The sequence below is a fragment of the Caulobacter sp. genome (genome assembly GCF_017744445.1).
Lineage (GTDB): Bacteria > Pseudomonadota > Alphaproteobacteria > Caulobacterales > Caulobacteraceae > Caulobacter.
In genome coordinates this window covers 55,220-164,422 of sequence record NZ_JAGIBH010000004.1, presented here as the reverse complement: position 1 = coordinate 164,422, position 109,203 = coordinate 55,220, and the positions used below count along the sequence as shown (strand labels likewise).

Genomic DNA, 109,203 nt, shown 5'->3' with positions numbered 1-109,203 from the left:
CGTCGACGGCGGTGGCGGCCAGCAGCGCCTGCACTGGCGTCATGCCCTCCTTGACCAGCCAGATCAGCTCGCGGGCGTTGTCGCCGTGCTTGAACACGCCGACGTCGCTGCCCATGCCGATGGTGACGCCGTTCTTCACGGCCAGCTTGAAGGCGCGGTCGGCGTTGTTCATCGCCGCCGTCGGCGGGGTCTTGCCGGCGACATAGCCGCCGAAATAGGTCGAGGTGCTCTCGACCGCAGTCAGGGTGGGGAAGAACACCACGCCCTTCTCGGCCATCAGCTTGAAGGTGGCGTCGCTGCCGCCATAGCCATGCTCGATGGTGTCGACGCCGGCCAGCACCGCCCGGCGCATGCCCTCGTCGCTGGAGGCGTGGGCGGCGACCGGCCGGCCGCTGGAATGGGCCGCCTCGACCAGGGCCTTCAGCTCCTCGATCGAGAAGGTCGGCTGGGTCGAGCCATCTGGGCCGATGCGATAGTCGGCATAGACCTTGATCCAGTCCGCCCCCGCGCCGGCCTGTTCGCGCACGGCCTTGACCACCTCGGCGACGCCGCTGGCTTCCTGGGCGCCCTGGGGCAACTCGGCCTCGGGGTTGTAGTTCTTGCGGGCCGGGCCGTACGAGCCGGTGGCCACGATGGCGTTGGTCGCTACGAACAGGCGCGGACCGGGGATCAGCCCGTCATTGATCGCCTTGCGCAGCGGCACGTCGGCCGAGCCGACGCCTTCGGTGCCCAGGTCGCGCAGGGTGGTGAAGCCGGCCTCCAGCGTCGCCTTGGCCTGCACCGCCGCCCGCAGCGTGCGGTAGGTCGGCGTCTCCTTCAGCACCTGATCGTCCCACAGGGTCTCGTTGTAGGGATGCAGGAAGAGGTGGCTGTGCAGGTCCATCAGGCCCGGGATCACCGTCGCGCCGGGCAGGTCGACGATTTCGGCGCCCCTAGCATCCACTTGGGCATCGATCTGGGCGGCCGGACCCACGGCGGCGATTTTGCCGTCCTTGACCAGCACCGCCCAGCCCTCGCGCGGCGGGCCGGCGTTCTCGGCGGTCCAGACGCGGGCGGGCTTCAGCAGGATCGGCTGCGCGGCCTGGGCGAGGCCGGGCGCGAGGGTCAGGGCGAGGGCGGTGATCAGGCGGCGCATGAACGACTCTACGGTTGAGGCGCCCAGCTAAGCCGAAATCGGCTCAGGCGCCAAAGCGCAGATGGATCAGCGGGTAGGGCCGGCCCTGGCTGTCCAATTCGGAGCGGCCGGTGCGCTCGAAACCCATGTGCTCGTAGAAGCCGACGGCCTGGGTGTTCTGTTCGTTGACGTCGGTGGTCAGGGCGGGATGAACGGCCAGAGCGTAGTCGATCATGATCGCGCCGATGCCCGCCCCGCGATGGGCGGGATCGATGAAAAGCGCCTCCATGTGGCCCTCGTCGATCAGCATGAAGCCCAGCGGCCGGTCCCGGTCGTCGACGGCCAGGGTCATGGGCGCGTAGGGCAGGAAACCTTCGACCTCGGCGCCGATCGCGGCGCGGTCCTCGGGCGAGAGAAAGTCGTGGGTCGCATCGACGGCGGCGGCCCAGATCTCGACGACGCGCGGGCCGTCTTCGGGCCGGGAAGGGCGGAGCTTGATCATGGCGGCGGTCTAGCCCGCCGGAGCCTCCCGCGCCAGCCACGCGCATACCTCGGCGGTGTGGGCGTCGGCCGGGAAGGCGCACTCGATCCGCAGCTCGTCCAGGGTGATGTCGCGCGGCGCGGCGAAGGTGGTGATGGTCTCGAAGAACCGCAGCTCACCGAGATCACTCTGGAAGATCAGGTTCAAGACCGGGGCCGGCTCTTCCTCTACGTCTCGGAAGCGCCAGCGGGCCGGCACATCGGGATAGGCCAGCACCTCGTCCAGCAAAGCCTGGGCGGTGGTGTCGGAGGGGACGGCGGCGATGTCGGCGTGCAGGTGGCGCAGGAACTTCTGGGCGACCTCGGGCCAGTTGACGATCACCTTGCGAAAATCGTCGGGGTCGAACACCTGGCGCAGCAGGTTGCTGTGCGGGCTCTGCTGGCCGCGCATCAGCAGGGCGTTGACCCGCTGAGCGGCGGTGTTGGCCATCAGCACGTCGAAGTGACGGTTGATGACGAAGGCCGGGTAGGGCTCCTGGTGGGCGATGATCAGCTCGATCGCCTCGCGCATCCGCTCCAGGGCCGGGGTGACCAGGGTATTTTCCGAGTATTGCGGCGCATAGCCGGCGGCCAGCAGCAGGGCGTTGCGCTCGCGCAGCGGCATGTCCAGGGCGTCGGCCAGGCGGGCCAGGGTCTCGCGGCTGGGCTGGGCCTTGCCGGTCTCGACGCACGACAGGTGGCGGGTCGAGACGCCGGTGTCCAGTGACAGGTCCAGCTGGCTGAGCCGCCGCGCCGCCCGCCACTCGCGCAGCAAGACCCCGACGGGCGGATGGGACTTCCTAACCTGGCTGGACGTCATGCGCGCTCCCTAACCGTCGGGCTCCGACGGAACCATGACCTGCGAGGTCATGCTGATCTGGTCGCGCCCAGAGCGCTAGTCGTCGCAAAAGGTTGGACCGGACACTGCTGACAGGTTCGGGCTCGAGGCCGTCCAATCTCATCGCGCTGAGGGAGCGTGCGTTTGGAAAAGATCGACCTGAAGGCGGTGCTGCCGGCGCTGTACAACGCCCCGCGCGGGCGGTTCGTGATCGTCGACGTGCCGCCGATGAGCTATCTGGCGGTCGAGGGCGAAGGCGATCCCAACACCTCGCCGGCCTATGAGGCCGCGATCGAGACGCTGTACGCGGCGTCGTACACCCTGAAATTCCTGACCAAGGCCGCGATGGGACGCGACTATGTCGTGCCGCCGCTGGAAGGGCTGTGGTGGGCCGACGACATGGACGACTTCGTCACTCGGCGGAAGGACCGCTGGCGGTGGCGGATGATGATCGCGACGCCGGACTTCATCGATGCGCCGGTCGCCATGCGGGCGATCGAGAAGGCGCGGGCCAAGGGCAAGGCGCTGGAGGCCGTCAGCTTCGAGCGCCTGGAGGAGGGCCGGTCGGTCCAGGCCCTGCACGTTGGAGCCTATGACGAAGAGGGTCCCGCGCTGGAGGCCCTGCACAAGCGGTTCCTGCCCGCCAACGGCCTGACGCCGGCCGGGCTGCACCACGAGATCTATCTCAATGACCCGCGCCGGACGCCGGCGGAGAAGCTGAGGACGCTGCTCCGCCAGCCGGTTCGGGCTGTCGCCTAGATCTCTTGGTTATATTTGCCGACGCGGTCGCCCAGGCGCGGCTTCACTTCCTGGCGGAAGAGGGCGCGCATGTCGTCTTCCGACTGGGTGCTCTCGACCACCACCACCACCTCGGGTTTGTTCGAGGAGGCGCGGACCAGGACCCACGAGCCGTCTTCCAGGTGCACGCGCACGCCGTTGACGGTGATCACCTCGGTGATCTTGCGGCCCAGGATCGAGCCGCCGGCGGCGAACAGGTCCTGGTATTCCTTCACCACGTCGTCGACGACGCCGTACTTCACCTCGTCGCCGCACTTGGGGCTCATGGTCAGCGAGGTGAAGGCCACCGGCAGGGCTTTGCGCATGTCCGACAGCTTCACGCCCGGATTGCGATCCAGCATGGCCAGGATGGCGGCCGCGGCGGTCAGGCCGCAGTCATAGCCGTAGCCCAGGTCGCCGTTCATGAAGAAGTGGCCGCTCTTTTCGAAGCCGGCCAGAGCATTGAGCTCGGCGCTCTTGCGCTTGATGTAGCTGTGGCCGGTCTTCCAGTAGATGACCTTGCAGCCGTGCTGCTGGAGGATCGGGTCGGTGGCGTAGAGGCCCGTCGACTTCACATCCACGACGAAGGTCGCGCCGGGGTTCAGCGGGGCCAGGTCGCGGGCCAGCATCAGGCCGATCTTGTCGGCGAAGATCTCCTCGCCCTCGTCGTCGACCACGCCGCAGCGGTCGCCGTCGCCGTCGAAGCCGAAGGCCAGGTCGGCCTTGGTCTCATGGACGGCATGGGCCATCGCATGCAGCATCTCGGCGTCTTCGGGATTGGGATTGTACTTGGGGAAGGTGAAGTCGAGATCGGTGTCCATCGGGACGACTTCGCTCACGCCCATCTTCTGCAGGGCCTCGACCACGAAGGCGCCGGCCGTGCCGTTGCCGCAGGCGGCGATGACCTTCAAGGGACGGGTGACGCTGGCGCGCTTGGCGACGTCGTCGATATAGCGCTGGGCCTCGCCCTGCACGCGGATCAGCTTGCCGCCGTCGCGCTCGACGAACTCAGCGCCGAGGACGATCGCCTTCAGGCGGCTCATCTCGTCGGGACCGAAGGTCAGGGGCTTCTGGGCGCCCATCTTCACGCCGGTCCAGCCGTTCTCGTTGTGGCTGGCGGTGACCATGGCCACGCACGGGATATCGAGGTCGAACTGGGCGAAGTAGGCGGTGGGCGACAGGGCCAGGCCGATGTCGTGGACCTCGCAGCCGGCGCTGATCAAGCCCAGGATCAGGGCGTTCTTGATCGAGGTCGAATACGAGCGGAAGTCGTGGCCGACCACGATCTTCGACTGGCCCAGCTCGTGGATGTAGGTGCCCAGGCCCAGGCCCAGCGCCTGCACGCCCAGCAGGTTGATCTCGGGCCCGAATAGCCAGCGCGCGTCGTACTCGCGGAAGCCGGTCGCCTTGACCAGCGGTTCGTTTTCATACGCGGCGGTATTCGCAACGAGATCGGCGCGGGGCGCGGAGAACATCGAAAGCTCGCTTCAGTTGAGATGGTGTGGCTTTAGCCGTGCGAAGCCCGCGCGACTAGCGCGTTCGCATGACAAAGTTCGATAAAATCAGATGTGACTTAGATCACGCCGGCGCGAAGCAGGTCGTGAACATGCAGGATGCCCACGGGGCGATCAGCTTCGACCACGAACAGCACTGTGATGCGGCGGTCGTTCATGATCTTCAACGCCTCGGCCGCGAGGGCGCCGGGCGTGATGGTCAGCGGAGCCTTGGTCATGACCTCGCCGGCCGAATGGGTCAGCAGGCCGTCCATGTGTCGGCGCAGGTCGCCGTCGGTGATCATGCCGGCCAGGGCGCCCGCGCCATCGACGACGCCGACCGCGCCGAAGCGTTTTTCGCTCATCACCAGCAGGGCGTCGGGCATCGGCGCGTCCAGGCCGATCAGCGGCAGCTCGTCGTCCCCATGCATCAGGTCGCCGACCGTACGCAGCATGGCCCCCAGCTTGCCGCCGGGGTGGAAGACGCGGAAGTCGCTGGCCGTGAAGCCGCGCCGCTCCAGCAGAGCCACCGCCAGCGCGTCGCCCAGGGCGATCTGCAGGGTGGTGGAGGTGGTCGGGGCGTTGACCTCGGCCGTGGCCTCTGGCGCATCGGGCAGCAGCAGCACGATATTGCCGCCGCGCCCCAGCTGGCTGTCTTCGAACGCGGTCATGGCGATCAGCGGGATCGAGAAGCGGTTGGCGTAGGCGATGACGTCCGACAGCTCGCGCGCCTCGCCCGACTTCGACAGAGCCAGCACTACGTCATCGGGGCCGATCATGCCGAGGTCGCCGTGCGAAGCCTCGGCCGGATGAACGAACATCGCCTGGGCGCCGGTCGAGGCCAGGGTGGCGGCGATCTTGCGGGCCACGTGGCCGGACTTGCCCATGCCGGTGCAGACAATGCGGCCCTTGGCGTTGAACATCGTCTCGACGGCGCGGGTGAAGGCCTCGCCCAGCGAGTCGGCCAGGGTGCGCAGGGCGTCGGCCTCGGTGCTCAGCACGCGGCGGCCGATGGCGACGGCATTGAAGTCGCTCATTGGGGGACCTGGTCGGGCATCTGGCTGGCGGCCTCGACGGCCTTCTTGGCGGCTTCGTCGCGACGGGCGGCGGCGTCCTTCTCGCGTTGCAGCTTGGCCTTCATCTCGGGCGTCTGCTGCACCGGCGTGTGGCCGAACGGCCCCCACGAGCGGTCGCCTTCGCCCTGCGGCCAGACGAGCGAAAAGGTGATCAGGGCCAGGGCGATAAGCCCCATCAGCGGCATGAAGAAACGATCCGGCATGGTCCGCCTATAGCACGGCCTTTAGGGCGAGGGAGAGGCGATGACGGGAGAGGGCGCGGCATCGGCGCTTGACGCTGCGCCCGCCTGGCCTTAGCCCGCGCCCATACCTCCCCAGTCTATAAGGAAGCCCGATGCCGACGCTTGTCCTGCTCCGCCATGGCCAGAGCCAGTGGAACCTGGAAAACCGCTTCACGGGCTGGGTCGATGTCGACCTGACCGCCGAGGGCGAGGCCCAGGCCAAGAAGGGCGGCGAGCTGATCGCCGCCGCCGGCATCAACATCGACCACCTGTTCACCTCGGTCCAGACCCGCGCCATCCGCACGGGCAACCTGGCCCTGGACGCCGCCAAGCAGAGCTTCGTGCCGGTGACCAAGGACTGGCGCCTGAACGAGCGCCACTACGGCGGCCTGACCGGCCTGAACAAGGCCGAGACCGCCGAGAAGCACGGCGAGGCCCAGGTCACCATCTGGCGCCGTTCGTACGACGTGCCGCCGCCGGAACTGGCCCCGGGCGGCGAGTACGACTTCAGCAAGGATCGCCGCTACAAGGGCGCGACCCTGCCGTCGACCGAGAGCCTGGCCACCACCCTGGTCCGCGTGCTGCCGTACTGGGAGAGCGATATCGCGCCGCACCTGGAGGCCGGCGAGACCCTGCTGATCGCCGCGCACGGCAATTCGCTGCGCGCCATCGTCAAGCACCTGTTCAACGTGCCGGACGACAAGATCGTCGGCGTCGAGATCCCGACGGGCAATCCGCTGGTCATCGAACTGGACGCCGGGTTGAAGCCGACGGGCGCCCGCTACCTGGACGAAAGCCGCGCCGAAGCGCTGCCTTCGGTCGCCTAAGCTTCACCGGAAGCTGTTGGAAACACGGCGTTAATTTTGGTCTGCGCATGGTGATCCCTCACGACGGGATTCCATGCCAGACATGAGCGCGCCAGCGCCCAACACCCAGGAATACAAGCGCCTGACGCAGTATGACGTTGACGTCATCTGCGCCAAGCACGATCGCCTGTGGTCGGCCCGGATGGGCGGGGCGCGCGCCGTCTTCGCCTTCTGCGACCTGTCGGGCCTGTCGATGACGGGCCGCAATCTGTGCGACGCCGACTTCACCGGCGCGATCATGGTCGGCTGCGACCTGCGCAAGACCAAGCTGGACAACGCCAACTGCTACGGCGCCGACATGCAGGGCGCGGACCTGACCGACGCGTCCTTGCGTCGCGCCGACCTGCGCGGCTCCAGCCTGCGCGGCGCCAACCTGACCGGCGCCGACATGTTCGAGGCCGATCTGCGCGAGGGCACGATCGCCGCCGCCGATCGCAAGGAAGGCTACAAGGTCATCGAGCTGACCCAGCGCGAGGCCTATGCCAGCGGCGCCAACCTGTCGGGCGCCAATCTGGAGCGCTCGCGCCTGTCGGGCATCGTGGCGACCAAGGCCGACTTCAGCGACGCGATCCTGAAGGACGCCAAGCTGGTCCGCGCCAACCTCAAGCAAGCCAATTTCAACGGGGCGAACCTGGCCGGCGCCGACCTGTCGGGCGCCAACCTGGCCGGGGCCGACCTGCGCAATACGGTCCTGGTCGGCGCCAAGACCATGTCGTGGAACGTCAACGACACCAACATGGAAGGCGCTTTGACCGACAAGCCGTCGGGCACCAGCGTCTCGGACCTGCCGTACGAGCAGATGATCGCCGACCACGCCAAGTGGATCGAGACCGGGGGCGGCGAGGGCAAGCCTTCGGTGTTCGACAAGGCCGACCTGCGGAACCTGCGCTCGATCCGCGGTTACAACCTGACGGCCCTCTCGGCCAAGGCGGCGGTGTTCTACGGTTTGGACATGGAAGGCGTTCAGATGCAGGGCGCCCAGCTGGAAGGGGCGGACCTGCGGGCCTGCAACCTGCGCCGGGCCGACCTGCGCGGCGCGCGGTTGAAGGGCGCCAAGCTGACCGGCTCGGACCTGCGCGACGCCCAGCTGGGGCCGCTGCTGATCGCCGCCGATCGCGTGCTGCCGTGCGACCTGACGGGCGCCATCCTGACCAATGCCGATTTCGCGCGCGCCGACCTGCGCCAGGCCCGCATGGCCGGGGCCGACGTCTCGCGCGCCAACTTCACGGGAGCTCAGCTCAAGGACATCGATCTGACCGGCGCGATCCGCATGGCGGCGCGCGGATTGGACGACGTTCTCTAGAAATTTTCGCGACATTCGGACGCAGGCTTAACTGTTCACTCGTCCATCGCCGCTACAGTCCGCGTAACACACAAAAGAACACTAACGGGGACCATCGTTATGAACGCCGCGCAAAGCGTGGCCGGGCGGCGACGCCTGAGCCAAGCCGAGCTCGACATGATCGTAACGGCGCACGAGAAATTCGTTACCGGCAAGCAGGGGGGCAAACGCGCCTCCCTACGCTTCGTGCAGCTGTCGGGCCTAGATCTGTCGTTTCGGAATTTGACCGACGCCGACCTGACCGCCTCCATCCTTGAAGGCTGCCGCATGGTCCGCACCAAGCTTGATCGCGCCAGCCTGTTCGGCTGCGACCTGCGGACCAGCGACATGCGCCAGGCCTCCCTGGTGCGCGCCGACCTGCGCGGCGCCTGCCTGCGCGGCGCCAACCTGGCCCAGGCCGACCTGACCCAGGCCGACTTCCGCGAAGGCCAGGTCGCCATCCCGCATCCCCGCAAGGGGCTGGACACCCTGCGTCACGAGACGCGCCAGGGCGAGGTCGACGAGGTCAACTTCTCGGGCGCCACCCTGGACGGCTCGCAGTTCGAGGGCGTCTCGGCGTTCAAGGCCGACTTTAGTGATTGCTCGCTGCGCGGCGCCAAGCTGTCGGGCGCGAACCTCAAGGAAGCCAACCTGGCCGGGGCCATCCTGGACGGGGCCGACGTCAAGGGCGCCAACCTGGAAGGGGCGAACCTGTCGGGCGCGGTGATGACGGGGGTCGACACCTCTACCGCCCGCGTCAGCGGCGCCAGCATGAACGGCGTGCTGCAGACCTCGACCCGCGAGGCGGTGGCCAAGGCCGAAGAGCTCTACAAGCGTTGCATGGACAATCAGCGCTGGTGCCAGACCGGCGGCAAGGAAGGCCAGCCGGCCCGTCTCGACGGCGAGGACCTGCGTCCGCTGGGCGATCGGCTGAAAGGCCTGCGCCTGACCGCGCTGAACGCCAAGGGCGCGTGCCTGGTGGGGCTGGACCTGTCGGGCGTCCAGCTGCAAGGCGCGAACCTGCAGAACGCCGACCTGCGCGGGGCCAACCTGCGCGGCGCAGATCTGCGCGGGGCTCGCCTGACCGGCGCCAACCTGACCAAGGCCGACCTGCGCCAGGCGATCCTGGCGCCGCTGCCGCTGGGGCCCGAGCGCCAGACCGTGGCCAACCTGCAAGCAGCCCGCCTGCGCTACGCCATGGTCCAGGCCGCCGACCTCAGCGAGGCGGTGTTCGACGACGCCGACCTGCGTGGAGCCGACCTGACCGGCGCGCGTGTCGGCAAGACCAGCTTCCGCAAGGTGGACCTGACCCGGGTCCATGGCCTGGACCTCTCCGTGCGCTGAACATGAAAAAGGCGGCGCATCGCTGCGCCGCCCAAGTTCAGAGGGGAGTGGGGATCAGAAACAGAGGTCGCCGATTAGGCGGCCTTTTCGCCTTCGATCAGGGTCGAGGACGGAGCCGACTTGATCTCCACGGTGCGGGGCTTGAGGGCTTCCGGCAATTCACGCTTCAGCGCGATCGACAGCAGGCCGTTCGACAGATCGGCGTCGACCACCACCAGGTAGTCGGTCAGCTGGAACTTGCGCTCGAAGTTACGCTCGGCGAGCCCGCGGTGCAGGTACTGCTTGGCGTCGCCATCGTTGGCGGCCTTGCGACCGGTGACGGTCAGCAGGTTTTCCTTCACCTCGACGTTCAGTTCTTCCGGCTTGAAACCGGCCACCGCGATCTCGATGCGGTAGTCGTTCTCGCCGGTGCGTTCGATGTTGTAGGGGGGATAGCCCGAAGCCGCTTCGGTGCGGGCGGCGGCGTCCAGCTGGTCGGCGAGGCGGTCAAAGCCAACGAGCGAGCGGTACAGGGGCGAAAGGTCGATCGTACGCATAGGTCTAGATCCTTCTTATCAAGCAAGGTCTTTGAATGTTCGTCCCGTCGGCGACCCGAAATCGGCATCGCCAGGTGGTCCGGAAGGCCCGGGTTTCCAGCGCCTTCGTGAAACTAGTTGGTGAGCGGATTTTCGGGTTCAAGGGGGCTCCAGCTCAAAGAACGTGAATCGTTTGACGCACCGGTTCCCCCGGCTAAGGTCGCGCCTCCAATCTTCGCCGAAGGACACGTCCCCATGCCGCTTCGCCGTCACGTCCTGTTGCTGGCCGCCGCCCTGACCCTGGCCGCGCCCGCCGCCTTCGCTTCCACCGATGCGGCCCTGAAGGCCGCCGTCGCCTCGCCGAACCGCCCCGCTGGCGACGTCGCCCGCGACGGCGCGCGCCACCCGGTCGAGAGCCTGGACTTCTGGGGCCTCAAGCCCAAGCAGACCGTGATCGAGATCTCGCCCGGCGGCGGCTACTGGACCGAGATACTGGCTCCGTACGCCAAGGCCACGGGCGGCACGTACGTCGCCGCCGTCGCCGACCTGTCGAACCCGAAGATCTCGGAAGGGGCCAAGAAAGGCCGCGCCGACTTCGAGACTCGGTTCTCCGATCCCGCCAAGTACGGCAAGCCGCAATACGCCAATTTCGGCGCGGTCTCGGGCCCGCTGGGCGCGCCGGGCTCGGCCGACCTCGTTTTGACCGCCCGCAACGTCCACAACTGGACCCAGGCGCCGGGCATGGCCGACAAGGTGTTCGCCGACTTCTTCGCGGTGCTGAAGCCGGGCGGCATCCTGGCCATCGAGGATCACCGCGCCGACCCGCGCTCGGAAAAGGACGCCGGCGCCGACGGTTACCTGAACACCGCCACCGTGATCGCCCTGGCCGAGAAGGCCGGCTTCAAGCTGGACGCCAAGTCCGAGATCAACGCCAATCCCAAGGACACCAAGGACCATCCCTTTGGCGTCTGGACCCTGCCGCCGACCAAGCGCACCGCGCCGGGCGGCCAGCCGGCCAATCCCAGCTTCGATCGCGCCAAGTACGACGCGATCGGCGAAAGCGACCGCATGACCCTGCGCTTCAAGAAGCCGGCCTGACTTTGGCCAAGGTCGACCGGCATCTTGCTGGACGCGTTACGGGGGAATGATGCTTCCAGCTCGGAATTGGTCGCGGCGTGGGGTGCTGGCCGGCGTTAGTGCGCTGGCGCTCACCGCTTGCGGCAAGAAGAACGATCCGGCCAAGGTCGAGGCGAAAGCCGCCGAGAAGGCCGGGCCCAAGACGATCGAGGCGGTGGTGGCCGGCGACTGGCGCCGGTCCGAGGACCGCGCGCGCGACGTCTGGCGCCATCCCGTCGAGACGCTGAAGTTCTGGGATCTCAAGCCCGGCCAGACGGTCGTGGAGTTTTGGCCCGGGGCGGGCTGGTACACCGATATCCTGGCGCCGTACCTGGCCGACACGAAGGGTCACCTTTACGAGGCCCTGCTGCAGACCGACCCCGCCGATCCGGCCGCCGCCGAGATCGCCGAGGGCTATCGTCGCAAGCTGACCGAGAAGAAGAAGGTCTATGGCGACGTGCAGTTCACCGCCTTCGGCCCCACCAGCGGTCCGGTGGCGCCGGGCGGCACGGTCGACCTCGTCCTCTTCCTGCGCAACCTGCACAACTGGATGGCCGGCGGCATCGCCGAGAAGGCCTTCAAGGACGCCCTGGCGGCTCTGAAGCCCGGCGGCATCCTGGGCGTCGAGGAGCACCGCGGCGAGCCGGGCCGGGTGCAGGACGTGCTGGCCGAGGACGGCTATGTCCAGCAGGACTACGTGATCCAGATGGCCAAGGAGGCCGGCTTCGTGCTGGTCGCGGCCAGCGAGATCAACGCCAACGCCAAGGACACCAAGGACCATCCGTTCGGCGTCTGGACCCTGCCGCCCACGCGCCTGTCGGCGCCGCGCGGCGAGCCGGCCGAACCCGGCTTCGACCACGCCAAGTACGACGCGATCGGCGAGAGCGACCGCATGACCCTCAAGTTCATGAAGCCGAAATGACGGGGCCTGCCGCGCAGGTAAAGTTGACAAAAACCCCGACTAGGGTCGCCTTCTATCAGGGGAAGAAATAACAGCCTGGGTCGTCTGAACGGTGTTTACTTAACCGGGCGGCCCGGTCTAGCTTTTCGTAACAACTCGCGCAGAGGGAGATCGCGCATATGGCCACGATTCAAGAGATCACCGACCGCATCAAGGGCGCCGTGGGCGACGACAGCGGCCTGGGCAAGAGCCTGAAGTTCGACCTGAAGGACGCCGGCGTCATTCACATCGACGGCGGTTCGGTGACCAACGAAGACAAGCCGGCCGACCTGACCATGACGCTCAGCCTGGACGACCTGCTGGCCATCGGCGCCGGCTCGCTGGACCCGACCATGGCCGTCATGACGGGCAAGCTGAAGCTGTCGGACATGGGCACGGCCATGGCCCTGCAGCCCAAGATGGGCGCTCTGTTCGCCAAGATGCGCTAAGCCGAAGATGACGGAAGAACCGGCGCGTCTGGTCTCGACACCCGAGGCTCCGGTTCCCGCTTCTGGCAAGGCCGAATGGTTTCGCGGCGCGGATGGGGCGACCCTCCGCGCCGCGACGTTTTTCCCGGATGGTCCCGCGCGCGGAACGGTGGTGCTCAGCCCCGGGCGCAGCGAGCCGCTTGAGAAGTATTTCGAAGTCGTCGACGACCTCCTGGCGCGCGGCTTCGCTGTGCTGCTGCATGACTGGCGAGGGCAGGGGCTGTCGGCCCGCGCGCTGCCGGACCGCCTCAGGGGCCACGCCCGGGGCTTCAAGACCTTCATCGCCGACTACAAGGCGCTGCTCGACGCGTTCGAGACGCGGATGCCCAAGCCGTGGGTCGCGGTCTCCCACTCGATGGGCGGCTGCCTGACCATGCTGGCCCTGGCCCACGGCGAGACGCGGTTTTCGGCCACGGTGCTGTCGGCGCCCATGCTGGGCCTCAACACGGCCGGCGTGCCGCCCTGGCTGGCCAAACCCCTGGCCTGGACCATGTCCCGTATCGGCAGGGCCGGGGACTATGTGTCGGCGCCCTACGATCCGCTGGTCCAGACCTTCCAGGGCGATGGCCTGACCCACGACGAGACGCGCTACGATCGTTACCAGAACCAGCTGCGCGCGGATCCCGAGATCGCGCTGGGCGGCATGACCTGGGGCTGGGCGGATTTCGCCATCTCGGCCTGCGCCTGGCTGAGGACCAGCAAGGGCGTCGAGGCCATCGCCACGCCGGTCACCATCGTCGGGGCCGAACTCGACAACCGCGTGCTGAATTCAGACGCCCAGGCGATCGCAGGGCGCATCCGCAAGGGCCGCTATGTCGAGGTCCCCGGCGCGTTCCACGAGGTTTTGATCGAGACCGATCCCCGTCGCGCCATCTTCTGGAAGGCGTTCGACGAGACCGTCGATCCCGTTGCGCCGCGCGAGCCGCTTATTTCGCCGAACGTTTCAGACTGACCAGCGCCTCGTCCAGCGGACGGCGGTCGCCGGAGATGACCATCTGGCCGCCGTTCGGGCCGATGGGCTCGCCGCGCCAGTTGGTGACCAGGCCACCAGCGCCTTCGATCAGGGGGATGGCGGCCTCGATATCCCAGGACTTCAGGCCGGCCTCGATGACCATGTCCATCTTGCCCATGGCGACCATGGCGTAGGCATAGGCGTCGCAGCCCTGGCGCGCCAGCTTGGCGGCCGCGCGCACCTGCAGCCAGGCGCCGCGCTCGGCCCCGTCGAAGCAGGCGTCGGCGTCGGTGGTGGCGATGACGGCGTCGGTCAGGTCGGCGCATTCGCGCACGCGCAGCGGCGTCTCCTGGCCGCGCGCCAACAGGCGAGAGCCGCCAGCGTGGCCGACGAAGATCTCGTCCATATAGGGCTGACCGATCGAGCCCAGCACGGGGCGACCCTGATGGCGCAGGCCGATCAGAGTGGTCCACAGCGGCAGGCCCGAGATGAAGGCGCGCGTGCCGTCGATCGGGTCCAGAACCCAGACGAACTCGGCGTCCGGACGGTCCTCGCCGTACTCTTCACCGATCACGCCGTGCTCGGGATAGCGCTCGGTGATCAGCTTGCGGATCGCCGCTTCCGCGCCGCGGTCGGCCTCGGTCACCGGGTCGAACGCCGCGTGGGTGTCACGCGGCAGGTTCTTGCCCGCCCCCTTGTCCTCAAGGCCGTGGTCGGCCCGGAACAGCGGCAGGATCACCTGCGCCGAAGCGCGGTTCAGGTCGATGATGAAGGCGTCGAGCGCCGCGAGCGTGTCAGCGGAGAGCGTCATGGGGCGGGGTTTAACGCCCCCGCCCTAGGTACGCTAGCTCACACGGACAACTTACGCGTCGGCGTGCTCGGGACCGCCGCCGTTCAGCGACTTGGCCAGGTCCAGCAGGCGACGGCGCGGACGCTCGCCCAGCAGGTAGTAGGCGCGGATCAGGTCCAGCGTCTCCTTGCGCGCGAACATTTCGCCGCCCTCGGCCGACTCGCCGGTGTTCTCGCGGCGCACGTCCGACAGGCCGTCGTAGAAGTAGCCAACCGGCACTTCCAGGGCCTCGGACAGTTGCCACAGACGCGCGGCGGAGATGCGGTTGGCGCCGCACTCGTACTTTTGGATCTGCTGGAACCGAACGCCGACGGCCCCCGCCAGTTGTTGCTGGGTCAGGCCCAGCAGACGACGGCGGCGACGCAGACGCTTGCCCAGATGCGTATCGATGTCGTTACCCATGGAAGCCGTGCCCCCTAGCTTTTCTCGACCCGTCCCGAAACGGAACGGTCTGGGCTGACAGCCGCAAGTCGCGTGCCGGGCGAAGCCACGTTGCGCGATACGTGCGGGGCAGCCTACTTAGGAGCCATGTCGGATAAGCGTCAGCCTTGGGTTCAGGACCTTCTGTGGCGGTTGGAGGCCTTGGGCTTCGACCTCTTTATCGGCGCGGTGCGCCTGATGGGCGTGGACCGCGCCTCGGACTTCGGTGGTTGGCTGGGCAAGACGTTCGGGCCGATGAGCGGGGCGCACAAGGTCGCCACGCGCAATCTGAAGCTGGCCTTCCCCGACAAGGACGCCGCCTGGCACGCCCGCATCCTGGAGGAGCAGTGGGAGGGGCTGGGCCGTTCGTTCGCCGAATTCCCGTTGATGGACAAGATCTTGCCGTCGACCGGCCGGGTCGAGGTGGTCAACGCCGAGCGCCTGAATGAGATCGCCGAGCAGAAGATCCCGGTGGTGTTCGTCTCAGGCCACCTGTCGAACTGGGAGGTCATGCCGGCCGCCATCGTCGACAGCGGCGTGATCTGCGAGATGACCTATCGCGCGGCCAACAATCCCTATGTCGACAAGCGCATCCGCGACAGCCGCTTCCGTTATGGCGTGCGCCTGTTCGCGCCCAAGGGCGGCGACGGCTCGCGTGAGCTGCTGCGGGGCATGAACGAGGGCAGGTCGGTCGCGCTGATGAACGACCAGAAGTTCAACAGCGGCGTGGCGGCCCCGTTCTTCGGCCACGATTCCCGCACCGCGCCGGGGCCCACGCGTCTGGCGATCCGTTTTGGCACGGTCCTGCAGACCATGTCGGTGCAGCGGGTGAAGGGCGCTTATTTCCGGGCGGTGGTGCACGAGCCGATCGTCCCGCCCAGCACCGGCGATCGCACGGCCGATATCGAGGCCGGGGTGCGGATGATCAACGCCTTCATGGAGGATCGCATCCGCGAGCGGCCGGCCGAGTGGTTCTGGGTCCACCGGCGCTGGCCGAACGAGGTCTATGCGGAGCTGGCCGAGCGCGAACGCGCGGCGGCAGGCGGAGAGGGAGCCTAGATCTCCAGCGTGCCCGAGGCCGCGTCCTTCTCGTCGGCGCGGCGGAAGGGGCCGGGATGGTGCGGGTCGACACGGCGACGGCGGCACGGGCCGAAATAGTCGGCCGAGCGGATGAACGGCCGCGGGTGGTAGATCACCGTATTGATGCGATCCAGCAGCGAGCGGGCGGTCACCGGCTTGACCACCACCTCGGTCACGCCGGCGTCGCGAGCCTCGAACACACGGTGACGTTCGGCAAAGCCAGTCAGCATGATGATCGGCAGGAACGGGTCGACGCTGTCGGGCGAGTTGCGGACCAGCTGGGTGAACTGCACCCCGTCCAGCGGCGACATCTTGAAGTCGACAATGGCGATGTCGGTCTGCCAGTCGCGCAGGATCTGCAAGCCCTCGGCGCCGTCCATGGCCTCGCGGATGTGGCGGACGCCGACACCCTTGAGGATGGCCGAGACGATCGAGCGGATATGCTGGTTATCGTCCACCAGCAAAAAGCGCAGCTTTTCCAGCGCCGCCGACATGCGGGAGCCGCCTCCTGAAGGATCTTGCGGAAAGACCGGAACCTTGGCGTCCGTTCCCCCGACGGACCCCTATCCCGATCGGCGGCATAGCTAGCGAATGATTTTAACTCGCGCCAGGGGGGAAACTTAAGCTTGGAAAGGCCCTGCGCCGACCAGCAGGGATGGGTCCAGGTTGCGGCCGCGCCACTTCATGCGCCAGCACAGGTGAGGGCCGGTCGCGCGGCCTTCCTTGCCGGTTTGCGCGATCAATTGGCCCTGTTTCACATAAGTGCCCGTGGGGACGAGGATTTTCGACAGGTGCAGATAGGCCGTCACCAAACCCTGGCCGTGATCGACCAGGACGAGACCGCCTTCATAATGCAATCCAGTCTCGGCGAAGGCGATCACGCCGCCCGCCGGAGCGCGCACTGGCGTGCCCACCGGGGTCGCCAGGTCAACCCCATAATGGGGACGCTTGGGTTCACCATTCAGGATCCGCTGGCCGCCGAACCGGGCCGAACGGCGCGCGCCGACAACCGGTAGTATGAATCCGTCGCGAAACCCCTCCAGGTCGATCTGGCTGGCGAAGCCGGCGACCTTGCGCACGTTCTCTGCGGTGATCCGCTCCAGCAGGGCCGGGTCGGTCGGAGTGACCTGCTCGGGCGGCAGGCCGTCGATGCGCTGGATGTCGAAGTCGCCCGGCGCGATCGTGCGCTCGTCGATGGCCGAGCCGTCCGGCGTGGTCACCGTCAGCTTGCTGGCCGGCGGAGCGTCGCGGTCGAAACCGATCACGAACCAGCCGTTGGCCGAGGCGGTGGTCTGAACCAGGCCATCGACGTCGATCAGCGCGCGTGGCGTGGTGCGGCCGACGGCATAGCCGCCCTGGACGAACTTGCCAGATAGGGAAAGACCCGGCGCGGCCGCGTGCGCGAGCCCCGCCAGACCGGAAAGCGGAAGCGCGGCGATGACCGCGCGGCGGCTCAGGCCTCTTGCCAACGCTTCAGCGCCTCGGTGGGGCCGGCATAGGCTTCCTGGTGCTCGGGGCTCCAGTAGCGCAGGGCTTCCAGCGGGATCTGCTTGTTGGTCACGGCGCACAGCACGAAGCGGCCAGGGCTGAGCACGGCATATTCGCCGTCGCCATAATGCAGGACGGCCAGGCCGTCGGACTTGCCGAGATCTCGATCGAAAGCGTTCATGGCTCTTACTCTACGCCAACCCGAAGGCTCAGAACAGGTCGCCCTGATCGGCCGGCGGCGCGGCCGGCTTGGGGCGGGGTTTCGGCGCCGGCGCTGCTGCGGGCGCAGGCGGCGGGACGAAGCCGCCTTCGCCGTCGATCACTGCGTCGCGGTCGCCGCTCTTGAACTTCAGGTTCACGCGCTCGCCCGAGACCAAGTCGGCGGCCGAGCGGGCCAGGGTACCGTCGCCCTTGCGAACCAGGGCGAAGCCCAGCTCCAGCGGCCGCTCGGGGTTCAGCGACTGGCGCAGCTTTTCCAGGTTGGCCAGGCGGTCGGCGTCGCGCTGCAGGCGGCGGTCGCCGGCGGCGTTCAGGCGCTGCCACAGGGCGGGCAGGCGCGCGTGCTGGGCGGCGCGGTCGGGAACGCGGCGGGCGGCCAGATCCAGGCGACGGCCGAGGTCCGCGACGCGGTCGGCCTTGCTAGCATGCTGACGGCGCAGGGCGTCCGGCGTCAGGCGCGCGGTGACCTTCAGCAGCTCCTGGGCGTGGACGGTGGTGTTGCGGTGCAGGGCCGCGTCCAGGCGTCCCGAGGCGATGTCGAACCGTTGCTGGGCCAAGGCCAGGATATCGTCGGGGCGGGGCAGGCCGCGGGCGGCGCTGACCAGGCGGGTGCGGCGATCCTCGATCGTGCGCGAGCCGCAGCGGTTCAGGCGGCGGTCGAAGTCCGAGATCAGGGCGCGCAACTCGGCCAGCACCGGCGTGGCCATCTCGGCGGCGGCGGTCGGGGTCGGCGCGCGGCGGTCGGAGACGAAGTCGATCAGGGTGGTGTCGGTCTCGTGGCCGACGGCCGAGATCAGCGGGATGGTCCCCTCGGCCACGGTGCGGGCCAGGCCCTCGTCGTTGAAGGCCCACAGGTCCTCGACCGAGCCGCCGCCGCGCGCGACGATCAGGATGTCGGGACGCGGCACCGGACCGCCGGGCGCGATGGCGTTGAAGCCACGAATGGCCGCGCTGACCTGGCCGGCGGCGGCGTCGCCTTGCACCACGCAGGGCCAGACCAGCACCTGGCAGGGCCAGCGGTCACGGATGCGGTGCAGGATGTCACGGATCACCGCGCCGGTCGGGCTGGTGATGACGCCGACGACGGCCGGCATCGAGGGCAGGGGGCGCTTGCGCTGAGCGTCGAACAAACCCTCGCCAGCCAGCTTGGCCTTCAGCCGCTCCAGCTGGGCGAGCAGCGCGCCGACGCCGGCGGCCTCCATGCTGTCGATGACGATCTGGTAGCGCGAGCCGGCCGGATAGGTGGTGATCTTGCCGGTGACGATGACCTCGAGCCCGTGCTCGGGCCGCACGCCCAGGCCCCGCACGTTGCCTTTCCAGACGACGCCGTCGATCGCGGACTTGTCGTCCTTGATGGTCAGATAGACGTGGCCGTTGCTGTGGTGCGTGACCTTGGACAGCTCACCGCGCAGACGCACGAAGCCATAGCGGTCCTCCAGCGTGCGCTTCAGGGCGAAGGCCAGCTCGGAAACCGAATAGGGCGGCGCGTTGGAATCGTTCGGCGCGAGGTCCGTCATGGGAGCTTATCTAGGGCGGAAGTCCGCTCGGGTCATCAGTAACGCCCAACAAACACCCGATCTCCCCGGCGAAAGCCGGGGCCCAGATCGAGCCCACGAACGCCTGACGAATTGGACGGGCGTATCTCGGATCATCCCAAACCGCTCAGGCTGAATCTGGGCCCCGGCTTTCGCCGGGGAAACGGACTGTCGGGGCTGAAACGCAAAAATCCCGGACGGCCTTTTGGGCCATCCGGGATCCGCCGCCTGAGAGACTTTTGTTCTTCTTAGATGTAGCGGCGAAGCGAACGGGCGAGCTCGGTGGCGCCGCCCTTCTTCTTGGTCTGCTGCGGCTGGTAGGCCACGCGGGCGTGTTCGACGCAGTAGGGGCCTTCCGACGAGCGGCGGCCGCAGAAGGTGAAGCCTTCCGACGACGGGTCGCCGATCGGCCACTTGCACATGTGCGCGCCCAGGGTCAGCACGGTGGCCGAGCCCGGCTCTTCATGCCGGAAGGCCGGCAGCGGCGCGGGGGCCGAGGCCACCGGAACCGACGAGGTCGGCGCTTCGACCGGGGTCACGCGGCGCGGCGCCGACGGCATGGCCTGGGCGGCCGGACGGGCCGGACGCGGGGCCTTGAACGCCGGGCGCGCCGGTTGCGAGGGGGCCGCGCGGCCCGACAGGCCCAGGCGGTGCACCTTGCCGATGACGGCGTTGCGCGTGACGCCGCCCAGTTGTTTGGCGATCTGACTGGCCGACAGGCCGTCCAGCCAAAGCTTCTTCAAGGTCGAGACTCGTTCGTCGGTCCAGCTCATAACCCGTCTCCGCCGTTTACCTAGGAGAGACGAGCGTCCCCACGCCCATCGCCCCTACATTTGGTGATCGGACAGCCCCGCCGGCTGTCGTCCTACTAGATATCGTAAAGAATGTGTTAAAGCGCACAATAGGCGCCAACGACTCTGTCCACAGAAACAAGATGTTGATTCACGCAAGCCCAAGCTTGCGGAACGGCCCCTCAAGGCGCACATGGCCAAGCAACACAACGGGTTGAGCCTATGAGAGATATGACGAACAGCGTCATTCCGCCGCAGCCGCGCGACTACCACGGCTGGAATTGGTCCGGGTTCGTCACCCTGTATCAGCGTGAAATCCGCCGGTTCTGGAAGGTCGGGACTCAGACCGTGGCCGCGCCGGTGGTCACCACGCTGCTCTACATGCTGGTCTTCGTGGTCGCCGTCGGCGCCAGCCGGCCGGCCGTGGGCGGGGTCACCTTCGGCCATTTCGTGGCTCCGGGCCTGATCATGATGGCGATCCTGAACAACGCCTTCGCCAACTCGTCCTCGTCGCTGATCCAGGCCAAGATGATGGGCCTGACGCCCGACTTCCTGACCCCGCCGCTATCGGCGCTGGAGCAGGTGCTGGGCTTTACCCTGGGCGCGGCGACGCGCGGTATCGTGGTGGGCGCGGTCACCGCCATCGTCATCGGCGTGCTGCCGGGCGCGGGCCTGTCGATCGCCCACCTGTGGGCCATCCTCTATTTTGGCGTCGCTGCCTCGCTGATCCTGGGCCTGGCCGGCGTGCTGGCCGGCCTGTGGTCGGAGAAGTTCGACCAGCTGGCCGCCGTCACCAACTTCCTGATCATGCCCATGACCTTCCTGTCGGGCACGTTCTACCTGGTCGACAAGCTGCCCGAGCCGTTCCGCACGGCCAGCCACTTCAATCCGTTCTTCTATCTGATCGACGGCTTCCGCTACGGCTTCATCGGCCATGCCGACGGCTCGATCCTGATCGGCGTCGCGGCGACTGGCGCGCTGACCGTCGCGATGTTCCTGTGGTGCTGGCGCCTGTTCGTCACGGGTTACCGTCTGAAGAGCTAGGTTTTCCGCCGGTTTTTCAGGGCCTTTTCACAGTCCCTTGATTGACACGACGTCGTTCCACGGCGACAACCTGCGGCCTTCCGGTCCCCGCACTTGCAGTGCGGGGGCTTCTTTCCTTTTAGGAGGGCCGGTCCTTGAGCACCGCGACGTCGTCCAACCCCGCACAACACCACATCATGGGCGTCTACAACCGCGCCCCGCTGGCGTTTGAGCGAGGCCGAGGCGCGCGACTGTTCTCGACCACGGGCGAGGAATACCTGGACTGTGTGGCCGGCATCGCCACCTGCGGCCTGGGCCACGCCCACCCCGTGCTGGTCGATGCGCTGAAGACCCAGGGCGAGAAGCTCTGGCACGTCTCCAACATCTACACGATCCCCGAGCAGGAAGTGCTGGCCGACAAGCTGTGCGCGGCCACCTTCGCCGACGTGGTGTTCTTCACCAACTCGGGCACCGAGGCGATCGAGTGCGCCCTGAAGGCCGCCCGTCGCTATCACGTGGTCAACGGCCAGGCCGAGCGCGTGAACATCATCGGCTTCGACGGTTCGTTCCACGGCCGGTCGTACGCGGCGGTCAACGCCTCGGGCAACGCCAGCTATCTGGACGGCTTTGGTCCGCGCCTGCCGGGCTACATCCAGCTGCCGTTCGGCGACATGGACGCCCTGAAGGCCGCCATCGACGACAAGACCGCCGCGGTGATCATCGAGCCGGTGCAGGGCGAGGGCGGCGCGCGCGCCCTGACCGAAGCCCAGCTGATCGAGCTGCGCCAGATCACCCGCGACGCCGGCGTCCTGCTGATCTTCGACGAAGTGCAAAGCGGCATGGGCCGGACGGGCAAGCTGTTCGCCTACGAGTGGGCGGAAGGCGCCGAACCGGACATCATGGCCGTGGCCAAGGCCCTGGGCGGCGGCTTCCCGGTCGGCGCCTGCCTGGCCTCGACCGAGGCGGCGCGCGGCATGACCCCGGGCGTTCACGGGTCGACCTACGGCGGCAACCCGCTGGCCATGGCCGTGGGCCAGGCGGCCTTCGACGCGATCAACAGCGAAGAGCTGCTGGACAACGTCAAGACCGTCGCCGGCTACTTCACCCAGCAGCTGAACGGTCTGAAGGACCGCTTCCCGGACGTCATCGTCGACATCCGCGGCAAGGGCATGCTGATCGGCATCAAGGTGGTGCCGAACAACCGTGACTTCATGGTCATGGCCCGCGATCAGAAGCTGCTGATCGCCGGCGGCGGCGACAACTGCGTGCGCCTGCTGCCGCCGCTGAACCTGACCGTCGAGGAAGCCAGCGAGGCGATCGCCAAGCTGGAAAAGGCCTGCGAAACCGCGCGCGCCAAGGCCTCGGCTGCCTAAAACCTCTCACCCCCGTTTTCCCGGCGAAAGCCGGGACCCAGATCAAGCCCGCTGACTTCCAGGATGCATCTGGGCCCCGGCTTTCGCCGGGGATGCGGGGATAAGGGATAGTCCGATGACCACCCCCCGCCACTTCATCGACCTGTGGAAGCTGGACGGCGCGACCCTGCGCCTGATGTTGGACGACGCCCACGCCCGCAAGACCGCCCGCAAGGGCTGGCCGCAGGGCAAGGTCGACGCCGACGCGCCGGCCAAGGACCGCGTGCTGTCGATGATCTTCCAGAAGAACTCGACCCGCACCCGCTTCTCGTTCGACGCGGCCATGCGCCAGCTGGGCGGCAGCGCCATCATCTCGACGTCCAACGACATGCAGCTGGGCCGCGGCGAGACCATCGAGGACACCGCCAAGGTGCTGTCGCGCATGGTCGACGCGGTGATGATCCGCGCCAACAGCCACGCCGACGTCGAGCGCTTCGCCCAGGTCTCGACCGTGCCAGTCATCAACGGCCTGACCGACAAGAGCCACCCCTGCCAGATCATGGCCGACATCCTCACCATCGAGGAGCATCGCGGCCCGATCGCCGGCAAGACCATCGCCTGGGTCGGCGACGGCAACAATGTCTGCTCCAGCTTCATCCATGCCGCGCCGCTGCTGGGCTTCGAGCTGAAGATCGCCTGTCCGGCGGTCTATCACGCCGACCTGCACGACCTGGCCCGCGCCGAGAGCCTGCAAGGCCGCGTCAGCATGGGCACGGACGCCAAGGAAGCCGTGAAGGGCGCCGACGTCGTCGTGGCCGACACCTGGGTCTCGATGGGCGACACCGACCATGACGAGCGCCTGGCCGCGCTGGAGCCCTATCAGGTCGACGACAAGCTGATGGACCTGGCGGCCGGCAACGGCGTCTTCCTGCACTGCCTGCCGGCTCACCGGGGCGAGGAAGTCACCGACGAAGTCTTGGACGGCCCGCGCTCGCTGGTCTGGGACGAAGCCGAGAACCGCATCCACGCCCAGAAGTCCGTGCTGGCCTGGGCGTTCGGGGCCATCGGCTAAGACCCTATCCCCAACTCCGCTCATCCCCGCGAAAGCGGGGACCCAAGCTGAGTCTGCGGGCCTATTCTCGTCCGTGCCAAATCCCTGAGGCCGCTTGGGTCCCCGCTTTCGCGGGGATGAGCGGGAAGGGGGTAAAAATGGGGTGTCGAAGGCCCTTCCTCGGCTAGGCTCCTTCCCAACAAAGTTGGGAGGGGACCTCATGAAAGCTCGCCATGTCACCGCCGCTTGCCTCGCGGTCTCCCTGATCGCGAGCCAGGCCCTGGCCGCCGACCGCTGGCTGGGCGCCTGGGGCTTCGCGCCCGTCTCGCCGAACGCGCCGCCGCCGGCTTCAGCGCCCAATCCCGCGCCCGCGCCGGCCCCCGCGCCGCCGGCCACGCAACAGACGCCGCCGCCGCTGGCTTCCGGTCCCTCGACCGTCGCCGACGTGACGATCCGCCAACTGGTCCGCGTCTCGGCCGCCGGGACCAAGGTGCGGGTGCGCCTCTCCAACGAGTTCGGGACCGCGCCGATCGTCATCGGCAAGGCGGCGGTCGCGCCGGCCAAGGCCGATGGCTCGGCGGGGGAGGGCAAGGCCCTGACCTTCGGCGGCCAGGCCCAGGCGATGATCTATCCCGGCGCGCCGCTCTACAGCGATCCCGTCGACCTGCCCGTGGCCGCGTTGCAGGAACTGGCGGTCAGCCTGTACCTGCCCGAGGAGACCAAGCTTCCGACCCACAGCCTCAGGCAGACCCTGTCGGACAAGGGCGACTTCACCACGGCCGCGCGCTTCGGCGACAAGCCCCTGCGTCTGGGCGCGATCGTCAGCGGGGTCGAGGTCGCCTCGGTCCCCCCGCGCCGGGTGATCGTGACTCTGGGTGACTCCATCACCGAGGGCGCGGGCTCGACGCCCGGCGCCTACCAGTCCTGGCCCGACCTGCTGGCCGTGCGCCTGGCCGGCCGCGCGGCGGTGGTCAATGTCGGCATCAGCGGCAACCGCGTGCTGCGTGAGCGCTCTGGCCCCAGCGCCCTGGCGCGCTTCGACCGCGACGTGCTGTCGGTGCCCGGCGCCACCGACGTGGTGCTGATGGAAGGCATCAACGACATCAACCGGGCCTTTAATCCGCAGTATGGCGAGCGCGCTAATGCCGACGATCTGATCGGGGCCTACAAGCAGATCATCCTGCGCGCCCACGCCAAGGGCCTGCGCATCCATGGCGCCACCCTGACGCCGCAAGGCGGCTATCGCAGCTTCTCGCCGCAGACCGAGGCGACGCGCCAGGCGGTCAATGCCTGGATCCGCACCTCGGGCGCGTTCGACGGGGTGATCGACTTTGACGCCGCCGTGCGTGATCCCAAGAAGCCCGACACCATGGTCGAGGCCTATCAGAGCGGCGACTGGCTGCACCCCGGCGACGCTGGCTACAAGGTCATGGCGGCGGCGGTGGATCTGCGACTGTTCGGCGTGAAATAGCGGGCCCCCTCGCAATTTTCGCCAAACGGCCTATCTAGCCTCCCCATGACCGACATCGCTCCCAATACCGGCGTCCTCGACGACGTCGTTTCCGCGTTCCAGATCGAAGGCCTGCCCGTGCGCGGCCGCATGGTCCGTCTCGGCGACGCCGTGGACGAGGTGCTGACCCGTCACGACTATCCCGAGGCGGTCGCCAACCTGCTGGGCGAAGCCTGCGCGCTGGCGGCCCTGGTCGGCTCCAGCCTGAAGTTCGAAGGCCGCCTGATCGTCCAGGCCCAGGGCGACGGCCCGGTGCGCTATGTCGTGGTCGACTACGACACCAGCGGCGGCCTGCGCGGCTATTGCCGGTTCGACCCGGAAGAGGTGGCCAAGGCTTCGGAAGGCTTCACGCGTCCGGGCGCCAAGACCCTGCTGGGCGGCGGCGTGTTCATCATGACCCTGGACCAGGGCGCCGACATGGAGCGCTATCAGGGTGTCACGCCGATCGAGGGCGAGACCCTGGCCCTGTGCGCCGAGCAGTACTTCCAGCAGTCGGAGCAGACCCCGACCCGCGTGCGTCTGGCCGTCGGCCAGGTTGACACGGGCGAGGGCCCCAAGTGGCGCGCCGGTGGCATCTTGATCCAGGTTATCGCGGGCGACGCCGCGCGCGGCGACACCCAGGACGCCTGGACCCACGTGCAGGCCCTGTTCGAGACAACCGGCGAGGACGAGCTGATCGACCCGACCATCTCGACCCCGACCCTGCTGTGGCGCCTGTTCAATGAGGACGGCGTGCGCCTGTTGGAGGAAAAGCCGCTGCGCGCCTTCTGCCGCTGCTCGGACGAGCGGATCGGCGTGGTGATGGACTCGTTCTCGGCCGAGGAAGTGGCCGACATGGTCGAGCCCGACGGCAAGATCCACGTGACCTGCGAGTACTGCTCGCGCGTCTACAAGCTGGATCCCCCGGCGGCGGCCTGATCCAGGTCCCGGAACGCAGAAAGCCGGCGCCCGAAAGAGCGCCGGCTTTTTTGTTTCCGTCGGATGGAAGCCTAGTTCAGCTTCGCCGCCGCGCCGGGCAGGTGCAGCGAGAACTCCGGGATCTCGACGTCGAAAAGTTCGCCCTCGTCGGTGACCATGGCGTAGCTGCCCTTCATCGCGCCCGACGGGGTGGGCAGGGGGCAGTTGGAGACGTAGCGGAAGGCCTCGCGGGGCTTCAGCTCCGGCTGCTCGCCGACCACGCCCGAGCCCTCGACGTCGTTCACGCGGTTGAAGGCGTCGACGATCGTCCAGCGGCGCGAGACCAGGGTCACGGTCTCGACGCCGTGGTTCTCGATCTCGACCGTGTAGGACCAGAGGTACAGGCCCTGCTCGGGCGAGGATTCCTTGGCAGCGTAGATCGGGAAGACGCGCACGACGATGTCGCGCGTGCGCGCTTCATAGGCCGCGCCGTCCTGGCCGCGACGTCGACGCATGCGCTGCATCGGGGGAGAGGTTTCACGCCTGATCGAGCGCACGGATCACATCCCGCTTGAGGTCTTCGACGCTTTCCAGGCCCACCGACAGGCGCACGCCGCCCTCGGTAACGCCTAGCATCGGACGTTGCTCCTCGGGCACCGAGCGGTGCGTCGTGGTCGGCGGGTGGGTCGCCATGGATTTCGCGTCGCCCAGGTTATTGGAGATGTCGACGATCTCCAGGGCGTTCAGGAACTTGAAGGCCGCTTCGCGCGAGCCCAGGTCCAGGGCGATCACGGTGCCGCCGCCGGTCATCTGCGACTTGGCGACGTTGTGGCCCGGATGGTCGGGGCGGAAGGGGTAGAGGACCTTCTGCACCTTCTTGTGCTCGGCCATGGTGTTGGCCAGGGCAAAGGCGCTGTCGGTCTGGCGGCGCACGCGCAGGTCCAGCGTCTCCAGGCCCTTGACCATGATCCAGGCGTTGAACGGCGACAGCGACGGGCCGGTGTGGCGCAGGCTGTCGCGGTAGAACTCCTCGTTGATCGCCTCGCTGGTCAGGATGGCCCCGCCCAGCACGCGGCCCTGGCCGTCGATGTGCTTGGTGGCCGAATAGACGACCACGTCGGCGCCCAGCTCCAGCGGCTTCTGGAAGATCGGGGTGGCGAAGACGTTGTCGACGATGACCTTGGCGCCGACCGCGTGGGCCAGCTCCGACACCGCGCGGATGTCGGTGATTTCGAGCACGGGGTTCGAGGGCGTCTCGATCAGCACCGCCTTGGTGTTGGGACGGATGGCCGCTTCCCACTCACGGATGTCGGTGGCGTCGACAAAGGTGGTCTCGACGCCGAAGCGCGGCAGCCACTCGCTGACGATCCAGCGGCACGAGCCGAACAGCGCGCGGCCGGCCACCACGTGGTCGCCAGCGCGGACCAGGCCCATCAGGGCGGCGTGGATTGAGGCCATGCCGGTCGCCTGGGCGCGGCAGACTTCCGCGCCTTCCAGCAGGGCCAGGCGGTCCTCGAACATCTTCACGGTCGGATTGTTGAACCGCGAATAGACGAAGCCGGGGTCCTCGCCGGCGAAGCGGCGGTCGGCGCCCTCGGCGCTGTCATAGGTGAAGCCCTGCGTCAGATAGAGCGCCTCGGCGGTCTCCATGAACTGCGAACGCGCGAGGCCCCCACGAATGAGCTTCGTCGCGACGTTCCAGTCTTTTGGATCCTCGGCCACGGGCCTTGCCTCATCTTACGCGTAAAACCGCCGGCATAAGGAGCGGGGAGGGGGTCCTGGTCAAGCATGAACGCCCCATCCGCGACCGGAGAATTGTCACGGGCGAAAAACACATTGTCACGGGCGAGCTTGCCACGGTCTTACCTTGCCTTTGGGGCGAGGTTTGGCGAGTGTCGCGCCGATGACCGACGCCCACGCCGCAGGGATTCTGCCCTGCCAGAATATCGAAGACCTGATCGTCCAAGAGGCGATCACCTCAGCCACGCCGTTTGACGTCGATCAGGTGCAGCCCGCCAGCCTGGACCTGCGCCTGGGCGCGCGCGCCTGGCGGATCCGCGCCTCGTTCCTGCCGGGCCTGCACCGCAAGGTGCCTGAGCGCCTGAAGGACGTGGCCATGCACGAGCTCGATTTGACCAAGGGCGCGGTGCTGGAGAAGGGCTGCGTCTATATCGCCGAGATCCAGGAGCGCCTGGCCCTGCCCATGACGGTGTCGGCGCGGGGCAATCCCAAGAGCTCGACGGGTCGGGTGGACGTCTTCGTCCGCCTGCTGACCGACCACAGCCGCGCCTTCGACGATGTCGACGCCGGCTATACCGGTCCGCTCTATATCGAGATCGCGCCGCAGACCTTCTCGGTGCTGGTCCGGGCCGGCACGCGCCTGAACCAGCTGCGCCTCAAGCGCGGCGAGCCGGCCAAGCTGGCCACCCGCAGCGTCGGCGTCGACCTGACCTCGGACACGGGTGTCGTCGGCTTCCGCGGTCGTCGCCACGCCGGCGTCGTCGACCTGGACCACGAGGACGGCCACGACCCGCGCGACTACTGGGAGCCGCTGGAGGCCCGCCATGGCGAGCTGCTGCTGGATCCGGGCGAGTTCTACATCCTGGCCTCCAAGGACGACATCGAGATTCCGGTGCTGGAAGCGGCCGAGATGACCCCGATCGATCCGTCGGTCGGCGAGTTCCGCGTCCACTATGCCGGCTTCTTCGATCCGGGCTTCGGCACCGAAGAGGCGGCGGCGGTCGGCTCCAAGGGCGTGCTGGAAGTGCGCAGCCACGAGACGCCATTCCTGCTGGAGGACGGCCAGACCGTCGCGCGGCTGGTCTATGAACCCCTGACCTCGCGGCCGGTGCGCCTTTATGGCGAGGGTGGGTCGCACTACCAGCGCCAGGGCCTGAAGTTGTCCAAGCATTTCAAGGCCTGGTCTTAAGCGTCACTGGGCTGAGTCGTTATGTCGCGGCGGCGTTAAGCTCCGTGTTTAGGAGACTCGCGCTTATCTGAGGGCCTCGTTTAGGTCGGGCCTTTAAGAGATGTTTCGTGGCGTAGTGAGGCGTCTGTCGCGCGGGGCGATCGCGGCGGGTCTCGTTTGGATGGCCGGTGTTGGCGTCGCCAATGCCGCTCCGGCGATGTGGGAAGTCCGCGACAGGGACTCCGTCGTCTACCTGTTCGGCTCGATGCACGTGCTGCGTCCGGACGTGCGCTGGCGCACCCGGGCCTTCGACCACGCCTATGCCGTCGCCGACCGCGTCTGGTTCGAGACCCGCGCCGACCTGCCGCCCGCTGAGGTGAAGGCCCTGGTCGACCGCTATGGCGTCGACGCCGATCGCTCCCTGACCCAGAAGCTGTCGCCGACGGCCCTGGCCACCTTGCGGCCGGTGCTGGATCGCGACGGCGTGCCGCTGGAGCGCGTCGAGCGCCTGCGCCCCTGGGCGGCGGCGATGATGCTGTCGGTCGCGCCGATGACGCGGCAAGGCGGCGAGGTCGCCAGCGGCGTCGACCAGGCCACGACCCAGCGCGCCAAGACGGCCGACAAGCCGATCTCGACCTTCGAGACGTTCGAGCAGCAACTGCGCATCTTCGCCGACCTGCCCGAGCAGGCCGAGCTCGACTACCTGGACGACGTCGCCCGCGAGCAGCTGACCCCGCCGCGAGACGGCGTCGCGCTGGAGCGCGCCTGGCTGGCCGGCGACATGAACCGGCTGGGCAGCCGCCTGGTCGATCGCATGAAGACCGATCGCCCGGCGCTCTATGACGCCCTGCTCAAGCGCCGCAACCTGGCCTGGGCCGATCGTCTCGATGCCGAGATGCGGCAGGGCGAGGGCGCGGAGCTGGTCGTCGTCGGGGCCCTGCACATGGCGGGCGGCGAGGGGCTTCCGGCCCTGATGAAAGCCCGCGGCTACGCCGTCAGACGCATCCAGTAAGCTGTCGCAGGCCGTGTCGCGCGGCAACCCGCCGCACCAGATCTGGTGGACAGTCGGTGCAGTTACACAAATCCTAGTGCCTGTCCTCGTGAGGCGCGACTCAGTCTCGCCGAGGGCAAATCGAGTTCCCACGGAGGCCCCGATGGCCCGTACTGCTCAAGACCCGTTCCTGATCCTGCAAGGCCGCGTCGAGGCCTGGGAGCGGTGCGCGCGTATTCCCGGCTGCGACAAGGCCGTCTGGCGCCAGGACGGCGAAGGCCGCGTGATCCGCTGGTCCGACTTCGGCGACCGGTTCTCGCGCTACGGCTGGGAAGTCGTCAGTCGCCCGCGCCCCGGCATGCTGGGCCGCGCCCTCAAGCGCTTGGAGGCCGTCCACTGGCGCGGCGTCACCGGCGAGTCGCTGTCGGTCGATCCGTTCCTGGGCCGCAAAGCCGCCTGAAACGTCAAGCTTCTCCGTCCTTTAGTCGATACTGCCTGACAAAATGACAACCATGCTTGACATGGTGTGCTCGTGAATGACAAATGTCCTTGTCATTTAGACGGGGTGGCTTGTCATGGAAAAGATCGAAGCGCGTAAGGTCAGCCGGGAGGAGATCGCTCAGCGGATCATGGCGGGCTGTTTCGTCCTGGGCGGGCTTGTGGGCGGCGCCTTCGCCTTGGCGACCTTGCTGCACTGGGAAATTCCGCTGTGGTTGATCGGCGGCGTGCTGGTCGTGCTGATGGTGCTGCTCGTGCCCGTGACGATCATCTATTGGCGCATGATCGACGAGGCGGCTCGCGAAGCGCACAAGTTCGCCTGGTTCTGGGGCGGGCAGGGCGGGATGCTGATTGCCCTGGGGCTTGGCCTGCTGGGCGACTCCGAGAAGCTGGTGGCCGCCTACGGTGACCTGAAGGCGGCGGGCTGGATGTTCGTCGGCATGCTGGCGCTGTTGATCTGTCAGATCGTGGGTTACGGCCTGGCCTGGGCCGGCTGGTGGCTGATCCGTCAGCGCTGAGGGAGGGGACCATGCGCGACTGCCAGACTCCCGCCGCGCGCAACTATCTGCGCCGCTTCGTTCCGGCCATGGGCGGCTACGTCGCCGTGCTGATGGGATCGTTGTGGTTCATCGAGCGCCATCACCCCACCGGGCCGCTGCTGTGGCTGCTGGGCGTGGCGCCGGCTATTCCGATCATCGGCGTGATCGCCGCGATGGGCCTCTATCTGATGGAGGAGACCGACGAGTTCCTGCGCACCGTGCTGGTCCAGTCGTTGCTGTGGGGCACGGGCGTCACCATGGCATTCGGCACGGCCTGGGGCTTCCTTGAGAACGTCGAGGTCGTCCCGCACTTCCCGCTGTACCTGATCTTCCCGGTGTTCTGCGGTTCCTTCGGCCTGGCCCAGCCCTTCGTCCGGAGGCGCTACCAGTGAAGAACCGCCTCAAGGTGCTGCGGGCCGAGCGCGACTGGAGCCAGGCTGACCTGGCCGAGGCGCTGCAGGTCTCGCGCCAGACGATCAACGCGCTGGAGACCGGCAAGTACGATCCCAGCCTGCCGCTGGCCTTCAAGATCGCCCGGCTGTTCGGGCAACCCATCGAAACCATCTTCCAGGACGAGGCCTGATCGCCATGACCCTCGTGTCGCAATTTTCCAAGGCCTACCAGTCCAACCGTCTGGTCCGGGCCCTCGTGTACGGGATCGCCGCCGCGCCGCTGGGCTATCTGTTCGGTCGCTGGCTGGGCGGGCTGAAGGACTTCGGGGAGTGGAACCCCGCCTGGCCCGACATGATGGCCGCCCTGCTGGGCGTGTTCATGGTCGGCCTGGGCATTGGTGTCCTGGCCGTCTGCGCCAGCCGCAAGGCGTTGGGCCGCCAACTTGACCCTGAGGGCGGCCGGCCCGCGACGAAGGCCCAGGTGTTCTTCTACGCCCAGAACGGCGTCGTGCTGCTGCTGGCGGGCGTCATGATGGTCACGCCGGTGGCCGTCAGCACGGCCTTCGAGACCGTCCCGCCGCTGGTCGGTTCAGCGGCCATGGTCGGCCTGATCGCGCTGTTCCTGCTACAGACCGCCATGAACATCTCGGTCTGGATCCGCAGCGACGAGCTGATGCGACAGGCCATGACCGAGGTCGGCGCGCTGTGCTTCGTGGTCCTGCAGGGCGCGATGTTCCTGTGGGCGGCCGGCGGAAAGCTGGGCCTGCTGCCGGTCATGACCCTGTGGGACGCCGTGCCCGTGATGATGGCCGTCTACCTGCTGATCGGCTTTGGCGTCACCTGGCGTCGCGGCCTGGCCGCCTAACCTAAACAGTACCTCCAAAGCGTCCCGCTCCTCGGCGTCTCAAGCGCCGAAGCCTTCCGCACGTCCCTACGGGGGAGAAAGATCCATGCCGCGCAAACGCTTCCACCTGTTCGTCATCGCCATGGCCATCCTGGCCGCCTGCGGCGTGTTCGGCGGCAGCCACGCTCATGCCGCCGACCGGATGACCGTCACCGTCACGGGCAAGGGTCCCGACGTCGTCCTGATCCCGGGGCTGGCTTCGTCCGGCGCGGTTTGGGACGCCACGGTCAAGCAGCTGGCGACCTCGCACCGCGTCCACGTCGTCCAGGTGGCGGGCTTCGCCGGCGCGCCGGTCGCCGGCAATGCCGAGGGGGAGGTGGTCGACCCGCTGGTCGAGGCCGTCGACGGCTACATCAAGGCCAACCACCTGAAGTCGCCGGCCGTGATCGGCCACTCGATGGGCGGCTTCACGGGTCTGCTGCTGGCGCGTCGCCACCCTGAGGACATCGGCCGGCTGATGATCGTCGACAGCCTGCCGTTCTTCGCGGTGCTGTTCTCGCCGGCCGCCACGGTCGAGAGCGTCAAGCCGCAGGCCGCCGCCATGCGGGACGGCGTCACCGCCATGAGCCCCGAGGCCTTCGCCAGTCAGCAGGCCATGACCACGCCGCGCTTCGTGAAATCGCCGGACGGCCAGAAGCTGGTCCTGGCCTGGTCGGTCGCCTCGTCGCAGTCGGTTGTTGGCCGCGCCATGTACGACCTGCTGACCACCGACGCCCGAGGCGAGCTGGCGGCGATCAAGACGCCGGTGACGCTGCTCTATCCGTACGCTCCGGCCATGGGCGCGCCGACGGCGGCGATCGACAAGACCTATGCCGACGCCTACGCGGCCCTGCCGGGCGTGGCGCTGAAGCGGATCGACGACAGCCGTCACTTCATCATGCTGGACCAGCCCCAGGCCTTCGCCGCGGCGGTCGAGACCTTCTTGAAATAGCCGCCAAGGCTTGCGCCTCCGCGCCAGCCGCCCAATTCTCAACCTCAAGTCATTCGGGGATTTTCATGCTTCGTCATCTGCGCCGCGCCGCGGCAGGCCTCGTCTCGGTCGCCGTCTTGGGCTTTGCAGGCTCGGCCCTGGCCGAACCCGCCCTGTGGGCCATCAAGGACAAGGATTCGACCATCTATCTGTTCGGCACGATCCACGTGCTGAAGCCCGACACGAAGTGGCGCTCGGCCAAGATCGACAAGGCCCTGGCCGACAGCGGCGACCTGACCCTGGAGATCGTCGGCTCGGACGATCCGGCGGTGATGCAGCCCTTGGTGTTGAAGTACGGCATGGATCCGGCCAACCCGCTATCGGGCAAGATCGCGCCCGACAAGTTCAAGAAGGCCAACGACCTGGCCCAGGCCGCCGGCATCCCGCCTCAGGCCGTGAACATGATGCGCCCTTGGCTGGCGGCGGTGACGCTGTCGATGATCCCGGTGATCAAGGCCGGCTACGATCCCAAGAGCGGTGTCGAGTTCGTGCTGGCCAAGGAGGTCCGCGCCGCCGGCAAGGCCGAGAAGGCCTTCGAGACGCCCGACCAGCAGATCCGCTTCTTCGCCGACCTGCCGGCCAAGAGCGAGGCCGACTTCCTCAGCGCCACCCTGGATGACGTCGACGAGGGCGTGGGCAAGATCGACAAGATGGTCGCCGCCTGGGCCGCCGGCGACACCAGCGCGCTGGAGAGCGAGTTCGTCTCGGAAATGAAGGGCAAGTATCCCGAGCTCTATGACCTGCTGATCACCAAGCGCAACGAGGACTGGGCCCAGCAGCTGAAGACCAAGCTGGCCGGCTCGGGCGTCAGCTTCGTCGCCGTCGGCTCGGGCCACCTGGTGGGTCCCGACAGCGTCCAGGCGCAGCTGGCCAAGCTGGGCGTCAAGGCCGAGCGCGTGGAGTAACCCCTTTCCCGATTCCCCGGCGAAAGCCGGGGCCTAGATGCAAGAGCGCCCGCGCCTCCGAAAGGATCGCGGGCGTTTCTGCATGCGCCTCACAGCCATACGATCTGGGCCCCGGCTTTCGCCGGGGAGACGGACTAAGAGGCAGCAGCCGCCGGCGCCCGCAAATAAATCGAGCGCTTCGGCACACTCATCACCCGCTGCAGCATGGGCTCGAACGCTTCCAGGGGCATCGACTTGAAGTTCGGGTCGAAGGCCTCCTGGTCGTACACGTGGCAGAACTTGGCCGTGTGCTCGAAGTCCGGATGGCCGCGAAACTGATCGCGCATGTCGCGGTCCAGGCCCAGGTGGTGGAAGAAGTAATAGCCCTGGAAGATCGCGTGGTGGGCCACCATCCAGTGGTTCCGCTCCGACACGAAGGGCTGGAGGATGGCGGCGGCGATGTCGGCGTGATTGCGCGGACCCAGGATGTCGCCAATGTCGTGCAGCAGGGCGCAGACCACGTACTCTTCGTCCTCGCCGGCCTGGTGGGCGCGAGTGGCGGTTTGCAGACTGTGGTCCAGGCGATCGATGGCGAAGCCGCCGCAGTCGCCTTTCAAGAGGTTCAGGTGGGCGATCAGCCGGGTGGGCAGCTCGCGCCCGAACTCCACCGACGCGCCGGCGATGATGCCCCAGTCCTCGGGCGTGCCGTCGGTCATGGCGTGAAATTTGGCGCGCGGATGATCCTCGCCGTCGGCCATCACGTTTCTCCCCAAACGTCTGTTTGAAGTGATCGTGCGCTTGATGCGAGCGGAGGTCAACGCGATGTCGGGAGGACCTTGGAGCGGGCGGGGGGAATCGAACCCCCGACATTCAGCTTGGGAAGCTGACGTTCTACCTCTGAACTACGCCCGCCAGAGAGACGCTTCGTTTAGCCCGCCTCGCCCCGGTACTCAAGCCAAGGATCGAGCGACTTGATTTCTCGCCGCGATCCGACCTCTAGTCGCCTGCGGTTAGGGTGGCAATTTCAAGTAGATTCCCATGTTCAAGCTTACTCGCGGCGTCCTGGTCGGGCTGACCGGGCTGGTGCTCGCGCCCGTGGCCGCTCATGCGGCGGATGCCGCCAAGGCCTTCGGCGCGCGGCCGGCGGTGCTGAGCGCCAGCCTGTCGCCGGACGGCCAGTCGATCGCCCTGGTCCAGCCCCTGGCCGAGGCCCAGGCCAGCGCCGTCTTCGTGGCGCGGCTGGACGGGACCGGAACGCCCAAGCCGGTGCTGACCGCCAACGGCAAGCCCTATCGCCTGACCAGCTGCGGCTGGGTCACCAATACGCGGCTGATCTGCGAGCTGCGGATGCTGCTGATCACCGACGCCACGCGCATGGCCTACAGCCGCATGGTCGCGCTGAATGCCGACGGCGCGGAGGTCAAGGAAATGACCGCCAAGCCGTCCAGCGTCGAGGTCGGTTACCACCAGGATGGCGGGGACGTGGTCGACTGGCTGTCCGACGACGACGCCGGCGTGGTGCTGATGACCCGCCAGTACGAGGGCGAGATCTCGACCGGCAGCCTGATGGGCGTCAATGCGCGCAAGGGCCTGGCGGTCGAGCGCGTCGACACCGTCACCATGGTCCGCACGCCGGTCGAGGCCCCGCGGGGCGACACCGTCAACTACATCTCCGACCAGCATGGCGGGCTGCGGATCATGGCCGTTCAGCCGCGTAACAATGCCGGCTATCGCAGCGACGAGGTGACCTATTTCCACCGTCCGGCGGCCGGCGGGCAGTGGACGGCGATCCCCGCGACGGGTGAGCTGGCGGGTTTCCGGCCCTGGGCCGTCGATCGTGATCTGAACGCCGCCTATGGCTTCCAGCCGGTCAACGGCCACGACGCCATGGTGCGGGTGTCCTTGGACGGCTCCTGGAAGCGCGAGGTGCTGGTCGCCCGCGACGACGTCGACGTGGACGGCCTGATCCGCATCGGTCGCCAGCGTCGCGTGGTCGGCGCCAGTTTCGTCACCGACAAGCGCCAGACCGTGTTCTTCGACCCAGGCCTGCGCGCGCTGGAAGCGGCGTTGTCCAAAGCGCTGCCGGGCAATCCGCGCGTCAGCTTCGTCGACGCCAGCAAGGACGAGAAGCGCCTGCTGTTGTGGGCCGGCAGCGACGTCGATCCCGGCGGCTACTACCTCTATGACCGCAACACCCGGAAGCTTGCCCCGGTGATGCCCGAGCGTCCGGACCTGGCCGACATCAAGCTGGCGCCGGTCAAGGCCATCACCTACGCCGCCGCCGACGGGACCCAGGTCCCGGCCTACCTGACCCTGCCGCCGGGCTCGGAGGGCAAGACCCTGCCGACCATCGTCATGCCGCATGGCGGCCCCAGCGCTCGCGACGAGTGGGGCTTCGACTGGTTGGCCCAGTACTTCGCCCACCAGGGTTTCGCGGTGCTGCAGCCAAACTTCCGCGGCTCGTCCGGCTATGGCGAGGCGTGGTTCCAGAAGAACGGCTTCCAGTCGTGGAAGACCGCGATCGGCGACGTCAACGACGCGGGCCGCTGGCTGACCGCCCAGGGCGTGGCCGCGCCCGGCAAGCTGGCGATTATCGGCTGGTCCTACGGCGGCTACGCGGCGTTGCAGAGCGCGGTGGTCGACCCCGACCTCTTCAAGGCCATCGTCGCCATCGCCCCGGTCACCGACCTGGAGACTTGGCGCCAGGAGTTCAAAAACTTCACCAACTACAAGATCGTCGACGCCTTCGTCGGGCGCGGGCCGCATGTGAAGGAGGGCTCGCCGGCTCAGAACGCCGCGCGCATCAAGGCGCCGGTGCTGCTGTTCCACGGCGACCAGGACATCAATGTCGGCGCCGGCGAATCCCGCCTGATGCAGGCGCGGCTGAAGGCGGTTGGGGCCAAGTCCGAGCTGGTCGTCTATCCGGGCCTGGACCACCAGCTGGACGACGCGGCGACCCGCGAGCGGATGCTGAGCCAGATCGACCAGTTCCTGCGCGCCTCGCTGGGGATGTAAGGTTTCCGTCTGCCTCGACGGCGGACCAAATTGCGCCTCAACTTGACGTCCATATGCGCGCGCAGTCGCAGTGGGAGTCGATCGTCGCGTGCCAGTTCAGACGGAAACCCCTCGCATGGCCTTCGGCGAGGTCAGCATCGATGTCGATAGCCGCCGCGTGCGGGCCCCCAATGGGGCCAGCTGCCTGGAGCCCCGGACCTTCGACCTCCTGATGACCCTGGCCGAGCGGCCTGGTCTGACGGCGTCGCGCGATCACCTGATCGAGACGGTCTGGAGCGTGGACGAGGGGTCTCACCTGGCCCTGAACCAGGCGGTGGCCGACCTGCGCAAGGCCTTGGGCGACGACGCCTTGGCGCCGCGCTTCATCGAGACGGTGCCGGCCATCGGCTATCGCTGGATCTACGAAGCGACGCCCGGCAGCACGCCGCCTGCGCCGCGCTGGAGCCTGGGCCCCGCCTGGGTGGCGGCCGGCGCGGCCTTGGCCATCGCCGTGGGCGGGGTCGCGACCCTGGGTGCCTATGCCTGGGCCCAGGATGATGACCCGCCGCCGCGCGTCATCGCCAAGCGCTAGCCTAGCGCATCGTGTCGTCCAGGAATGCCGACGCCCAGACCAGCGGCGCGTTCCAGTTGATGGCCACCTCGTTCTGGGTGAAGGCGCGGTAGTCGTCGGTCCAGCAGGTCTGCGGCTTGCACTGGCCCTTCATGGTCTTGGCCACGTCGTCGCCCATGTTGGTCGAGTTGGGCCCGCCCGAGACCACGCCGGCCGGCGGGGCGGGGTAGGCCGCGTTCGCCTGCCTGGCCCAGAAGCGGTGGTGGGGGTTCTGCATCGCCCGCGCGCCGAAGCCGGTGACGTAGGAACGATCAAGCGGGTTGCGGCCCAGGACGTAGTCCATGGCATCGACCGCGCCGAAGCGATAGGCGATCTCGCCCGTGAAGTCGTAGGCTAGGCCCAGCACCACGGCGCGGTTCAGCACCGAGCTGTTCGAGCCCCAAGGATAGCCCGGCGCGGCGTAGGGCAGGCCATAGCCTTGGCCGAGGTCTTCGGACAGATACCGGCCGGCGGCGGCCATCAGGCTGGTGCGGGCCTGGGTGATCTCGGCGGGTTTCAGGCCGCTGGGGACCAGCGCCAGGGTGATCGTGCCCAGGGCACCGACCGAACCCCAGCTGATGTCGCTGGTCGCCAGGAACAGCGGCGAGGCGCGCAGCACCTTCTCGGCGTTCGCGTCTCCCGTGGTGGCGTAGAGCTCGGCGGCGGCCCAATAGAGCTCGTCGGTCAAATCACCGTCGCCATAGCCGCCCGAGCCGGTGAACGGACCCAGCTGGTAGATGTCGGGATGGCGCAAAGCGGCGGCGAAGGCGCGGCGGGCGGCCTCCAGGCAGCGCGCGGAGAAGGCCGGGTCGATGGTCTTCCATACCCGGGCGGCCTGGGCGGTCACGGCCGCCAGGTTCAGGGTCGCGCCCGTGGTCGGATAGTAGAGATATCGCACCTCCTTGTCGTCGGCCGGCGAGGTCGGTAGGCCGGTCCAGTTGCGGTCGGCGATCTTCTGGTGGGCCATGCCCGAGGCGTCGATGGCGGTCAGCTTCAGCTTGCCGTCGACCGGCTTCTGCTTGCCGACCGGGACCTGTAGCGTCTTGCCGTCCGGAACCTGCATGGCCAGCAGGAACGACAGCTCGAAGCGGGCCTCGTCCAGGATGTCGGGCACGCCGTTGGCATTCTCGGGCAGGGCCTGCGAGCCGTCGCCCAGGGCCTTCAGCGCACCGGGACGCTTGAGAACCGCAGCGCGCTCATAGGCGTTGACCAGCGTCCAGACCGAGACGCCGCCGTTGACGACGTACTTGCCGTGGTCGCCGGCGTCGTACCAGCCGTCGCTGGCGTCCAGGGTGTAGTCGCAGCCCGGCCAGACCTGGCCACGCTCGTCGGCCAGGTCGAAGCAGGTGGCCTTGTCCGGCGCGTGGCCAGCAGGACGGGCCAGGTCGGGGCGCTCGACGAAGCGGGCCTCGATCGGGACGCTGGCGCGCTGCTGGTAGAAGAACGACAGGGCGGCTTTGGTCAGTTTGCCGTCCGGCCTGGCGCGTAGGGCGAACGGGCGGCTCTCGGCGGCGCCGACCGTCAACCGATAGCCGTCGCCGGCCTTGCGGACGCTCGAGAAGTCGATCTGGTGGACATGCTCGCCCGAGGCGGCGTTGTCGCCGAACACCTTGGTCTTGCCCGAGGCGACCGTCGCGCCCGAGGCGTCCAGCAGGGTCCAGTCCAGCGGGCTCTTGGAAGCATCGGCCAGCACGGCGCGCTTGGGGCCGTTGGCCTCGAGGCCCATCTGGTTCAGGCGGATGGGGCGGGGCGCCTCTTCGGCATGCGTGACGCCGGCCAGCACCAGCAACGAGACAAACAACAGGGCGGCCAGGCGGGTCATCAACGCTTCCTCCGTGACGCGTCGACTTGCGCGCCTTGGCGGTGAAGCTAGTGCAGCTCCGACAGCGTTGTCACGATCTTTGTTACCGGTATCTGGCCTGTAAACAAAAACGCCGCCCGAGGTCATCGGGCGGCGTTCGACGCAGTACTGATAAGAGCGCTTAGTTCTGCGGAGCCGGCGCTTCCGGCGGCGGGCCCGGAGGCTGGCCGCCTTGCTGGGCGCGGCGGGCGCGCATCTGTTCGAAGGCGGTCTTCAGCTCGGCCAGGGTGATCTTGCCGTCCTTATCGGCGTCGATCATGGCGAAGCGGTCTTCCGGACGGCCAGCGCCGGTCCATTCGGCCTTGTCGACGACGCCGTCGCTGTTGCTGTCCCAGCGCTTGAAGACGTCTTCCGGGGCCGGCATCTGGCGCGGGCCCGGAGGCGGGCCGTCTTGCGCCAGGGCCGCGCCGGCCACGAGGGTGGAGAGAGCGCCGAGGGCGACGATGAGCTTACGGCTCATAGAGGGTGTTTCCTTCCCGGGTTTAGTCCCTGGCTCGTTGAGATGGGCTCCGATTGTTGCGGCCTTATTTCGCGATTAGGGCGGGAAAGGGCGGGCTCGAAAGCCCGTCCCGTGGGGCTAGAACTTGTATTGCAGCCCCAGGCTGAACTGCCGCCCGGTATGGGTGTAGACGAAGGTGCTGTCGCGGTCGGAGTCGATGAACTGCCGGTTGAAGCGGTCCAGGATGTTCAGCCCCTCCAGCGACAGCTTGAAGCGCTCGTTGATCTGGTACGAGGCGGCCATGTCGAAGGTCAGGTTGGGCGAGTAGCCCTCGATGTCCTGCAACGGGTTGTTGGCCGGCAGGGCGACGACCGACTTGTCGCGGTACGAGGCCGAGACGCGGGCGCTGAACTTGCTGTCCTCGTAATAGAGCGTGGCGTTGTAGGCATTCTTGGACAGGCCGATCAGGTCGTTGGTGGTGATGCCGCCGGCCGCCAGGAAGTAGTCGATCTGGCTGTCGACATAGGTGTAGTTCACCAGCGCCCCGGTGTGGCTCAGGAACCCCGGCAGAAAGGTGAAGGCCTGCTGGTAGTTGACCTCGAAACCCTTCAGCGGGCCGCCCGGGGTGTTCAGCGGCCGGGTGACGGTGATCGGGGTGTTATCCGGATCGACGCCCGACGCGCCCAGCAGGGCCAGCGGCAGACCCGTCTGGCGGAAGGTCAGTTGCTGGGACTGGTTCTGAACATAGGTCTCGATGTCCTTGTAGAAGAAGCCCACGCCCAGGATGGCGCCGGGGGCGAAGTACCACTCGGCGCCGAGATCGGCCGTCCAGGCGCGGATCGGGTCCAGGGTCGGGTTGCCCGAGGTGATCGACGGCGTGCCGGTCAGGTTCAGGCTGCCGCCGGGCGTCAGGAAGCCCAGGTCAGGCCGCGACACGGTCTTGGCACCCGAGAAGCGCAGGATGAGGTTGTCGGTGACGTCGACGGCGACGTTCAACGAGGGCAGGACGTCGTTGTAGCTGTGATCGGCCGTGACCTGCTGCGGCGTCAGGCCGATCTGGTAACCGCGCGACTCCAGCTCGGTGCGGGCGAAGCGGAAACCGACGTCGCCGCGCACGGGCACGCCGCTGATTTCGGTGCGCAGGTCCGCCTGGATGAAGGCCGAGGTCACCTTCTCGTCCACCCGGCGGATGCCGCCGAAATTGTTGACCAGCGTATACAGGCCCGTCTGGCTGTAGAGGTTCTGGTTGCCGACGAACTTGTCGTAGTCGATCGTCGCCCAGGCCGACGGGAAGACCCCCGAATTGATGCCGTGGCCGCCGAAGCCGCTGACCACCTTGGTCAGGTTCTTCAGCTCCGCCGAGGTGAAGCTGGGCACCAGGAAGTTGTTGGCCCGCTGGAAGGCCGAGGTGTCGAACGAGAATTCATCATAGTGCCCGCCGACCTTGACGGTCAGGGCGTCGTCGACGGCCCAGGCCAGGTTCAGGTCGATGGTCTTGTAGATGTTGGTCGTGAAGATCTGCGACAGCCGCACCTCGGCATTGGGGGCGGCGAAGCTGTAGAGCGCCGCATCCGTGACGTCGAAGCCGTGGGTGATGGTCGGCTGGTCGCGGTCCTTGCGGAAGTCCACCGTCATGCTGGTGTTGGGCCGCTGGAACATGATCGTCGTCGTCATCGGCTGGTCGTAGTCCGACTTCGAGTAGCCGATCAGGCCCCTGACCGTGATCTTGTCGGTCAGCTCGTGCGTGCCCGCCAGGGTGTACTGCTGGAAGACGTTCTGGAACTCGTCGTGCTGGGTGTCGGAGCGCACGTCCACGCCGTCGAAGCGGGCGTAGTTGACGTCATAGACCGTCTGGCCCAGGTTGACGCCGGCGGTGTGGCTGGTCCCGGCGTTGCGCAGGATCAGCTCGCGCACGGCCGTCTGCGGCTTGCCGTTCTGGCTGATGGCGCGGGCGAACGAGAAGCCCTCCAGCCAGTTCTCCTCGCGCTTGACGTCATAGTTCGAATACAGGGCGTCGAAGCTGAGCGAGGTGCGCGAGGTCGGCTTCCACTGCAGGGCCAGGGTCGCGCCGGTGCGCTCCTGGTTATGGTGGAAGCGGCCATAGCGGGGCAGGCGAGGGAAGAACACCGTCGAGCGGTTGGCCTGGTCGAAGACCGTGTCGCTGGCGGCCGGGCGCGGCACGCCGGTGGCGCAGTTGGCGGCGTCCGTGCCGTTGGCGGCGTTGTCGACCGGGTTCTGCACGGGCCGGCCGACGGGCGTGCAGAAGCCGCCGTCCACCGTGGCGGGGTTCCAGCCGCCCGAGCCCCATTGGTCTTCCAGATAGCGACGTTTGCTGTAGGCCACCGAGGCCTGGGCCCCGAACTCGCCGAACGCGCCTTCCCAGCGGTTGCCCAGCACGGCGGTGAAGCGCGGATCGACCTTCTTGGCGAGATCCGTATAGCTGCCGGCCGCGCCCAGCACGAAGGTCAGGCCCTTCTGGTCCAGCGGACGGGCGGTCTCCAGGTCGACCGTGGCCCCCAGCGAGCCTTCGATCACCTCGGCCTGGGCGCTCTTGCGCACCGTGATGCCGCTGAACAGTTCCGAGGCGAAGGTGTTGAAGTCGAAGCCGCGGCCCAGGTTGGCGCCGCGGTCGCTGGTGGTGGCGCCGCTGGTCGACTGGGCCTCCATGCCGTTGATGCGCACGCGGGTGAAGTTCGGCGGCAGGCCGCGCACGGTGATCGTCCGGCCCTCGCCGGCGACGCGGGCGATCGACACGCCCGGCACCCGCTGGATGGACTCGGCGAGGTTGGCGTCCGGGAAGTCGGCGATGTCCTCGGCCTTGATGGCGTCGACCACGCCTGAGGACTGGCGCTTGACGTTCAGCGCGCTCTTCAGGCTTTCGCGAAAGCCGGTGACGACCACTTCGTCGACGGTGGTGTCTTGCGCGTGCGCGCTGGTGGCGGCCATCGCGCCGACAATGGCCAGGGCCAGCAACGAGCAGCCCGATTTCCAGCCCAACTTGGACGGCGACCTATGGGACGGCGACATGAGGACCTCCAGACAGGGCCGGCCCCGCCGCGCCCCAGATGTTTCCAACCCGAGGCTCCCGGTTTTCCCGGTTCAGCTCTCTACGTCGCGTAGTCCCGTATTTTGGGATCAAATCTCACAACGTAGATAATATATGTCTGACAAATGACGGAGTCGCAAGATATCGTAACAAAGGTTGGCTCGGCACAGGCCCCCACCTGACCTGCTTGCGCAGGTCTGTCCTCCCCCAAACGGGGCGGAGAAAGAAGAGTGTCGTATGGGGCGCTATCCTCCCCCTTTTGGGGGAGGGGGACCGGCGAAGCCGGTGGAGGGGTCAGCGCCGGCCTAGGGCTGGGCTTCGGTCGAGAGGTTCTCGTTGATCAGGCCGACCTTGTACCAGCCGTGTTCCTGAAGGGCGTTCAGCAGGGTCATAAAGCGCTCGTAGGGCACATCGCCTGTCGCGCGGATCATGATGCGTTGCTGATCCTTTGGGCCGGGACCGAAGCGCGTCGACAGGTCTCCGGGCAGGGCCTCAAGGGTAGTAGGCGCGTCCTCGATCGCCAGGGCGCCGTCCGGCTTGATCGTGATGAAGACTGGCGTCGTGCGTGCGGGCTTGGCCGGGATTGGCGGTGGCAGGTCGATCTTGATCGTCACCACCTTCATCGGGACGGCGCAGAGGGCTAGTAGCCCCAGTGCGAGCAGGACGCCGATCGTGATCTTGACGCCCCGCTTCATCGCCTAGTGCTTCCCGCGGTCGCGCCCGAAGTTCGGCAGAGCGCTCTCCTGGCCCGCCGCGACGATGCCTCTGCGGATCGCCCGCGTCCGGGTGAAGTGGGCGTGCAGGGTGTCGGCGTCGCCCCAGCGGATCGCGCGGCTCATGGCCTGCAGGTCCTCGGTGAAGCGGCCGAGCATTTCCAGCACCGCGTCCTTGTTGGCCACGAAGATGTCGCGCCACATGGTCGGATCGCTGGCGGCGATGCGGGTGAAGTCGCGGAAGCCCGAGGCCGAGTACTTGATGACCTCGTTCTCGGTGACGTTCTCCAGGTCGGCCGCGCTGCCGACGATCGTGTAGGCGATCAGGTGGGGCAGGTGGGACACGACGGCCAGCACCAGGTCGTGGTGCTTTTCTTCCATCAGCTCGACCTGGGCCCCGAAGGCGCGCCAGAAGGTCGAGAGGCGGGCGACGGCCTCGGCGTAGTGTTCGTCGTCGCTCTCGAACGGGGTGAGGATCGTCCAGCGGCCCTCGAACAACTCGGCGAAGCCGGAGTCGGGACCCGACTGCTCGGTGCCGGCGATCGGGTGGCCGGGGATGGCGTAGATCTTCGACAGGTCCTGGGCGCGGAAGGCCTCGGCGACATTGGCCTTGGTCGAGCCGACGTCGGTCAGGGTCGCGCCCGCCTTCATGGCCGGGATGATCTCGGCGGCCAGGCCTGGGATCGACAGCACCGGGGTGGCGATGACGACGAGGTCGGCGTCCTTCACCGCTTCGGCGATGTCGCCGGTGACGTGCTCGGCAATGCCCAGCTCGACGACGCGAGCGCGATTGGCTTCGCTGGCGTCGGCCACGGTGACCTCGCCGACGACGCCGTGTTCACGCGCCGCGCGGATCACCGAGCCGCCGATCAGGCCCGCGCCGATGACGGTGAGCTTAGGGTAGAGGAGACCGGGCGCCGACATCTAGCGGCCCATGAACTGGGCCAGCAGGTCCACGACGGCGCGGTTCTGCTCTTCCAGGCCGATGGTGATCCGGATGCCGTTGGGCAGGCCATAGTTGGCCACGGCGCGGACCAGGTAGCCTTTCGAGGCCAGGAACGCCTCGGCCTCGAGCGCGGTCTTGCCCGGCGTGGTCGGGAAGGTCGCCAGCACGAAATTGGCCGCCGACGGAGTGACTTCGAGACCCAGGCCGCCCAGCTGCTGGGCCAGCCACGGACGCCACTGTTCGACCAGGGCCAGCGAGCGGGCCTGGAAGTCGTCGTCGAACAGGGCCGCGACGGCGGCTTCCTGGCCGGGGATCGAGGTGTTGAACGGCGGACGGATGCGCTCGATCGGGGCGATGATGTGCTCGGGCGCATAGCCCCAGCCCACGCGCAGGGCGGCCAGGCCGTGGATCTTCGAGAAGGTGCGGGTGACGATAACGTTCTCGGCGGTGCGGGCCAGGTCCAGGCCGTCCTCGAAGCGCGGGTCGCTGCAGAACTCGGCATAGGCGCCGTCCAGCACCAGGATCACCGACGGCGGCAGGGCCGCGTGCAGGGCGCGAATCTCCTCGCCCGTCAGCCAGGTGCCGGTCGGGTTGGCGGGGTTGGCGATGAACACCAGGCGGGTGCGCTCGTCGACGCACTTGACCGTCTCGTCGATGTCGACGCGGTGGTTGATCTCCTTGGCCATCCGCACCTCGCCCTGGCAGGCGCGGGCCCCGATGGCGTAGGCGGCGAAGCCGTGCTCGCCCTGGACGATGTTGTCGCCGGGCTCCAGGTACGCCTGGCACAGCAGGGCGAAGATCTCGTCGCTGCCGTCGCCGAAGGTCAGGCGCTCGGGCTCCAGCTTGAAGCGCTCGGCCACGGCGGCGCGCAGAATGCCGGCCTTGCCGTCCGGATAGATGTGCATCCGGTCGACGGCGTTGCGGTAGGCGTCCTTGGCCTTGTCGCTGCTGCCCAGGATGTTCTCGTTGCTCGACAGCTTGATGGGGTGATCGATGCCTTCGACCTTCGACTTGCCGCCGACATAGGCATGGATGTCCATGATGCCGGGTTTCGGGACAGGGCGAGGCGAGGCGAAGCGATCGGTCATCGGACTACTCAAGCTGCGGACGCGGCTCTCTTACACGTCGAACTGTTCGGGCGCAGCCCCGATGACGCCCGTAAGGTCTCCGGGCGCGCGGGCCAGACGTTCGTCCTGCGGCTGGAAGAAGCCCGACAGCGAGAACAGCTTCAGGCCGCCGGCGTCGGCGATCAGCTCGGCGGCGACGTCGGTCTGACTGAGAGCCTCGATGATGGCGGCGGCGCTCTTGGGCGAGTCGGTGACCCAGAAGGTCTGGTCGCCGCCGGTGGGCTCGACCTCGACTTCCGCCACCGCCAGCGCGGCTTGCGGGCCCCAAGTGGCCAGGCAGGGCAGGGCGGCGAAGACCTTCAGCTTGGGCTCGGCCAGCAGGCGGCCCCACCAGGGCGTCTCGGCGGCCAGCGGCAGGACGGCCACGCCCCAGGGGCTGCGGGCGATGGCCAGGGCGTCCTGGGCGGTGGGGACGATCGACAGGCGCGGCGCCGTGCCGAAGCGCAGGCGGGTCAGCTCGACGGTGCGGGCGGCCTCGCGACCGCCGAAGACGCCCAACTGGTACGGGCCCTGGCGCGCCAGGTTGTCGGCCATGATCTCGCGCCAGATGCGGATGACCAGCGCGTCCCCGGCCCCGGTGCGCGGCGCGGCCAGCAGCTTGCGAACGATCTGGGCCTCGCGGCCGGGGCGCAGGCCAAAGCCGGTGTCGCCGGAGGCGCGCTTGGCGGCCGCGACGGCGCCGGCCAGGCTGGCGCGCTCGTCCAGCAGCTTCAGGAGTTCAGTGTCGATGGCGTCGAGTCGCCATCGGACCTCTTCGAGAGACGGCGTCGCCGCAGCCTGGTCGCTGCCCATGTTCTTCCCCGAAATTGGAGGCGGGACCATAGTCTTTGCCGCCAAACACGCAATAGCCAGCCTTCGTGGGAATAAAATTGCGTGCCTGGCGATCGTTGGTCGATCAATAAACGGTCGGCGCAGGGCCCGTATCAAGGATGCCCAAATAGGTGCGGCCGTTGTCGAACTTGAGGTCGGCCTCGATCACCGGCTCGGCGCCCATGGCCTGGGCGGCGGCGGCCACGGCCTGTTCCGGGGTCCTGATCGGCTGGCCGGGCATGGTCCGTTCCTTGAGCGCCGCGTTCAGCGAGCCGGTCACGCGGCCTTGGCTGTCGACCGACAGGACGCCGGACTTGATCTTGCCCTCGGCGTCGCCGGCCAGGATCTGGCTCTGTTGCAGGGTGATCTGGCCGCCGGCTTCGCTCCAGCGCTTCACCGCGGCTTCCCAGTTGCGGCCGCGCAGCTGCGAGACGTGCGACAGGCGGGTCTCCAGCAGCATCGAGGCGGTCTTGTCCTGGGCGATGCGGCCCAAAAGGCCCGTGAAGGCGGTCTTGGCGCCGTCGGCCTTGAAGAACACCGCGCCCTGGTCGTCGGGACCCGAGCGGGTGTGCAGCTGCATCTTGTCGGCCGAGACCAGCTGGAACGGCTTGGTCCCCGGGGCGGGCGCAAAGGTCAGCTTGGCGCCCTCGACCGAGATGCGCGGCGGATATTCGGTGACGTGCGAGATGCTGGCGCGCAGGGCCTGGCCGGTGATGGTCACGTCGCCGGCCTCGGGTCGGGTCAGCACCACGCCCTGGTCGGCGACCAGCACCCAATGGGTCAGGTCGAAGATCTCGGCCTCGCCTTTCAGGATCGGCGCGCGGACGGCCCAGCCGGTGGGCTCGGACATCCGGGCGTTCGTCAGGTCGACGTTCATGCGGAACGGGAAGCCGTGGAAGGTGCGGGCGCTCCAGGACAGGTCATAGCCGCGCGACTTCAGGTCGGCCGCCTGGGCGTCCATCCGCTGCTCGGCCTGGCCGCGAATCCAGAACCAGCCATAGCTCCAACCGCCCGAGATGACGGCGGCGAGGATGAAAGGCGTGAACAGGCGACTGCGACGGGCTTTGCGAGACGGGCGGGCGTCGTTATGGGTCATGAAGTGGGCGCGTCCAGTCGGGATCGAGAATGGGTTTGGCAGGCGACAGCGAAGATCGCTGGGTGTTCGGATACGGATCGCTCATGTGGCGGCCCGGGTTCCCGTTCATAGACCGAAGAACGGCCGTGCTCCACGGTCGGCGGCGGGCCTTCTGCATCTATTCGGTGCACCATCGCGGCACCTACGAGCGGCCGGGCCTGGTGCTGGGCCTGGCCCCCGGCGGCGCGGTGCGCGGCATGGCCTACCGCGTGGCGTCCAGCGAATGGGAGGCGGTCTACGCCTACCTGCGCGAACGCGAGCAGCCGACCGAGACCTATTTCGAGACCTGGCGCGACGTGAAGATCGACGGCAATGGGAAAGCCTCGGCGCTGGTCTTCCTGTCGGACATGAAGCACAGCCAGTGGGCGGGGGCGCTGACCCTGGAGCAGCAGGCGGCGTTGATCGCCGGCGCCACGGGCCTGTCGGGGCCGAACATCGACTACCTGCGCGACCTCGTCCTGCACCTGCGCGAGGACGGCGTGCGCGATCACGCGATGGAGAAGCTCTTGAAGATGGTCGAGGGCATTGAGTCTCCTTCTCCCCTTGCGGGAGAAGGTGGCGCGTAGCGCCGGATGAGGGGTTGAAAGGCCTGTCCGGATAGCGGAGCGAGACCCCTCACCCGACCCACTTCGTGGGCCAACCTCTCCCGCAAGGGGAGAGGGAAACTAGATCCCCGAATCCTCAAGCGCCTTGGTCGCGCCGTCGATCTTGGTCTGCAGCTCGCGCATGAACTCGCCGCGCTTCAGGCCGGCGGGGATGGGCTCGAGATAGTCGAAGACGATCGTGCCCGGCTTGATCACGAAGCCCTTGTTCCAGTGGCTGCCGCAGTTCAGGGCCAGCGGGATGACGGGCATGTCCAGCTCGCGATACAGCGCGGCGATGCCGGGCTTGTAGTCGCCGGGCTCGCCGACCTTGCCGCGCGTGCCTTCCGGGAAGATCACGATCTGGCGGCTTTCCTTCATGCGCTCGACCGAGTCGCGGACCAGCTTCTTCAGCGCGGTCGAGTGACCGCCGCGGTCGACCACGATCATACCGCCCTTCAACCCGTGCCAGCCGAACAGCGGCACCATCAAGAGCTCCTTCTTCATCACGAAGCAGGCGTCGGGCAGCAGGGCGAACTGGCTGAAGACGTCGAACATCGACTGATGCTTGGGCGCGACCAGGGCCGGGCCGATCGGGCGTTGGCCACGCACCTCGACCTTGACGCCGGCCAGCCAGCGCAGGCCCCAGATCAGGCCACTGGCCCAGGTCGACAGGCACCAGGTGTTGACGCGACGGGGCAGGGGATAGGTCACGATCATGCCTACGGCCCAGGCGATGGACCACAGCCAGAAGAACAGCTGGAACAGGAACGAACGCAGATAGATCAAGATGCTTCCTTCGCCGCCGAGGGGGCGGCCTTTTCTTTCGGCCCCAGCCCCAGGAACGCCTCACGGCCCAGGATCGCCAGGTACTTGCAGTATTCCACGATCATCCGCCGGGCGCTGATCGAGGTCTTCCACCAGCGATGGGCGTTCAGATCGGTCTTCACCGGATAGGGCGACAGCTTCACGCCCGGCATGGCGGCGCTGAGCTCCAGCATCGAGCGCGGCATGTGGTAGTCGGCCGTGACGACAATAAGGCTCTGATAGCCCTTGGACTTGGCCCACTCGGCGGTCTCGCGGGCATTGCCCACGGTGTTGGCGGCGGCGAAGCCTAAGTCCACGCAGCAGTCGTAGATCGGCTTGACGGCCTTGGTGACGGTCTGGACGTCGGCGCGGGTGGCCTCGCGGTTGACGCCGGAGATCAAGAGGCGCTTGCCCTTGCCCTCTTCCAGCAGGCGGGTGGCCGCTTCCAGGCGCACGTTCGAGGCGCCGGTCAGCACCACGACGCCGTCGGCGGTGGGCGGTTCGGGCGCCGGGGTCGACTGGTCCACGCGGCCGGTGAAGGCCAGGAGCCCGAGGCCCCAGATCATCAGCGCTATCAAGAGCGCAGCCAAGGTCTTCACGGCATCTCCCCCACGATGCGCGACGCCGCCAGACGGGCCGAGAGGCCGGCGATCAGGGCGGCCACGACCGGCGCGGGCAGGGCGGCCAACAGATCGATCCAGGCCAATGGCAGAACCGGCGCAACCCCCGCGCCGCCGCCGAAATAGCGTGCAACGGCGCCGATGATGGCCGCGCCCGCGCCCCCCAGCAAGCCCGCCAGCGCGCCCATGGTGGCGAAGCGGTTCTGGAACAGGCCGGTGATGAAGCCTTGCTCGGCCCCTGAGAAGTGCAGCACCTCGATCACGTCGCGGCGGGCAGCCAGGCCGGCCCGGGTGGCGAAGGCGATCACGGCGGCCGTGGCGGCGGCGATCAGGGCGAAGACGCCCAGGGCCGCCAGGCGCGCCAGGTTGGCGGCGCGCTCGATGTCGGCGATCCAGCGGCTGTGGTCGTCGACGGTGGCCTCGACGCCGGCGACCTTCAGGGCGCGGTCCAAGGTGTCGGCGGTCGGCGGGGTCTTGGGATCCAGCTCCAGCGTCACCAGCCGCGGCGTGGGCAGGTCGTCGACCAGGGCCTCCTTGCCGATCCAGGGCTCCAGGAGAGCCTCGGCCTTCTCACGGGTCAGGGCCTGGGCCTCGACCACGCCCTTGATGCCGGCCAGGGTCTCGGCGGCGCGAGCGGCGGCGCTGTCGGGGGTCTCGTTGGCGCGGGCGCGGACGACGACGGTGGCTGAGCCGGTCAACTGGCTGGTCCAGCCGTGGGCGGCGCGGTTGGCGGCCAAGGCGGCAAAGCCAGTCAGGCAGGCCAGGAAGCACAGCACGGCGACCACGAACACCAGCGCCCCGTCACGGCTGTCGCGGGGCGGCAGCAGCGGGCCGGGCTTCCAGCGGGCGACCTGGAAGAACTCGCTCATTTGCGACCTTCCACATTGACCAGGCGGCCCTGGTCCAGATGCAGGGTCGGACGCGCGGCGCGGGCCACCAGGTCCTCGTCGTGGGTGGCGATCAGGACGGTGGTGCCCAGGCGGTTCAGCTCGACGAACAGGCGCAGCAGGCGCAGCGACATGGCCGGATCGACATTGCCGGTCGGCTCGTCGGCCAGCAGCACGTCGGGACGGTCCACGACGGCGCGGGCGATGGCCAGGCGCTGCTTTTCGCCGCCCGAGAGGGTAGCGGGCAGGGCGTGCATGCGGTCGCCCAGGCCGACCCAGCTGAGCAGCTCGGCAACGTCCTCGCGATAGGTGGCCGGTTTGCGCTTGAGGATGCGCAGGGGCAGAGCGGCGTTGTCGAACACCGACAAGTGCTCCAGCAGCCGGAATTCCTGGAACACCACCCCGATCCGGCGCCGCAGGAACGGCAGGTCCGAGGTGTGGGTCAGGCTGACATCACGTCCGAAAAGCTCGACGCGACCCCGTGACGCACGGTGGGCCAGGTAGATCAGCTTGAGCAGTGAACTCTTGCCCGCGCCCGACGCGCCGGTCAGGAAATGGAACGAGCCCTGGTCCAGGGAAAAGCTTATGTCCCTTAGGGTTTCGGGCGCTCGCCCGTAACGCATCGAGACGCCTTCGAAGCGGACCACCGGTAGGGTGTCATCGCCCTGTTGTGTGTCGATCCGCAAGGCGCGTCACTTGGGTTTCTGGACATCAGGGTTAAAATCAGCGACCCCCTTTAGGTGTGTGGGGAGCGTTCGATTCGCGGCCATGATACTGACCTGTCCGGAGTGCGCCAGCCGCTATTTCGTCGACGACTCCAAGGTGGGCTCGGCGGGTCGCGTTGTGCGTTGCGCGTCGTGCGGGAACAGCTGGACTGCCCGTAGCGAAGAGCCGCTAGACCTTTTCGACGACCCCGAAACCCCGACCCTGGCCAGCCAGGTCGAGTCCGCCGACCAGCTGCCCGAGACCGTCGCCGCAGAGGCCGAGGATGCGCCGGTCAGCGCCCTGCCGGGCGAGGAACTGCCCAAGGTCTTCCGGGCCCGCGCCGACGCCGAGCGTCGCCTGCGCGAAGCCACCGCCACGGGCGTGATCTGGGCCGGCATGGCCGCCGCCATGGCGGTGGTCGTGGTCGCCGCCCTGATCTTCCGCATCGACGTGGTCAAGATCCTGCCAGGCTCGGCGGGCGCCTATGCCGCCGTCGGCCTGCCGGTGAACACGGTGGGCCTGGTCATCGACCGCTCCAGCATCAAGGCCCAGCCCTCGATGCAGGACGGCCACGCGGCCGTGACGATCACCGGCTCGATCCGCAACATCACCGAGCACCCGGTCCTGTCGCCGCCGCTGCGCGTGGAGCTGCTCAGCAAGGACGACAAGCGCGTGGCCGGCCAGCTGGCCGCGGCCGCCGACGCCAAGATCCCGCCGGGCGAGGTGCGCCACTTCTCGATCACCTTCCTGGATCCGCCGCGTTCGGCCAAGGATCTGCAGATCGGTTTCGCCACCGAACCGGGCGCCGCCAAGGCGGTGAAAACCGCCCTGAAGAAGCCCGACGAGCACGGCGCCGAGCCCGAGCTGGCGCTGCGCGGGGCTCAAGAAGCCCCCGCCGAGCACGAAGCGGCTGGACAAGAGCCCTCGGGACATGAGAGCGGGGAAGCAACTCCTCCCCCTGCAGACTCTCACGAACCCGCACATCATGAATGACACCAACCAGCCCGAAGTCCTGATCTCGGAAGCCGAGATCGCCGAACGGGTTCAGAAGCTGGCCGAGGCCATCGCGCCGCGCATCGACGACGACACCGTCGCGGTCTGCCTGCTGACCGGCGGCCTGTGGTTCGCCGCCGACCTGACCCGCGCTCTCTACAAGGCCGGCCGCAATGTGCGGTTCGACGCCCTGTGGCTGGCCTCCTATCACGACGAGCGCAAGAGCACGGGCCGTTGCGAAGTTCGCGCCGACCTGCAGCGCCCGCTGATCGGCCGCCGCGCCCTGGTCGTCGACGACGTGTTCGACACCGGCCTGTCGCTGTCGGAAGCCGCTCGCCTGGTCAAGGACGCCGGCGCCAGCGAAGTGCTGACCGCCGTCTTCGCCCGCAAGCCCTGGCCCAAGGATCGCGGCATGGAGCCCGACTTCGTCGCCTGGGAAGCCCCCGCGCGCTACCTGGTCGGCTACGGCCTGGACGACGAAGGCAAGAGCCGCGGCCTGCCGTACATCGGCGCTCTGGACTGATTTCAGAGATTACTTGCCCCCACCTTACCGCTTCGCGGTCGTCCGCCCCCGGAGGGGGCGGAAGGTTGACCTTCTTCCCCCTCCGGGGGAGGAGGGCCGCAGGCCCGGAGGGGGCAAGTATCGGAACTACACCCAGTCCGGCACGAGGTCCCGCGCCAGCATCTCCTCGTAGGTCGGTCGCTTGCGGATCACCGCGTACTTGTCGCCGTCGACCAGGACCTCCGGCACGAGGGGGCGGGTGTTGTACTCGCTGGCCATGGCCGAGCCGTATGCGCCGGCCGACATGAAAGCCACCAGGTCGCCGGCCGCGAACGGCGGCAGGGCGCGGTCGCGGGTGAAGGTGTCGCCGGTCTCGCAGACCGGACCCACGACGTCGTAGGTGGCCTCACCAGCGCGCTTCACCACCGGACGGATGTCGTGGAAGGCGTCGTACATGGCCGGGCGGACCAGGTCGTTCATGGCCGCGTCGATGACCAGGAACTTGCGGCCTTCCGGGCGCTCGTGGACGTGGATCACTTCCGAGACCATCACGCCGGCGTTGGCGGCGATCACCCGGCCCGGCTCGAAGGCCAGCTTCACGGGCAGGCCTTTGGTGACTTCACCCACCATGGCGGCGAAGTCGGCGGGCGAGGGCGGTTCGGGGTTGTTGAAGTACGGGACGCCCAGGCCGCCGCCCAGGTCCAGGCGCTCGACCGATAGGCCCTCGCCCAGCAGCTGCTCCACCAGGCCCCGCATCTTGCTGAAGGCCTCGCGCATGGGCGACAGATCGGTGATCTGGCTGCCGATGTGGCAGGCCACGCCAATGGGCTCCAGCGCCGCGTTGTTGCTGGCGTTGGCGTACAGGCGCGCCGCCTCGGCGAACGAGACGCCGAACTTGTTCTCGGACTTGCCGGTGGCGATCTTGGCGTGACCGCCGGCCGCGACGTCCGGATTGACCCGGAAGGCGATCTTGGCGCGCACGCCCAGCTCGGCGGCGACCTGAGCGATCAGGTTCATCTCCGGCTCGGACTCGACATTGATCTCGGCGACGCCGGTCTTCAGGGCGAATTCGATCTCGCGGCGGGCCTTGCCGACGCCGGAGAAGACGATGCGCTCGGGCGGAATGCCGGCGGCCAGGGCGCGGCGGACCTCGCCTTCCGAGACCGTGTCGGCCCCGGCGCCCAGGTCGCCCAGCACCTTCAGCACCGCGACGTTGGAATTGGCCTTCACGGCGTAGGCGACCAGCGGGTCGACCACGCCGGCGGCGACCAGCGCGTCGCGGAACACGGTGAAGTGCCGCTCCAGCGTGGCGCGGCTGTAGACATAGACGGGCGTGCCGACCTCGGCCGCGATCTTGGCCAGGGGCACGCCTTCGCAGGCTAGGCCCTCGGGGCCGTACTCGAAGTGGTTCACAGTGTTTCGGGCTTTCTGATCATCGTAGCCCCCTCATTCCGATTTCCCGGCGAAAGCCGGGACCCAGATGCATCCGGAGCGGTGGCGGGCGTCATCTGGGTCCCGGCCTTCGCCGGGATGACGGCGACCCGCGCCAAGTTCAAACCAATGTGCAGCGTTTGCCGTCAGTTAGGCGTAGCGCCGGGGAAGCCCTTGGCGGACGGGCCGCCGAACGGGTCCTTGGTGCCGGGCAGCGGGGCGGCGCGGATGGTGCGGTTGCTGGTGGCCGGGTCGCGGATTTCCTGGTCGCCGCCGGCGCGGGCCGGTTGGTTGGCCTGGGCCGAGGCGGCGCGGCGTTCGGCTTCCCAGGCGGCCTTCTTGGCCGGATCCCACATCGGGGCCGGACGCTCCAGGGCGCCTTGCTTGCCGCAGGCGGCGGCCGTGACGGCCAGGGCGGTCAGGGTGACGATCGTCAGGGCGCGTTTCATGCGAGCACTTCCTTCCAACGCGCGATCTGGGCGCGGACCTGGGCGGGGGCGGTCCCACCGTAGCTCATGCGGCTGGCCGCCGAGGCGGCCGGAGTCAGAACGGCGTAGACGTCCTGGGTGATCCGCGACTCGATCGCCTGGAACTGTTCCAAGGTAAGATCGGCCAGATCGACGCCAAGACCCTCGGCCGCCTTCACGGCGGAGCCTGTCACGTGGTGAGCGTCGCGGAAAGGCATGTTCAGCGTGCGCACCAGCCAGTCGGCCAGGTCGGTGGCGGTCGAGAAGCCCGCGCCGGCCGCCTTGGCCATGTTTTCGGTGTTCGGGGTCAGGTCGGCGACCATGCCGGCCATGGCCAGCAGGGAGAGCTCCAGCGCGTCGAAGGCCTCGAAGGTCGGGACCTTGTCCTCCTGCATGTCCTTGGAATAGGCCAGCGGCAGGCCCTTCATCACCACGGTCAGGGTGGTCAGCGAGCCCAGGATGCGGCCGACCTTGGCGCGGATCAGCTCGGCGGCGTCCGGGTTCTTCTTCTGCGGCATGATCGAGCTGCCGGTCGTGAAGGCGTCGGTCAGCTTGATGAAGCCGAACATCGGCGTCGTCCACAGCACGATCTCTTCGGCCAGGCGCGACAGGTGCGTGGCCGTGATCGAGGCGGCCGACAGGGCCTCCAGAGCGAAGTCGCGGGCCGAGACGCTGTCCAGCGAGTTGGCGGTCGGGCGGTCGAAGCCCAGCGCCGCCGCCGTCTGGTGGCGATCGATCGGGAAGGGCGAGCCGGCCAGGGCGGCCGCGCCCAGCGGGCACTCGTTCATGCGGGCGCGGGCGTCGCGGAAGCGGCTGGCGTCGCGGCCGAACATCTCGACATAGGCCATCAGGTGGTGGCCGAAGGTCACCGGCTGGGCCGGCTGCAGGTGGGTGAAGCCTGGCATGAGGGCGTCGGCATAGGCCTCGGCCTGGGCCAGCAGGGCCTTCTGGAGGGCTTCCAGCTGAGCGGCCGAGCGGTCGGCGGCGTCGCGGACCCACAGGCGGAAGTCGACGGCCACCTGGTCGTTGCGCGAGCGAGCGGTGTGCAGCCGGCCGGCGGTCGCGCCGATCAGCTCGCGCAGGCGGGCCTCCACGTTCATGTGGATGTCTTCGTACTCGTCGCGGAACGGGAAGGTCCCGGTGGCGATCTCGTCCTCGATCTTGGCGAGGCCGCCGAGGATTTCCTCACCATCGCTGCTTGAAATCACGCCCTGGTTCATCAACATCCGCGCGTGGGCGCGGGAGCCCGCCAGGTCTTGCGCCCAAAGGCGCTTGTCGAAGCCGATGGAGACGTTGATCGCCTGCATCAGTTCCGCCGGCTTGGCCGTGAAACGACCGCCCCACATGGCTTGACCCTGGCCCCTGTTGGCCTTGGGCGTATCGGAGGCGTTGTCGGTCATATGAGCGAAGTCCAATCGGAGGCGGCGGCCAAGAAGCGCAACCCTGTGAGGTTGGCGCTGGGGGGCGTCATCCTCGTCGGCGTGGCGGCGGTTCTATACGTCATCGCCACCGCTTCGTTCAAACCCTCAGGGCCCGCCGACCTCACAGAATTCAAGAAAGGGACGCTGGTAAAGCTGGACGTGCCATCCGCGCCGCGCGCCGCGCCGACCACCGTCTTCACCAGCCTGGACGGCAAGCCGACCACCCTGGCCGACTTCAAGGGCCGCGTGGTGGTCATGAACCTGTGGGCCACCTGGTGCGCGCCGTGCAAGGCCGAGATGCCGACCCTGGCGAAGCTGCAGGCCGCCTATGCGACCCAGCCGGTGACCGTGCTGCCTATCAGCGTCGACCGCGACAGCGACCTGAACCTGATCAACGAGGAGATGGCCGCCAACCCGCCGCTGAAGACGTATCGCGATCCGGGCTACAAGCTGTCGTTCGCCATGGACCCGCGCGCGGCCGGCTATCCGACCACGGTGATCTATGACCGCCAGGGCCGCGAGCGCGCCCGCATGGCCGGTCCGGCCGACTGGTCGGGCCCGGAAGCCCGCGGCATCGTCGAGAAGCTGCTCGCCGAGAAATGATCGATCCCGCGATCCTCGAACCCCTGGCCGACGACGCCTGGCCGGCGCGCGAGCGTGATCGGCTGGGCGGCTGGCGGCTGAATGCCTCGTCGGGTCGCTCGATGCGGATCAACGCCTGTTGGCCGCTGGGTGAGCCGGATCGTGATCCGGAGGCGGCGCTGGACGCCGTCGAGGCGTGGTTCGCGGCGCGCGGGTTGCCGCCGCAGTTCAAGTTGACCGACGGCGTCGTGGCGCCGGCCGATCTGAACGAGCGTTTGGCCGCACGCGGCTATCGCGCCTGCAAGGAGACGCTGGTCATGCTCGGCCCGACGGGCGGGGAGGGCGATCCGGCGCTCGGTGTCTCGGCCGCGCCGGATGCGACCTTCGAGGCGGTGTTCACCGCCACGGCCGGCGATCCCGAGGACGGCCGCGAGCGGCTGGAGGCCCTGGGTCGCATCCCGGCGCCGGCGCGGTTCGCGAGGCTGGACATCGACGGCGCGCCGGCGGCGATCGGGGCCACGGCGATCGGCGGGGGGTTCGCGGGGGTCTTCGGCATGCGCACCGCGCCGGATCATCGGCGGAAGGGCCTTGCTCGGCGGGTGCTGCGGGGCTTGCTGGCCGAGGCGGGGGCGCTGGGCGCCGAGCGGGCCTGGCTGCAGGTCGAGGCCGACAACGCGCCGGCGATTGCGCTGTACGCGGACGAGGGCTTCGAGCCTGCGTATCGGTATCGGTACTGGGTGCGCTGAGCCCAAAACCCAACACCCCAACCCCTACATTGCCTTCCTGGGCCTTGTGCCCAGGATCCATGGCGCGGCTTGGCGTTGCCGTGGTCAGTGCGCGCCGTCAGCGTGGGCGCGCTTCCTGAAAATCCGGACCAGCTGAACCATGGGCCCTAGGCACAAGGCCTAGGGAGGCATTTGGGGGAGAGCGAATACCCCCGCCGCTTCTCGAAATATCCTCGTTCGATAGACTAGTTTACAAAACAAACTTGTTGATCCATGGTGCGGCCACCTGAAGAGGGGAGCCAACCCATGCACGCGCCACTCAGCGCCATTGACCGTTCGACGGCGGCCCAGATCGGCGGCCGCAACGCCCCGATCGGCGCCTTGCGCGCCTTCATCACCCTGCTGGTGATCGCCCACCACACGGCGCTGGCCTATCACCCGTACGCGCCGCCGCCGAAGGCGTTCGGCGCCCAGCCGATCCTGTGGACGGCGTTCCCGGTGGTCGATCCGCAGAAGTTCGGAGGGTTCGGTCTCTTCACCCTGGTCAACGACATGTTCTTCATGTCGCTGATGTTCTTCATCTCGGGGCTCTTCGTCGCCGACGGCCTGCGGGCCAAGGGTGACGGCGGGTTCCTGAGAGGGAGGGTCCTGCGCCTGGGCGCCCCGTTCATCCTGGGCGTGGGACTGCTGGCACCGCTGGGCTACTATCCGGCATGGCTACAGGCGGGCGGGGCAGGTTCGCTCCCGGCCTTCGCGGACGCCTGGACGCACCTGCCGTTCTGGCCCAGCGGCCCAGCCTGGTTCCTGTGGGTGCTGCTGACCTTCGGCGCGATCGTCACCGCGATGCACCGCGTGGCGCCCGGCGTGATCGACGCCCTGGGCGGCCTGGCCAAGGGCGCTGAGTGCAAGCCGGCTCGGCTCTTCTGGGGCCTGGTCGCGCTGAGCGTGCTCTTCTACCTGCCGCTGGCCATGACCACGCCGTTCGGCCATTGGAGCATGTGGGGGCCGTTCCTGGTCCAGACCGCCCGCATCGGCCACTACTTCGTCTACTTCCTGGCGGGCGTCGCGGTCGGCGCGGCCGGCGTCGGCTACGGCCTGACCGATCCGGAAGGCAAGCTCGCCAAGCGCTGGTGGCTCTGGCATCTGGCTCCGATCCTGCCGATCATCGGCGGCGTGGGGACCATGATCGTGGCCTTCTCGCCGAACCCGCCGCCTCGGGCTGTCCTGGATGTCGTGGGCGGGGTGAGCTTCTGCCTGGCCTGCGCGACCCTGTCCTTCGCGGCCCTGGCGACCTTCCTGCGCTTTGTCCGCAAGACCGGCCCGGTGAGCGCCAGCCTGCAGGCCAACGCCTACGGCATGTATCTGGTCCATTACGTCTTCACCTCGTGGCTGGCCTGGCTGCTGCTGCCGCAGGGCTGGGGCGGCCTGGCCAAGGGCTGCGTGGTGTTCGTGGGCGCGGTGGCGCTGAGCTGGCTGACGACGATGGTCCTGCGCCGCGCGCCGCTGTTGGGACGAATCCTGTGAACGGTCATGATGTGGCGCTGAAGGGGGCGAGGCCCATGAACGACAAGCTGAAGACGGCCCAGGACGACCTGGCCTTCCTGCGCGGCCTGGCCGAAGGCAGCAACGAGCGGGGCGGGCTGGGCGTGGCCGGCGGCGCGCTCTACGGCTCGGCCGGTGTGCTCTACGGCGTCCAGACCCTGGGCTACTTCCTTCAGGAGAGGGGCCTGCTCAGCCTGGGCGTGACCGGGAACATCGTCATGGCCTGGGCGCCGACGGTGATCTTCCTGATCCTGATGACCATCGTCATCATCGTCGATCGCAAGAACCCGCAGCGCGGCGTCACCAACCGGGCGGTCAACGCGGCCTTTTCCGGCACGGGCATCGCCAACCTGGCCCTGGTCCTGGTCTTCGCCTCGGCCGCCGCGCGCAATCACGACTTCCGCTACTGGCTGTTCCATCCGGCCGTGGTGTTCATCCTGCAGGGCGCGGTCTGGTACGTGATCTTCGTGCTGCGCAAGCGGGCCTGGATGGCGCTGGTCGCCATCGGCTGGCTGGTGTCGGGCGTGGCCATGGGGATGCTGATCCACCGCGCCGACCTCTACCTGGCGATCGCGACGTTCGGCCTGTTCGCGCTGATGGGAGGCCCCGGCTTCTTCATGATGCGCCAGGCCATGCAGCAGCGCGCCGCCTGAGGCGATCGTGACGCCCAAGTTCGACATCAGCGGGCTGGACGACGTCATCCATGGTCGGGTGCGGCTGGGGATCGTCGCCTACCTGGCCAGCGCCGAGGTGGCCGACTTCACCGAGCTGAAGACCCTGCTGGAGGTCACGCAAGGCAACCTGTCGATCCACCTGCGCAAGCTGGAAGAGGCTGAGTACGTCTCGATCGACAAGAGCTTCGTCGGCCGCAAGCCCCTGACCCGCGTGCGCCTGACCGAGACCGGCCGGGCGGCTTTCGCCCGCTATCTGAAGGCGATGGGCCAGTTGGTCGAGCAGGCGGGGGGCTCTTCCTGAACCATCCTTTCTGAACCCGTCTCCCCGGCGAAAGCCGGGGCCTAGATGGGATGGCGCTGGGGGGGTTCCAAGGGCTCCGCATTTCTCTAATCAGCCCAAGCGCCATGGGACCTGGGTCCCGGCTTTCGCCGGGAAGACGGATTTAGGAGAAGCCTAGTTCGGCTCGCAGCTCGGCTGGCGTCATCCCGGCCGACCGCAGTTCTCGCAGCGTCTGGGCCTTATCCCTTTTCGCGTAGCGCTTGCCGTCCGGACCGACCAGCAGGCCGTGGTGGCGGTAAGTCGGCGTCGGATAACCCAGCAAAGCCTGCAGCAGGCGCTGGATGTGGGCGGCCTCGAACAGGTCCACGCCTCGGATCACGTGGGTGACGCCTTGCAGCGCGTCGTCATGGACCACGGCCAGATGATAGGCGACGCCGACGTCCTTACGGGCCAGAACGATGTCGCCAGCCGTCTCGGGCCGCGCTTGGATGACGCCGATCTCGCCGTCCGGCCCGGCGTCTTGCTCCACGAAGGTCAGGCTCTCGAACCCTCCCAGGGCATGCCGCGCCGCCGCCAGTGACAGCCGCCAAGCGAAGGCATCGCCGCGCTCCAGGCGCCGGGCTTCCTCATCAACGGGGAGAGGCGCGCCCACATACGGAACCGCCGGCTCGTGCGGAGCGCGGCCGATGTCGATTTCCTTGCGGGTCTTGAAGCAGCGATAGACCAGGCCGCGCTCGCGCAGCGTCTCGATGGCCGCGTGGAAGTCGACCAGGTGCTCGGACTGCCGGCGGGCGGGCGTCTCCCAGTCCAGTCCCAGCCAGGCCAGGTCCTCGAAGATCGCCGCGTCGTACTCCGGCCGGCAACGCGTGGCGTCGATGTCCTCGATGCGCAGCAGGAAACGGCCGCCAGCCTCTTGCGCGGCGCGATACGCCGTCAGCGCCGAGTAGGCATGGCCGCGATGCAGATAGCCCGTCGGCGAGGGCGCGAACCGGGTGACGAAAGACACGTCAGTCCTGGATGGCGGTGAACTTCGCGAACATGCCCAAGTGTTCGAACACCGCGCGCAGGAACGCTTCCTCGCCGCCCAGCAGCTCCTTCAGCGGTGCGAACTGCTTGAAGCCGATCATCTCGGCCAGGCCGTGACCGGCGCACCAGGCGGCGATGGTCGCCAGCTCCAGGTCGATGTCGCTGACGTGGCCGCCGCCGTTCTCGTTGATGGTGTCGCGCACCTGGCAATAGGCGCCGTCGTCCTTCAACTGGTCGGGCAGGGCGTCCTTGTCGCGAGAGCGGTCGTACATGACCCGATAAAGGGCCGGGTTGTCGCGGGCGAAGCAGACATAGGCCACGCCAAGATTGGTCATCCGCGCGCGGGGATCCTCGGTCGAGGCGCGGGCCGTCGACAGAGCCACGTCCAGCTCATGCCAGCCCTCGTGGGCGACGGCTTCCAGCAGTTCGGCCTTGTCCTTGAAATGATGATAGGGCGCGGCGGGGCTGACCCCGGCCTCACGCGCCACGGCCCGCAGGGACAGGGCGGCGGGGCCGTCCGTCTCCAGGATCTTGCGGGCGGCGTCGACCAGGGCGCGGCTCAGGTCGCCATGGTGATACGGGCGGGATTCGGCGGTCGCGGTGCTCATCGGTCCTCACTGTAGCCCCACCTTTCTAAAATTTCATCCAAACGCCGTAAAGATCATCTTGACGTCGTTTAGATGTGCGTTATCTAAGCATCGTCCAGATTGGTTCAGCCAATCGCCCGCTGGGGGCGAGGACAACAAGAGAGGGACTATCGTCATGCAACGCACGCTCAACGCCTTTGAAACCGCCTTCGACCGTCTGGCCGCCGGCTACTTCCTCGTGATCGCCCTGGGCGTCGCCGCCGCCGTCGTCGGCGTGGCCATCTAAGAGTTCGATTGCTCGCGAACGGCGGGGCTATCTTCGATCCCCCGAAGATCCCGCCGCCGCGTTCGGCTTGAACCCCGCCGGTCGGGGAGCTAACCAAGCCAGGACGCGTTAGGCCTCCGACGCCGATCATCGTTGCGCGTCACAGGCTTTCTCCATGATCCAAGACTTCTTCCGATGAGTGTCGCCTTCACGAAAGAGGGCGACAGCGAGGCCTTCGCGGCGGACCTGCCCGATCGCCCGATCTCGACCCATCCCAATCTGGTGACGCCCGAGGGGCTCGATCTGATCGAGGCCGAACTGGCCGCCGCGCGCGCCGCCTATTCGTCGGCCCAGAGCGCGGGCGGAGCCGCTGACGGCGATCGCACCGCCATGGCCCGCGCCACCCGCGACCTGCGCTACTGGTCCTCACGCCGCGCCACCGCCCAGCTGATGGAGCGTGATCCGGCCAAGACCGTCGTGCAGTTCGGCGACCGCGTGACCTTCGAGCGTGAGGACGGCCGCGTGCAGACCTTCCGCATCGTTGGCGAGGACGAGGCCGATCCGGCCCAGGGCTCGGTTTCCTATGTCGCCCCGATCGCCCGCGCCCTTCTTGGAAAGACTATCGGCGACGTGTCGCCGGCGCCGGGCGGCGAGATCGAGATCACTGAGATCGGATAGTTCAGCAAGAAGCGGATTGTCATTCGACGGGGGAAGCTCCACCTGCGAGGGATGTTCGTTCCGCCGACCGCTCAAGCGCTGCTCGAAGCCCGCAAGCATCTCGCCGCCGTCGATCCGGCCCTGGCGGCGATGGAGGCTGTCACGCCGTCGTTCGAATGGCGCGTCGGCCTGGGCGGCTTTCCGGGTCTCCTGAAGATGGTCGTGCAGCAGCAGGTCAGCCTGGCCTCGGCGGCCGCCATCTGGGCGCGGGTCGAGGCAGGGCTGCCGCGGATGACGCCCGATGTCGTGATGGGCCACGACCAGGCCTACCTGCTGTCGTTGGGTCTCTCGCGCCCCAAGGCCCGCTATGCCCACGCCATCGCCCACGCGCATCTGAACGGGACCTGTGACTTCGACGCCTTGCCGGGAATGTCGGACGAGGAGGCGATCGCCGCCCTGACGGCCATCACCGGCATCGGCCGCTGGACCGCCGAGGTCTATCTGATGTTCACCCAAGGGCGGCTCGACATGTTCCCCGGCGGCGACGTCGCCCTGCAGGAGGCCATGCGCTGGGCTGACAGGGCCGAGGCCCGCCCGACCGAGAAGCAGGCCTATCAGCGCGCGGAGCGCTGGCGGCCCTATCGTGGTGTCGCCGCGCATCTGCTGTGGGCCTGCTATGGCGCGGTAAAGCGCAGAGAGATCGCGCCGTTCTAGACTCTTGCGACAGATGTCTTGGTTCTGTCGCTGACTCGGATCATCCTTTCCTTGCGTTCGGGGATGAATGGCGATTCCCAGAATTGCGTAGGAAGGAGGCCCGTCTTCAGTCCTGTCGCGTACTTCATCAGCCGGAGCCTGATACGCTCCGAAGGGGGGCTCTGATGCAGGTCCTCACGCGTCCACCATCGGGCATGCCGGCCCTGGTGCTCAACGCCGACTTCCGGCCGCTAAGCTACTATCCGCTGTCCCTCTGGCCGTGGCAGGAGGTGATCAAGGCGGTGTTCCTGGATCGCGTCGACGTCGTGGCCAGCTACGACCAGGTCGTCCATTCGCCGTCCTTCGAGATGCGGCTACCCAGCGTCGTGGCGCTGAAGCAGTACGTCCCACAGGAGCGGCCGCCGGCCTTCACCCGCTTCAACCTGTTCCTGCGCGACAGCTTCAGCTGCCAGTACTGCGGTTCGCTGGAGGACCTGACCTTCGACCACGTGATCCCCCGCTCGCGAGGCGGCCGGACCACTTGGGAGAACATCGTCACCGCCTGCGCGCCCTGCAACCTCAGCAAGGGTGGCCGCACGCCGCGCGAAGCCGGCATGCAGCCCTTCCACACCGCCCGCCGCCCCTCGATGCACGAGCTGCAGGAGCGGGGACGCAGGTTCCCACCAGGGCGGCTGCACGTCAGCTGGCTGGACTACCTGTACTGGGATATCGAGCTGGAGGCGTAGAGCTTCAGACAGCAAAACGGCCCGGGCGATCTTTCAAGGAGAGGTGTCCCGGGCCGTGGCTGTGAGGCGGAAGGGGATCGGTCCGCCCGTAGCTGCACCATGAAATGCGGCGCTATGGCGAAGGTTCCGGGTCAGGGCGGAAAATGTTTCGATGCTGCAACATGGGCAGTGTCGGGCGCTGAACGATGCAACCCGAACCTCGACCAATGGGTTTTTACAGCCGAGGCAAAAGCCACGGGAGGTACCCATGAACCGCCACCACACCGACGACGGCGACAAGCGCCATTTCACTCACGGCACGGCCGCTTCGACCGCCGACATGGCTTCGGAAGGCAAGGTCCGTCCGGAAGATCGTCACATCGACGCGCCGCATGCTCGAGAAGCCAAGCGCCCGTTGGCCGAAGGCGAGAAGCACGACCAGTTGGCCGCCAAGGTTGAGAAGTCCGAGAACCGTCAGGAAGCCCTGCTGGACGAGGGCCTGGAAGAGAGCTTCCCGGGTAGCGATCCGGTCAGCGTCAAGCGCATTACCTGATCAGCGAGCCGGAAACCGGCGGGCGGCGCGTTTGGCGAAGCTGAGCACGACGCCCGCTTCAGGCTCGGCGATAATCGGCTCGAAGGCCACGACCGGACGGCGACGCGGCTGGCGACGGTCCAGGGCGGCGATCTGGTCGAAGGTCAGGTCGCCTTGCTCGCGGGCCATCTTGCGGACCGTCTCGATCATGCTGGCGCCGTAGATGGTCAGGATGCCGGCGGCGTCGGCCAGCCAGTCGGGGATGTTGCCGTCGCGATGGGCGATGACCTGGGCGACCTCGACACCAGCGCCGAGCACCAGGGCCGCGATCATCAGGTCGTTGCGGCGCATGCGCGGAAACGCCAGGAACGAGACCGCCAGCAGGCCGCCGAACGCGATCGCGTGGGCGGCCTTGTCGTTGAGGCCGAAGATCGCCTCGGCGCCCTGGAAAGAACCCAGGGTCAGCACGGCCACCGCCAGAGAGCCGACCACCAGCGTGACGCGAGCGGCGGTGACGAAATGGACGGGCTTGAACATGGGACGCGACCTTCGGAAGGGACGTCTCCGTCCTAACGGCGAAGGTCGCGCCATTCGGTGAATGGACAGGGTTAGCGGATTATTTCTTCTCCGCGTCCGCCTTCTTCTTGGCCTCGGCTTCGGCCTTGGCCGCGTCGTCCGTGGCCTTCTTCCAGGCCTGGAACTCTTCCACATAAGGCTGGCGGCGCAGGACCTTGGACGCCGGATCGACGATCACCGGCACGGCAGCGCCCACGGTCACGCGGCCCGTCCCGCCGGCCATCGGCACGGTGACGACCTTGCCGCCGACCTTGACCTCGACCGGCATTGGGAAGGGCTTGTCCTTGGGCGTCTTCCATTTCAGCACCAGGTCGCCGCCTTCGCGGGTCTCCAGCAGTTCGGGCGGCGCGGCCTCGTAGAGGTAGACGTCGAAGAACCAGCCGTAGTCCTTGCCGGTCACCTGGTTGACGATCTTCACATAGTCCTTGGTGCCCAGGTAGCGCGGCGTGAAATTGCCCGGGTTGGGCTCGGCCGTACCGTAGACGGCCATGCGGGTGATCTTGAAGAAGTCGTCGTCGCCGACCAGCGCGCGCAGGGTATGCAGGACGTTGGAGGCCTTGGAATAGATGTCGTTCCCCGGCCCGCGATCGGCGTTGTAGACCTCGTCCTCCTTCAGCGCCCGGCCCGAGACGATCGGGTACTTGTTGCGAATGCCCAGGCGCTGGGTGTTGAGGCGCGACATGTACTCCATGTCGCCGTGCAGCCACTGGGAATAGAGCGGCTGCATGTAGCTGCCATAGCCCTCGTGCAGCCACATGTCGTCATTGTCGACATCGGTCAGCTGGTTGCCGAACCACTCGTGCGCGAACTCGTGCTGCAGCAGCCAGTCGAAGCCGAAGCCGTCCTTCCGGTACTCGTTGCCATAGGCGTTGATGGTCTGGTGCTCCATGCCCAGGTGCGGGGTCTCGACCACGCCCATCTTCTCGTCGCGGAACGGGTAGGGGCCGATCATCTGCTCGTAGAAGTCCAGCATCGGCGTGAACTCGGCGAACAGGGCCTTGGCCTTCTCGGTGCGGTCCTTCAGGTGCCAGAACGACATCGGGAAGCTGTCGCCGAAGCGGCTCTTGTACGTGCCGGTCAGTTCCTCGTAGGGGCCGACGTCCAGGGCGATGGCGTAGGTGTTGGGGTTCTTGGCCTGCCAGTTGTAGGTCCGCCAGCCGTCCTTCTCGGTCATGCCCTTGAAGACGCCGTTGGCCGGCGCGACCAGCGGGGCGGGGACGGTGATGTGCAGGTCGACCAGCTTGGGCTCGCCGGTCGGGTAGTCGATGCAGGGCCAGAACAGGTCGCAGCCGTCGCCTTGCACGGCGGTGGCGATCCAGGGCTCGCCGGTCGGGGCCTTGCTCCAGACGAAGCCGCCGTCCCAGGGCGCGCGCTTGGCTTCGTGCGGGACGCCGTCATAGGTGACGGCCAGGGTGACCTGCTTGCCCTTGGCGACCGGCTTGGGCAGGGCGATGGTCAGGCGGCCTTCGGGATTGCTCCAGGCCGAGGGCTTCAGGGCCTTGCCGTCGATGGTCAGCTTGCGGATGGCGAAGACGCGGTCGAAGTCGACGACCAGCTTGGTCAGCGGGCTCTTGGCGGTGAAGGTCAGGGTCGCCTGGCCCTCGATCGCCTTCTTCTCGGGCAGGATCTTGAACGTCAGATCGGCGTGGTCGAAGCCCAGGGCCTGTTGCTCGACGGGCATAGGGCCGCCGGTCTCCAGGCTGAGATCGCTGGTCGTGAGAGGTTGTTGGGCGAAGGCCTGGCCGGCTGACAGGGCCAGGATCGACGCCGCGCAGGCGGCGAGGTTACGGAAGGACAAGTGGGCGACTCCCCAACGCGATGACGTATTGGGGCGTATCGGTAGGCCCGGCCGGGCCAAACGCCAAGCTTCAGATCTTCTCGCTGATCTTGATGGCGGCCCGGCAGCCCGCTTGGATGACAGCGGTGAGCAACGGATAGGCGGCGGCCTCGTGAGCGCCTTCCTCGATGGCCAGGTCGCGGTGGGCCAGCTCGTCGTCGCGGAACTGGGTCAGCTCGGCGGCCAGTTCCGGATCGCGGTCCTTCAGCTCCTCGATCTGGCCGGCATAGTGCTTCTCGATCACCGTTTCGACGGCTTCGGTGCAGGCGTGGGCGGCCTTGTCGCCGAGCAGGGCGGTGCCCGCGCCCAGGGCGAAGGCGGCCGCGCGCCAGACCGGCGACATCAGGGTCGGGCGCACGTTGCGCTCGGTCAGCAGCTCGTTGAAGCGGGACAGGTGGACCTGTTCGTGGCCCTCCATCTCCTTCAACTGATCGGCGATGCGCTCGCGGCCCGGCGCGTTGCGCATGACCGCCGCCTGGCCACGATAGATGTGCACGGCCGCCAGCTCGCCGGCCTGGTCGACGCGCAGGATCTCGGCGAGGCGCGAGTTCAGCGCGCCTTGGCCGGGGCGAGGAGGGACTGGGCGGGTCATTACAGCGTCTCCGCCTTGCGCAGGCCCGCCAGCGCCGACCAGACGGCCAGCTTCAGCGAGACCAGGGCGTTCCAGCCGGCCATCGACAGGCCCAGGAACACCCAGGCGGCCTTGTCGCACATCGGCGGCTTGACCTTCATCGTGCCCTTCAGCATGGCCGAGAGGTTCGAGGCGCTGGCCGCGCCGCTGCCGGTGCAGGTGGTCGGGCCCGGCCACCATTTCCACTCGACGCCGGCATGGAACACCGCCAGGCCCGCGCCGTACAGGAAGATCGCGCCCAGCAGCAGGTTCACCGGCTGGCGCAGACGCGCCCACAGCGGCGTGCGCTGCAGGACGGCGCCGATCAGGCCGACGGTCCCGGCGACCCAGTAGACCTCCCGCGCCTTCAGGCACAGGTGGCAGGGGGCGAGGTGGCCGAAGGTCTCGAAGCTGTGCGCGATGGCCAGCATCAGGGCGCTGGACAGGAAGGCGACCAGCGGCCAGTGGCGGGTGACCAGGTCATAGACCGTGGCGACAAGGCTCGGCGTCGCGGCGTCTACCGTTGTCGCAGGACCACGCACGGGCGTCGCGGTCGGCGTTTCGGCCTGGTGTTGTTCGTTATTCGTCATGCGACGCAAGCTCCGCCATGTCCGCCTCCGCCCAGGAAATGGCTGGCGGTGAGGCCGATGACAAGGAGCGCGATCAAAAGACCGGCGAACAGGGCCAGGCGCCGTTCGACGATCGGCAGCAGGGTCGGGCCGAACTTCTTGATGATGAAGGCCACCAGGAAGAAGCGGGCGCCGCGGGTGGCGACCGAGGCGGCGATGAACATCGGGAAGCTGAACGCGGCCAGGCCCGAGGCGATGGTCACCAGCTTGTAGGGAATGGGGGTCAGGCCCTTGGCCAGGATCACCCAGACGCCGTACTTGCCGTACCAGCACTGAAATTCCTGCAGGCCGCCTTCATGGCCGGTCGCGGCCATCATCCACAGGCCGAAGTCACGCAGGAAGTAGCCGATCGCATAGCCCAGGCAGCCGCCCAACACCGAGGCGATCGTGCAGATCAGGGCGTAGTTCCAGGCCTTCTCCGGCTTGGCCAGGCACATCGGGGCCAGCATCACGTCCGGCGGGACCGGGAAGAACGAGCTCTCGGCGAACGACACGGCGAAGAGGCTCTTCGAAGCGTGTTTGGAAGCGGCCAGGCCCATGACCCAGTCGTACATACGGCGCAGCATGCGGACTCCGAAGGAACGTGATGCGCGTTGCTAGCAGGGCAGGGGCAGCTTGTCCGCAAGGATCGGCGCGCGCGGCTTCCCGGCCCACGCGCGCCTCCATTCCGGTCAGAACTTCAGCGCCAGGGAAACGCTGTAGTTACGGCCGGGCTGGCTGTAGCCGTCCTTGACGGTGGAGTTGTCGGCCAGGCCGCGCGCGTCGGCCCACCACCAGTACTTCTCGTCGGTCAGGTTGAAGACGCCGCCGCGCAGGGTGACGTTCTGCGTCACCGCCCACCAGGCCGTCAGGTCGCCGACCGTGAACGAGGGCGGGGTGAAGCAGTTCAGCGGCGAGCTGCCGGGGACGGCTCCGGTGCACGACACGCCGGCGCGGCCGGCCGACTTGCGGTCCGAGTGGATGACCGACAGGTCGCCGCCGAACTTGCCCGAGGGCGCGCGATAGGCGACGCCGCCCGTCAGCTTGACGGGATCTATCGAGGTCAGGGGCGTGTTGACGCCGTTGCTGCGCGAAGCGCCGCGAGCATACGAGGCGGCCGCGCGAGCGGTGAAGCCGTAGCCCAGATCGAACGAGCCCTTGGCCTCGGCGCCGCTGATCTTCACGCCCGCCAGGTTGACGTACTGGTAGACGGCCGGGTTGGTCGGCGTGAAATTACCCGCCACCTGCACCTGCTCGATGAAGTCGTCGTACTCGCCCGTGAAGCCGGTGACGGCCACGCGCCAGCCGCCGCGGTGCAAGCGGAAGCCGGCCTCCAGGGTCTTGCTGGTCTCGGGCTTCAGGTCCGGGTTCGAGATCGAGCGGTAGTTCGAGATCGGGTTGGCGAAGCCGGTGTTGACCTGCGAGGGCGAGGGCGCCTTGAAGCCCGCAGCCACATTGGCAAACACGGTGACTAGGTCGGTGGCGTCCCAGACCAGACCAAGCTTGGGCGAGACGTGCGTGTCGCTCTGGCCCGAGCTGGCGATGGTGAACAGCGGGTCGGTCTTCGGATCCAGCTTGTAGTAGTCCAGGCGCACGGCCGGATAGATGGTCACCGGACCGGCGGTGATCTCGTCCTGGACGTACAGGCCGGCCAGGGTGAAGTCCGTGGTCGGGAAGGCCTTGGCGGGGAAGGTCTCGCCGGCCGGCGGCACCGTGCCGTCGCGCGTGCCCTTCTGGCGGGTGATCGAGGCGTCGCCGCCCCAGACGACTTCGTGCTTGAACGCGCCCTGGTCGAAGACGCTGTGCAGCTCGACGGCCGCGCCCAGCACGCGGTTGTCGAAGGTGGCGTCGCGGGTGCGGTCGGCGGCGGTGAAGCGGTCCTCGGCCGAGAACTGGCGGGTCGTGCTCTTTTGCCAATACAGCGAGGTGCGCGCGGCGTTGATCAGGCCCTGGCCGTTGTCGAAGCGGTGGTCCAGGGCGACGCGGTCGCGCTTGACCTTGTCGAAGGCGGTCAGGCCGATGACGCTGGTCGAGGCCAGCGGCGGCTTGGCGATGGCCGACAGCACGTTCCAGTCGACGTCGCGATCCATGTGGTCGACGGTCAGGCGGAAGCGGTTGTTGTCGTTCGGGCTATAGACCAGCTTTCCCAGCACCGAGTTGGACTGGTTGTCCTCGGGGTTGGCGGTGGTGCGGTCGGTGTTGGCCGCGTTGTTGGTCCCGGCCGTCTCCTGGCCCTCGCCGTCGCGGCGGGTGTAGGCGACCAGAGCTTCCCAGCGGTCGGACTTGCCGGCCAGCACCAGGCTCTCGGTCCAGCTTTCATCGGCCGAGGCGTAGCCGACGCGGGCGCGGACGGCGAAGGTCTTGCCGTCCTTCAGGATGTCGGACGGATCCTTGGTGATGAAGGTGACCGAGCCGGCCAGGCCGTCGGCGCCGTACAGGGCGGAGGCCGGACCGCGCACGATCTCGACCGACTTCAGGATATCCAGGTCCACATAGTCGCCGCGGCCGGTCGACTGGGCGCCGAAGGCGAAGCCGTCGGGCACGCGCACGCCGTCGACGACGATCAGCACGCGGTTGCCTTCCAGGCCGCGGATGTTGAAGCCGGCATTGCCGTCACGGCCCGTCGAGGCGCCGGCGGCGGTGAAGCGGGCAGGGGCGTTGCGCACCGACACGCCCGGCTCGTCGCGGACCAGGTCCTTGATGTCGCGCACCAGGCCGTCCTCGATCTCTTCCGACGAGATGACGCTGACGGTCACGGGGGCCTGCGAGACGGTCTTTTCCGAGCGCGTGGCGGTGACGGTGACCTTGTCGACCTCGGCCGAGTCGGCGGCGGTGTTGGCGTCCGCGGCGTAGGCGGTCGTGGCCAGCAGGGCGGCGGTCGAGGCGGCCGCCAGGGCCGCCAGCTTCAGGCGAGACATCGATATCCCCTCGATGATGCGTTTGCGAATTAATCGCAATTGATGGGCGATGGCCTAAAGCGGGCGCTCCGACCGGTCAAGCTAATTGCAATTGATTCTCAGAAGTAATCGCAATATGCCGAGGTCGCCGCGACTGGAGCGGCGCCTGGGGTGCTTCCGATGATCCGTTCTCTCCGCGCTGGCCTGCTGGGCGGCGCGCTCTTGCTCAGCCTCGCCGTCCCGGCTGCCCAGGCCCACTCGCCCTATCTGCTGCCGACCGTGTTCGACGCTTCGGACCGCAAGGTGGTCACCGTCGAGGGCTCGTTCACCGAGAGTTTCTTCACGCCCGAGGTGGTGATGAAGTCCGACGCCTATGCGGTGGTTGGTCCGGACGGCGTGCGCACGGCCATCACCCCGACCTATCTGCGCCAGCTGGCGGTGTTCGAGGTCGCGACCGAAGCGCCCGGCACCTATCGCATCACCACCGGCCAGCGCGGCGGCCGCACCGCCAAGGCCGCCCTGGTCAAGGGGCAGTGGGAGTTCTTCGAGGGCGAGAAGGCCCCGGCCGACGCCATCGACATGCAGAGCCTGACGACCGCCGAGGTCTATGTCACCCGGGGCGCGCCCAGCGACGCGGCCCTGGCCCCGACCGGCAAGGGCATCGAATTCAAGGCGATCACCCATCCCAGCAAGATCGTCACCGGCCAGGACGCGGTGTTCGAGGTGTTGTTCGACGGCAAGCCGGTGGCCAACCAGGCGATCGAGTTCGTCGCCGCCGAGGATCGCTACGCCGACGCCAAGCCGGCTCCCAAGACCGTCACCAGCGACGCCAAGGGGCGCTTCGCCGTGAAGCCGGACCACTCGGGCCTCTACCACATCCAGACCCGCTACCGCCTGGGCCCGGCCGCCACCGGCCAGCCTGGCCATAGCTACACCTACGCCCTGACCTTCGAATCCCTCCGCTAGGACGACACCCCCATGAAGACCCGCATCATCCTTGCCGCCGCGATCGCGGCTTCGCTGGCCGCCGGTTCGGCCCATGCCGCCTCGCACGCCCGCGACACCTTCATCAAGGAGCAGGACCAGAACGGCGACGGCGTCGTCAGCAAGGACGAGTTCGCCGCCACCCGCGCACTGCAATTCGCCGCCACCGACGCCGACAAGAACGGCTCGCTGTCGCAGGCCGAGTACGTGGGCGAGTTCAAGGCGCGCCTGGAGAAGAAGCTCGCCGCCGACACCCGCCCGGCCGACAAGAAGGAAGAAGAGCGCGTGCGCCAGATGCGCCAGGCCGACGTGCGTTTCGGCGTGCTCGACAGCGACAAGAGCGGCGCCATCACCCGCGCCGAGTTCGACTATTCGGGCTGGCGGATGTTCAACCACCACGACACCAACAACGACGGGACGGTCTCGGCCGCCGATCCGGTCAAGGAAGACCAGCAGGACTAGATCAATCCTGTCATCCCGGCCGCAGCGCAGCGAAGAGCCGGGACCGCGGAAAGCGCCGCGTTTCCTGCGGTCCCGGATCGGCGCGCTTCGCGCTTGTCCGGGATGACAGGGATCATCGCCCACCTTGGTTTTTCGGCGTTTCGTGGCTATGACCGCCCGCTAACACGGGCCCATGGCCCAGACTGAAAGCTTGAAGACCATGAGCGACACGCCTCCCGACCGCCTCTCGGTGAACCCGGACAGCCCGTACTACGACGCCGACCTGCTGGAACGCGGCATCGGCATCCGCTTCAAGGGCGTCGAGAAGACCAACGTCGAAGAGTACTGCATCTCTGAGAAGTGGGTGCGCGTCGCGGCTGGCAAGACCGTGGACCGCAAGGGCAACCCGATGACCCTGAAGCTGCAGGGTGAAGTCGAAGCCTATTTCCGCGACGACGCCGAAGGCTAAGCGGTGGCCGACGCCGATCTCGAGGCGATGGCGCGCGACGAGCTTTCGCGCGCCGTGACCCTGCGCTGGCAGGACCTGCGCGGCATCGTGCCGTGGGGCGACACCTTCGAAGGCATCTCGCCCGCCGGCCGCTATGTCGAGGTCGAGCGCAGCTATATCTGGGCCTCGGAAGAGGGCGGCGACATCCTCTGCGAGGTGACCGTCTTTGGCGGCCCGTCGCGCTATGACGCGGGCGAACGCGTCTCCAGCATCATTTATCGCCCATCCTGAGCACCTTGGCCGTGCATCGATAACGCTGTTGCGTTAACCATATGGCGCGCCCGTCGTCGGCGCATCGCGTGGGGCTCAGGGGGATCGCCGTGTACCAGTCAGAATTTCCGGTCGAGACGCCGATACCGGTCTTCGACCCGACCCTGGTGTTCCTGCTGATCCTGGCGGGTCTGGCCATCGCCGGCCTGGCCTTCTTCGCCGGCCGCCTGACCGGTCGCGGCGACAAGGGTGAGAAGCAGAGCGACGTCGCCAAGATCATCCACGAGGCCGTGAAGGCCAAGTGCGTGGCCGCCTCCAGCGCCCATTCCGGCGAGCTGATCGTCAAGACCCAGGATCTGATCGACGAGGTCAAGCTGCGCATCGGTCCGGTGCTGGCTTTCGGCGGTCCTTGCGCCAAGGCCTTCGAGCACCTGGGCAAGGCCATGAAGGGCGAACCGCCCGAAGAGAAGAAGAAGGACGACCACGGCAAGGGCGGCGACAAGCATGGCCACGGCCATGGCGGCAAGGACGCCCATGGTCACGGCCACGATTCGCACAGCCACGGCGATTCGAAGGGCCACGGGGCCGAGATCGACGTCCTGACCCGCAACGTCACCATCTTGGCGCCCCAGACGGTCGTCATCGCCAACGCCCCCAAGGGCGACAAGCCGCACGACGATCACGGCCACGACGACCACAAGGACGAGACCCCCAAGGTCCTGGACCACAAGGAGTTCATGCAGCTGCTGCGCCTGGCCGTGGCCGAGTTCTCCGACTTCTGGAATCGTCCCAACTGCCTGCGCGAGATCGAGGACTGCCAGAAGGTCCTGATCCAGACCGCGCCGCTGCCCAAGCTCAAGGTCCGCCTGTCCGAGCGCGACTGATCCCCGGAAAAACACGTCCGGGGGCATGAGAACGCCAATCAGGAAGGCGAGACGACTATTCGCTGCCCAAGCAGCGTGCGAAAGTACCTGTTCGTGCAAGTGAACTCGTCGGGGCGTTGAGCCTTCAGCGGGGGACGCCCAAATCAAGAGTACGCGCGGCGCTCCGCAGAGTCGCCCGTGTGAAACGGACTGGCGAAGGCCGCTCCTCCAAAAGGCGGCCACGCCTGGGAGGACGAAAGGAAGGACATGACCGCGACGGTCTCTCCGATTACCCCTGGCGCATCCGAGGCGCCCGAACCCGGCGTAAGCCTCGTCGACTACGTTCCTTATCGCCTGGCCACGGCCTCGGCGGCGGTCAGCCGCCTGATCGCCCGGGCCTACGAGGACCGCTTCGGCCTGACCATCCCGCAGTGGCGGCTGATGTCGGTGCTGGCCGAGGGCTCCCTGACCCAGCACACGGCCGTCAGTCGCACGGCCATGGACAAGGTCCGGGTCAGTCGCGCGGCCCAGGAGCTGGTCGTCCGTCGCCTGGTGGCGCGCACCACGGTCCGCTCGGACCGCCGCTCGCACACGCTGGAACTGACCGCCGCCGGCCGCCGCCTGTTCGCCGAGATCGCCCCTCTGGCGCTTGCGTACGAGGCGACCCTGCTGGCTGGCCTCGCCCCCAGCGAGGTGGCGATGTTCAAGCGCCTGCTGGACCATCTGGAGACCGCCGCCATCCAGCTGACGGGCGGCGAGACGGTTTCTCCGCCGCAGGGCGTGGAAGACTAAGCACGGACTGGAATTCGTGATCGGCCTTTGCTAGGAAGGCCACCCTTCGCGGCGACGCGAAGCCTGCGGGCGTGGTGAAACTGGTAGACACGCCGGACTCAAAATCCGGTTCCGAAAGGAGTGTCGGTTCGACCCCGACCGCCCGCACCATATCTTTCTTGTAAACCAAAGCCGTTCTCGCCTCCTCCAGTAGAGTTGGCCAAGGCTCGACCTTCACTACTAGCGCGGCCATGCTGCCCTTGATGTTTAGGGAGGAGCCTTTGAATTGGACGCGAATGGCCACATGCGCGGTAGTTGGCGCAACATTGGCTGGCTTCATGCTTGGCGGTGCGGTGGCCAAGGATGGTTCGATTTTCGGCCCTACAGTTGCAGCTTGGGTTCAGGGTATCGGCGCGCTCGTAGGCCTAGCGGTAGCGATCTACCTTCCGTGGGCGGATAGGCAGAGGTCGAATGCTCGCGAACTTGCGGCTCGTTTTGGGCTGATGAGTGAACGAGACCACAACGATATGCTGGCGGTGACTATCTCGTTTACACCGGACCGGCGCAACTCTGGCCTAGTGGCTGAAGTTACGCTTCTTGACCCACCACCGCTTGCGCTTCTTCTCGCCTCTCGAGGCGTTACCCAGCAGGTGAACGGCCGATACCAATTTTCGGTGATAGCTAGGCCTGAACCGAGCAAGCGGACAGTGCGCGTCGGCTTGGGCCGGGTCGCAGGCGAACCTGACGATGGCACGCAACGCGGAGCGTTCCTCATTACAACTCCGGACGGGCCTGAGCCAGATAGCGCTAGGCTTCGAGTGCGAATTATATCCACCGCAGACGACAAGGTAATCTATCAAGAGAACGTTGCCGTTGGCGGTGAACTGTAACTTACCTAGGTTGGCTCCGCCGCCTCGATCCGCTGCACTAACCCCCGCAGCAACCCACGCCCCTTCATCCACGCCCCGTGGCCGCTGTCGACATTGATGTGGCCCGCGCGGCCTAGGTCGACGAAGTCCGAGCCCCAACTGCGCGCGAACGCCTCGGCGCGGTCGAGCTCCACATAGGGGTCGTCGCGGCTGGCGACGACCAGGCTCGGAAACGGCAACCGCTGGCGGGGGATGGGCGAGAAGCCGACCAGCAGGCGGCCGGCGGGGCCTTCGCGATTGACGTCGGCCGGGGCGACCAGCATGGCGCCGCCGACGCCGCGTCCGCCGGTGACCTGGGCGAAGTGGGCGACGAGGGCGCAGCCCAGGCTGTGGGCGACCAGGATCGCGCCGGGGCGCTGGCGCACGGCCTCGGCCAGGCTGATCATCCAGTCGCCCAGCAGGGGGCGCTCCCAGTCCTGCTGATCGACGCGCTCGGCGCCGGGCAGCTCGCGCTCCCAGTGGGATTGCCAGTGATCGGGGCCGGAATTGTAGAGGCCCGGCACGATCAGGATCGGCGGGTCTTCACGGTCGCCGCGATAGGGCTGCGAGGGTTCGAAGGCGGAAGAGGCGGGCATGATCATGCGAAACTCGGGAGGCGTTGGCCGTCCCGAGCCTGATGCCCGGTTCGCCGGCTCGTCTCAATTCATATCAATTGGATAGGAATTCAGAAAAGCTGGGGCGAGACCGGGGTATCAGGTGGGAACCGCTAAGCCGCGATCTTGTCGCCGCGATGCAGCGGATCGGGCAGAGGTTCGCCGTCCTTCACGAACTGCAGCGACACCGAGTTGATGCAGTAGCGCAGCTTCGTCGGGGCCGGGCCGTCCGGGAAGACGTGGCCCTGGTGGCTGTCGCAGCGGGCGCAGCGGGTCTCGATGCGGACCATGCCGTACGAGGTGTCGCGGATGCCCAGCACGTGGTCCTCGGCGAACGGGGCGTAGAAGCTGGGCCAGCCCGTGCCGCTCTCGAACTTGGTCTCGTGCTTGAACAGCGGCAGGCCGCACAGGCGGCAGGCATAGACGCCGGGGTTCTTCTCACCCAGCAGGCCGCCGCAGAACGGGGCCTCGGTGCCGTGATGCAAAAGGACGCGGGCCTCTTCGGCCGTCAGGTCGGCCTCCAGGCGTTCGCGTTCCGGCTCCGTCGGCGGCGTGAGATCGAAACCGGCGGTTGAAAGGGTGGCTGCGTCTGTCATGAACGACAATGTAAGCGCTCAAGCGTTGATCCGGTAGGGATCGAGGAGATCAGCATGACCATCGCCGTCGCATTCCTGCAGCCGGGCTGGGCCGATTGGGAGGTCGGCGGCGTGCTGGCGCTGCTGCGCGAGCACCTGAAGGTGCAGATCGAGATCGCCACCCCGACCGGCGATCCCGAGACCTCGATCGGCGGTGTGCTGGCCGCGGCCGACTACCGTTTCGACGATCCGGTCTTAAGCGACGCGGACGCCTACATCCTGATCGGCAGTGATGAGTGGGCCAAGGGCGAGAACCCGGCGATCTCGGCGCTGATCCGCCAGGCCTTCGCCGACGGCAAGCCGGTGGCGGGCATCTGCGCCGGCACGACGGCCCTGGCTCATGCGGGGCTCTTCGAAGGGCGCAAGCACACCTCGAACGGCGCCGAGTGGCTGGCCGAGCAGGTTCCCGGCTATGCCGGCGCCGACCATTATGTCGACAGCGCCAAGGCGGTGGTCGACGGCAAGCTGGTCAGCGCCTCGGGCCTGGCGCCCGTGACCTTCGCCGCCGCCGTCGCCCGCCTGATCGCGCCCGAGGCCGAGGAGATGATCGCGGGCTACGTGGCGATGTTCGCGAAGGAGTTTTCGGAGGCCTAGACCCCCCAACCTCCGTTCTTCCCGGCGAAAGCCGGGACCCAGATCGTAGAGCTGGGTGGCGCATGCAAAAACGCCCGCGATCCTGTCCGGAACGCGGGCGCGCTTGCATCTGGGCCCCGGCTTTCGCCGGGGAAACGGAAACTACTTCAGCACCGCCGCGCCGGCGCGGGCGACCTGGCCGTCCTGGGCGCCCGAGCCGCCCGAGACGCCGATCGCGCCGATGATCTTGCCGTCGACCAGCAGCAGCTCGCCGCCCTCGATCGCTGTGGCGCCCGAGAAGATCGAGTTCAGCGTGCCGGCCTTCACGGCGTCCTGGAAGTAGGACGTCGGGCGGCGGAAGTTGGCCGAGGTCTGGGCCTTCTTCAGCGCCACCTCGGTGGAGCCGTACTGCGTGCCGTCCATCTTCTCGCTGAAGACGGGGGCGCCGTTCGGCTCGAGGATGGTGATGACCATGGTCCAGCCGTTCTTGCGGGCCTCGGCCTCGGACGCCGCGGCGATCGTCTTGGCCTCGGCCAGGGTGACGATGCGGCCGACCGCGTAGGGCGGCTGCGGGGCAGGGGCCGGAGCGGCGGTCTGGGCCTGGGCCGAACCGCCAGCCAGAGCGATGGCGGCGGTGATCAGGGCGAACGTCTTCTTCATGGCAGGACGACCTCGTCGTTCAGGGCGGTGTTTTGCGTTTGGGGGGTGACGATCCGGACGCGCAGGCCTTGGGCCTTCACGCCGGCCGGGATCTTGAGCTTCACGCTGGCGGTCTTGGGCAGGAGGTCCAGCGGCGCCTTCAGGGCCGGGACCCCGGCGCTGGCCAGCACCTTGCCGGCCTGGTCGACCAGCTCCAGCTTGGCCGCCGCGGCGTCCTGGGCGCCCAGGCTGTGGACCTTGGCGGCGATGGACGAGCCCTTCACCGCCACATCGCCCCGGCCGATGCCGAGGTCGGCGCGCTTGGCCGGATCGTCGCCGGCCGTGGCCAGCTTCATGTCGATGACCGTGGCCTGGCGCGGGGCCAGGGTGACCTTGGTCCCCAGGCTGCGTTCGAAGGTGACCGTGCGGGCCCGGGTCGAGCCGTCGATGGCGTCGTCGCCGTTGGCGTCCAGACCTTCGGCGAGCGTCCACTGACCGGGCGCGACGTTCCAGCCGGTCATGGTCGCCGTCACCGGCTTGTCGGTGCGGTTATAGGCGATGACCTTGAAGCTGGTCTTGGTGGCGTCCTTGACCAGCAGGGCGATGTCGGTGCCGTCGGCATTGTCGAAGCGCCACGACACCACGTGGCCCGGCGTCATCTGGCTACGCTTATTGGCGATGCCGCCCAGGCGCGTGCGTTGCAGGATGTCGGACGGCAGCTCCACGCGGTCGGACCACCAGTGGCCTTCCGTGTGCATGTACATGTGCTGGGCGTTCCACTGGATTTCGTCGGCATAGAGGTCCTCGAGGAAGCTCTTGTCGCCGGTCAGGGTCCAGGCGGCGTAGCGGTCCAGGGCGTTGCCGCCCTTCTTGGCCGAGGCGACGATCTGGTCCTTGTTGGCATCGCCCAGCTTCAGCTCGGAGAGGGCGTTGTCGTTGATGCTGCCCAGCGAGCGGATGCTGGCCTTGCCGATGCGCCACTTGATCGGCGCCAGGTACTTGGCGTCGCCGGTCAGGCGGTAGGCCGACCAGAACACCTGGAACGGACCGTCCGCGCCCGAGCCTTGCAGCACCGTGCCGCCGCGCTCGGCGTCGGTGCGCCAGTTGATTTCGTTGGGGTACGAGCCGTCCTTTGCGACGTGGGCCAGGTAGCCGTCGGCCAGGCCGATGACGGTGGCCTTGGCGGTCGGGTCGCCATTGTAGTCGCTGATCAGGATCGACGGATGCACGACGCCGAACGAGTACGGCTTCTGCCACTCCCACGGGCCTTCGCGGTACGAGATCTTGCCGCTGTACCAGTTCGTATTGAAGTGGACGTGGCCGGCGGGGTTCTTGTCGATCACCCGGGGCAGGGCCTTCACGGTCGTGAACAGGCGCTCGACGGCCAGCGGGTCGCCGTAGTTGACGTACATCGCCTCGGAGTTGGAGTTGATGCCTTCCTCGTAGGCGTGCAGCTCGTCGGTCACGATGGTCGACAGGCCATCGGTGAACATGCCGTTCTTGTAGACCGCGTCGGTCAGGCGGTTCAGCGAGTGGGTCAGCTTGTCGGGCTGGACGCCCATCAACGCCACGCCCGGCCACTGCTGCAGCAGGTCGGTGTCGTCCGAGATGCCGCCGCCAAAGTCGCCGAAGTCGGACTGACGTTCGTCGATCCACCAGTTGATGAAGCTGGAGACCAGCTTCAGGTCTTCCGTCTGGCGGAAGGCCCACAGCGGGGTGTTGTCGGTCGGCTTGGGCTGATCGAAGGCCGGCCAGCCCTGGCTGCCATAGGTGATGTCGCCCCAGTACTCACGGCCGATCTGGTTGTCGGGATCGACCTTCAGCAGGTCGGTGATGTCGGCGTAGAGGCGACGGTACAGGCCCTGGCGCTTGGAGGTGGTATGCTCCTCGACCAGGAAGGCCCAATTGTCCTTCACCTGGTTCAGGCGGTCGGCGATGTGCTCGACCTTAGCTTGGTCGCGGTCCTTGAGGACGAGACGGATCTTGGCGCCGTCCAGGGCCTTGGGTCCGAAGTCGGCGCTGTCGGCGGCGATGGTCAGGTACAGGCTGTCGGCGGTCAGGATGCGGTCGCGCATGTCCAGCCACACGGTGCGGGCCTCGCCGGCCTTCACCGAGACGCTGACGTCGATCATGTTGCGGCCCGGCCAGATCGGGTCCTTCACCTGGATGTTCAGGGGAATGACCGTACCGGCGGCGCCGGGCAGGGCGGGGATGTCGATCGCTACGCCGTCCAGGCCGTCGCGGGCATTCTCCCAGCCATAGGCCCAGTTGCGGGCCAGGGCCTTGCCGGCCGGGGCGTCGCCGAAGCCCGACGGGATCAGCACGTGCACGATCGGCAGGCCGGGCGCGGTCAGGTCACCGGCGGGACGCGGACGGGTCGGAGCGGCGTCCGGGATGGCGACGACGGTGGCGCGCTCGCCGGCCGGGTGGCGGCCGTGGATGTAGGCGTTGAGGTCGGCCAGGTTCAGATAGTCCGGCGCCACGTCGGCGCGGACCGTGTAGGTCATCTTGAAGGCGTCCTTCGGCTCGGCGCCCGCCGAGACGTTGTAGGCCCAGATCTCCTGGATCGGGGTCTCCTGCGCCACATTGGTGAAAGTCAGGACGCCGCCCTTCAGCGGTTGGGCCAGGGTGTTGACGGTGCGAGCCTGGTCCTTGGCGCGGACGCCGACGCTGGAGCCCTTGTCGCCGGCCTTGGCCGCCCAGGTCAGGTCGCCATAGGCGGGACCCTGGATCTCGAGGCGGTTGATCGGCTCGTCGGGCAGGGTAAGCGTCAGGGCCTTGCCGCCGTCGACATAGACGTTCCAGTCGGGCAGCTGGAAGTAGTCGTTACGGCCTTCCAGGCGCGAGCGGTTGTAGACGCCGGGCCAGGTGGTCTCCGGGATGCCGTCATTGGCGCGCCACATCCATTCCTTGATGTCCCTGGCGTCGGCGAACTCGACCTTGCGGATCGTGGTCTTGGCGTCGGTCAGGAGCGGCGGAAGATCCTTGTTCCAGCCGTAGCGCTGCTTCCAGGCGGCGTGGACGACGGGATCGGCCAGGGTCGGGACCGGCGCCTCGGCGGCTGGAGCCTCGTTGCGGGCCAGGGCGGCGATGGCGTCGGCCGCCAGCGGGCGGTCATAGACGCGCAGCTCGTCCAGGTCGCCGCCGCGGGTGAAGTTGTAGCGGCTCTGCACCTGGTGCGGGGCGATCACGCGACCGGCGACGCCGAACTGGTCGAGACCGGCGTCATAGACCGCCTTGGTCTCCTTCTTGGCCGCCAGCTTGCCGTCGACATACAGCTGGACGCCCGTCGTCTCGTCCCAGGTGAAGGCCAGGTGCGTCCAGGCGTCGGCGGCCGGGGTCTTGTCGACCTTGAACGACACGCGGGTGCGCGAGAGGCCGTTGTCGGTGACGAAGGCGTCGAAGCCGTGGCCGTTCCAGTCGATACGCAGGAACGCCATGTCCCAGCTGGAGTGGTCCGCATAGCCGACACGGAAGATCACGAACGGCGCGACGCCGACCGGATAGCCCGACCGCCAGAAGAAGGAGAGCGTGCCCCGCTGGGCCTGGATGTTGCCGGGCGCGTTCCACGAGACGATGCCGTCGTCCTCGGCGTGAAAGCCCTTGCCGGCCTTGCCGTCGATCGGCGTGACCTTGTCGGCGAAGTTGGGGATGGGGTCGCCAGCGGCCACATCCGCGACCAGGCCCTTGTCGCCCGACATCTTGAACAGCAGCGCGGGCTCGCCGGCCATTTGGGCCGCCACAGCCGCATTGGCGAGGATCAGCGCGCAGGCCGAGCCCAGGAAAATCGCCTTCATATGAACCGTCTCCTCCCGATGGCCGACATCGCGGAACCATACTCTCGGTAACCGGTGTCATGCCTGGGTGCAGGTGTAGCGCCGTAAGGGCATGCTTGCAAACCCGGGTGGGACTGATAGGCCGTGCTGCAAAGCACAAAAGATACGGGCGGAAGTTGCCATGTTCTCGAAGATCCTGATCGCCAATCGTGGCGAGATCGCCGTCCGCGTGATCAAAACGTGCCGCCGCCTGGGCATCAAAACCGTGGTGGTTTATTCGGACGCCGACGCCGGTTCGCTGGCCGTCGAGATGGCCGACGAGACCGTGCATATCGGCGCTTCGCCCGCCGCCCAGAGCTACCTCGTCGCCGACAAGATCATCGCCGCCTGCAAGCAGACCGGCGCCCAGGCCGTGCACCCGGGCTTCGGCTTCCTGTCCGAGAACGCGGGCTTTGCCCAACGCTGCGCCGACGAGGGCATCGTCTTCATCGGTCCCAATCCCGGCGCCATCCAGGCCATGGGCGACAAGATCGAGAGCAAGAAGTTCGCCCAGGCCTCAGGCGTGTCCTGCGTGCCCGGCCACATCGGCGAGATCGCCGACACCGCGCAGGCCGTGACGATCTCCGAGCAGATCGGCTATCCGGTGATGATCAAGGCGTCGGCCGGCGGCGGCGGCAAGGGCATCCGCGTGGCCTGGAACCGCAAGGACGTCGAGGAAGGCTTCCCGGCCGTCCGCGCCGAGGCCAAGGCCAGCTTCGGCGACGACCGCATCTTCATCGAGAAGTTCATCGAGAGCCCGCGCCACATCGAGATCCAGGTGCTGGGCGACAAGCACGGCAACGTCGTCCACCTGTTCGAGCGCGAGTGCTCGATCCAGCGCCGGAACCAGAAGGTCATCGAGGAGGCCCCGTCGCCCCTGCTGGACGAGGCCACCCGCGCGGCCATGGGCGCCCAGGCCGTCGCCCTGGCCAAGGCCGTGAACTACGACAGCGCCGGCACGGTCGAGTTCGTCGCCGGTCAGGACAAGAGCTTCTTCTTCCTGGAGATGAACACCCGCCTGCAGGTCGAGCACCCGGTCACCGAGCTGATTACGGGCCTGGATCTGGTCGAGCAGATGATCCGCTCGGCCTACGGGGAGAAAATGGCCTTCGAGCAAAAGGACCTGAAGATCAACGGCTGGGCCATCGAGAGCCGCATCTACGCCGAGGATCCTTACCGCAAGTTCCTGCCATCGATCGGCCGTCTGGTCCGCTACGACCCGCCGGCGGAAGGCGAGCACGACGGCTACACGGTCCGCAACGACGCCGGCGTGCGCGAGGGCGACGAGATCTCGATGTACTACGACCCGATGATCTCCAAGCTGTGCAGCTGGGCCCCGACCCGGATCGCGGCGATCGACGGCATGGGCCGGGCGCTGGAGGATTTCCACATCGAGGGCCTGGGCCAGAACATCCCGTTCCTGGCCGCCGTCATGGACGAAGCGCGGTTCCGGTCGGGCAATCTGGCCACCAGCTACATCAAGGACGAGTTCCCGGAGGGCTTCCACGGGACCGCGCCGACGACCGAGCAGCTGGACATCCTGACCGCCGTCGGCGCGGCCATGCAGCGGGTCTATGCCGCGCGCGCCCGGTCATACGCCTCGGGCCTGGCCGGCGCGCCGCGCGAGGACTGGGTGGTGGCGGTCGGCCACGCCAAGCGCCCCGTGAAGATCGGCGGGGAAGGGGACGTCGCCGTCGAACTGCTCGACGAGGGCCGCACCCTGGAACTGACCGACATCGACTGGCGTCCGGGCAAGCCGGTGTTCAAGGCCGTGCTGGGCGGCAAGGCCTTCACGGTCCAGGTCGCCCCGGCCGCCGAGGGCTTCGACATCCGCCACCGCGCCGCCAAGGCCCGCGTGCTGGTCCTCACGCCTCGCTCGGCGGAGCTGCACGACAAGCTGCCCGAGAAGCAGGCCGCCGACACCTCCAAGCTGGTGCTGTCGCCGATGCCGGGCCTGGTGGTCTCGATGGACGTCACCACCGGCCAGCAGGTCCGAGAAGGTGAGGTGGTCTGCGTGCTCGAGGCCATGAAGATGCAGAACATCATCCGCGCCGAGCGGGATGGGGTGGTCAAGGCCGTCAACGCCAAGGGCGGCGACCCGGTCGCGGCCGACGAGGTGCTGGTGGAGTTCGCTTAAGTCAGCGCCTAGATTGCCGATACGAGTCGGAGCTGAGGCGAAATGAGCGATCGTAGCGAATGGGCGGAGCTGTTCCTGTCGTCGAACGGCAGGCTGTCGCGCACGCCGTTCCTGATCGCGGCTGGCGTGCTGGTCGGCGTGGCGGTGCTGTACGAGGCCATCGCCGGCTACACCCTGCACTGGCTGACCGGCTGGCTGGTCTATCCGGCCCTGTTGTTCTCGGGCGCCTGCGTGCTGTCCAAGCGCCTGCATGACCGCGGCCGCTCGGGCTGGTGGGCGCTGCTGATCCTGGTGGCGGTGGTCGCGGTCTGGCCGCAGCCCGAGCACTTCCTGGACTTCCTGTTCAGCCTGGTCCTGATCTGGGCGATCGTCGAGCTGGGCGTCATGGGCGGCGAGCAGGGGGCCAATCGGTATGGGCCCAACCCGCTGAAGGCGGTGGCGATCTAGTCCCACAGATCCGATCTTCCCGGCGAAAGCCGGGACCCAGATCCCAAAGCGCTGGTTTGATGGGATAGGCTCGGCGCGCTTGGCGTCTACCTCAAAGCTCTTCCAGCTGGACCCCGGCTTTCGCCGGGGAAACGGGATGGGGGTTAGACCGGCGCTTCTGCCTCTTCCACCGGCCCGAAGATTTTCGCAAAGCTGCTCCGCAGAGCCGCGTCGGCCTCATCCAGCGTCACCGGTAGCCCGAGGTCCACCAAGCTGGTGACCCCGTGCTCGACCTGGCCACACGGCACGATTCCGCTGAAATGGCCCAGATCCGGCTCCACGTTCAGACTGATCCCGTGGAAGCTGACCCACTTGCGCAGCTTCACGCCGATGGCGGCGATCTTGTCCTCGCGGCTCCAGCCGGCGCCCTTGCGCTCAACCCAGACGCCGACCCGGCCGTCGCGCAGCTCGCCGGTGACGTTGAAAGCGGCCAGGGCGTCGATGATCCAGGCTTCCAGCGCCGCCACGAAGGCGCGGACGTCGCGGCCGCGCTTGCTCAGGTCCAGCATCACATAGGCCACCCGTTGGCCGGGGCCGTGATAGGTGAACTGCCCGCCGCGCCCGCTCTCGAACACCGGGAAGCGGTCGGGCTGGATCAGGTCGGTCGCCTTGGCCGACACCCCGGCCGTGTACAGCGGCGGATGCTCCAGCAGCCAGATCAGCTCGCCCGCCGTGCCCTCGGCGATGGCGGCGGCGCGCGCCTCCATGGCGGCAACGGCTGCCGGGTAGGGCACGTAGTCGGTCGAAACCGCCCACCCCACGTTTGCCGCGTCATCCCGCCTCATGCTCGGAAGTCCAGTGTTTTCAGCGTTTAACGGGAGAGCAAGCATGTGGCCCTAATCTTGCGACCGAGACGGCGGCGACCACCTCGGTCGCGTGTGTCAGTCAAGGGTCTTACTTCGTGAGCCAGGTCAACGCCGTCAATGTCGAGATCTCCGTTCTGCTGGGGCGCTCGATCCTGCCGATGCAGCAACTCCTGCGCATGGGCCGCGGCGCGGTGATCCCGCTGGACGCCAAGACCAATGACGAAGTGTGGATCCTGGCCAACAACCACCCCATCGCGCGTGGCGAAATCCAGATCAGCGACGACCGCATCGCCATCCAGGTGACCCGCGCGGCCGACGTCTATGACTACATGGCCGGCGGCGCGTAATTCGCCGCACCCTGGGACTTTGCAGTTTGCAAAGTTCCGGCTTCCCAAATCCGATTCAGTTTGCTACCTGCCGCCCCTCACCACGATGCGGTCGTGGCGGAATTGGTAGACGCGCAGCGTTGAGGTCGCTGTATCGCAAGATGTGGAAGTTCGAGTCTTCTCGACCGCACCAGTGTTGAACACAGAATAGAGCGCTCCCGGCGAAATCGGTTTCCGACTCGCTAGGGGCGCTCTAATCGTTTCTAGGCCTTGGTTTCGCCCCAGGGTCGCTTCATCGGACCAAACCGCATCGAACCCAGCAGCTCTTGAGCTCAGGAGGCCCCCATGACCCGGGACACCGCCGAACTGACCGACGACATGCTGGACGACATCCCGCTGGCCAAATCTGAGACCCCCGAGGAGCTGGAAGACCTCGCCCTTGGCGAGGACTACGCCCTCAATCCCGAATATGTCGAGATGGTGATCGACGCCGTCGACAGCGGCGATCTCAAGCGCCTGCGCGAGCTGGTGACGGCGCTGGAACCGGCCGACGTCGCCGACCTGATGGGCTTTCTCACGGCCGACTACCGCGAGGACGTGATCCCGCTGCTGGATCCGGAAGCGCTGGGCGAGATCATCTCGGAGATGGATGAGAACCTCCGCGAGGAGGTGCTGGAGGCCACGCCGTCCGTGACCCTGGCCCGGGCGCTGGAGGAACTGGACACCGACGACGCCGCCGACGTCATCGACGACCTGGACGACACCAAGCGTTTCCAGGTTCTGGCCGCCATGGGCGAGACCGACCGCGCCGCCATCGAGACGACCCTGTCCTACGAGGACGAGACCGCCGGCCGTCTGATGCAGCGCGAGTTCCTGGCCGCGCCGGAATTCTGGACGGTCGGCCAGACCATCGACCACGTCCGCGAGGCCGGCGACCAGCTGCCCGAGCTGTTTTTCGACGTCTATGTGGTCGATCCGACCTACAAGCCCGTCGGGGCCATCCCGATCAGCATCCTGCTGCGCAGCCGCCGCGATACGCCGCTGGCCGAGCTGATGGAGGCGGCGACCGAAATCGATGTCGGCATGGACCAGGAAGAGGTCGCCTACATCTTCGACAAGTACCACCTGATCAGCGCCCCGGTGATCGATGCGGGCGGACGCCTTGTCGGCCAGATCACCGTCGATGACATCGTCGAGGTCATCAGGGACGAGGCCCAGGAAGACATTCTGGCTCTGGCCGGTGTGTCCGACGCGGGTCGTGACGCCTCGGTGATCGAGATCGTCAAGTCGCGCCTGCCGTGGCTGATGCTGAACCTGGCCACCGCCACCCTGGCGGTCAGCGGCGTCGCCATCTTCCAGGCCGAGATCGCCCAGCTGGTGGCCCTGGCCATCCTGATGCCGATCGTCTCGTCCCTGGGCGGCAACGCCGGCACCCAGACCCTGGCCGTCGCCGTGCGCGCACTGTCCAGCAAGGAGCTGACCACGGCCAACGCCCGCCGCATCGTGGCGCGCGAGCTGCTGGTCGGCCTGGTCAACGGCGTCAGCCTGGCCTTGGTCATGGGCGTGGCGACCTATCTGTTCTTCGGGCCGTCCGACCACCACGACAAGCTGGCGATCATCGTCGGCGCGGCCTTGATCGCCAACATCTTCACCGCGGCCTTGGGCGGCATCCTGATGCCCCTGGCGCTGGAGAAGATGGGCCGCGATCCGGCTGTGTCCTCGTCGATCTTCGTGACCTTCCTGACGGACTTCACGGGCTTCTTCGCCGTGCTGCTGATCGCCTCGCTGCTGCTGCACTGACGGTTTTCTAGCGCTGTAAGGGAAAACTGGCGCCGACCTTGCGCCGAGACAGGCGAACGCATCCGCGTCTGTCTCAAACTGGGTCAAACTCCGCGATGAAACCGCGCCATCAGGTCACCCGGGCGGCCGTCGATCTCATCAAGAGATTCGAAGGCTACCGTCAGAAGGCCGCGCAGCTCCCCGACGGGCGCTGGACGGTCGGCTATGGCCACACCCTGACCGCTCGCGAGGGCGCCTCCGTCTCTGAAAAGGACGCCGAGGCCCTGCTGCTGTACGACCTGATCTCGGTCGCCCACTCGGTCAACGAACACACCTACGCGCCGCTGAACCAGAACCAGTTCGACGCGCTGGTCTGCTTCGCCTTCAATATCGGTCTCGACAACTTCCTCCGCTCGGGCGTGCTGCGCCGGATCAACGAAGGCTCGCTGCTGCAAGCCGCGTGCGCGATGGAGATGTGGCGCAAGGCCGACTTCGAAGGCGAACGGATCGTCATCGACGCCCTGGTCCGCCGCCGCTCGGCCGAAAAGACCCTGTTCCTGACGCCGGCCAATGGCGAGTGGGTTCCGGCCCCGAGCCCGGTGCTGCGCCCGAAGGTCGACTACGACGCCAGCTGCGCCGTGCCGAAACAGACGCCGATGGCCGTCAGCACCCGCACCGAAGGCGACCGCGTCGTCGCCGAGCGGGAAGAAGGCCTGCCGCTGAACGTGGTTGTCCCGGAAGAGGACGGCCCGACCGCCACCGAACAGTCGGCCGCCGCCGTCAGCGCGCGCCTGGAGGCCATTCTCTCGGACGCCCCGACGACCGCGCCGGCCGCGACAACCAAGCCGGTCGCCCGCCAGGATGACCTCGGTTTGCCCGAACCGCCGGTTCCGGCCCAACCGGCCGTGACCGAGCCCGCGCCGGTCCTGTTCCAGAATGAACCGACCACGACCCCGGTTGAGCCCGCTCCGCAACCCGCGCCTGTCGAGTTCACGCCGTTCCGCCTGACGCCGCAGCCGGTCGAAGTGGAAGAAGTCGCGCCGGTCGAGGCCTTCGCGCCCGCGCCGAAGCCGGCCGCCAGCGAGCCCAGCCTGTTCGCCGCCCCGGCCTCGGGCTCGTCGGTGTTCAACCTCGGCGGCTTCTCGACCAGCGAAGAGGTCGACCTGCATCCGATGGACGTGCCGATGGTCGAGTCGGAGCAACCGCGCTTCGGCAACACCAGCCTGCTGATCAGCCTGGGCATCCTGGGCCTGGCCCTGTTCGGCGGCGGCGTCCTGTGGATCCTAACCGTGGCTGCCGGCTCGGATGGCCAGGTGAAGCTGTTCGGCTACGGCGCCAGCATGATTGGCGCGATCTGCTTCGTGGTTTCGGCCTATCTTCTGCTTCGCCGCCTTGCCGGTCCGGAAATGGGTGAAGACGAAGAATAGTTTTCTTTGCTTCCCTCGCGGAAACTGAGCAAGAACGCCCGCAAGGTTCGGCGCCTTGCGGGCGTTTTGTGCTAGGGAGGAAGTTATGACGATGAATTTCGCACCCTCGATGGACTTCGCGCTGGGCGAGACGGCCGACGCGATCCGTGAAACCACGGCCCGCTTCGCCGCCGACAAGATCGCGCCGCTGGCGGCCCAGATCGACGAGAGCAACGAATTCCCGCGCGGCCTGTGGGTCCCGATGGGCGACCTCGGTTTGCACGGCATCACGGTGGAAGAAGAGTTCGGCGGCCTGGGTCTGGGCTACCTCGAGCATGTCATCGCGATGGAGGAGATCTCCCGCGCCTCGGCCTCGGTGGGCCTCAGCTACGGCGCGCACTCGAACCTGTGCGTCAACCAGATCCGCCGCTGGGCCACGCCCGAGCAGAAGCAGAAGTATCTGCCCAAGCTGATCAGCGGCGAGCATGTCGGCTCGCTGGCCATGAGCGAGGCCGGTTCGGGTTCGGACGTGGTGTCGATGAAGCTGCGCGCCGAGCAGAAGGGCGACCGCTACGTCCTGAACGGCACGAAGTTCTGGATCACCAACGCCCCCCACGCAGACACCCTGGTGGTCTACGCCAAGACGGGCGAGGGCAGCCGCGGCATCACCGCCTTCATCGTCGAGAAGGGCATGAAAGGCTTCAGCGTCAGCAAGAAGCTGGACAAGATGGGCATGCGCGGCAGCGACACCGCCGAGCTGGTGTTCGAGGACTGCGAGATCCCGGAAGAGAACGTCATGGGCCCGGTCGGTGGCGGCGTGGGCGTGCTGATGAGCGGCCTGGATTATGAGCGCGCCGTGCTGAGCGCCGGCCCGCTGGGCATCATGCAGGCGTGCCTGGACATCGTCCTGCCCTATGTCCGAGACCGCAAGCAGTTCGGCCAGGCCATCGGCTCGTTCCAGCTGATGCAGGGCAAGATCGCCGACATGTACGTGGCCTTGAACTCGGCTCGCGCCTACGTCTACGCCGTGGCCCGCGCCTGCGACGCCGGCAAGACCACCCGCTTCGACGCGGCCGGCGCGATCCTGATGGCTTCGGAAAACGCGGTGAAGGTGTCGCTGGAGGCCATCCAGGCCCTAGGCGGCGCCGGCTACATCAAGGAATGGCCGGTCGAGCGCCTGCTGCGCGACGCCAAGCTGTACGACATCGGCGCCGGCACCAACGAGATCCGCCGCTTCCTGATCGGGCGGGAACTGATCGGGGCCTGATCCAGACATGAAAAAGGGCCGCCCTGGTGGGGCGGCCCTTCCATCGTCATGGCCGCTTTCGCAGCGTGTGACTTAGAACCTTTGGCGTTCAACGCCTCAGGCGGAAACCTCGCTCTTAAGGCTCCAGGTCACCACTTGCGACCGCGGTTGGAGACAATGAGACACTAGATCACCTCCTTTCAATAGTTGAACAACACAGACAGCATATGGGTCTGTTTGCGCTCTTGAAAAGAGGGGATCGCACGCGACGCGAAGTCGCGGGTCAGATTGCCAAAAGCTTGAGCCCCACCAGGATGGCCGCCCACAGGACGAGGGCCGCGCCGACCGCGATGGGACGGTTGAAATTGAATCGACGGACGTTGGTGGCCGGGTCCGACGGACCATTCGGCGCCAGGTGAATGCGCGTGGGCATACCGCGTGAATCCTTCCCTAGTAGTCCCTCTGTCGGAGACCTGACTCGAACCGTATGATGAATCTTCGCCTATAGGAAGAATTCTTCACAAGGGCGCAGGTTGCATCGCTCGGGTTGCTGAAACGGGGAGGGATTCGCATGGCCAGCTGGGACCCGGATACCTACGCCCTCTATCGCCGATACCGGGAGCGGCCGGCGTTTGACCTGCTGACCGCCATTCCGCGCGATCTGGACCCGCTGGACATCTGGGACCTGGGTTGCGGCCTGGGCGAGCAGGCGGCGCTGCTGGCCGCGCGGCATCCGCAGGCGCGGGTGAGGGGGCTGGATAGCAGTCCCGATATGCTGGAGCGGGCCAAGGCCCTGCCCACGCGGGTCGAGTGGATCCTGGGCGATATCAAGGGCTTCGCGCCGGACGCGCCGACCGACCTGATCTTCAGCAACGCCGCCCTGCAGTGGGTGGACGACCACGCCGTGCTGATCCCGCGCCTGGCCGAGAGCCTGTCGTCGGGCGGCGTGCTGGCGGTGCAGATGCCGGTGGCCGATGGCCTGGGCTGGCGCGGGACGCTCACGGAGATCGCCGCTGAGGGGCCGTGGGCCAAGCATCTGACCGGCGTCGAGGGTGTGCGCCACGCCAATGCGCCGGAGGACTACTATGCCTGGCTGGCCCCGCTGTGCCCGGACGTGGACATCTGGACCACGACCTACCTGCACGCCCTGCACGGCCAGGACCCGATCGTCGACTGGACAATGGGCACGACCTTACGGCCCTATCTGGACGCCCTGCCTGACGAGGCCAAGACGCCGTTCCTGGACGCCTGGCGGGCGCGGCTGGCGCAGGACTATCCGCGCCGCGAGGACGGCGTGACGCTGTTTCCGTTCAAGCGGCTGTTCATCGTCGCGCGGAAGGGGTGAGGCCCGCGCGCTTCTCTGCCAGGCTGGGCCGGCGACGCAGTTCGGTGACGGGGCCATGCAGGCCCTCCAGCGCGAAGCTGGCGGCGACGTAGCCGGCGCGGACGGCAGGCTCGAAGGCGCGCCAGTCGCGGATGTCTATGCCCTCCAGCTTGGGCGTGATCAGCACGTCGGAAGCCTCGCGGGCGGCGGCGAGATCCCGGCCGGTGGTCACCGTGGCGGCGCGCATCAGCAGGGCCACGATCGGCGGGCCCTTGCGCCACTCGCCCGAGACGATCCAGCTCCAGATCGACGGCGGGCGATAGACGTCCTCGGCCGTGATGCTGCGGCCGCGGGTGACGTCGACCCCTACGATCGGCCCCAGCTGGAACGAGCGCATGACGTCGGCCGGGAAGTTCTTCATCACCGCCCCGTCGACCAGTACTGCGCCGTCCTCGGTGGCCGGCGGCAGGACGCCCGGCAGCGAGATCGAGGCCCGCAGCGCCGTCTGCAGGTCGCCCGTGCGATGCAGCTGGTAAGCGCCCGAGGTCAGGTTCGACGAGACGCAGAAGAACGGCAGCCACAGGTCGCTGATGTCGACCGTGCCGAAATGCTCGTCCAGGCGCGACTTGACCTTCTCGCCCCGGGTCATGGCGATCAGGGGGAAGGCGATGTCGTCCAGCGGGCTGGTGTCGACGAAGGCCTTGCGAATACGGGCTTCCAGCTCGCCGTCGTCCCAGCCCATGGCGATCCCGGCCGCCACGATCGCGCCCATCGAGGCGCCGCCGACGAAGTCGATCGGGATGCCGCGCTCGCGCATGGCCTGGATCGCGCCGATATGGGCATAGGCCCGCGCGCCGCCGCCCGACAGCACCAGGCCCACCGACTGTCCCGTCAGCACCCGCGCCAGCCGTTGCATGTCGGCCAGGCCGTTCTCGCGCAGATGGAAGAGGCGTGCGGCCTGGGTCGCCTCCACCCAGGCGGCTGAGCCACTGGGTCGCACGGCATTGGCCGACTGCAGCAGGATCAGGTCGACCAGCCGCTGGGCCTGCAACGGTCCCGAGGCGTAGCTGGGAATGCTGGCCGGCGGGGCGCGGTCGCCGCGCCCGATGCGGAACAGCCGGTCCACCTGGCGGCCGACCACGTGCTTCCACGCCGTCTCGTCGGCCTCGGCGACATAGAGGACGAAGTCGTGCTCGCGCTCGACATTGCTGAACCATTCGGTGGGCGCCAGCAGGGACTCGCCGCCCTCGACGGTGACCGAGTAGCCCAGGCTTTCGATGCAGCGGGCCAGGCGCTCGACGATCGGGCGGATGGCCGCGCCGGCCTCGACGGCGATGAAGCCGAACACCGACGGATCGCCGATCGCCGCGTGGGTCTGGGCCTGGCGGGCGCGGCGGATCATCAGCCGCGACAGCTCCAGCATCACGGTCGGATCTTCCTCGGCGGCGTCGAAGAAATCGTCGCGGGGCAGGGCCAGCACCTCGCTATCGCGCAGGGCCACCATGTTGGCCGAGTGGGCCGTGCCGCCGACCAGGGCCATCTCGCCGGCCGGCTCGCCGGGGCGGATCACGCCCAGGAACTGCGGCTCCTGGCCTTCTTCCCGACGGAAGGCGCCCAGGCGGCCGGTCTTCAGGAAATAGAGCTGGTTGGCGTCTTCGCCCGGCTCGAACAGCGTCGCCCCGCCAGGCAGGGAGAACCACGTGGCCACGCCGGTGCGCCGCTCGCGGGCGAACAGGCGCGCCAGGGCCGAGTCGTCGGGCAGGGGCGTTTCCACGGCGCGGACGCTAGCTTAAGGCGCAAGGCTTGACCACGGGGGGCGGCTTCAGGCGCAACTGTTGATCTCGAACTCGAAATGTCCGAGAACGGATTTGGCCCAGAATCTTTCTCTTCAGGGTCCAAAAAACTACGACTTCCGGGATAGGGTGGAAGAGGCTAAGCGTCGGTCATGCCGAAGTTGAACTCCGTTATCGACGCGTCCAGCGACGCTTTCGCCCGTAACGCGGCCCATAACCGCGCGTTGGCCGACGAGCTGCGCGCAAAGGTCGCGGAAGCCGCGCTCGGCGGTCCCGAAAGTTCGCGCGAGCGCCACGCTTCCCGCGGCAAGTTGCTGCCCCGCCAGCGCGTCGAGCGCCTGCTGGATCCCGGCTCGCCCTTCCTGGAGATCGGCCAGCTGGCAGCCTGCGACCTGTACGGTGGCGAGGCCCCCGGCGCGGGCATGATCTGCGGCGTCGGCCGGGTGTCGGGCCGCGAGGTGATGATCGTGGCCAACGACGCCACGGTGAAGGGCGGCGCCTACTTCCCGATGACGGTGAAGAAGCACCTGCGCGCCCAGGAGATCGCCGCTCAGAATCGCCTGCCGTGCGTCTATCTGGTCGACAGCGGCGGCGCGAACCTGCCGCACCAGGCCGAGGTCTTCCCCGATCGCGACCACTTCGGCCGCATCTTCTTCAATCAGGCCCGCATGAGCGCCGTGGGCATCCCGCAGATCGCCTGCGTCATGGGCTCGTGCACCGCCGGCGGGGCCTATGTCCCGGCGATGAGCGACGAGACCGTCATCGTCCGCAACCAGGGCACCATCTTCCTGGCCGGCCCGCCGCTTGTGAAGGCCGCCACGGGCGAGGTGATCAGCGCCGAGGAGCTGGGCGGGGCAGAGACCCACGGCCGCCGCTCGGGTGTCGTGGACCACGTGGCCGAGAACGACGAGCACGCGCTGGAGATCGTCCGCTCGATCGTCGCCAACCTCAACACCACCAAGCCCGACCAACTGGTCCTGACCGAGGCCGAGCCCCCGCTGTACGATCCCGAGGAGATCTACGGCATCGTCCCGACCGACGTCCGCGCGCCCTACGATGTGCGCGAGGTCATCGCCCGCATCGTCGACGGCAGCCAGTTCGACGAGTTCAAGGCGCTGTACGGCACGACCCTGGTCTGCGGCTTCGCCCGCATCTGGGGCCAGCCGGTGGCGATCCTGGCCAATAACGGCGTGCTGTTCAGCGAGAGCGCGCTGAAGGGCGCGCACTTCATCGAGCTGGCCTGCAAGCGCAAGATCCCGCTGATCTTCCTGCAGAACATCTCGGGCTTCATGGTCGGCGGCAAGTACGAGGCCGGCGGCATCGCCAAGGACGGCGCCAAGCTGGTCACGGCGGTGGCGAGCGCGGAAGTGCCCAAGTTCACCGTCCTGATCGGCGGCAGTTTCGGGGCCGGCAACTACGGCATGTGCGGCCGCGCCTACAGCCCGCGCTTCCTCTTCACCTGGCCCAATTCGCGGATTTCGGTGATGGGCGGCGAGCAGGCCGCCAGCGTGCTGGCCACCGTCCACCGCGACGCGGCCAAGTGGACGCCCGAGGAGGCGGAAGCCTTCAAGACGCCGATCCGCCAGCGCTACGAGGATGAGGGCAATCCGTACCACGCCACCGCGCGGCTCTGGGACGACGGCATCATTGATCCAGCTCAAACCCGTGACGTCCTGGGTCTGGCCATCTCGGCCTCGCTGAATGCGCCGATCCCGGAGACGACCTTCGGCGTTTTCCGGATGTAGCTTCAGGCCAGAAGAGGGCACGCCATGACCAACCCGATCGCCGACCCCATCGTCGAAGTGACCGACACCGACGCGATGACCCCGCTGGTCCACATCGACAGCACGCCCGACGGCGCGGTCACCGTGTGGATCAACCGGCCCGACAAGAAGAACGCCTTCAACGCCGAGACCATCGCCGGCCTGCGCGAGGCCTTTGAGACCCTGCACGGGGCCGAGGGCGTGCGGGTGGTGTTCCTGCGCGGCGTGGGCGGGGCGTTCAGCGCCGGCGCCGACCTGGAATGGATGGGCGCGGCCGTCGAGTGGGACGAGGACGACAACCGCGACGACGCCCTGGGCCTGGCGCATATGCTCAAGGCCCTGCACGACATCCCGGCTTTGACCGTGGCCATGGTCGAGGGGCCGGCCTTCGGCGGCGGCGCGGGCCTGGTGGCCGCCTGCGACCACGCCATCGCCCTGGTCGACGCCAAGTTCTCGTTCTCGGAAGTGAAGCTGGGCCTGACCCCGGCGACCATCAGCCCCTACGTGATCCAGGCCCTGGGCCCGCGCACGGCCAAGCTGCTGTTCGCCACCGGCCGAGTGTTCGACGCCGACGACGCCTGGGGCTACGGCCTGGTCGACGAGGTGTTCGAGGACGTCGCCAGCCTGGAAGTGGCCCGCGACGCCCTGATCGAGGAAATGGCCCCCTGCGCCCCCGGCGCGATCGGCGACGCCAAGGCTCTGGTCAACGACTTCGCTGGCCAGAAAATCGACAAGGGCCTGATCGAGGAGAGCGCCAAACGCATCGCCCGCCGCCGCGTGTCGGAAGAGGGACAAGAAGGCGTGCGCGCTTTCCTGGCTCGTCGTAAACCGTCCTGGGCTGAATAGACTCAATCAGGGGGCGTAGGGTGGTTACAGGCGTTGAACTGGAAGCGGCGGCGGCGGACTCGGCCGCCGGGCTGGTCGGGCATCGGAAAAAGCCGTTCAACCACAAGGGCGATCCCTGCAAGAACTGCGGGACGTCGCTCGAGGGCTGGTTCTGCCATGCCTGCGGCCAGAATGCCGACACCCATCACCGCTCGATCCTGCACCTGATCTGGGAGGCCATCGAGGGGATGTTCCACCTCGACGGTCGCCTGGCCAACACCCTGCCGCTACTGTTCTTCAAGCCGGGCAAGCTGGCCAAGGACTACATGGAAGGCCGGATCGTGCGGCACGTGCCGCCGTTCCGCACCTTCTTGGTCGCCCTGCTGCTGTTCATCTTCGCCGCCGAGCACGCCATCCACGGCATCCGCCACGAGCAGGAGCTCAAGGAGGAGAAGGAAGCCCAGGCGCTGATGACGCCGGCCGGCCGCAAGGCCAAGGCCGACGAGATCCGCAAGGAGGCGACGAGCGACCGCGCCGAGCGCCTGAAGGGCGCTGTCGAGGAGCGCGACGAGGGCCTGAAAGAAGAGGGCGCCGACAAGGCCAAGATCGCCGCCGAGTACGCCGACGACGTCAAGAAGGCCGAGGGCCGCTACGCCAAGGAGATGGCGGAAGCCGACGCCCTGCAGAACAATCCCAACGCGGGCCAGGAGGCGCTGGACCGGCTGCACAACCGCAGCGCCAATGCCGCCGCCCAGATCCAGGGTCTGGATTTCCAGAGCCCCGAGAAACTGGAGGCTGGCGCCAACAAGCTCGCCGAGGCCCAGATCGCCGGCCAGCATTTCAACGTCGTCGGGCCGGACGCCAAGCAGCAGGCTGAGATCAAGGCTCAGGTCGCCAAGCAGGATCATGCTTCGAGCGGCAAGCACGGCTCCAATGCCGAGGCGCTCGGCGGCTGGAAGGAAGGCCTGGCCAAGGCCGTCGCCAATCCGGACTATTTCCTGCTGCTGATGTTCGGCTGGGCCCACCGCCTGGCGGTGCTGCTGCTGCCGATCATGGGCCTGAGCCTGGCGCTCGTCTATGTGAACAAGCGCCAGTACTTCATCTACGACCACCTGCTGGTGGCCACGAACCTGCTGTCGTTCTCGTTCCTGACCTATGCCGTGCTGTTCGTCCTGCCGCACGGATTGCAGCCGGCCTTCCTGGCCATCCTGTCCTTCTGGATACCGATCAACCTCTTCCAGACGCTTCGCGGCGGCTACGGCTCGAGCATCTTTGGCGCCCTGATCAAGTCGTTCATCGTCTGGACGATCAGTACGACGGCGTTCGGCTTCCTGGTGCTCGGCCTGATGGTCTTCACCCTTTCCCAGATGTAGGTTCCGCCTTGATCTCCTCCGTCCTGATCGCCAACCGCGGCGAGATCGCCCGACGCATCATCCGCACCGCCCGTGAGCTGGGCGTGCGGACGATCGCCGTCTATTCGGAAGCCGACGCGAACGCCCCGTTCGTGCTGGAGGCCGATGCGGCGATCCTGATCGGTCCGGCGCCGGCGAAGGAGAGCTACCTGGATCCCAAGAAGATCCTGGCGGCGGCCAAGCAGATGGGCGCGGAAGCGATCCACCCTGGCTACGGCTTCCTGTCCGAGAACGCCGACTTCGCCCAGTCGGTGACGGACGCGGGCCTCGTCTGGATCGGTCCGCCGCCCTCGGCGATCCGCGCCATGGGCCTGAAGGACGCGGCCAAGAAGGTGATGATCGACGCCGGCGTGCCCACCACGCCGGGCTATCTGGGCGACGACCAGTCGGTCGAGCGCCTGACCGCCGAGGCCGCCAAGATCGGCTTCCCGGTGCTGATCAAGGCCGTGGCCGGTGGCGGCGGCAAGGGCATGCGCAAGGTCGACAAGGCGGAGGACTTCGAAGCCGCCCTGGGCTCGTGCCGCCGCGAGGCCGCCGCCAGCTTCGGCGACGACCGCGTGCTCTTGGAAAAGTACGTCACCCGCCCGCGCCACATCGAGGTGCAGGTGTTCGGCGACCAGCATGGCAACGTCGTCCACCTGTTCGAGCGCGACTGCTCGCTGCAACGCCGCCACCAGAAGGTCATCGAGGAGGCCCCGGCCCCCGGCATGGACGAGGCCACCCGCGCCGCCGTCTGCGCCGCCGCCGTGAAGGCCGCCCAGGCGGTGGGCTATGTCGGGGCCGGCACGGTCGAGTTCATCGCCGACGCTTCGGAAGGCCTGCGCGCCGACCGGATCTGGTTCATGGAGATGAACACCCGTCTCCAGGTCGAGCATCCGGTCACCGAGATGGTCACCGGCCAGGACCTGGTCGAGTGGCAGCTGCTGGTCGCCTCGGGCGAACCGCTGCCGCTGGAGCAGGACGAGATCATGCTGGACGGCTGGGCCATGGAGGCCCGCCTCTATGCCGAGAACCCCGCCACCGGCTTCCTGCCCTCGACGGGCAAGCTGAAGCACTTCCGCCTGCCGGAAGGCGATGTCCGCGTCGACAGCGCGGTGGAGGAGGGCGGCGAGGTCACGCCCTTCTACGACCCGATGATCGCCAAGCTGATCGCCCACGGCGTCGACCGGGAAGACGCCGCCCAGCGCCTGGCCGAGGCCTGCGCCCTGGTCGAGGTGTATCCCGTCAAGACCAACGCCGCCTTCCTGGCCAAGTGCGCCAGCCATCCGGACTTCGTCGACGGCGCCGTCGACACCGGCTTCATCGAGGCGCGGCTGGACGAGTTGGTCGAGCGCGGCTTCAGCGACGAGCCGGCCATGGCCGCGATCGGCTGGCGGCTGGACAGTTTCCTGGAGGCCGAGGCCCGCCGCGACCCGTGGGAAAGCGCACCGTCAAAGCTCTTGGGCTTCCGCATGAATGCCCCTCGCGCGCCGATGCATCTGCCGATGTCGGCGGACGGCAAGGCCATGCCGCTGCGGGTGGCCCTGCTGGGCGGTGGTTCCGAGGACTGGTCCTGGGACATCCGCCATGCGGATGGGTCCACCTTTGACGAGGTCACCCGCCTGCCGACCACCTATGGCAAGGGTCCGATCCAGGTGTTCGAGGGCGGCGACGTCCAGACCTTCGACTTCCAGGCCCAGGTCGGCGGAGCGGGCGAGGGCGCGGCCTCGGACGGCGCGATCCTGTCGCCGATGCCGGGCAAGATCGTCTCTGTCGCCGTTGAGGCCGGCCAGACGGTCAGCAAGGGCCAGACCCTGCTGACCCTGGAGGCCATGAAGATGGAGCACGCCCTGGCCGCGCCTTTCGACGGCGTGGTGGCTGACCTCACGGTTACCGCCGGCGGTCAGGTGAGTGAGGGCGTGGTGTTGGCCCGCCTTGAGCCCAGCGCCTAACGCGCCTTGCAGGTCATCGGCGCCATGCGGCCCACGGTGTAGGTGACCTCGTCGCCCTTGCCGCGGATCGAATGGGTCGGGGTCTCGTACCAAACGCCCGACGCGGACGGCTTCTGCGGCAGCACGACCGCGGCGCTGCCGTCCGAGCCGATGATGCTGGCCGTGTCCTCGGCATAGACCACGGTCAGGTCGGGGCCGCGATCACAAGCGTAGGTGACGCTTCGTCCTTCAGTCTTGGCGGTCGCTGGCGGCATGTCGGTGGCGCAGCCGGCGAGGAGCGTCGTCGCCAGCGCCAGCGCCAGGATGATCGTTTTCATTGGCGTTTTCTCCCGTTCCCCAGCCGCGCTTAGCATAACGCACGTTAGGCCTACGCCGACGTTCACCAATTTTGGAAATGATTAACCGCAAACCTTGGCCGTTCCTTAGGGCTTAGGCGCGATAACCATCCTCACAAGTTTGGTTCGGTTCCAGAAGGAATTAGGTGGGTATGAAACTCTCGATCGCTTTCGCCGCGGGTATCGCTGGCAGCTTCTTCGTCGCTCAAGCCGCTTCGGCCGCCGGTGGTTTCGAAGACCAGATGGGCCGCTGCCTGCAGCAGTTCGCCAACACCCGTGACGCCGCTCAGGTGATGCTGGAATGCAATGCCGCCGACGGCAAGCTGTCGGACTGCAAGGTCGTCGACAACAGCGCTGGCGGTAAGGGTTTCGACAAGGCCGCCATGTGCATCGCCGAGAAGCTGCCGATGGGCGCCAAGACCGGTTCGGTGAAGGTTCCCTTCCGCTTCCCGGGCGGCGCGTAAGCTTCAACGCTTAGCGTCACTCTCAAGGCCCCCGCCGGTTCGCCGGCGGGGGCTTTTGCGTTTCTAGATCAGGGTTCGTTGCGCCGGTTCTGCCGGGGCCGGCTCCAGCGTCTCGCCGCGACGGCGCAGCTCGGTCTCGGCGCTGAAGCGCAGGGCCGCGTCGCGGTCGCGGGCGAAGGCGCGCAAGGCCTCGTCGTCCAGGCGCCGCCACGGCTTGCCTCGGTCCGGTCCCGTGGGCACGCGCGGCAGCAGGCCGGGCTCGGCGCTCCAGGCCAGCAGTTGCGCCAGCGAAGCTTCGTTCAGCATGTCGCGCAGGTGGTGGGCCGTGACGTAGGCGTCGGGCAGGGCGCGGTGCGCTGGCAGGCCCAGTTCATGGACCAAACCCTCGGGCATGCGCTGGTAGCGCAGCATCTGGTTGGAGAAGCTTTGCAGGTGCGGCCACAGCCGCAGGGCGCATTTCCAGGTGCAAATCCAGGCCGCGCCGCCGGTGTGCCGAGGCGTGCAATAGCGCTGCTCGAAGGCGGCCCGGTGCGCGGCAAGGGCCAGGACGCCGTCTTCGGGCTTCAGCACGCCGGGCGCGACATCCCGCCAGAACGGCGCGCCAGCGACCTCGCTGTCGAGAATGTGGTGCACCGCCATGGTGTCGGCCGGGATGGGATGACCTGGATTGACCAGCCGCGCGCCGCGTTCGTCGTCGAGCCGCCAGACGCCGTCGGCGTCTTGCACGACATCCTGCCAGCCGATCTCGCAGACATCATTGGGACCGGAGCCTGCGGTCTCGAGATCGATGACGCGGACACGGGGAAGGGACATGCAAGGATAATGGGCCCGGATCGTCCGCGATCCAACATATCGCCCAAAACAGAACCGCCGCTGCGGACGGCCCCCCACAAGGCGTCCGTAACGGCGGTGTCGGGCTCTGAAGCCCCCTCGCGCCCCCACAGTAACGCGATGGGTCACAGTGGATAACGCTGTCATGCGGACGTCGACGGGTTTCACCCATTGGGCGAACCTGTTGGGGGCGAACCTGTTGCCTTGCCAAGCCGGCGCGCTATTTACCGCCCATGGCGTTGCACATCATCAAGCTGGTCGTCGGCTGCGAAACGATCGACGATCTCCTGGCCTGGCACCAGGACAAGAGCCAGCCGTGGGTCATGCATACCCGCATGACGCCCAAGCGGATCGACGAGGTCCTGGACGGCGGTTCGCTGTACCGGGTGTTCAAGGGCCAGATCCTGTGCCGCCAGACGATCCTGGCCATCGACACGATCGGCGAGGGCGCGGCCTCGCGCTGCGAGGTGACGGTGGATCCGCCGATCATCCGCGTGGCGCCGCAGCCGCGCCGGGCCTTCCAGGGCTGGCGCTATCTCAAGCCCGAGGACGCGCCGCCGGACCTGACACAGAGCGAAGCCGCCGACCTGCCGCCCGATCTGGCGCGCCAGTTGCGCGAGTTGGGCGCCTGGTAGAAAACTTTCGCGCGAATAATTAGGATTTCCGCAACCGACGCGGGTGTCATCTCGTCGCAGGGGACTGTGGAGGGATGACGATGAAAGCCGGTTTCGCCGCCCTAGGCGTGGGAATGCTGTTCGTGGGCCTGATCACTGGGCTGCTTATTGCCCTCAGGCCGATCTAATCAGCCGATGGCCATGTTGTCGATGAGCCGCGTCTTGCCCAGCCATGCGGCGACCAGGATGCGGCCTTCGGCATCGCCGATCGGGCCGGAACCCAGGCGCGACAGGTCGCTGGCCTCGCGCACTTCCACATAGTCGACCTGACCAAAGCCGGCCGCCTTCAAGGCGGCCGTCGCTTTTTGTTCGGCCTCGTCGATGCGGCCCCCGGCGGCGACCTCGGCCGCGGCGGCCTTCATGGCCGTGGGCAGGGCCACGGCGGCGGCGCGCTCATCCGCTGACAGGTAGGCGTTGCGCGAGGACAGGGCCAAGCCGTCCTCGGCCCGGGCGGTCGGGGCGCCGATGATCTCGATGGGGATGTCCAGGTCGCGGGCCATGCGCTTGACCACCTGCAGCTGCTGGTAGTCCTTCTCGCCGAAGACAGCGACGTCGGCCTGGCTCTGGATGAACAGCTTGGCCACCACGGTCGCCACGCCGCCGAAGAACTGCGGCCGCGCCGCGCCTTCCAGCGGTTCGGACACGCCCGAGACGCTGATCGCGGTGGCGAAGCCGGGGGCGTACATCTCCGCGCCGTTGGGGGCGAACAGCAGGTCACAGCCGACGCTGGCCAGCTTCTTGACATCGACGGCCTCGCCGCGCGGATAGGCGTCGAAGTCCTCGTGCGGGGCGAACTGCTTGGGATTGACGAAGATCGTGGCGACCACCCGGTCGGCGTTCTGTTGGGCGATCTTGATCAGGGACAGGTGACCCTCGTGCAGGGCGCCCATGGTCGGGACCAGCGCCACGCGCTGGCCGGCGGCCTTCCAGGCGCGCACGTGCTCGCGCATCTCGGCGACGGTGCGGACGATGGTCGGGCTGCTCATTCTTGACGCTCCAGGCGGACAGGCCCGGCTTATGACCTCGCGGTTGCGGAAGGTCCACTATCCCCTGCGGGAACATGCAACCAAAGGTGCGACAATTAAGCCTGTGGATTGAACCGGTTGACCGGATGGGGCGCTGGTAACATCGTGTTAACCTTCAGTCCAAGGCCGTGCGAGTCGCGGCGCATCAAGGATCGAACCATGGCCGAAACGCGCGTCATCGTCGTCGGCAACGAAAAGGGCGGGGCCGGCAAGTCGACCATCGCCGTGCACCTCGTCACGGCGCTGCTGTACGGCGGCGCCAAGGTCGCCGTCATCGACCTGGACCTGCGCCAGCGCACGTCGGGCCGCTTCTTCGAGAACCGCATCGCCTGGACGGCCAGCAAGAAGCTGGACCTGCCCATGCCGCTGTCGCTGACCCTCAGCGACAACGACATCGCCCTGGCCGAGAAGTCGGAAGAAGAGCAGGTCGCGGGCTTCGAGGCCGCCTTCGCCAAGGGCTTGGCCGAGTGCGACTTCGTGCTGATCGACACCCCCGGCGGCGACAGCGCCATCACCCGCCTGGCCCACGGCCGCGCGGACCTGGTGGTCACGCCGATGAACGACAGCTTCGTCGACTTCGACATGCTGGGCACCGTCGATCCGGTGACCCTGGAGCTGACCAAGCCCAGCCTGTATTCGCTGACCGTCTGGGAAGGCCGCAAGCAGCGCGCCCTGTCGGGCCAGCGCCAGGCCATGGACTGGGTGGTGCTGCGCAACCGTCTGGCCACCACCGAGGCCCGGAACCGCAAGCGTCTGGAGGACCGTCTGACGGCCCTGGCCAAGCGCGTCGGCTTCCGCATCGGCCCCGGCCTGCGCGACCGCGTCATCTATCGTGAGCTGTTCCCGTTCGGCCTGACCATCGCCGACCTGTCGCCGCAGGTGCGCCCCGTTCCGGTGTCGCTGCAGCATCTGGCCGCCCGCCAGGAACTGCGCGCCCTGATGCACAGCCTGGGCCTGTCGGCCTATTCGGGCGAGACGCTTCTGGCGGCGCAGTAGTCCAGCGGCTACATGATTGATAGCGGGCGGCGGGGGCGACCTTGCCGCCCGTTTTTCGTTTCGGAGCTCCGATGCTGTACCTGCTGCTGGGCGCGGCCATCCTCGTCTTTCTGCTCTGGCCCAAGGGCCGGTCGTTCCTGAACGGCGACGGCTGGCGGGTGGGGGCGGGCGCGGCCTCGATCGCCGCCTTCGCCGGGGCGGCCTACGCCACGATCCGCGGCGCGTGGGGCACCGGCATCGTGCTGGGCGTCATCGGCCTGTGGAGCGTCACCGAGGCCCGTCGCCGGCCGGTGATCCGCCGCGAGATGGTCCAGCCGCCCAAGCCGGGGCTCAGCCTCTCGGAGGCCCGCGCCATCCTGGGCGTCGGCCCAGAAGCGACCCTGGCCGAGGTCAAGGCGGCCTATACGCGCCTGATCCAGATGGCCCACCCGGACAAGGGCGGCACCGAAGGCCTGGCCGCCCAGCTGAATGCCGCGCGGGATCGTTTGATCAAGCGCCGCAGCTGAGCTAGGAGAGGGGCAATGATCAATCGCGAACGCTTCTGGCGCCGCCGTTCGTCCGGCCCGACCTGCTCGGTATGACGCTCTGACCTTGGTTCAGAGCGAGCCACTGCACGTGGCTCAAAGACGTCATCTAGTTCGGACTTTGATCACCCCATGACTATCCAAACGACCGACCGCGCCGCCAATTGGGCCGCGCGCTACAGCGATCGCATGAGCCGCGTCCGCGCCAGCGAGATCCGCGAGCTGCTCAAGCTGCTGGACCAGCCCGACATCCTGTCATTCGCCGGCGGCATCCCCGATCCTGGCCTCTTTCCCGCCGAGCAGATCCAGGCCGGCTACGACGCCATCCTGGGTGACGCGGCCCTGTCGCGGCAGGCCCTGCAATACTCGGTCAGCGAAGGCTATCTGCCGCTGCGCCAGTGGATCGCCGAGCGCATGACCCGCGACGGCATGCCGTGCGAACCGCACAACATCATGCTGACCGCCGGTTCGCAGCAGGCGCTGGATCTGATCGGCAAGCTGTTCGTCAGCCCCGATGACACGGTCGTGGTGGCCCGCCCGACCTATCTGGGGGCGCTGCAGGCCTTCAACGGTTACCAGCCGGCCTATCGCGATCTGCCGGAAGGCGCGCTGGCCGATCCCGCGAGCGCCGACCTACCGCACGGCGCGCTCGGTTATTTCGTGCCCGACTTCGCCAACCCCACCGGCGTCAGCCTGACCCTGGAAGAGCGCGAGGGCGTGCTGGCTTTGGCTGAGCGCTTGGACTGGGCCCTGGTCGAGGACGCCGCCTATCGCGAGCTGCGCTTCCAGGGCGAACCCGCGCCGACCCTGCTGGGCCTCGACATCGCCCAGTCCGACGGCATCGACAACGCCCGCACCCTGTTCCTGGGCACCCTGTCCAAGACCCTGTCGCCGGCGCTGCGCATCGGCTGGGTCTGTGGGCCCAAGGCGGTGATCGAGAAGCTGGTGCTGCTGAAGCAGGGCGCCGACCTGCACGTCTCGACGATCAACCAGATGGTCGCCCACCGCGCCGTCTCGGAGGGCTATGACCAGCACCTGCACCGCCTGCGCGGCGCTTACGGCGCCAAGGCGCGAGTGATGCTGGCGGCGCTGGAACGGGTGATGCCGGAAGGCGTGACCTGGTCGCGGCCCGAGGGCGGCATGTTCGTCTGGATTGACCTGCCGGAAGGCGTCGACGGCGCGGCCCTGCTGGCCCGGGCCATCGAGGAGGAGCGCGTGGCCTTCGTGCCCGGCGCGCCGTTCTATGCCGAGGTCCAGAAGGCCAATGCCATCCGCCTCAGCTACTCCTTGCCGACCGACGCCCAGATCGAAGAGGGCGTCGCGCGGATCGCGCGGCTGATCCGGAAGGTGATGGCGGAGGCCAAATAAAACGCGTCATCCCGGCCGCAGCGAAGCGGAGAGCCGGGACCCAGGGGGAATCGCAGTGCGTCGGCCCCTGGGTCCCGGATCGGCTACGCCTTCCGGGATGACGAACCTTATGGTTTTGAGGTCAGCAGCCTACGGCTGCAGCACCATGCAGGGCACGCGCTTGGCCTTCAGGGCCGAGCAGGCGCTGCGGGCGGCGTCCGAGGTCATGCCCTGGAACTGGGCGCGGAACGTGCCGCCGGCGCCTTCGACGGCGCCCTCGGCTTCGGCGACCATCTTGGCGAAGCGGCCGCGCACCAGTTTCAGCTGGTCGTTGGCCAGCGACTTGGACTTGAACGCGCCGACCTGCACGCCCCATTCGCCCTTCGGCTTCTTGGCGGCTTTCGGCGCTTCCTTCTTGGCGTCGCGCAGGGTGGGGGAGACCTTCACCGGCGTCGGGTGCGGGTTCTCGGTCAGGACGATCCGCAGGCCGGCCTGGTCGCCGTCGCCTTGTTCGACCGAGGGACGCTCGATCGGGCCGGTCGGCTCGTCTTCATAGATGTTGGCCGCGATGCTGGTGCGCTCGCCGCGCGAACGACGCTTCATCACGTCGAAGCCGGTCAGCAGCAGGTCTTCCATGTTGTTGTCGCGCCAGGCGGTCGAGGGGCCGCCCAGGACCACGGCGATCAGGCGGCGACCATCGCGCACGGCCGAGCCGGCGAGGTTGAAGCCCGAGGCATTGGTGTAGCCGGTCTTCAGGCCGTCGAACCCTTCCATGCTGTCCAGCAGGCGGTTGTGGCCCTTGATGTAGTTGCCCCGGAAGTAGAAGCCCTTCACGGCGAAGTAGCTGTAGTACTGCGGGAAGTCGCGCATGGTGGCGCGCGACAGGATGGCCAGGTCGCGCGCGGTCGAGATCTGGCGGCTGTCCGGCAGGCCCGAGGCGTTCACAAAACGGGTATTGCGCATGCCCAGCTCCTGGCCGCGCAGGGTCATCAGGGCCGAAAAGCGCGACTCACTGCCGGCGAGTCGCTCGGCCATGGCCACGGCGACGTCGTTGGCCGACTTCACGGTCATGGCCTTGATGGCCTCGTCGACCGACAGGCTGTCGCCCGGCGAGATGCCGATCTTGGTCGGGGCCTGGGCCGCCGCGCGCGGCGACATGGTCACCCGATCCGTCAGCTTCAGGCGGCCTTCGCTCAGCGCCTCGAAGGTCAGGTACAGGGTCATGACCTTGGTCACCGACGCCGGATAGCGGGGGCTGTCGGCCCTTTTGTCGTAAAGGACTTCGCCCGAATTGGCGTCGATCACGATCGCCGCGTATTTCGGTTCCTGAGCGTTCAGCTGCAGATAGGGTATGGCGGCCGAAGCGGTGGTCGGCGCGGCGGCCCCGAACAGGCACGACAGAGCCAGGCCGGCGGCGGCTAGCAGGGAACGGGCGGAGGTAAGCTTGGCGAACATGGGGTGACGTCCGTCATTTGAACTGGGAAGCGGTTCCGCACCGCTACACGCGTGACCAGTAGCATGATGGAAGCGGCCTTTCGCTAAAGTAAACAACTGGTGAGCGATCTTGCCGCAGGCGCGAATAAATCGATCGCGTGGCGCCAATGCTGTAGCTTTGGTTGCTGACGTTGCGTCATGGTGCGCTGCACAAAATTGTTGACTGCTGCACTGCAACATGAGAGAACGAGGGTGTTCCAAGCGCAGATGGGCGAGTTGCAGCTCGCCGTTTGCCCCGCCCGCCTTCTTCCTCCCCAGGAGACTCCCCATGGCCGCTGCCGAAACCGTCAAGAACACCGTCGAGCAATACACCGCCGCTTCGAACCAAGCGTTCAAGGATGGCGTCGAGAAGTCGCTGGCCGCTCTGGCGGAAGCCAACACCCACTCGAAGAAGAACCTGGAAGCCGTCGTCGCTTCGGTGACCGCCGCCACCAAGGGCGCTGAAGCCCTGGGCGCTCAGACCTTCGCCTACGGCAAGAAGGCTGCCGAAGACCAAGTCGCCGCCGCCAAGTCGCTGGCCGCCGCCAAGAGCGTGCAGGAAGCCGTCGAGCTGCAGACCGCCTGGGCCAAGACCGCCCTGGAAGCCTATATCGCCCAGGTCAGCAAGGCCTCGGAGATCGTCTCGGCCTCGATCAAGGACTCGGTGAAGCCGCTCAACGAGCGCATGACCGCCGCCGTCGAGAAGTTCCAAGCCGCTCGCTAAGCGACGCTTCGAACCGAAGATTGAAAGGCTCGGACCGAAAGGTCCGGGCCTTTTTTCTTTTGCACCCACCAGACCCGCGTTAAGCATGCCGCACCAGTTCAAGGGAGCGCGTGCATGTCGAAGGTCGAGGAACGTCTGAAGGCGATCGGGATCGAGCTGCCCCAGCCGGTGGCGCCGGTGGCCAACTACGTGCCCTTCGTGCGCTCCGGCAATCTCGTGACCATTTCCGGCCAGATCTCGATCGCGGCCGATGGCGGCATCAAGGGCACGGTCGGCGTCGACGTCGACCTGGAGACCGCCCAGAAGGCCGCCCGTCTGTGCGGGATCAACCTGCTGGCCCAGATGAAGGCCGCCTGTGACGGCGACCTGGACCGCGTGGTCCGCGTGGTGAAGCTGGGCGGCTTCGTCCAGGCCGGTCCCGACTTCATCGACATCCCCAAGGTCATCAACGGCTGCTCGGACCTGATGGTCGAGGCCCTGGGCGACGCCGGTCGCCACGCCCGCTCGGCGGTGGGTGTCTACAAGCTGCCCCTCGGCTTCGCGGTCGAGGTGGACGCGGTGGTGGAGATCGCCTGATGCGCTCGCGCGAACGCCCCTCGACCGATGTCTTCGGCGAGGCGTGGGAGCGCCTGTTCGACCCGCCGGTGGCCCATCGCGGCCTCTGGGCCCCCGAGGGCGCGCCGGAGAACAGCCTGGCCGCCTTCCAGGCCGCCTGTGCGCACGGCTATGGCATCGAGCTGGACGTCCAGCTGACCGCCGACGGCGAGGCCGTGGTCTTCCATGACGAGCGCCTTGAGCGCATGACCGGCCGGGAAGGGCGCCTGCGCGACCACTCGGCCGCCGAGCTGGCGACCTTCGCCCTGAAGGGCACGGATGAGACCATCCCGACCCTGGCCGACACCCTGACCCTGATCGGTCACCGGGCCATGGTCTTCATCGAGCTGAAGACGCCCTTCGGCGACGTGGGGCCGCTGGAGAAGCGGGTCACCGACATCCTTGTGGACCACAACGGCCCGACCGCCGTGATCGGCTTCAACCCGTATTCGCACGCCTGGTTCGCCGACCACCACCCGCAGATCTTGCGCGGTCTGGACAGCTACAGCTGGAACGACGAGGGTGCCCGCAAGCTCGCTCCCGAAATGCGCAAGTCACTTGCGGCGTTGGAGCAGGTCGAGATCGCGCGGCCTGATTTCCTGGCCCTGGGCCTGGACATGTTGCCCAGCCCGCGCGCCGACCTATATCGCGCCAAGGGCATGCCGATCGTCGCCTGGACGGTCCGCTCTCCCGACCAGTGGGAAGGCGTGAAGGATCATTGCGACAACCTGATCTTCGAGGGCTTCCAGGCGTGAGTTCGGTCCAGTCGGCGGTCCGCGTCCATCGCGCGATCGCCGAGATCGGCCAGGACGCCTGGGACGCCTGCGCCGCGCCGACGGGCGACCCCTTCGTCAGCTACGACTTCCTGTCGATCCTGGAAGAGAGCGGCTGCGTCGGCCCCCGCACCGGCTGGGCGCCGCAGCACCTGTCCGTGCTGGACGACAACGACGTCGTCGCCGGCGTCATGCCGCTCTATCTGAAGTCCCACAGCCAGGGCGAATACGTCTTCGACCACGCCTGGGCCGACGCCTATGAGCGGGCCGGCGGGCGGTACTATCCCAAGCTCCAGTGCTCTTCGCCATTTTCGCCGGTGACCGGCTCGCGGCTGATCGTGCGGCCGGACGTTGATCCTGACGAGGGCCGCAATGCTCTGCTGGGCGGGGCCCTGACCCTGTGCGACCGCATGGGGGCGTCGTCGGTGCACGTGACCTTCCCGGTGCAGGACGAG

The 109,203-nt window shown here is 67.7% G+C and carries 117 protein-coding genes, 3 tRNA genes and 3 pseudogenes (2 of these 123 only partly in view); 70 read left to right on the top strand and 53 right to left on the bottom strand.

The window, feature by feature from the left end; all coding sequences use genetic code 11:
• The 3 genes in view from J7528_RS07595 to J7528_RS07585 are tightly spaced (at most 43 nt apart) and all read right to left on the bottom strand, a layout consistent with a single transcriptional unit that may run on beyond the window.
• Positions 1-1,135, bottom strand: the 5' portion of a protein-coding gene (locus tag J7528_RS07595; RefSeq protein WP_291872415.1) for an amidohydrolase family protein. It extends 155 nt beyond the left edge of the window; the window shows 1,135 of its 1,290 coding nt (coding positions 1-1,135); its start codon is at positions 1,133-1,135; its stop codon lies beyond the left edge, outside the window.
• 43 nt (positions 1,136-1,178) lie between these two features.
• Positions 1,179-1,616: an acetyltransferase gene (locus J7528_RS07590; RefSeq protein WP_291872413.1), complete on the bottom strand. Its 438-nt coding sequence runs from the start codon at positions 1,614-1,616 to the stop codon at positions 1,179-1,181.
• 9 nt (positions 1,617-1,625) lie between these two features.
• Positions 1,626-2,453 (bottom strand): helix-turn-helix transcriptional regulator, encoded by an 828-nt coding sequence (locus J7528_RS07585; protein WP_291872411.1) that lies wholly within the window; start codon positions 2,451-2,453, stop codon positions 1,626-1,628.
• A gap of 162 nt (positions 2,454-2,615) precedes the next feature.
• On the opposite strand from J7528_RS07585, the gene J7528_RS07580 reads away from it, so the two are divergent.
• Positions 2,616-3,230 carry a GyrI-like domain-containing protein gene (locus J7528_RS07580; protein ID WP_291872409.1) on the top strand — a complete coding sequence of 205 codons (615 nt, stop codon included), beginning with the start codon at positions 2,616-2,618 and terminating at the stop codon, positions 3,228-3,230.
• On the opposite strand, the gene J7528_RS07575 is transcribed toward J7528_RS07580, so the two are convergent.
• From J7528_RS07575 to J7528_RS07565, 3 genes are all read right to left on the bottom strand, one after another.
• Complete coding sequence (locus J7528_RS07575) at positions 3,227-4,723, bottom strand: phosphomannomutase/phosphoglucomutase (RefSeq protein ID WP_291872407.1); 1,497 nt, start codon at positions 4,721-4,723, stop codon at positions 3,227-3,229. The two genes, J7528_RS07580 and J7528_RS07575, sit on opposite strands and share 4 nt — an antisense overlap.
• A 98-nt stretch (positions 4,724-4,821) precedes the next feature.
• Positions 4,822-5,778, bottom strand: coding sequence for a KpsF/GutQ family sugar-phosphate isomerase (locus J7528_RS07570; RefSeq protein ID WP_291872405.1), 957 nt, complete (start codon positions 5,776-5,778; stop codon positions 4,822-4,824).
• Positions 5,775-6,002: a hypothetical protein gene (locus tag J7528_RS07565; RefSeq protein ID WP_291872750.1), complete on the bottom strand. Its 228-nt coding sequence runs from the start codon at positions 6,000-6,002 to the stop codon at positions 5,775-5,777. The genes J7528_RS07570 and J7528_RS07565 overlap by 4 nt, the downstream gene beginning before the upstream one ends.
• Positions 6,003-6,151: 149 nt before the next feature.
• Between J7528_RS07565 and gpmA the strand changes: the two genes are divergently transcribed.
• The 3 genes from gpmA to J7528_RS07550 all read left to right on the top strand — a co-directional run bounded on the left by gpmA (position 6,152) and on the right by J7528_RS07550 (position 9,569).
• The gene (gene gpmA, locus J7528_RS07560) at positions 6,152-6,865 is read left to right on the top strand and encodes a 2,3-diphosphoglycerate-dependent phosphoglycerate mutase (protein ID WP_291872403.1); all 714 of its coding nucleotides are present in this window, start codon (positions 6,152-6,154) and stop codon (positions 6,863-6,865) included.
• Positions 6,866-6,947: 82 nt separating this feature from the next.
• Positions 6,948-8,207: a pentapeptide repeat-containing protein gene (locus J7528_RS07555; RefSeq protein WP_291872401.1), complete on the top strand. Its 1,260-nt coding sequence runs from the start codon at positions 6,948-6,950 to the stop codon at positions 8,205-8,207.
• A gap of 99 nt (positions 8,208-8,306) precedes the next feature.
• A complete protein-coding gene (locus J7528_RS07550; protein ID WP_291872399.1) occupies positions 8,307-9,569 on the top strand; it encodes a pentapeptide repeat-containing protein in 1,263 nt (420 codons plus the stop codon).
• Positions 9,570-9,643: 74 nt separating this feature from the next.
• Here the strand turns inward: J7528_RS07550 and J7528_RS07545 are convergent, their stop codons facing one another.
• Positions 9,644-10,105, bottom strand: coding sequence for an Hsp20 family protein (locus J7528_RS07545; RefSeq protein ID WP_291872397.1), 462 nt, complete (start codon positions 10,103-10,105; stop codon positions 9,644-9,646).
• Between the two features lie 234 nt (positions 10,106-10,339).
• Between J7528_RS07545 and J7528_RS07540 the strand changes: the two genes are divergently transcribed.
• The 4 genes from J7528_RS07540 to J7528_RS07525 all read left to right on the top strand — a co-directional run bounded on the left by J7528_RS07540 (position 10,340) and on the right by J7528_RS07525 (position 13,580).
• The gene (locus tag J7528_RS07540) at positions 10,340-11,182 is read left to right on the top strand and encodes a methyltransferase (protein ID WP_291872395.1); all 843 of its coding nucleotides are present in this window, start codon (positions 10,340-10,342) and stop codon (positions 11,180-11,182) included.
• 46 nt (positions 11,183-11,228) lie between these two features.
• The gene (locus tag J7528_RS07535) at positions 11,229-12,122 is read left to right on the top strand and encodes a methyltransferase (RefSeq protein WP_291872393.1); all 894 of its coding nucleotides are present in this window, start codon (positions 11,229-11,231) and stop codon (positions 12,120-12,122) included.
• Between the two features lie 158 nt (positions 12,123-12,280).
• A complete protein-coding gene (locus tag J7528_RS07530; protein WP_291872392.1) occupies positions 12,281-12,589 on the top strand; it encodes an SCP2 sterol-binding domain-containing protein in 309 nt (102 codons plus the stop codon).
• A 7-nt stretch (positions 12,590-12,596) separates the two neighbouring features.
• A complete protein-coding gene (locus J7528_RS07525) occupies positions 12,597-13,580 on the top strand; it encodes an alpha/beta hydrolase (protein WP_291872390.1) in 984 nt (327 codons plus the stop codon).
• On the opposite strand, the gene hisN is transcribed toward J7528_RS07525, so the two are convergent.
• Together hisN and J7528_RS07515 are read right to left on the bottom strand one after the other, a co-directional pair.
• Positions 13,555-14,391, bottom strand: a complete 837-nt coding sequence (hisN, locus tag J7528_RS07520; protein WP_291872388.1) for a histidinol-phosphatase — start codon at positions 14,389-14,391, stop codon at positions 13,555-13,557. The genes J7528_RS07525 and hisN overlap by 26 nt on opposite strands.
• A gap of 51 nt (positions 14,392-14,442) precedes the next feature.
• Positions 14,443-14,832, bottom strand: a complete 390-nt coding sequence (locus J7528_RS07515; protein WP_291872386.1) for a helix-turn-helix transcriptional regulator — start codon at positions 14,830-14,832, stop codon at positions 14,443-14,445.
• Between the two features lie 126 nt (positions 14,833-14,958).
• On the opposite strand from J7528_RS07515, the gene J7528_RS07510 reads away from it, so the two are divergent.
• A complete protein-coding gene (locus J7528_RS07510; protein WP_291872384.1) occupies positions 14,959-15,909 on the top strand; it encodes a lysophospholipid acyltransferase family protein in 951 nt (316 codons plus the stop codon).
• Here the strand turns inward: J7528_RS07510 and J7528_RS07505 are convergent.
• The 5 genes from J7528_RS07505 to gcrA form a co-directional block, all read right to left on the bottom strand.
• Entirely contained in the window at positions 15,906-16,424 is a 519-nt protein-coding gene (locus tag J7528_RS07505) for a response regulator (protein WP_291872383.1), read from the bottom strand. The two genes, J7528_RS07510 and J7528_RS07505, sit on opposite strands and share 4 nt — an antisense overlap.
• Positions 16,425-16,550: 126 nt before the next feature.
• Positions 16,551-17,399: a M23 family metallopeptidase gene (locus tag J7528_RS07500; RefSeq protein ID WP_291872381.1), complete on the bottom strand. Its 849-nt coding sequence runs from the start codon at positions 17,397-17,399 to the stop codon at positions 16,551-16,553.
• Positions 17,384-17,599: a DUF2093 domain-containing protein gene (locus J7528_RS07495; protein ID WP_291872379.1), complete on the bottom strand. Its 216-nt coding sequence runs from the start codon at positions 17,597-17,599 to the stop codon at positions 17,384-17,386. The genes J7528_RS07500 and J7528_RS07495 overlap by 16 nt, the downstream gene beginning before the upstream one ends.
• Positions 17,600-17,627: 28 nt before the next feature.
• Complete coding sequence (gene xseA, locus J7528_RS07490) at positions 17,628-19,154, bottom strand: exodeoxyribonuclease VII large subunit (protein WP_291872377.1); 1,527 nt, start codon at positions 19,152-19,154, stop codon at positions 17,628-17,630.
• A gap of 266 nt (positions 19,155-19,420) precedes the next feature.
• The gene (gene gcrA / locus J7528_RS07485) at positions 19,421-19,945 is read right to left on the bottom strand and encodes a cell cycle sigma 70 cofactor GcrA (protein WP_291872375.1); all 525 of its coding nucleotides are present in this window, start codon (positions 19,943-19,945) and stop codon (positions 19,421-19,423) included.
• A 240-nt stretch (positions 19,946-20,185) separates the two neighbouring features.
• Here gcrA and J7528_RS07480 point away from each other — a divergent pair, with 240 nt between their 5' ends.
• The 5 genes from J7528_RS07480 (at position 20,186) to J7528_RS07460 (ending at position 25,817) form a co-directional block, all read left to right on the top strand.
• The gene (locus J7528_RS07480) at positions 20,186-21,007 is read left to right on the top strand and encodes an ABC transporter permease (RefSeq protein ID WP_291872373.1); all 822 of its coding nucleotides are present in this window, start codon (positions 20,186-20,188) and stop codon (positions 21,005-21,007) included.
• Between the two features lie 134 nt (positions 21,008-21,141).
• Positions 21,142-22,359 (top strand): aspartate aminotransferase family protein, encoded by a 1,218-nt coding sequence (locus J7528_RS07475; protein ID WP_291872371.1) that lies wholly within the window; start codon positions 21,142-21,144, stop codon positions 22,357-22,359.
• A 115-nt stretch (positions 22,360-22,474) separates the two neighbouring features.
• A complete protein-coding gene (gene argF / locus J7528_RS07470) occupies positions 22,475-23,410 on the top strand; it encodes an ornithine carbamoyltransferase (RefSeq protein ID WP_291872369.1) in 936 nt (311 codons plus the stop codon).
• A 199-nt stretch (positions 23,411-23,609) separates the two neighbouring features.
• The gene (locus J7528_RS07465) at positions 23,610-24,860 is read left to right on the top strand and encodes an SGNH/GDSL hydrolase family protein (protein WP_291872367.1); all 1,251 of its coding nucleotides are present in this window, start codon (positions 23,610-23,612) and stop codon (positions 24,858-24,860) included.
• Positions 24,861-24,905: 45 nt separating this feature from the next.
• Complete coding sequence (locus J7528_RS07460; RefSeq protein ID WP_291872365.1) at positions 24,906-25,817, top strand: Hsp33 family molecular chaperone; 912 nt, start codon at positions 24,906-24,908, stop codon at positions 25,815-25,817.
• 71 nt (positions 25,818-25,888) lie between these two features.
• On the opposite strand, the gene apaG is transcribed toward J7528_RS07460, so the two are convergent.
• Both apaG and metZ read right to left on the bottom strand, forming a co-directional pair.
• On the bottom strand, positions 25,889-26,353 hold the full coding sequence (gene apaG, locus J7528_RS07455) for a Co2+/Mg2+ efflux protein ApaG (RefSeq protein ID WP_291872364.1): 465 nt from the start codon (positions 26,351-26,353) through the stop codon (positions 25,889-25,891).
• The gene (gene metZ / locus J7528_RS07450) at positions 26,334-27,518 is read right to left on the bottom strand and encodes an O-succinylhomoserine sulfhydrylase (protein WP_291872361.1); all 1,185 of its coding nucleotides are present in this window, start codon (positions 27,516-27,518) and stop codon (positions 26,334-26,336) included. Before metZ ends, apaG begins: the two co-directional genes overlap by 20 nt.
• A 181-nt stretch (positions 27,519-27,699) precedes the next feature.
• On the opposite strand from metZ, the gene J7528_RS07445 reads away from it, so the two are divergent.
• From J7528_RS07445 to J7528_RS07405, 9 genes and pseudogenes are all read left to right on the top strand, one after another.
• The gene (locus J7528_RS07445) at positions 27,700-28,725 is read left to right on the top strand and encodes a 2'-deoxycytidine 5'-triphosphate deaminase (RefSeq protein WP_291872359.1); all 1,026 of its coding nucleotides are present in this window, start codon (positions 27,700-27,702) and stop codon (positions 28,723-28,725) included.
• A gap of 115 nt (positions 28,726-28,840) precedes the next feature.
• A complete protein-coding gene (locus J7528_RS07440; protein ID WP_291872357.1) occupies positions 28,841-29,716 on the top strand; it encodes a TraB/GumN family protein in 876 nt (291 codons plus the stop codon).
• Between the two features lie 131 nt (positions 29,717-29,847).
• Positions 29,848-30,155 (top strand): annotated as a pseudogene (locus J7528_RS07435) (hypothetical protein); the annotation flags it as partial.
• Positions 30,156-30,270: 115 nt separating this feature from the next.
• The gene (locus J7528_RS07430; RefSeq protein WP_291872354.1) at positions 30,271-30,711 is read left to right on the top strand and encodes a hypothetical protein; all 441 of its coding nucleotides are present in this window, start codon (positions 30,271-30,273) and stop codon (positions 30,709-30,711) included.
• An 11-nt stretch (positions 30,712-30,722) separates the two neighbouring features.
• Positions 30,723-31,124: a hypothetical protein gene (locus J7528_RS07425; protein WP_291872353.1), complete on the top strand. Its 402-nt coding sequence runs from the start codon at positions 30,723-30,725 to the stop codon at positions 31,122-31,124.
• On the top strand, positions 31,121-31,315 hold the full coding sequence (locus J7528_RS07420) for a helix-turn-helix transcriptional regulator (RefSeq protein ID WP_291872351.1): 195 nt from the start codon (positions 31,121-31,123) through the stop codon (positions 31,313-31,315). Before J7528_RS07425 ends, J7528_RS07420 begins: the two co-directional genes overlap by 4 nt.
• A gap of 5 nt (positions 31,316-31,320) precedes the next feature.
• Positions 31,321-31,989, top strand: coding sequence for a hypothetical protein (locus tag J7528_RS07415; RefSeq protein ID WP_291872349.1), 669 nt, complete (start codon positions 31,321-31,323; stop codon positions 31,987-31,989).
• A gap of 85 nt (positions 31,990-32,074) precedes the next feature.
• Positions 32,075-32,959, top strand: coding sequence for an alpha/beta hydrolase (locus J7528_RS07410; protein WP_291872347.1), 885 nt, complete (start codon positions 32,075-32,077; stop codon positions 32,957-32,959).
• 65 nt (positions 32,960-33,024) lie between these two features.
• The gene (locus J7528_RS07405) at positions 33,025-33,903 is read left to right on the top strand and encodes a TraB/GumN family protein (protein ID WP_291872345.1); all 879 of its coding nucleotides are present in this window, start codon (positions 33,025-33,027) and stop codon (positions 33,901-33,903) included.
• A gap of 134 nt (positions 33,904-34,037) precedes the next feature.
• Here J7528_RS07405 and J7528_RS07400 read toward each other — a convergent pair whose 3' ends face one another.
• Together J7528_RS07400 and J7528_RS07395 are read right to left on the bottom strand one after the other, a co-directional pair.
• Positions 34,038-34,640 carry an HD domain-containing protein gene (locus tag J7528_RS07400; protein ID WP_291872344.1) on the bottom strand — a complete coding sequence of 201 codons (603 nt, stop codon included), beginning with the start codon at positions 34,638-34,640 and terminating at the stop codon, positions 34,038-34,040.
• Positions 34,641-34,719: 79 nt separating this feature from the next.
• Positions 34,720-34,794 (bottom strand) — tRNA-Gly (locus J7528_RS07395).
• A gap of 126 nt (positions 34,795-34,920) precedes the next feature.
• Between J7528_RS07395 and J7528_RS07390 the strand changes: the two genes are divergently transcribed.
• Together J7528_RS07390 and J7528_RS07385 are read left to right on the top strand one after the other, a co-directional pair.
• Positions 34,921-36,897, top strand: a complete 1,977-nt coding sequence (locus J7528_RS07390; protein ID WP_291872342.1) for a S9 family peptidase — start codon at positions 34,921-34,923, stop codon at positions 36,895-36,897.
• Between the two features lie 115 nt (positions 36,898-37,012).
• Positions 37,013-37,468 carry a winged helix-turn-helix domain-containing protein gene (locus J7528_RS07385; protein ID WP_291872339.1) on the top strand — a complete coding sequence of 152 codons (456 nt, stop codon included), beginning with the start codon at positions 37,013-37,015 and terminating at the stop codon, positions 37,466-37,468.
• Between the two features lies 1 nt (position 37,469).
• Here the strand turns inward: J7528_RS07385 and J7528_RS07380 are convergent, their stop codons facing one another.
• The 8 genes from J7528_RS07380 to J7528_RS07345 form a co-directional block, all read right to left on the bottom strand.
• Complete coding sequence (locus tag J7528_RS07380; RefSeq protein WP_291872337.1) at positions 37,470-39,308, bottom strand: glycoside hydrolase family 9 protein; 1,839 nt, start codon at positions 39,306-39,308, stop codon at positions 37,470-37,472.
• Positions 39,309-39,468: 160 nt separating this feature from the next.
• The gene (locus J7528_RS07375; RefSeq protein ID WP_291872335.1) at positions 39,469-39,807 is read right to left on the bottom strand and encodes an EF-hand domain-containing protein; all 339 of its coding nucleotides are present in this window, start codon (positions 39,805-39,807) and stop codon (positions 39,469-39,471) included.
• A 117-nt stretch (positions 39,808-39,924) separates the two neighbouring features.
• Positions 39,925-42,813 (bottom strand): TonB-dependent receptor, encoded by a 2,889-nt coding sequence (locus J7528_RS07370; protein ID WP_291872333.1) that lies wholly within the window; start codon positions 42,811-42,813, stop codon positions 39,925-39,927.
• Between the two features lie 324 nt (positions 42,814-43,137).
• Positions 43,138-43,527 carry a biopolymer transporter ExbD gene (locus J7528_RS07365; protein ID WP_291872331.1) on the bottom strand — a complete coding sequence of 130 codons (390 nt, stop codon included), beginning with the start codon at positions 43,525-43,527 and terminating at the stop codon, positions 43,138-43,140.
• A gap of 3 nt (positions 43,528-43,530) precedes the next feature.
• A complete protein-coding gene (locus J7528_RS07360) occupies positions 43,531-44,469 on the bottom strand; it encodes a prephenate/arogenate dehydrogenase family protein (RefSeq protein ID WP_291872329.1) in 939 nt (312 codons plus the stop codon).
• Positions 44,470-45,591: a histidinol-phosphate transaminase gene (gene hisC / locus J7528_RS07355; protein ID WP_291872327.1), complete on the bottom strand. Its 1,122-nt coding sequence runs from the start codon at positions 45,589-45,591 to the stop codon at positions 44,470-44,472.
• A gap of 18 nt (positions 45,592-45,609) precedes the next feature.
• Positions 45,610-46,410: a chorismate mutase gene (locus J7528_RS07350; protein WP_291872325.1), complete on the bottom strand. Its 801-nt coding sequence runs from the start codon at positions 46,408-46,410 to the stop codon at positions 45,610-45,612.
• A 103-nt stretch (positions 46,411-46,513) separates the two neighbouring features.
• A complete protein-coding gene (locus J7528_RS07345) occupies positions 46,514-47,524 on the bottom strand; it encodes a DUF2125 domain-containing protein (protein WP_291872323.1) in 1,011 nt (336 codons plus the stop codon).
• A gap of 29 nt (positions 47,525-47,553) precedes the next feature.
• On the opposite strand from J7528_RS07345, the gene J7528_RS07340 reads away from it, so the two are divergent.
• Entirely contained in the window at positions 47,554-48,129 is a 576-nt protein-coding gene (locus J7528_RS07340; protein WP_291872321.1) for a gamma-glutamylcyclotransferase, read from the top strand.
• 99 nt (positions 48,130-48,228) lie between these two features.
• Here J7528_RS07340 and J7528_RS07335 read toward each other — a convergent pair whose 3' ends face one another.
• Genes J7528_RS07335 through ftsE form a run of 4 tightly spaced genes read right to left on the bottom strand, consistent with a single transcriptional unit; the run spans position 48,229 to position 51,144 of the window.
• Complete coding sequence (locus J7528_RS07335) at positions 48,229-48,933, bottom strand: lysophospholipid acyltransferase family protein (protein WP_291872319.1); 705 nt, start codon at positions 48,931-48,933, stop codon at positions 48,229-48,231.
• Positions 48,930-49,550 carry a YdcF family protein gene (locus tag J7528_RS07330; protein ID WP_291872317.1) on the bottom strand — a complete coding sequence of 207 codons (621 nt, stop codon included), beginning with the start codon at positions 49,548-49,550 and terminating at the stop codon, positions 48,930-48,932. Before J7528_RS07330 ends, J7528_RS07335 begins: the two co-directional genes overlap by 4 nt.
• Complete coding sequence (locus J7528_RS07325; protein ID WP_291872315.1) at positions 49,547-50,440, bottom strand: FtsX-like permease family protein; 894 nt, start codon at positions 50,438-50,440, stop codon at positions 49,547-49,549. Before J7528_RS07325 ends, J7528_RS07330 begins: the two co-directional genes overlap by 4 nt.
• Positions 50,437-51,144 carry a cell division ATP-binding protein FtsE gene (gene ftsE, locus J7528_RS07320; RefSeq protein WP_291872314.1) on the bottom strand — a complete coding sequence of 236 codons (708 nt, stop codon included), beginning with the start codon at positions 51,142-51,144 and terminating at the stop codon, positions 50,437-50,439. The genes J7528_RS07325 and ftsE overlap by 4 nt, the downstream gene beginning before the upstream one ends.
• A 58-nt stretch (positions 51,145-51,202) precedes the next feature.
• Here ftsE and J7528_RS07315 point away from each other — a divergent pair, with 58 nt between their 5' ends.
• Positions 51,203-52,156: an MJ0042-type zinc finger domain-containing protein gene (locus J7528_RS07315; protein ID WP_291872312.1), complete on the top strand. Its 954-nt coding sequence runs from the start codon at positions 51,203-51,205 to the stop codon at positions 52,154-52,156.
• Positions 52,095-52,679, top strand: coding sequence for a phosphoribosyltransferase (locus tag J7528_RS07310; RefSeq protein ID WP_291872311.1), 585 nt, complete (start codon positions 52,095-52,097; stop codon positions 52,677-52,679). Before J7528_RS07315 ends, J7528_RS07310 begins: the two co-directional genes overlap by 62 nt.
• 126 nt (positions 52,680-52,805) lie before the next feature.
• On the opposite strand, the gene lysA is transcribed toward J7528_RS07310, so the two are convergent.
• The 3 genes from lysA to argH form a co-directional block, all read right to left on the bottom strand.
• The gene (gene lysA / locus J7528_RS07305) at positions 52,806-54,071 is read right to left on the bottom strand and encodes a diaminopimelate decarboxylase (RefSeq protein ID WP_291872309.1); all 1,266 of its coding nucleotides are present in this window, start codon (positions 54,069-54,071) and stop codon (positions 52,806-52,808) included.
• Positions 54,072-54,235: 164 nt separating this feature from the next.
• The gene (locus tag J7528_RS07300) at positions 54,236-54,556 is read right to left on the bottom strand and encodes a hypothetical protein (RefSeq protein WP_291872307.1); all 321 of its coding nucleotides are present in this window, start codon (positions 54,554-54,556) and stop codon (positions 54,236-54,238) included.
• Complete coding sequence (gene argH / locus J7528_RS07295) at positions 54,535-55,956, bottom strand: argininosuccinate lyase (protein ID WP_291872305.1); 1,422 nt, start codon at positions 55,954-55,956, stop codon at positions 54,535-54,537. Before argH ends, J7528_RS07300 begins: the two co-directional genes overlap by 22 nt.
• On the opposite strand from argH, the gene J7528_RS07290 reads away from it, so the two are divergent.
• The 5 genes from J7528_RS07290 (at position 55,957) to J7528_RS07270 (ending at position 59,801) form a co-directional block, all read left to right on the top strand.
• The gene (locus tag J7528_RS07290) at positions 55,957-56,580 is read left to right on the top strand and encodes a TlpA disulfide reductase family protein (protein WP_291872303.1); all 624 of its coding nucleotides are present in this window, start codon (positions 55,957-55,959) and stop codon (positions 56,578-56,580) included. It begins immediately after the preceding gene.
• A complete protein-coding gene (locus tag J7528_RS07285) occupies positions 56,577-57,305 on the top strand; it encodes a GNAT family N-acetyltransferase (protein ID WP_291872301.1) in 729 nt (242 codons plus the stop codon). The genes J7528_RS07290 and J7528_RS07285 overlap by 4 nt, the downstream gene beginning before the upstream one ends.
• Before the next feature lie 285 nt (positions 57,306-57,590).
• Complete coding sequence (locus J7528_RS07280; protein ID WP_291872299.1) at positions 57,591-58,808, top strand: acyltransferase; 1,218 nt, start codon at positions 57,591-57,593, stop codon at positions 58,806-58,808.
• Between the two features lie 35 nt (positions 58,809-58,843).
• Positions 58,844-59,479 carry a hypothetical protein gene (locus tag J7528_RS07275; RefSeq protein WP_291872297.1) on the top strand — a complete coding sequence of 212 codons (636 nt, stop codon included), beginning with the start codon at positions 58,844-58,846 and terminating at the stop codon, positions 59,477-59,479.
• Between the two features lie 7 nt (positions 59,480-59,486).
• Entirely contained in the window at positions 59,487-59,801 is a 315-nt protein-coding gene (locus tag J7528_RS07270) for a transcriptional regulator (RefSeq protein ID WP_291872295.1), read from the top strand.
• A 142-nt stretch (positions 59,802-59,943) separates the two neighbouring features.
• Here the strand turns inward: J7528_RS07270 and gluQRS are convergent, their stop codons facing one another.
• Both gluQRS and J7528_RS07260 read right to left on the bottom strand, forming a co-directional pair.
• The gene (gluQRS, locus tag J7528_RS07265) at positions 59,944-60,786 is read right to left on the bottom strand and encodes a tRNA glutamyl-Q(34) synthetase GluQRS (protein WP_291872293.1); all 843 of its coding nucleotides are present in this window, start codon (positions 60,784-60,786) and stop codon (positions 59,944-59,946) included.
• Between the two features lies 1 nt (position 60,787).
• Positions 60,788-61,414 (bottom strand): TetR/AcrR family transcriptional regulator, encoded by a 627-nt coding sequence (locus J7528_RS07260; protein ID WP_291872291.1) that lies wholly within the window; start codon positions 61,412-61,414, stop codon positions 60,788-60,790.
• A gap of 154 nt (positions 61,415-61,568) precedes the next feature.
• Here J7528_RS07260 and J7528_RS07255 point away from each other — a divergent pair, with 154 nt between their 5' ends.
• The 5 genes from J7528_RS07255 to J7528_RS07235 all read left to right on the top strand — a co-directional run bounded on the left by J7528_RS07255 (position 61,569) and on the right by J7528_RS07235 (position 64,286).
• Complete coding sequence (locus J7528_RS07255; protein WP_291872289.1) at positions 61,569-61,679, top strand: hypothetical protein; 111 nt, start codon at positions 61,569-61,571, stop codon at positions 61,677-61,679.
• A 174-nt stretch (positions 61,680-61,853) separates the two neighbouring features.
• A complete protein-coding gene (greA, locus tag J7528_RS07250; protein ID WP_291872287.1) occupies positions 61,854-62,336 on the top strand; it encodes a transcription elongation factor GreA in 483 nt (160 codons plus the stop codon).
• A gap of 51 nt (positions 62,337-62,387) precedes the next feature.
• On the top strand, positions 62,388-63,029 hold the full coding sequence (locus tag J7528_RS07245) for a DNA-3-methyladenine glycosylase (protein ID WP_291872285.1): 642 nt from the start codon (positions 62,388-62,390) through the stop codon (positions 63,027-63,029).
• Positions 63,030-63,190: 161 nt separating this feature from the next.
• Positions 63,191-63,754, top strand: coding sequence for an HNH endonuclease (locus J7528_RS07240; RefSeq protein ID WP_291872746.1), 564 nt, complete (start codon positions 63,191-63,193; stop codon positions 63,752-63,754).
• 247 nt (positions 63,755-64,001) lie between these two features.
• Complete coding sequence (locus tag J7528_RS07235) at positions 64,002-64,286, top strand: hypothetical protein (protein WP_291872283.1); 285 nt, start codon at positions 64,002-64,004, stop codon at positions 64,284-64,286.
• Here J7528_RS07235 and J7528_RS07230 read toward each other — a convergent pair whose 3' ends face one another.
• The 6 genes from J7528_RS07230 to J7528_RS07205 form a co-directional block, all read right to left on the bottom strand.
• Positions 64,287-64,802: a VanZ family protein gene (locus J7528_RS07230; protein ID WP_291872281.1), complete on the bottom strand. Its 516-nt coding sequence runs from the start codon at positions 64,800-64,802 to the stop codon at positions 64,287-64,289.
• 79 nt (positions 64,803-64,881) lie between these two features.
• Positions 64,882-66,639 carry a M1 family metallopeptidase gene (locus J7528_RS07225; RefSeq protein ID WP_291872279.1) on the bottom strand — a complete coding sequence of 586 codons (1,758 nt, stop codon included), beginning with the start codon at positions 66,637-66,639 and terminating at the stop codon, positions 64,882-64,884.
• 70 nt (positions 66,640-66,709) lie between these two features.
• The gene (locus J7528_RS07220; RefSeq protein ID WP_291872277.1) at positions 66,710-67,270 is read right to left on the bottom strand and encodes a demethoxyubiquinone hydroxylase family protein; all 561 of its coding nucleotides are present in this window, start codon (positions 67,268-67,270) and stop codon (positions 66,710-66,712) included.
• A complete protein-coding gene (locus tag J7528_RS07215) occupies positions 67,270-67,878 on the bottom strand; it encodes a disulfide bond formation protein B (protein WP_291872276.1) in 609 nt (202 codons plus the stop codon). Before J7528_RS07215 ends, J7528_RS07220 begins: the two co-directional genes overlap by 1 nt.
• Complete coding sequence (locus tag J7528_RS07210; protein WP_291872274.1) at positions 67,875-68,483, bottom strand: YqaA family protein; 609 nt, start codon at positions 68,481-68,483, stop codon at positions 67,875-67,877. Before J7528_RS07210 ends, J7528_RS07215 begins: the two co-directional genes overlap by 4 nt.
• 105 nt (positions 68,484-68,588) lie before the next feature.
• Complete coding sequence (locus J7528_RS07205; protein WP_291872272.1) at positions 68,589-70,814, bottom strand: TonB-dependent hemoglobin/transferrin/lactoferrin family receptor; 2,226 nt, start codon at positions 70,812-70,814, stop codon at positions 68,589-68,591.
• Positions 70,815-70,973: 159 nt separating this feature from the next.
• Between J7528_RS07205 and J7528_RS07200 the strand changes: the two genes are divergently transcribed.
• The 7 genes from J7528_RS07200 to J7528_RS07170 all read left to right on the top strand — a co-directional run bounded on the left by J7528_RS07200 (position 70,974) and on the right by J7528_RS07170 (position 74,741).
• Positions 70,974-71,759 carry a DUF4198 domain-containing protein gene (locus J7528_RS07200; RefSeq protein WP_291872270.1) on the top strand — a complete coding sequence of 262 codons (786 nt, stop codon included), beginning with the start codon at positions 70,974-70,976 and terminating at the stop codon, positions 71,757-71,759.
• A gap of 12 nt (positions 71,760-71,771) precedes the next feature.
• Entirely contained in the window at positions 71,772-72,239 is a 468-nt protein-coding gene (locus J7528_RS07195; protein ID WP_291872268.1) for an EF-hand domain-containing protein, read from the top strand.
• Positions 72,240-72,438: 199 nt separating this feature from the next.
• Entirely contained in the window at positions 72,439-72,687 is a 249-nt protein-coding gene (locus J7528_RS07190) for a DUF3297 family protein (protein ID WP_291872266.1), read from the top strand.
• A 27-nt stretch (positions 72,688-72,714) separates the two neighbouring features.
• Positions 72,715-72,957, top strand: a complete 243-nt coding sequence (locus J7528_RS07185) for a hypothetical protein (RefSeq protein ID WP_291872744.1) — start codon at positions 72,715-72,717, stop codon at positions 72,955-72,957.
• A gap of 89 nt (positions 72,958-73,046) precedes the next feature.
• Entirely contained in the window at positions 73,047-73,820 is a 774-nt protein-coding gene (locus tag J7528_RS07180) for a hypothetical protein (protein ID WP_291872264.1), read from the top strand.
• A gap of 246 nt (positions 73,821-74,066) precedes the next feature.
• The gene (locus tag J7528_RS07175; protein WP_291872262.1) at positions 74,067-74,591 is read left to right on the top strand and encodes a MarR family winged helix-turn-helix transcriptional regulator; all 525 of its coding nucleotides are present in this window, start codon (positions 74,067-74,069) and stop codon (positions 74,589-74,591) included.
• A gap of 65 nt (positions 74,592-74,656) precedes the next feature.
• Positions 74,657-74,741 (top strand) — tRNA-Leu (locus J7528_RS07170).
• Positions 74,742-75,465: 724 nt separating this feature from the next.
• Here the strand turns inward: J7528_RS07170 and J7528_RS07165 are convergent.
• The gene (locus tag J7528_RS07165; protein ID WP_291872742.1) at positions 75,466-76,074 is read right to left on the bottom strand and encodes an alpha/beta hydrolase; all 609 of its coding nucleotides are present in this window, start codon (positions 76,072-76,074) and stop codon (positions 75,466-75,468) included.
• 131 nt (positions 76,075-76,205) lie between these two features.
• Complete coding sequence (gene msrB / locus J7528_RS07160; protein WP_291872260.1) at positions 76,206-76,688, bottom strand: peptide-methionine (R)-S-oxide reductase MsrB; 483 nt, start codon at positions 76,686-76,688, stop codon at positions 76,206-76,208.
• Positions 76,689-76,742: 54 nt separating this feature from the next.
• On the opposite strand from msrB, the gene J7528_RS07155 reads away from it, so the two are divergent.
• Positions 76,743-77,321: a type 1 glutamine amidotransferase family protein gene (locus J7528_RS07155; protein ID WP_291872258.1), complete on the top strand. Its 579-nt coding sequence runs from the start codon at positions 76,743-76,745 to the stop codon at positions 77,319-77,321.
• A 141-nt stretch (positions 77,322-77,462) separates the two neighbouring features.
• Here J7528_RS07155 and J7528_RS07150 read toward each other — a convergent pair whose 3' ends face one another.
• On the bottom strand, positions 77,463-77,960 hold the full coding sequence (locus tag J7528_RS07150; RefSeq protein ID WP_291872256.1) for a heme-binding protein: 498 nt from the start codon (positions 77,958-77,960) through the stop codon (positions 77,463-77,465).
• Positions 77,957-81,875: pseudogene (locus J7528_RS07145) on the bottom strand (LamG-like jellyroll fold domain-containing protein). The gene J7528_RS07150 and the pseudogene J7528_RS07145 overlap by 4 nt, the downstream one beginning before the upstream one ends.
• Before the next feature lie 21 nt (positions 81,876-81,896).
• Here J7528_RS07145 and J7528_RS07140 point away from each other — a divergent pair.
• A complete protein-coding gene (locus tag J7528_RS07140) occupies positions 81,897-83,891 on the top strand; it encodes an acetyl/propionyl/methylcrotonyl-CoA carboxylase subunit alpha (RefSeq protein ID WP_291872254.1) in 1,995 nt (664 codons plus the stop codon).
• 42 nt (positions 83,892-83,933) lie between these two features.
• Entirely contained in the window at positions 83,934-84,338 is a 405-nt protein-coding gene (locus J7528_RS07135) for a DUF805 domain-containing protein (RefSeq protein WP_291872252.1), read from the top strand.
• Positions 84,339-84,481: 143 nt separating this feature from the next.
• Here J7528_RS07135 and lipB read toward each other — a convergent pair whose 3' ends face one another.
• The gene (gene lipB, locus J7528_RS07130) at positions 84,482-85,207 is read right to left on the bottom strand and encodes a lipoyl(octanoyl) transferase LipB (protein WP_291872250.1); all 726 of its coding nucleotides are present in this window, start codon (positions 85,205-85,207) and stop codon (positions 84,482-84,484) included.
• A 71-nt stretch (positions 85,208-85,278) separates the two neighbouring features.
• Here lipB and J7528_RS07125 point away from each other — a divergent pair, with 71 nt between their 5' ends.
• The 5 genes from J7528_RS07125 to J7528_RS07105 all read left to right on the top strand — a co-directional run bounded on the left by J7528_RS07125 (position 85,279) and on the right by J7528_RS07105 (position 89,961).
• Positions 85,279-85,530 (top strand): FliM/FliN family flagellar motor switch protein, encoded by a 252-nt coding sequence (locus J7528_RS07125; protein ID WP_004619996.1) that lies wholly within the window; start codon positions 85,279-85,281, stop codon positions 85,528-85,530.
• Between the two features lie 87 nt (positions 85,531-85,617).
• A tRNA-Leu gene (locus J7528_RS07120) sits at positions 85,618-85,702 on the top strand.
• 152 nt (positions 85,703-85,854) lie between these two features.
• Positions 85,855-87,309 (top strand): magnesium transporter, encoded by a 1,455-nt coding sequence (mgtE, locus tag J7528_RS07115; RefSeq protein ID WP_291872248.1) that lies wholly within the window; start codon positions 85,855-85,857, stop codon positions 87,307-87,309.
• A 95-nt stretch (positions 87,310-87,404) separates the two neighbouring features.
• The gene (spmX, locus tag J7528_RS07110; protein ID WP_291872246.1) at positions 87,405-88,715 is read left to right on the top strand and encodes a lysozyme-family localization factor SpmX; all 1,311 of its coding nucleotides are present in this window, start codon (positions 87,405-87,407) and stop codon (positions 88,713-88,715) included.
• An 85-nt stretch (positions 88,716-88,800) separates the two neighbouring features.
• Entirely contained in the window at positions 88,801-89,961 is a 1,161-nt protein-coding gene (locus tag J7528_RS07105) for an isovaleryl-CoA dehydrogenase (protein ID WP_291872244.1), read from the top strand.
• Between the two features lie 96 nt (positions 89,962-90,057).
• Here the strand turns inward: J7528_RS07105 and J7528_RS07100 are convergent, their stop codons facing one another.
• The gene (locus tag J7528_RS07100) at positions 90,058-90,144 is read right to left on the bottom strand and encodes a hypothetical protein (RefSeq protein WP_291872740.1); all 87 of its coding nucleotides are present in this window, start codon (positions 90,142-90,144) and stop codon (positions 90,058-90,060) included.
• A gap of 79 nt (positions 90,145-90,223) precedes the next feature.
• Positions 90,224-90,373, bottom strand: coding sequence for a hypothetical protein (locus J7528_RS07095; RefSeq protein ID WP_291872763.1), 150 nt, complete (start codon positions 90,371-90,373; stop codon positions 90,224-90,226).
• 138 nt (positions 90,374-90,511) lie between these two features.
• On the opposite strand from J7528_RS07095, the gene J7528_RS07090 reads away from it, so the two are divergent.
• Entirely contained in the window at positions 90,512-91,285 is a 774-nt protein-coding gene (locus J7528_RS07090; RefSeq protein WP_291872242.1) for a methyltransferase domain-containing protein, read from the top strand.
• On the opposite strand, the gene J7528_RS07085 is transcribed toward J7528_RS07090, so the two are convergent.
• Positions 91,263-93,038: a patatin-like phospholipase family protein gene (locus J7528_RS07085; protein WP_291872241.1), complete on the bottom strand. Its 1,776-nt coding sequence runs from the start codon at positions 93,036-93,038 to the stop codon at positions 91,263-91,265. The two genes, J7528_RS07090 and J7528_RS07085, sit on opposite strands and share 23 nt — an antisense overlap.
• Before the next feature lie 171 nt (positions 93,039-93,209).
• Between J7528_RS07085 and J7528_RS07080 the strand changes: the two genes are divergently transcribed.
• The 4 genes from J7528_RS07080 to J7528_RS07065 are packed head-to-tail and all read left to right on the top strand — an operon-like array spanning position 93,210 to position 98,988.
• Complete coding sequence (locus J7528_RS07080; protein ID WP_291872239.1) at positions 93,210-94,802, top strand: carboxyl transferase domain-containing protein; 1,593 nt, start codon at positions 93,210-93,212, stop codon at positions 94,800-94,802.
• A 24-nt stretch (positions 94,803-94,826) separates the two neighbouring features.
• Positions 94,827-95,666 (top strand): enoyl-CoA hydratase-related protein, encoded by an 840-nt coding sequence (locus J7528_RS07075; RefSeq protein ID WP_291872237.1) that lies wholly within the window; start codon positions 94,827-94,829, stop codon positions 95,664-95,666.
• 20 nt (positions 95,667-95,686) lie between these two features.
• Positions 95,687-97,018, top strand: a complete 1,332-nt coding sequence (locus J7528_RS07070) for a DUF3667 domain-containing protein (protein WP_291872235.1) — start codon at positions 95,687-95,689, stop codon at positions 97,016-97,018.
• Positions 97,019-97,026: 8 nt separating this feature from the next.
• The gene (locus J7528_RS07065) at positions 97,027-98,988 is read left to right on the top strand and encodes an acetyl/propionyl/methylcrotonyl-CoA carboxylase subunit alpha (protein WP_291872233.1); all 1,962 of its coding nucleotides are present in this window, start codon (positions 97,027-97,029) and stop codon (positions 98,986-98,988) included.
• Here J7528_RS07065 and J7528_RS07060 read toward each other — a convergent pair.
• Positions 98,985-99,305 (bottom strand): MliC family protein, encoded by a 321-nt coding sequence (locus tag J7528_RS07060; RefSeq protein WP_291872231.1) that lies wholly within the window; start codon positions 99,303-99,305, stop codon positions 98,985-98,987. The two genes, J7528_RS07065 and J7528_RS07060, sit on opposite strands and share 4 nt — an antisense overlap.
• Positions 99,306-99,475: 170 nt before the next feature.
• On the opposite strand from J7528_RS07060, the gene J7528_RS07055 reads away from it, so the two are divergent.
• A complete protein-coding gene (locus tag J7528_RS07055; protein ID WP_291872229.1) occupies positions 99,476-99,787 on the top strand; it encodes an energy transducer TonB in 312 nt (103 codons plus the stop codon).
• A gap of 63 nt (positions 99,788-99,850) precedes the next feature.
• Here the strand turns inward: J7528_RS07055 and J7528_RS07050 are convergent, their stop codons facing one another.
• Positions 99,851-100,600 (bottom strand): DNA polymerase III subunit epsilon, encoded by a 750-nt coding sequence (locus tag J7528_RS07050; RefSeq protein ID WP_291872227.1) that lies wholly within the window; start codon positions 100,598-100,600, stop codon positions 99,851-99,853.
• 251 nt (positions 100,601-100,851) lie between these two features.
• Here J7528_RS07050 and J7528_RS07045 point away from each other — a divergent pair, with 251 nt between their 5' ends.
• On the top strand, positions 100,852-101,253 hold the full coding sequence (locus tag J7528_RS07045; protein ID WP_291872226.1) for a DUF1489 family protein: 402 nt from the start codon (positions 100,852-100,854) through the stop codon (positions 101,251-101,253).
• 80 nt (positions 101,254-101,333) lie between these two features.
• Positions 101,334-101,420, top strand: coding sequence for a hypothetical protein (locus tag J7528_RS07040; protein ID WP_291872738.1), 87 nt, complete (start codon positions 101,334-101,336; stop codon positions 101,418-101,420).
• Here the strand turns inward: J7528_RS07040 and panC are convergent, their stop codons facing one another.
• Complete coding sequence (panC, locus tag J7528_RS07035) at positions 101,421-102,278, bottom strand: pantoate--beta-alanine ligase (RefSeq protein ID WP_291872225.1); 858 nt, start codon at positions 102,276-102,278, stop codon at positions 101,421-101,423.
• Between the two features lie 198 nt (positions 102,279-102,476).
• Here panC and J7528_RS07030 point away from each other — a divergent pair, with 198 nt between their 5' ends.
• From J7528_RS07030 to J7528_RS07010, 5 genes and pseudogenes are all read left to right on the top strand, one after another.
• Positions 102,477-103,313, top strand: coding sequence for a division plane positioning ATPase MipZ (locus tag J7528_RS07030; protein ID WP_291872223.1), 837 nt, complete (start codon positions 102,477-102,479; stop codon positions 103,311-103,313).
• Between the two features lie 71 nt (positions 103,314-103,384).
• Positions 103,385-103,819, top strand: a complete 435-nt coding sequence (locus tag J7528_RS07025) for a DnaJ domain-containing protein (protein WP_291872222.1) — start codon at positions 103,385-103,387, stop codon at positions 103,817-103,819.
• Between the two features lie 15 nt (positions 103,820-103,834).
• The gene (locus J7528_RS07020) at positions 103,835-103,894 is read left to right on the top strand and encodes a hypothetical protein (protein ID WP_106907314.1); all 60 of its coding nucleotides are present in this window, start codon (positions 103,835-103,837) and stop codon (positions 103,892-103,894) included.
• Positions 103,895-103,969: 75 nt separating this feature from the next.
• Complete coding sequence (locus J7528_RS07015; protein ID WP_291872221.1) at positions 103,970-105,205, top strand: PLP-dependent aminotransferase family protein; 1,236 nt, start codon at positions 103,970-103,972, stop codon at positions 105,203-105,205.
• Between the two features lie 7 nt (positions 105,206-105,212).
• Positions 105,213-105,290 (top strand): annotated as a pseudogene (locus J7528_RS07010) (hypothetical protein); the annotation flags it as partial.
• A 44-nt stretch (positions 105,291-105,334) separates the two neighbouring features.
• On the opposite strand, the gene J7528_RS07005 reads toward J7528_RS07010, so the two are convergent.
• Positions 105,335-106,639 carry a D-alanyl-D-alanine carboxypeptidase gene (locus tag J7528_RS07005; RefSeq protein WP_291872220.1) on the bottom strand — a complete coding sequence of 435 codons (1,305 nt, stop codon included), beginning with the start codon at positions 106,637-106,639 and terminating at the stop codon, positions 105,335-105,337.
• Between the two features lie 307 nt (positions 106,640-106,946).
• Between J7528_RS07005 and phaP the strand changes: the two genes are divergently transcribed.
• The 4 genes from phaP to J7528_RS06985 all read left to right on the top strand — a co-directional run.
• Positions 106,947-107,381: a TIGR01841 family phasin gene (gene phaP, locus J7528_RS07000; RefSeq protein WP_291872219.1), complete on the top strand. Its 435-nt coding sequence runs from the start codon at positions 106,947-106,949 to the stop codon at positions 107,379-107,381.
• Positions 107,382-107,495: 114 nt separating this feature from the next.
• A complete protein-coding gene (locus J7528_RS06995) occupies positions 107,496-107,957 on the top strand; it encodes a RidA family protein (protein WP_291872218.1) in 462 nt (153 codons plus the stop codon).
• Positions 107,957-108,730 (top strand): glycerophosphodiester phosphodiesterase, encoded by a 774-nt coding sequence (locus tag J7528_RS06990; protein WP_291872217.1) that lies wholly within the window; start codon positions 107,957-107,959, stop codon positions 108,728-108,730. Before J7528_RS06995 ends, J7528_RS06990 begins: the two co-directional genes overlap by 1 nt.
• Positions 108,727-109,203, top strand: partial view of a GNAT family N-acetyltransferase gene (locus tag J7528_RS06985; RefSeq protein WP_291872216.1) — the beginning only. 708 nt of this gene lie beyond the right edge of the window; only the first 477 of its 1,185 coding nucleotides appear in the window; its start codon is at positions 108,727-108,729; the stop codon falls past the right edge of the window. Before J7528_RS06990 ends, J7528_RS06985 begins: the two co-directional genes overlap by 4 nt.

Excerpts from the sequence above, each read along its gene's own strand:
- J7528_RS07590 (WP_291872413.1), bottom strand. The coding sequence starts at position 1,616 with ATGATCAAGCTCCGCCCTTCCCGGCCCGAAGACGGCCCGCGCGTCGTC.
- J7528_RS07585 (WP_291872411.1), bottom strand. The coding sequence starts at position 2,453 with ATGACGTCCAGCCAGGTTAGGAAGTCCCATCCGCCCGTCGGGGTCTTG.
- J7528_RS07575 (WP_291872407.1), bottom strand. The coding sequence starts at position 4,723 with ATGTTCTCCGCGCCCCGCGCCGATCTCGTTGCGAATACCGCCGCGTAT.
- J7528_RS07570 (WP_291872405.1), bottom strand. The coding sequence starts at position 5,778 with ATGAGCGACTTCAATGCCGTCGCCATCGGCCGCCGCGTGCTGAGCACC.
- J7528_RS07565 (WP_291872750.1), bottom strand. The coding sequence starts at position 6,002 with ATGCCGCTGATGGGGCTTATCGCCCTGGCCCTGATCACCTTTTCGCTC.
- gpmA (WP_291872403.1), top strand. The coding sequence starts at position 6,152 with ATGCCGACGCTTGTCCTGCTCCGCCATGGCCAGAGCCAGTGGAACCTG.
- J7528_RS07555 (WP_291872401.1), top strand. The coding sequence starts at position 6,948 with ATGAGCGCGCCAGCGCCCAACACCCAGGAATACAAGCGCCTGACGCAG.
- J7528_RS07550 (WP_291872399.1), top strand. The coding sequence starts at position 8,307 with ATGAACGCCGCGCAAAGCGTGGCCGGGCGGCGACGCCTGAGCCAAGCC.
- J7528_RS07545 (WP_291872397.1), bottom strand. The coding sequence starts at position 10,105 with ATGCGTACGATCGACCTTTCGCCCCTGTACCGCTCGCTCGTTGGCTTT.
- J7528_RS07540 (WP_291872395.1), top strand. The coding sequence starts at position 10,340 with ATGCCGCTTCGCCGTCACGTCCTGTTGCTGGCCGCCGCCCTGACCCTG.
- J7528_RS07535 (WP_291872393.1), top strand. The coding sequence starts at position 11,229 with ATGATGCTTCCAGCTCGGAATTGGTCGCGGCGTGGGGTGCTGGCCGGC.
- J7528_RS07530 (WP_291872392.1), top strand. The coding sequence starts at position 12,281 with ATGGCCACGATTCAAGAGATCACCGACCGCATCAAGGGCGCCGTGGGC.
- J7528_RS07525 (WP_291872390.1), top strand. The coding sequence starts at position 12,597 with ATGACGGAAGAACCGGCGCGTCTGGTCTCGACACCCGAGGCTCCGGTT.
- hisN (WP_291872388.1), bottom strand. The coding sequence starts at position 14,391 with ATGACGCTCTCCGCTGACACGCTCGCGGCGCTCGACGCCTTCATCATC.
- J7528_RS07515 (WP_291872386.1), bottom strand. The coding sequence starts at position 14,832 with ATGGGTAACGACATCGATACGCATCTGGGCAAGCGTCTGCGTCGCCGC.
- J7528_RS07510 (WP_291872384.1), top strand. The coding sequence starts at position 14,959 with ATGTCGGATAAGCGTCAGCCTTGGGTTCAGGACCTTCTGTGGCGGTTG.
- J7528_RS07505 (WP_291872383.1), bottom strand. The coding sequence starts at position 16,424 with ATGTCGGCGGCGCTGGAAAAGCTGCGCTTTTTGCTGGTGGACGATAAC.
- J7528_RS07495 (WP_291872379.1), bottom strand. The coding sequence starts at position 17,599 with ATGAACGCTTTCGATCGAGATCTCGGCAAGTCCGACGGCCTGGCCGTC.
- xseA (WP_291872377.1), bottom strand. The coding sequence starts at position 19,154 with ATGACGGACCTCGCGCCGAACGATTCCAACGCGCCGCCCTATTCGGTT.
- gcrA (WP_291872375.1), bottom strand. The coding sequence starts at position 19,945 with ATGAGCTGGACCGACGAACGAGTCTCGACCTTGAAGAAGCTTTGGCTG.
- J7528_RS07480 (WP_291872373.1), top strand. The coding sequence starts at position 20,186 with ATGAGAGATATGACGAACAGCGTCATTCCGCCGCAGCCGCGCGACTAC.
- argF (WP_291872369.1), top strand. The coding sequence starts at position 22,475 with ATGACCACCCCCCGCCACTTCATCGACCTGTGGAAGCTGGACGGCGCG.
- J7528_RS07465 (WP_291872367.1), top strand. The coding sequence starts at position 23,610 with ATGAAAGCTCGCCATGTCACCGCCGCTTGCCTCGCGGTCTCCCTGATC.
- J7528_RS07460 (WP_291872365.1), top strand. The coding sequence starts at position 24,906 with ATGACCGACATCGCTCCCAATACCGGCGTCCTCGACGACGTCGTTTCC.
- J7528_RS07445 (WP_291872359.1), top strand. The coding sequence starts at position 27,700 with ATGACCGACGCCCACGCCGCAGGGATTCTGCCCTGCCAGAATATCGAA.
- J7528_RS07430 (WP_291872354.1), top strand. The coding sequence starts at position 30,271 with ATGGAAAAGATCGAAGCGCGTAAGGTCAGCCGGGAGGAGATCGCTCAG.
- J7528_RS07425 (WP_291872353.1), top strand. The coding sequence starts at position 30,723 with ATGCGCGACTGCCAGACTCCCGCCGCGCGCAACTATCTGCGCCGCTTC.
- J7528_RS07415 (WP_291872349.1), top strand. The coding sequence starts at position 31,321 with ATGACCCTCGTGTCGCAATTTTCCAAGGCCTACCAGTCCAACCGTCTG.
- J7528_RS07410 (WP_291872347.1), top strand. The coding sequence starts at position 32,075 with ATGCCGCGCAAACGCTTCCACCTGTTCGTCATCGCCATGGCCATCCTG.
- J7528_RS07405 (WP_291872345.1), top strand. The coding sequence starts at position 33,025 with ATGCTTCGTCATCTGCGCCGCGCCGCGGCAGGCCTCGTCTCGGTCGCC.
- J7528_RS07400 (WP_291872344.1), bottom strand. The coding sequence starts at position 34,640 with ATGGCCGACGGCGAGGATCATCCGCGCGCCAAATTTCACGCCATGACC.
- J7528_RS07390 (WP_291872342.1), top strand. The coding sequence starts at position 34,921 with ATGTTCAAGCTTACTCGCGGCGTCCTGGTCGGGCTGACCGGGCTGGTG.
- J7528_RS07385 (WP_291872339.1), top strand. The coding sequence starts at position 37,013 with ATGGCCTTCGGCGAGGTCAGCATCGATGTCGATAGCCGCCGCGTGCGG.
- J7528_RS07380 (WP_291872337.1), bottom strand. The coding sequence starts at position 39,308 with ATGACCCGCCTGGCCGCCCTGTTGTTTGTCTCGTTGCTGGTGCTGGCC.
- J7528_RS07375 (WP_291872335.1), bottom strand. The coding sequence starts at position 39,807 with ATGAGCCGTAAGCTCATCGTCGCCCTCGGCGCTCTCTCCACCCTCGTG.
- J7528_RS07370 (WP_291872333.1), bottom strand. The coding sequence starts at position 42,813 with ATGTCGCCGTCCCATAGGTCGCCGTCCAAGTTGGGCTGGAAATCGGGC.
- J7528_RS07365 (WP_291872331.1), bottom strand. The coding sequence starts at position 43,527 with ATGAAGCGGGGCGTCAAGATCACGATCGGCGTCCTGCTCGCACTGGGG.
- J7528_RS07360 (WP_291872329.1), bottom strand. The coding sequence starts at position 44,469 with ATGTCGGCGCCCGGTCTCCTCTACCCTAAGCTCACCGTCATCGGCGCG.
- J7528_RS07350 (WP_291872325.1), bottom strand. The coding sequence starts at position 46,410 with ATGGGCAGCGACCAGGCTGCGGCGACGCCGTCTCTCGAAGAGGTCCGA.
- J7528_RS07345 (WP_291872323.1), bottom strand. The coding sequence starts at position 47,524 with ATGACCCATAACGACGCCCGCCCGTCTCGCAAAGCCCGTCGCAGTCGC.
- J7528_RS07340 (WP_291872321.1), top strand. The coding sequence starts at position 47,554 with ATGGGTTTGGCAGGCGACAGCGAAGATCGCTGGGTGTTCGGATACGGA.
- J7528_RS07325 (WP_291872315.1), bottom strand. The coding sequence starts at position 50,440 with ATGAGCGAGTTCTTCCAGGTCGCCCGCTGGAAGCCCGGCCCGCTGCTG.
- J7528_RS07310 (WP_291872311.1), top strand. The coding sequence starts at position 52,095 with ATGAGAGCGGGGAAGCAACTCCTCCCCCTGCAGACTCTCACGAACCCG.
- argH (WP_291872305.1), bottom strand. The coding sequence starts at position 55,956 with ATGACCGACAACGCCTCCGATACGCCCAAGGCCAACAGGGGCCAGGGT.
- J7528_RS07290 (WP_291872303.1), top strand. The coding sequence starts at position 55,957 with ATGAGCGAAGTCCAATCGGAGGCGGCGGCCAAGAAGCGCAACCCTGTG.
- J7528_RS07285 (WP_291872301.1), top strand. The coding sequence starts at position 56,577 with ATGATCGATCCCGCGATCCTCGAACCCCTGGCCGACGACGCCTGGCCG.
- J7528_RS07280 (WP_291872299.1), top strand. The coding sequence starts at position 57,591 with ATGCACGCGCCACTCAGCGCCATTGACCGTTCGACGGCGGCCCAGATC.
- J7528_RS07275 (WP_291872297.1), top strand. The coding sequence starts at position 58,844 with ATGAACGACAAGCTGAAGACGGCCCAGGACGACCTGGCCTTCCTGCGC.
- J7528_RS07260 (WP_291872291.1), bottom strand. The coding sequence starts at position 61,414 with ATGAGCACCGCGACCGCCGAATCCCGCCCGTATCACCATGGCGACCTG.
- J7528_RS07255 (WP_291872289.1), top strand. The coding sequence starts at position 61,569 with ATGCAACGCACGCTCAACGCCTTTGAAACCGCCTTCGACCGTCTGGCC.
- greA (WP_291872287.1), top strand. The coding sequence starts at position 61,854 with ATGAGTGTCGCCTTCACGAAAGAGGGCGACAGCGAGGCCTTCGCGGCG.
- J7528_RS07245 (WP_291872285.1), top strand. The coding sequence starts at position 62,388 with ATGTTCGTTCCGCCGACCGCTCAAGCGCTGCTCGAAGCCCGCAAGCAT.
- J7528_RS07235 (WP_291872283.1), top strand. The coding sequence starts at position 64,002 with ATGAACCGCCACCACACCGACGACGGCGACAAGCGCCATTTCACTCAC.
- J7528_RS07230 (WP_291872281.1), bottom strand. The coding sequence starts at position 64,802 with ATGTTCAAGCCCGTCCATTTCGTCACCGCCGCTCGCGTCACGCTGGTG.
- J7528_RS07220 (WP_291872277.1), bottom strand. The coding sequence starts at position 67,270 with ATGACCCGCCCAGTCCCTCCTCGCCCCGGCCAAGGCGCGCTGAACTCG.
- J7528_RS07215 (WP_291872276.1), bottom strand. The coding sequence starts at position 67,878 with ATGACGAATAACGAACAACACCAGGCCGAAACGCCGACCGCGACGCCC.
- J7528_RS07210 (WP_291872274.1), bottom strand. The coding sequence starts at position 68,483 with ATGCTGCGCCGTATGTACGACTGGGTCATGGGCCTGGCCGCTTCCAAA.
- J7528_RS07205 (WP_291872272.1), bottom strand. The coding sequence starts at position 70,814 with ATGTCTCGCCTGAAGCTGGCGGCCCTGGCGGCCGCCTCGACCGCCGCC.
- J7528_RS07200 (WP_291872270.1), top strand. The coding sequence starts at position 70,974 with ATGATCCGTTCTCTCCGCGCTGGCCTGCTGGGCGGCGCGCTCTTGCTC.
- J7528_RS07195 (WP_291872268.1), top strand. The coding sequence starts at position 71,772 with ATGAAGACCCGCATCATCCTTGCCGCCGCGATCGCGGCTTCGCTGGCC.
- J7528_RS07190 (WP_291872266.1), top strand. The coding sequence starts at position 72,439 with ATGAGCGACACGCCTCCCGACCGCCTCTCGGTGAACCCGGACAGCCCG.
- J7528_RS07185 (WP_291872744.1), top strand. The coding sequence starts at position 72,715 with ATGGCGCGCGACGAGCTTTCGCGCGCCGTGACCCTGCGCTGGCAGGAC.
- J7528_RS07175 (WP_291872262.1), top strand. The coding sequence starts at position 74,067 with ATGACCGCGACGGTCTCTCCGATTACCCCTGGCGCATCCGAGGCGCCC.
- J7528_RS07165 (WP_291872742.1), bottom strand. The coding sequence starts at position 76,074 with ATGCCCGCCTCTTCCGCCTTCGAACCCTCGCAGCCCTATCGCGGCGAC.
- msrB (WP_291872260.1), bottom strand. The coding sequence starts at position 76,688 with ATGACAGACGCAGCCACCCTTTCAACCGCCGGTTTCGATCTCACGCCG.
- J7528_RS07155 (WP_291872258.1), top strand. The coding sequence starts at position 76,743 with ATGACCATCGCCGTCGCATTCCTGCAGCCGGGCTGGGCCGATTGGGAG.
- J7528_RS07150 (WP_291872256.1), bottom strand. The coding sequence starts at position 77,960 with ATGAAGAAGACGTTCGCCCTGATCACCGCCGCCATCGCTCTGGCTGGC.
- J7528_RS07140 (WP_291872254.1), top strand. The coding sequence starts at position 81,897 with ATGTTCTCGAAGATCCTGATCGCCAATCGTGGCGAGATCGCCGTCCGC.
- J7528_RS07135 (WP_291872252.1), top strand. The coding sequence starts at position 83,934 with ATGAGCGATCGTAGCGAATGGGCGGAGCTGTTCCTGTCGTCGAACGGC.
- lipB (WP_291872250.1), bottom strand. The coding sequence starts at position 85,207 with ATGCTTGCTCTCCCGTTAAACGCTGAAAACACTGGACTTCCGAGCATG.
- mgtE (WP_291872248.1), top strand. The coding sequence starts at position 85,855 with ATGACCCGGGACACCGCCGAACTGACCGACGACATGCTGGACGACATC.
- spmX (WP_291872246.1), top strand. The coding sequence starts at position 87,405 with ATGAAACCGCGCCATCAGGTCACCCGGGCGGCCGTCGATCTCATCAAG.
- J7528_RS07105 (WP_291872244.1), top strand. The coding sequence starts at position 88,801 with ATGACGATGAATTTCGCACCCTCGATGGACTTCGCGCTGGGCGAGACG.
- J7528_RS07095 (WP_291872763.1), bottom strand. The coding sequence starts at position 90,373 with ATGCCCACGCGCATTCACCTGGCGCCGAATGGTCCGTCGGACCCGGCC.
- J7528_RS07090 (WP_291872242.1), top strand. The coding sequence starts at position 90,512 with ATGGCCAGCTGGGACCCGGATACCTACGCCCTCTATCGCCGATACCGG.
- J7528_RS07080 (WP_291872239.1), top strand. The coding sequence starts at position 93,210 with ATGCCGAAGTTGAACTCCGTTATCGACGCGTCCAGCGACGCTTTCGCC.
- J7528_RS07075 (WP_291872237.1), top strand. The coding sequence starts at position 94,827 with ATGACCAACCCGATCGCCGACCCCATCGTCGAAGTGACCGACACCGAC.
- J7528_RS07060 (WP_291872231.1), bottom strand. The coding sequence starts at position 99,305 with ATGAAAACGATCATCCTGGCGCTGGCGCTGGCGACGACGCTCCTCGCC.
- J7528_RS07055 (WP_291872229.1), top strand. The coding sequence starts at position 99,476 with ATGAAACTCTCGATCGCTTTCGCCGCGGGTATCGCTGGCAGCTTCTTC.
- J7528_RS07050 (WP_291872227.1), bottom strand. The coding sequence starts at position 100,600 with ATGTCCCTTCCCCGTGTCCGCGTCATCGATCTCGAGACCGCAGGCTCC.
- J7528_RS07045 (WP_291872226.1), top strand. The coding sequence starts at position 100,852 with ATGGCGTTGCACATCATCAAGCTGGTCGTCGGCTGCGAAACGATCGAC.
- J7528_RS07040 (WP_291872738.1), top strand. The coding sequence starts at position 101,334 with ATGAAAGCCGGTTTCGCCGCCCTAGGCGTGGGAATGCTGTTCGTGGGC.
- panC (WP_291872225.1), bottom strand. The coding sequence starts at position 102,278 with ATGAGCAGCCCGACCATCGTCCGCACCGTCGCCGAGATGCGCGAGCAC.
- J7528_RS07030 (WP_291872223.1), top strand. The coding sequence starts at position 102,477 with ATGGCCGAAACGCGCGTCATCGTCGTCGGCAACGAAAAGGGCGGGGCC.
- J7528_RS07025 (WP_291872222.1), top strand. The coding sequence starts at position 103,385 with ATGCTGTACCTGCTGCTGGGCGCGGCCATCCTCGTCTTTCTGCTCTGG.
- J7528_RS07015 (WP_291872221.1), top strand. The coding sequence starts at position 103,970 with ATGACTATCCAAACGACCGACCGCGCCGCCAATTGGGCCGCGCGCTAC.
- J7528_RS07005 (WP_291872220.1), bottom strand. The coding sequence starts at position 106,639 with ATGTTCGCCAAGCTTACCTCCGCCCGTTCCCTGCTAGCCGCCGCCGGC.
- phaP (WP_291872219.1), top strand. The coding sequence starts at position 106,947 with ATGGCCGCTGCCGAAACCGTCAAGAACACCGTCGAGCAATACACCGCC.
- J7528_RS06995 (WP_291872218.1), top strand. The coding sequence starts at position 107,496 with ATGTCGAAGGTCGAGGAACGTCTGAAGGCGATCGGGATCGAGCTGCCC.
- J7528_RS06990 (WP_291872217.1), top strand. The coding sequence starts at position 107,957 with ATGCGCTCGCGCGAACGCCCCTCGACCGATGTCTTCGGCGAGGCGTGG.